Origin of the sequence: Conexibacter arvalis, assembly GCF_014199525.1 — a bacterium.
Taxonomy (GTDB): domain Bacteria; phylum Actinomycetota; class Thermoleophilia; order Solirubrobacterales; family Solirubrobacteraceae; genus Conexibacter; species Conexibacter arvalis.
This window is the reverse complement of record NZ_JACHNU010000011.1, coordinates 1-91,407: the sequence shown is the minus strand read 5'-3', so window position 1 is coordinate 91,407 and position 91,407 is coordinate 1. Positions and strand designations below refer to the sequence as shown.

General features: G+C 74.0%; 90 protein-coding genes. 50 read left to right on the top strand and 40 right to left on the bottom strand.

Annotated features, from left to right (window positions below; all coding sequences use genetic code 11):
* From BDZ31_RS23800 to BDZ31_RS23770, 7 genes are all read right to left on the bottom strand, one after another.
* A partial coding sequence (locus BDZ31_RS23800; RefSeq protein ID WP_183345867.1) for a leucine zipper domain-containing protein occupies positions 1–367 on the bottom strand: 367 nt, incomplete at its 3' end.
* 85 nt (positions 368–452) lie between these two features.
* Positions 453–1,379, bottom strand: coding sequence for a fibronectin type III domain-containing protein (locus tag BDZ31_RS23795; protein ID WP_183345865.1), 927 nt, complete (start codon positions 1,377–1,379; stop codon positions 453–455).
* Between the two features lie 249 nt (positions 1,380–1,628).
* Positions 1,629–2,024 (bottom strand): VOC family protein, encoded by a 396-nt coding sequence (locus BDZ31_RS23790; protein WP_183345863.1) that lies wholly within the window; start codon positions 2,022–2,024, stop codon positions 1,629–1,631.
* Between the two features lie 135 nt (positions 2,025–2,159).
* The gene (locus tag BDZ31_RS23785; protein WP_183345859.1) at positions 2,160–2,687 is read right to left on the bottom strand and encodes a GNAT family N-acetyltransferase; all 528 of its coding nucleotides are present in this window, start codon (positions 2,685–2,687) and stop codon (positions 2,160–2,162) included.
* Positions 2,688–2,716: 29 nt separating this feature from the next.
* Complete coding sequence (locus tag BDZ31_RS23780) at positions 2,717–3,772, bottom strand: acyl-CoA dehydrogenase family protein (RefSeq protein ID WP_183345857.1); 1,056 nt, start codon at positions 3,770–3,772, stop codon at positions 2,717–2,719.
* A gap of 15 nt (positions 3,773–3,787) precedes the next feature.
* The gene (locus tag BDZ31_RS23775) at positions 3,788–4,924 is read right to left on the bottom strand and encodes an acyl-CoA dehydrogenase family protein (protein WP_183345856.1); all 1,137 of its coding nucleotides are present in this window, start codon (positions 4,922–4,924) and stop codon (positions 3,788–3,790) included.
* A gap of 19 nt (positions 4,925–4,943) precedes the next feature.
* Positions 4,944–5,732, bottom strand: a complete 789-nt coding sequence (locus BDZ31_RS23770) for a crotonase/enoyl-CoA hydratase family protein (protein ID WP_183345854.1) — start codon at positions 5,730–5,732, stop codon at positions 4,944–4,946.
* 55 nt (positions 5,733–5,787) lie between these two features.
* On the opposite strand from BDZ31_RS23770, the gene BDZ31_RS23765 reads away from it, so the two are divergent.
* Genes BDZ31_RS23765 through ku (BDZ31_RS23755) form a run of 3 tightly spaced genes read left to right on the top strand, consistent with a single transcriptional unit; the run spans position 5,788 to position 8,488 of the window.
* The gene (locus tag BDZ31_RS23765) at positions 5,788–6,681 is read left to right on the top strand and encodes an acyl-CoA thioesterase domain-containing protein (RefSeq protein WP_183345852.1); all 894 of its coding nucleotides are present in this window, start codon (positions 5,788–5,790) and stop codon (positions 6,679–6,681) included.
* Positions 6,682–6,725: 44 nt separating this feature from the next.
* Positions 6,726–7,691: a non-homologous end joining protein Ku gene (gene ku / locus BDZ31_RS23760; RefSeq protein WP_183345850.1), complete on the top strand. Its 966-nt coding sequence runs from the start codon at positions 6,726–6,728 to the stop codon at positions 7,689–7,691.
* Positions 7,691–8,488 (top strand): non-homologous end joining protein Ku, encoded by a 798-nt coding sequence (ku, locus tag BDZ31_RS23755; protein ID WP_183345848.1) that lies wholly within the window; start codon positions 7,691–7,693, stop codon positions 8,486–8,488. Before ku (BDZ31_RS23760) ends, ku (BDZ31_RS23755) begins: the two co-directional genes overlap by 1 nt.
* Here ku (BDZ31_RS23755) and BDZ31_RS23750 read toward each other — a convergent pair.
* The 3 genes from BDZ31_RS23750 to BDZ31_RS23740 all read right to left on the bottom strand — a co-directional run bounded on the left by BDZ31_RS23750 (position 8,485) and on the right by BDZ31_RS23740 (position 11,089).
* Entirely contained in the window at positions 8,485–8,787 is a 303-nt protein-coding gene (locus tag BDZ31_RS23750; protein WP_183345847.1) for a hypothetical protein, read from the bottom strand. The two genes, ku (BDZ31_RS23755) and BDZ31_RS23750, sit on opposite strands and share 4 nt — an antisense overlap.
* A gap of 10 nt (positions 8,788–8,797) precedes the next feature.
* Positions 8,798–10,315 carry a sulfatase family protein gene (locus tag BDZ31_RS23745; protein ID WP_183345846.1) on the bottom strand — a complete coding sequence of 506 codons (1,518 nt, stop codon included), beginning with the start codon at positions 10,313–10,315 and terminating at the stop codon, positions 8,798–8,800.
* A gap of 114 nt (positions 10,316–10,429) precedes the next feature.
* The gene (locus tag BDZ31_RS23740; RefSeq protein ID WP_183345845.1) at positions 10,430–11,089 is read right to left on the bottom strand and encodes a sulfotransferase family protein; all 660 of its coding nucleotides are present in this window, start codon (positions 11,087–11,089) and stop codon (positions 10,430–10,432) included.
* Positions 11,090–11,238: 149 nt separating this feature from the next.
* Between BDZ31_RS23740 and pyrF the strand changes: the two genes are divergently transcribed.
* From pyrF to BDZ31_RS23720, 4 genes are all read left to right on the top strand, one after another.
* Positions 11,239–12,180: an orotidine-5'-phosphate decarboxylase gene (gene pyrF / locus BDZ31_RS23735; RefSeq protein ID WP_183345844.1), complete on the top strand. Its 942-nt coding sequence runs from the start codon at positions 11,239–11,241 to the stop codon at positions 12,178–12,180.
* A 156-nt stretch (positions 12,181–12,336) separates the two neighbouring features.
* Complete coding sequence (locus BDZ31_RS23730; RefSeq protein ID WP_183345843.1) at positions 12,337–13,215, top strand: nitrilase-related carbon-nitrogen hydrolase; 879 nt, start codon at positions 12,337–12,339, stop codon at positions 13,213–13,215.
* Between the two features lie 2 nt (positions 13,216–13,217).
* Positions 13,218–14,087: a polysaccharide deacetylase family protein gene (locus BDZ31_RS23725; protein WP_183345842.1), complete on the top strand. Its 870-nt coding sequence runs from the start codon at positions 13,218–13,220 to the stop codon at positions 14,085–14,087.
* Positions 14,088–14,188: 101 nt separating this feature from the next.
* Entirely contained in the window at positions 14,189–15,985 is a 1,797-nt protein-coding gene (locus BDZ31_RS23720) for an ABC transporter substrate-binding protein (RefSeq protein ID WP_183345841.1), read from the top strand.
* A gap of 16 nt (positions 15,986–16,001) precedes the next feature.
* Here BDZ31_RS23720 and BDZ31_RS23715 read toward each other — a convergent pair whose 3' ends face one another.
* Both BDZ31_RS23715 and BDZ31_RS23710 read right to left on the bottom strand, forming a co-directional pair.
* On the bottom strand, positions 16,002–16,460 hold the full coding sequence (locus BDZ31_RS23715; protein WP_183345840.1) for a hypothetical protein: 459 nt from the start codon (positions 16,458–16,460) through the stop codon (positions 16,002–16,004).
* Between the two features lie 13 nt (positions 16,461–16,473).
* The gene (locus BDZ31_RS23710; RefSeq protein WP_183345837.1) at positions 16,474–17,193 is read right to left on the bottom strand and encodes a GntR family transcriptional regulator; all 720 of its coding nucleotides are present in this window, start codon (positions 17,191–17,193) and stop codon (positions 16,474–16,476) included.
* Positions 17,194–17,294: 101 nt separating this feature from the next.
* Here BDZ31_RS23710 and BDZ31_RS23705 point away from each other — a divergent pair, with 101 nt between their 5' ends.
* The 3 genes from BDZ31_RS23705 (at position 17,295) to BDZ31_RS23695 (ending at position 18,851) form a co-directional block, all read left to right on the top strand.
* On the top strand, positions 17,295–17,816 hold the full coding sequence (locus tag BDZ31_RS23705; RefSeq protein ID WP_183345835.1) for a flavin reductase family protein: 522 nt from the start codon (positions 17,295–17,297) through the stop codon (positions 17,814–17,816).
* A 77-nt stretch (positions 17,817–17,893) separates the two neighbouring features.
* Positions 17,894–18,418: a GNAT family N-acetyltransferase gene (locus tag BDZ31_RS23700; RefSeq protein WP_183345833.1), complete on the top strand. Its 525-nt coding sequence runs from the start codon at positions 17,894–17,896 to the stop codon at positions 18,416–18,418.
* 223 nt (positions 18,419–18,641) lie between these two features.
* Entirely contained in the window at positions 18,642–18,851 is a 210-nt protein-coding gene (locus BDZ31_RS23695; protein WP_183345831.1) for a hypothetical protein, read from the top strand.
* A gap of 54 nt (positions 18,852–18,905) precedes the next feature.
* Here BDZ31_RS23695 and BDZ31_RS23690 read toward each other — a convergent pair whose 3' ends face one another.
* Positions 18,906–19,796 carry a universal stress protein gene (locus tag BDZ31_RS23690; protein ID WP_183345829.1) on the bottom strand — a complete coding sequence of 297 codons (891 nt, stop codon included), beginning with the start codon at positions 19,794–19,796 and terminating at the stop codon, positions 18,906–18,908.
* Between the two features lie 248 nt (positions 19,797–20,044).
* Between BDZ31_RS23690 and aqpZ the strand changes: the two genes are divergently transcribed.
* Positions 20,045–20,776: an aquaporin Z gene (gene aqpZ, locus BDZ31_RS23685; RefSeq protein WP_183345827.1), complete on the top strand. Its 732-nt coding sequence runs from the start codon at positions 20,045–20,047 to the stop codon at positions 20,774–20,776.
* A 372-nt stretch (positions 20,777–21,148) separates the two neighbouring features.
* On the opposite strand, the gene BDZ31_RS25685 is transcribed toward aqpZ, so the two are convergent.
* Complete coding sequence (locus tag BDZ31_RS25685; RefSeq protein ID WP_183345825.1) at positions 21,149–21,751, bottom strand: collagen-like protein; 603 nt, start codon at positions 21,749–21,751, stop codon at positions 21,149–21,151.
* A gap of 102 nt (positions 21,752–21,853) precedes the next feature.
* Between BDZ31_RS25685 and BDZ31_RS23675 the strand changes: the two genes are divergently transcribed.
* The 7 genes from BDZ31_RS23675 (at position 21,854) to BDZ31_RS23645 (ending at position 28,328) form a co-directional block, all read left to right on the top strand.
* Entirely contained in the window at positions 21,854–22,465 is a 612-nt protein-coding gene (locus BDZ31_RS23675; protein WP_183345823.1) for a sulfite oxidase-like oxidoreductase, read from the top strand.
* A complete protein-coding gene (locus BDZ31_RS23670; protein WP_246345867.1) occupies positions 22,453–23,223 on the top strand; it encodes a ferredoxin reductase in 771 nt (256 codons plus the stop codon). The genes BDZ31_RS23675 and BDZ31_RS23670 overlap by 13 nt, the downstream gene beginning before the upstream one ends.
* Before the next feature lie 108 nt (positions 23,224–23,331).
* Positions 23,332–24,498, top strand: coding sequence for an ABC transporter ATP-binding protein (locus tag BDZ31_RS23665; protein ID WP_183345821.1), 1,167 nt, complete (start codon positions 23,332–23,334; stop codon positions 24,496–24,498).
* Positions 24,491–25,711: an extracellular solute-binding protein gene (locus BDZ31_RS23660; RefSeq protein ID WP_183345819.1), complete on the top strand. Its 1,221-nt coding sequence runs from the start codon at positions 24,491–24,493 to the stop codon at positions 25,709–25,711. The genes BDZ31_RS23665 and BDZ31_RS23660 overlap by 8 nt, the downstream gene beginning before the upstream one ends.
* Positions 25,712–25,715: 4 nt before the next feature.
* Entirely contained in the window at positions 25,716–26,585 is an 870-nt protein-coding gene (locus BDZ31_RS23655) for an ABC transporter permease (RefSeq protein ID WP_183345818.1), read from the top strand.
* On the top strand, positions 26,585–27,460 hold the full coding sequence (locus BDZ31_RS23650; RefSeq protein WP_183345817.1) for an ABC transporter permease: 876 nt from the start codon (positions 26,585–26,587) through the stop codon (positions 27,458–27,460). The genes BDZ31_RS23655 and BDZ31_RS23650 overlap by 1 nt, the downstream gene beginning before the upstream one ends.
* A gap of 61 nt (positions 27,461–27,521) precedes the next feature.
* Positions 27,522–28,328: an MBL fold metallo-hydrolase gene (locus tag BDZ31_RS23645; protein WP_183345816.1), complete on the top strand. Its 807-nt coding sequence runs from the start codon at positions 27,522–27,524 to the stop codon at positions 28,326–28,328.
* 80 nt (positions 28,329–28,408) lie between these two features.
* On the opposite strand, the gene BDZ31_RS23640 is transcribed toward BDZ31_RS23645, so the two are convergent.
* Positions 28,409–28,981 carry a TetR/AcrR family transcriptional regulator gene (locus tag BDZ31_RS23640; RefSeq protein ID WP_183345815.1) on the bottom strand — a complete coding sequence of 191 codons (573 nt, stop codon included), beginning with the start codon at positions 28,979–28,981 and terminating at the stop codon, positions 28,409–28,411.
* Positions 28,981–29,922 (bottom strand): alpha/beta fold hydrolase, encoded by a 942-nt coding sequence (locus BDZ31_RS23635; protein ID WP_221243297.1) that lies wholly within the window; start codon positions 29,920–29,922, stop codon positions 28,981–28,983. The genes BDZ31_RS23640 and BDZ31_RS23635 overlap by 1 nt, the downstream gene beginning before the upstream one ends.
* A 204-nt stretch (positions 29,923–30,126) precedes the next feature.
* Between BDZ31_RS23635 and BDZ31_RS23630 the strand changes: the two genes are divergently transcribed.
* The 4 genes from BDZ31_RS23630 (at position 30,127) to BDZ31_RS23615 (ending at position 32,746) form a co-directional block, all read left to right on the top strand.
* Positions 30,127–30,384 carry a type II toxin-antitoxin system VapB family antitoxin gene (locus BDZ31_RS23630; RefSeq protein ID WP_183345813.1) on the top strand — a complete coding sequence of 86 codons (258 nt, stop codon included), beginning with the start codon at positions 30,127–30,129 and terminating at the stop codon, positions 30,382–30,384.
* The gene (locus tag BDZ31_RS23625; protein WP_183345811.1) at positions 30,381–30,785 is read left to right on the top strand and encodes a type II toxin-antitoxin system VapC family toxin; all 405 of its coding nucleotides are present in this window, start codon (positions 30,381–30,383) and stop codon (positions 30,783–30,785) included. The genes BDZ31_RS23630 and BDZ31_RS23625 overlap by 4 nt, the downstream gene beginning before the upstream one ends.
* Positions 30,786–30,871: 86 nt before the next feature.
* The gene (locus tag BDZ31_RS23620) at positions 30,872–32,086 is read left to right on the top strand and encodes an NADP-dependent isocitrate dehydrogenase (protein WP_183345808.1); all 1,215 of its coding nucleotides are present in this window, start codon (positions 30,872–30,874) and stop codon (positions 32,084–32,086) included.
* A gap of 45 nt (positions 32,087–32,131) precedes the next feature.
* Positions 32,132–32,746 carry a TetR/AcrR family transcriptional regulator gene (locus tag BDZ31_RS23615; protein ID WP_183345807.1) on the top strand — a complete coding sequence of 205 codons (615 nt, stop codon included), beginning with the start codon at positions 32,132–32,134 and terminating at the stop codon, positions 32,744–32,746.
* Between the two features lie 73 nt (positions 32,747–32,819).
* On the opposite strand, the gene BDZ31_RS23610 is transcribed toward BDZ31_RS23615, so the two are convergent.
* Positions 32,820–34,199, bottom strand: coding sequence for a cytochrome P450 (locus BDZ31_RS23610; protein ID WP_183345805.1), 1,380 nt, complete (start codon positions 34,197–34,199; stop codon positions 32,820–32,822).
* Between the two features lie 118 nt (positions 34,200–34,317).
* Here BDZ31_RS23610 and BDZ31_RS23605 point away from each other — a divergent pair, with 118 nt between their 5' ends.
* Positions 34,318–35,127: a hypothetical protein gene (locus BDZ31_RS23605; protein ID WP_183345803.1), complete on the top strand. Its 810-nt coding sequence runs from the start codon at positions 34,318–34,320 to the stop codon at positions 35,125–35,127.
* A gap of 7 nt (positions 35,128–35,134) precedes the next feature.
* On the opposite strand, the gene BDZ31_RS23600 is transcribed toward BDZ31_RS23605, so the two are convergent.
* Complete coding sequence (locus tag BDZ31_RS23600) at positions 35,135–35,497, bottom strand: MmcQ/YjbR family DNA-binding protein (protein WP_183345801.1); 363 nt, start codon at positions 35,495–35,497, stop codon at positions 35,135–35,137.
* An 84-nt stretch (positions 35,498–35,581) separates the two neighbouring features.
* Between BDZ31_RS23600 and BDZ31_RS23595 the strand changes: the two genes are divergently transcribed.
* Positions 35,582–36,661 carry a peptidoglycan-binding protein gene (locus BDZ31_RS23595; RefSeq protein ID WP_183345799.1) on the top strand — a complete coding sequence of 360 codons (1,080 nt, stop codon included), beginning with the start codon at positions 35,582–35,584 and terminating at the stop codon, positions 36,659–36,661.
* Positions 36,662–36,703: 42 nt separating this feature from the next.
* Here the strand turns inward: BDZ31_RS23595 and gndA are convergent, their stop codons facing one another.
* Complete coding sequence (gene gndA / locus BDZ31_RS23590) at positions 36,704–38,155, bottom strand: NADP-dependent phosphogluconate dehydrogenase (protein WP_183345796.1); 1,452 nt, start codon at positions 38,153–38,155, stop codon at positions 36,704–36,706.
* A 148-nt stretch (positions 38,156–38,303) separates the two neighbouring features.
* Here gndA and BDZ31_RS23585 point away from each other — a divergent pair, with 148 nt between their 5' ends.
* Together BDZ31_RS23585 and BDZ31_RS23580 are read left to right on the top strand one after the other, a co-directional pair.
* Positions 38,304–40,025: a CocE/NonD family hydrolase gene (locus tag BDZ31_RS23585; RefSeq protein ID WP_183345794.1), complete on the top strand. Its 1,722-nt coding sequence runs from the start codon at positions 38,304–38,306 to the stop codon at positions 40,023–40,025.
* Positions 40,022–41,401 (top strand): serine hydrolase domain-containing protein, encoded by a 1,380-nt coding sequence (locus BDZ31_RS23580; RefSeq protein WP_183345792.1) that lies wholly within the window; start codon positions 40,022–40,024, stop codon positions 41,399–41,401. The genes BDZ31_RS23585 and BDZ31_RS23580 overlap by 4 nt, the downstream gene beginning before the upstream one ends.
* A 38-nt stretch (positions 41,402–41,439) precedes the next feature.
* Here BDZ31_RS23580 and BDZ31_RS23575 read toward each other — a convergent pair whose 3' ends face one another.
* The 5 genes from BDZ31_RS23575 to BDZ31_RS23555 are packed head-to-tail and all read right to left on the bottom strand — an operon-like array spanning position 41,440 to position 48,431.
* Entirely contained in the window at positions 41,440–42,996 is a 1,557-nt protein-coding gene (locus tag BDZ31_RS23575) for a M81 family metallopeptidase (RefSeq protein WP_183345790.1), read from the bottom strand.
* Complete coding sequence (locus tag BDZ31_RS23570; RefSeq protein ID WP_183345788.1) at positions 42,957–44,609, bottom strand: ABC transporter substrate-binding protein; 1,653 nt, start codon at positions 44,607–44,609, stop codon at positions 42,957–42,959. Before BDZ31_RS23570 ends, BDZ31_RS23575 begins: the two co-directional genes overlap by 40 nt.
* Before the next feature lie 35 nt (positions 44,610–44,644).
* Positions 44,645–45,406 carry an ABC transporter ATP-binding protein gene (locus tag BDZ31_RS23565; RefSeq protein ID WP_183345786.1) on the bottom strand — a complete coding sequence of 254 codons (762 nt, stop codon included), beginning with the start codon at positions 45,404–45,406 and terminating at the stop codon, positions 44,645–44,647.
* On the bottom strand, positions 45,403–47,472 hold the full coding sequence (locus tag BDZ31_RS23560; RefSeq protein ID WP_183345784.1) for a dipeptide/oligopeptide/nickel ABC transporter permease/ATP-binding protein: 2,070 nt from the start codon (positions 47,470–47,472) through the stop codon (positions 45,403–45,405). Before BDZ31_RS23560 ends, BDZ31_RS23565 begins: the two co-directional genes overlap by 4 nt.
* 2 nt (positions 47,473–47,474) lie before the next feature.
* Positions 47,475–48,431, bottom strand: coding sequence for an ABC transporter permease subunit (locus BDZ31_RS23555; protein WP_221243296.1), 957 nt, complete (start codon positions 48,429–48,431; stop codon positions 47,475–47,477).
* A 325-nt stretch (positions 48,432–48,756) separates the two neighbouring features.
* On the opposite strand from BDZ31_RS23555, the gene BDZ31_RS23550 reads away from it, so the two are divergent.
* The gene (locus BDZ31_RS23550) at positions 48,757–50,424 is read left to right on the top strand and encodes a PucR family transcriptional regulator (RefSeq protein WP_183345779.1); all 1,668 of its coding nucleotides are present in this window, start codon (positions 48,757–48,759) and stop codon (positions 50,422–50,424) included.
* On the opposite strand, the gene BDZ31_RS23545 is transcribed toward BDZ31_RS23550, so the two are convergent.
* Entirely contained in the window at positions 50,397–51,656 is a 1,260-nt protein-coding gene (locus BDZ31_RS23545) for an NAD(P)/FAD-dependent oxidoreductase (protein WP_183345777.1), read from the bottom strand. The two genes, BDZ31_RS23550 and BDZ31_RS23545, sit on opposite strands and share 28 nt — an antisense overlap.
* Before the next feature lie 118 nt (positions 51,657–51,774).
* On the opposite strand from BDZ31_RS23545, the gene BDZ31_RS23540 reads away from it, so the two are divergent.
* A complete protein-coding gene (locus BDZ31_RS23540) occupies positions 51,775–54,006 on the top strand; it encodes a S9 family peptidase (protein WP_183345775.1) in 2,232 nt (743 codons plus the stop codon).
* Positions 54,003–55,325 carry a metal-dependent hydrolase family protein gene (locus BDZ31_RS23535; protein WP_183345773.1) on the top strand — a complete coding sequence of 441 codons (1,323 nt, stop codon included), beginning with the start codon at positions 54,003–54,005 and terminating at the stop codon, positions 55,323–55,325. The genes BDZ31_RS23540 and BDZ31_RS23535 overlap by 4 nt, the downstream gene beginning before the upstream one ends.
* A gap of 106 nt (positions 55,326–55,431) precedes the next feature.
* Here BDZ31_RS23535 and BDZ31_RS23530 read toward each other — a convergent pair whose 3' ends face one another.
* From BDZ31_RS23530 to BDZ31_RS23520, 3 genes are all read right to left on the bottom strand, one after another.
* Positions 55,432–56,505, bottom strand: a complete 1,074-nt coding sequence (locus BDZ31_RS23530) for a Glu/Leu/Phe/Val dehydrogenase (protein ID WP_183345771.1) — start codon at positions 56,503–56,505, stop codon at positions 55,432–55,434.
* On the bottom strand, positions 56,502–60,092 hold the full coding sequence (locus tag BDZ31_RS23525) for an indolepyruvate ferredoxin oxidoreductase family protein (protein WP_183345769.1): 3,591 nt from the start codon (positions 60,090–60,092) through the stop codon (positions 56,502–56,504). The genes BDZ31_RS23530 and BDZ31_RS23525 overlap by 4 nt, the downstream gene beginning before the upstream one ends.
* Positions 60,093–60,194: 102 nt before the next feature.
* Positions 60,195–61,139 carry a helix-turn-helix transcriptional regulator gene (locus BDZ31_RS23520; RefSeq protein ID WP_183345767.1) on the bottom strand — a complete coding sequence of 315 codons (945 nt, stop codon included), beginning with the start codon at positions 61,137–61,139 and terminating at the stop codon, positions 60,195–60,197.
* A 61-nt stretch (positions 61,140–61,200) separates the two neighbouring features.
* Here BDZ31_RS23520 and BDZ31_RS23515 point away from each other — a divergent pair, with 61 nt between their 5' ends.
* Positions 61,201–62,127 carry an SDR family oxidoreductase gene (locus BDZ31_RS23515; protein ID WP_183345765.1) on the top strand — a complete coding sequence of 309 codons (927 nt, stop codon included), beginning with the start codon at positions 61,201–61,203 and terminating at the stop codon, positions 62,125–62,127.
* Positions 62,128–62,143: 16 nt separating this feature from the next.
* Here the strand turns inward: BDZ31_RS23515 and BDZ31_RS23510 are convergent, their stop codons facing one another.
* The gene (locus tag BDZ31_RS23510; RefSeq protein WP_183345763.1) at positions 62,144–62,905 is read right to left on the bottom strand and encodes a hypothetical protein; all 762 of its coding nucleotides are present in this window, start codon (positions 62,903–62,905) and stop codon (positions 62,144–62,146) included.
* 107 nt (positions 62,906–63,012) lie between these two features.
* Here BDZ31_RS23510 and BDZ31_RS23505 point away from each other — a divergent pair, with 107 nt between their 5' ends.
* The 9 genes from BDZ31_RS23505 (at position 63,013) to BDZ31_RS23465 (ending at position 72,197) form a co-directional block, all read left to right on the top strand.
* Positions 63,013–63,498, top strand: a complete 486-nt coding sequence (locus BDZ31_RS23505; protein ID WP_183345761.1) for a hotdog fold domain-containing protein — start codon at positions 63,013–63,015, stop codon at positions 63,496–63,498.
* A gap of 345 nt (positions 63,499–63,843) precedes the next feature.
* Positions 63,844–64,401 (top strand): PadR family transcriptional regulator, encoded by a 558-nt coding sequence (locus BDZ31_RS23500; RefSeq protein WP_183345759.1) that lies wholly within the window; start codon positions 63,844–63,846, stop codon positions 64,399–64,401.
* Positions 64,402–64,414: 13 nt separating this feature from the next.
* Entirely contained in the window at positions 64,415–65,146 is a 732-nt protein-coding gene (locus tag BDZ31_RS23495) for an ATP-binding cassette domain-containing protein (RefSeq protein WP_183345756.1), read from the top strand.
* Positions 65,146–65,823: an ABC transporter ATP-binding protein gene (locus BDZ31_RS23490; RefSeq protein WP_183345754.1), complete on the top strand. Its 678-nt coding sequence runs from the start codon at positions 65,146–65,148 to the stop codon at positions 65,821–65,823. The genes BDZ31_RS23495 and BDZ31_RS23490 overlap by 1 nt, the downstream gene beginning before the upstream one ends.
* A gap of 24 nt (positions 65,824–65,847) precedes the next feature.
* Positions 65,848–68,382: an FtsX-like permease family protein gene (locus tag BDZ31_RS23485; protein ID WP_183345752.1), complete on the top strand. Its 2,535-nt coding sequence runs from the start codon at positions 65,848–65,850 to the stop codon at positions 68,380–68,382.
* 139 nt (positions 68,383–68,521) lie between these two features.
* Positions 68,522–69,481 carry an ABC transporter ATP-binding protein gene (locus tag BDZ31_RS23480; protein ID WP_183345750.1) on the top strand — a complete coding sequence of 320 codons (960 nt, stop codon included), beginning with the start codon at positions 68,522–68,524 and terminating at the stop codon, positions 69,479–69,481.
* A complete protein-coding gene (locus BDZ31_RS23475; protein WP_183345748.1) occupies positions 69,478–70,224 on the top strand; it encodes an ABC transporter permease in 747 nt (248 codons plus the stop codon). The genes BDZ31_RS23480 and BDZ31_RS23475 overlap by 4 nt, the downstream gene beginning before the upstream one ends.
* Positions 70,225–70,227: 3 nt before the next feature.
* Entirely contained in the window at positions 70,228–71,550 is a 1,323-nt protein-coding gene (locus BDZ31_RS26170) for a histidine kinase (RefSeq protein ID WP_221243295.1), read from the top strand.
* Positions 71,547–72,197, top strand: a complete 651-nt coding sequence (locus BDZ31_RS23465; protein ID WP_183345746.1) for a response regulator — start codon at positions 71,547–71,549, stop codon at positions 72,195–72,197. The genes BDZ31_RS26170 and BDZ31_RS23465 overlap by 4 nt, the downstream gene beginning before the upstream one ends.
* Before the next feature lie 9 nt (positions 72,198–72,206).
* Here the strand turns inward: BDZ31_RS23465 and BDZ31_RS23460 are convergent, their stop codons facing one another.
* The 6 genes from BDZ31_RS23460 to BDZ31_RS23435 all read right to left on the bottom strand — a co-directional run bounded on the left by BDZ31_RS23460 (position 72,207) and on the right by BDZ31_RS23435 (position 80,098).
* Positions 72,207–73,109, bottom strand: a complete 903-nt coding sequence (locus BDZ31_RS23460) for a L,D-transpeptidase (protein WP_183345743.1) — start codon at positions 73,107–73,109, stop codon at positions 72,207–72,209.
* Complete coding sequence (locus BDZ31_RS23455) at positions 73,106–74,428, bottom strand: DUF11 domain-containing protein (protein WP_183345741.1); 1,323 nt, start codon at positions 74,426–74,428, stop codon at positions 73,106–73,108. The genes BDZ31_RS23460 and BDZ31_RS23455 overlap by 4 nt, the downstream gene beginning before the upstream one ends.
* A 187-nt stretch (positions 74,429–74,615) precedes the next feature.
* Positions 74,616–75,416 (bottom strand): alpha/beta fold hydrolase, encoded by an 801-nt coding sequence (locus tag BDZ31_RS23450; RefSeq protein WP_183345871.1) that lies wholly within the window; start codon positions 75,414–75,416, stop codon positions 74,616–74,618.
* Positions 75,417–75,481: 65 nt separating this feature from the next.
* A complete protein-coding gene (locus BDZ31_RS23445) occupies positions 75,482–76,906 on the bottom strand; it encodes an FAD-binding oxidoreductase (RefSeq protein ID WP_183345739.1) in 1,425 nt (474 codons plus the stop codon).
* A 15-nt stretch (positions 76,907–76,921) separates the two neighbouring features.
* Positions 76,922–78,358, bottom strand: coding sequence for an FAD-binding oxidoreductase (locus tag BDZ31_RS23440; RefSeq protein ID WP_183345737.1), 1,437 nt, complete (start codon positions 78,356–78,358; stop codon positions 76,922–76,924).
* 87 nt (positions 78,359–78,445) lie between these two features.
* A complete protein-coding gene (locus BDZ31_RS23435; RefSeq protein WP_183345735.1) occupies positions 78,446–80,098 on the bottom strand; it encodes a helix-turn-helix domain-containing protein in 1,653 nt (550 codons plus the stop codon).
* A 201-nt stretch (positions 80,099–80,299) separates the two neighbouring features.
* Here BDZ31_RS23435 and BDZ31_RS23430 point away from each other — a divergent pair, with 201 nt between their 5' ends.
* Together BDZ31_RS23430 and BDZ31_RS23425 are read left to right on the top strand one after the other, a co-directional pair.
* Positions 80,300–81,007, top strand: a complete 708-nt coding sequence (locus BDZ31_RS23430) for an AraC family transcriptional regulator (RefSeq protein ID WP_343075683.1) — start codon at positions 80,300–80,302, stop codon at positions 81,005–81,007.
* A gap of 40 nt (positions 81,008–81,047) precedes the next feature.
* On the top strand, positions 81,048–81,455 hold the full coding sequence (locus tag BDZ31_RS23425; RefSeq protein ID WP_183345734.1) for a VOC family protein: 408 nt from the start codon (positions 81,048–81,050) through the stop codon (positions 81,453–81,455).
* 55 nt (positions 81,456–81,510) lie between these two features.
* Here the strand turns inward: BDZ31_RS23425 and BDZ31_RS23420 are convergent, their stop codons facing one another.
* The 4 genes from BDZ31_RS23420 to BDZ31_RS23405 form a co-directional block, all read right to left on the bottom strand.
* Complete coding sequence (locus BDZ31_RS23420) at positions 81,511–82,692, bottom strand: acyltransferase family protein (protein ID WP_183345733.1); 1,182 nt, start codon at positions 82,690–82,692, stop codon at positions 81,511–81,513.
* Between the two features lie 91 nt (positions 82,693–82,783).
* The gene (locus BDZ31_RS23415; protein WP_183345732.1) at positions 82,784–83,347 is read right to left on the bottom strand and encodes a dihydrofolate reductase family protein; all 564 of its coding nucleotides are present in this window, start codon (positions 83,345–83,347) and stop codon (positions 82,784–82,786) included.
* A 55-nt stretch (positions 83,348–83,402) separates the two neighbouring features.
* The gene (locus BDZ31_RS23410) at positions 83,403–83,975 is read right to left on the bottom strand and encodes a dihydrofolate reductase family protein (RefSeq protein ID WP_183345731.1); all 573 of its coding nucleotides are present in this window, start codon (positions 83,973–83,975) and stop codon (positions 83,403–83,405) included.
* A 30-nt stretch (positions 83,976–84,005) separates the two neighbouring features.
* Positions 84,006–84,458 carry a VOC family protein gene (locus BDZ31_RS23405; RefSeq protein ID WP_183345730.1) on the bottom strand — a complete coding sequence of 151 codons (453 nt, stop codon included), beginning with the start codon at positions 84,456–84,458 and terminating at the stop codon, positions 84,006–84,008.
* Between the two features lie 75 nt (positions 84,459–84,533).
* On the opposite strand from BDZ31_RS23405, the gene BDZ31_RS23400 reads away from it, so the two are divergent.
* The 8 genes from BDZ31_RS23400 to BDZ31_RS23370 all read left to right on the top strand — a co-directional run bounded on the left by BDZ31_RS23400 (position 84,534) and on the right by BDZ31_RS23370 (position 90,187).
* Positions 84,534–85,292 (top strand): class I SAM-dependent methyltransferase, encoded by a 759-nt coding sequence (locus BDZ31_RS23400; RefSeq protein ID WP_183345729.1) that lies wholly within the window; start codon positions 84,534–84,536, stop codon positions 85,290–85,292.
* Between the two features lie 103 nt (positions 85,293–85,395).
* A complete protein-coding gene (locus BDZ31_RS25680) occupies positions 85,396–85,521 on the top strand; it encodes a hypothetical protein (RefSeq protein ID WP_281381812.1) in 126 nt (41 codons plus the stop codon).
* 17 nt (positions 85,522–85,538) lie between these two features.
* The gene (locus tag BDZ31_RS23395) at positions 85,539–85,775 is read left to right on the top strand and encodes an LbetaH domain-containing protein (RefSeq protein WP_183345728.1); all 237 of its coding nucleotides are present in this window, start codon (positions 85,539–85,541) and stop codon (positions 85,773–85,775) included.
* Positions 85,776–85,848: 73 nt separating this feature from the next.
* Entirely contained in the window at positions 85,849–86,436 is a 588-nt protein-coding gene (locus tag BDZ31_RS23390) for a mismatch-specific DNA-glycosylase (protein ID WP_183345726.1), read from the top strand.
* 286 nt (positions 86,437–86,722) lie between these two features.
* Positions 86,723–86,941 (top strand): hypothetical protein, encoded by a 219-nt coding sequence (locus BDZ31_RS23385; RefSeq protein ID WP_183345724.1) that lies wholly within the window; start codon positions 86,723–86,725, stop codon positions 86,939–86,941.
* A gap of 3 nt (positions 86,942–86,944) precedes the next feature.
* Entirely contained in the window at positions 86,945–87,361 is a 417-nt protein-coding gene (locus BDZ31_RS23380; RefSeq protein WP_183345722.1) for a type II toxin-antitoxin system VapC family toxin, read from the top strand.
* A gap of 260 nt (positions 87,362–87,621) precedes the next feature.
* Positions 87,622–89,925, top strand: a complete 2,304-nt coding sequence (locus BDZ31_RS23375; protein WP_183345721.1) for a hypothetical protein — start codon at positions 87,622–87,624, stop codon at positions 89,923–89,925.
* Positions 89,909–90,187, top strand: coding sequence for a hypothetical protein (locus tag BDZ31_RS23370; protein WP_183345719.1), 279 nt, complete (start codon positions 89,909–89,911; stop codon positions 90,185–90,187). Before BDZ31_RS23375 ends, BDZ31_RS23370 begins: the two co-directional genes overlap by 17 nt.
* A 32-nt stretch (positions 90,188–90,219) precedes the next feature.
* Here BDZ31_RS23370 and BDZ31_RS23365 read toward each other — a convergent pair whose 3' ends face one another.
* Positions 90,220–91,173 carry a LysR substrate-binding domain-containing protein gene (locus tag BDZ31_RS23365; RefSeq protein WP_183345717.1) on the bottom strand — a complete coding sequence of 318 codons (954 nt, stop codon included), beginning with the start codon at positions 91,171–91,173 and terminating at the stop codon, positions 90,220–90,222.
* Between the two features lie 109 nt (positions 91,174–91,282).
* Between BDZ31_RS23365 and BDZ31_RS26285 the strand changes: the two genes are divergently transcribed.
* The coding region (locus tag BDZ31_RS26285; protein WP_425492751.1) for a PHP domain-containing protein at positions 91,283–91,407 on the top strand (125 nt) is incomplete at its 3' end.

The following is a 91,407-nucleotide window of genomic DNA, read 5'->3' as shown; positions in this document are numbered from 1 at the left end:
GCTCGACAGGATCCAGCCTCGAGCGCTTGCCAAGACCGATCCGCCGCAAGACGGCCGAGACCGTCGAAAGCGCCATCCCAAGGCAGAACGCAATCAACGCTGCTGTCATTCGCAATTTGCGCAACGCAGCGATCAACTCGACCCGGTCCTCCGGCGTGCGGGTCGGGCTGCGCTTCGGCGTCGAAGGGCGATCGACCAAGCCCAGCCGGCCCTCGGCGCGGTAGCGCGCAATCCACTTCGAGCAGGTGCGGCCGCTCACTCCGGCCGCCTCGGCGGCCTCCGTGACCGACCACCCCTGCTCGAGCACTCGCAACACCATCATCTCGCGCCCCTTCGGGCCGAGCGGCGCGTTAGCGTGCAACTTCATCCGGGTCCTTCCTTGGAACTGACTGGCTTGAGCACCTGTCAGCCTCCAAGGAGGCCCGGATGAACAACCTCCTCAGGAATTACAACTAGCCCTTGAGGCCGTTGGTCGAGTAGCGGATCAGCTTGGTCGTGCCGGTCACTCTCTGGCCGTTCTCGTTGAGGACGGTCGTTCTGACGTTCATGGCGCCGCGCTGACGGAGCAGACGCTTGCCGAGGTCGTTGAGGGTGATGTGCACGATGCCGCCGTTGTTGGCTCTGATCGTGTAGGCCTTGCGCTCGCCGAGCAGCTTGCCGCTGCGCTCGAGCGTCATGCCGCCTCTGCACTGGACCGCGCCGAAGCAACCCAGGAAGACGCCGCCGACGCCGTTCTGGTCGGTGAACGAGGTGTGGCCGAAGAACGACAGCATCGTGGAGGCGCTGCCGCCGGTCGTGAACGTTCTGTTCTCACCGGTCGCGATCGAGCCGTTGGGGCCGACCGCCACGAGGCGGTAGTTGTAGGTCGCGTCGGTTCTGAGCCCGGAGAGCGCGGCCTGGACCGAGACGTTCGTGGCGCCGGAGCCGGCGTTCTGCGGGGCCGTCTGCTGGCCGTAGTTGGCGGTCTCGCCGAACTCGAAGTAGTAGACGGTCTCGCGGCCCTGCGGGTTGACGGTGCCGGTGAGCGTCGCGGTCGAGAGCGACGCGACGGCGCTGCCGGTCGTGACGCTCGGTCTCGGCGTCGGCGCCGGGGCGGTGCCGGTCGTTCTGAACGTCGCGTTGGCGCTGACCTCGGTGCCGGACGCGTTGCTCGCGATCACGCGCACGTTGTAGTCGGTGCCCGGGACGAGCCCGTCGAGCTCGGTCGTGACGGCTCTCTCGCCGGCGTCGGCCGGCAGCGCGACCAGTCTGGTCTGCTGGCCGTAGTCGGTCGTCGTGCCGTACTGGAAGGCGTAGTTGGTCGCCTCGCCCTGCGCGTTGACTCTGCCGTTCAACGTCGCTCTGGTGTCGGTGACGTTGGTCGTCGTGTCGATGGCCACGGTGGGTCTCGCCGCCATCGCAGCCGGGGCGAGCGTTCCAGCGCTCGCAACGAGCGCGCACGTCACGACGCCAAGTGCAGCGAATCGCCGCATGAATGACCTCCGAATCGGTCGTTGGCGTACGCGACTACCAACCGACTGGAGCCGCCCGAGTTGCGGCCGTCCCGCGACCGGGTGACCTTGCAACCGGCGTTGCGAGACGGGCGGCGGCAGCGGACTGGCGCGTCGCCGCTGGCCGCCGCTTCGGCCCTATCCCGCCGCGCGCAGCTCGACGAGCAGGAGGTGGTTGCCGTAGAGGTCGGCGAAGTGGACGAAGGCGCTGCCGTCGCCCGCGCGCGGCTCCTCGAAGCTGTCGACGCCGGCCGCCCGCGCCGACGCGATCGCCGACGCGAGATCGTCGGTGTAGAGCACCAGCAGCGGCTCGCCCCCGGTCTGCCGGCCGATCCGCTCCTCGCCGTCGGCGCCGGCCGGTCGCAGCAGCCACAGCCCGACGCCCGGCTGCGACGGCAGGCCGACGTGGAGGAAGCGGCGGCCATCCGGCAGGCGCTCGTCGTGAAGCGGCTCGAAGCCGAGCTTGGCGTAGAACGCCTGCGCCTCGTCGTAGTCGCGCACGAGCACGACCGCGCGTCCGATGCGATCGATCATGCGGCGTAGTCTGGCGCATCGACGCCAGCGCTCCCACCGTCCCCGCGCCCCGAAGCCGGCGCCTCCACGTTCGGCGCATTGGCTCTTTGGATGTGCTCAGCACGTGCGGAGAGCCGATGCGCGCCCGACCGCCGCTCAGATCGGCAGCTCGAGCACGAGCTGCGGGCCGCCGCCGGGGCGCTGGTAGCGGGCGCCGGTGTCGCGGAAGCCGGCGCGGTCGTAGGTGCGCAGCGCGACCTCGTTCTCGACGTTGACGGTCAGCACGAGCCGCGTCACCGTCGGGTCGAGCCGCCGCACGAACGCGGGCAGCTGGGCGAGCGCGCGGCTGGCGATCCGCCGCCCCTGGCAGGAGGCGTCGACGAGGAAGGCGCGGATCAGCAGCTCGCCCTGCGGCCGGACGAAGCGGCCGGCGCCGACGCCGCCGTGGAGGACGAGGAAGCCGGCCGGCTCGCCGTCGAGCAGGATCGCGACCGGCCGCTGCGACGGGTCGCGCTCCGCCGGCGGCAGCGTGTCGACCGGCGCGCCCGACCACGGGCGCTGGAAGGGATGCGGCGCGAGCGCGATCACGCGCGCCCGCAGCCGCGCGTCGACGAGCGCCAGCGAGACCTCGTCGGGCGACGCGCGGTCGGCGCTGTCGGGCGGGCCTGCGGCGAGACCGACCATGGGCCGATCCTAGCCCGGCTCCGCAGCGTTCATGCGACCGCGGCGCCGGCGGCCGCCGGCGCCGCGGCGGCGGCCACGGCCAGGCGCGCGACCCGCGCGCGGTGGCGGGCCGCCGGCACGAGCAGCGCGGCGTCGACCTGCGCGCGCTTGTAGAGCCAGTGGACGTCGGCCTCCCACGTGAACCCGATCCCGCCGTGGAGCTGGATCGCCGCCGCCGTCACGTGCCGGCCGGCGTCGCTCGCGGCCGCCTTCGCGAGCGAGGCGCCGCGCGCCAGCGAGGCCGGCTCCGCGTCGGCGGCCCAGGCCGCGAACCAGGTCGCCGAGCGCGCGCCCTCGGTCTCCAGCAGCATCTCGGCGGCGCGGTGGGAGACGGCCTGGAAGGCGCCGACCGGCGTGCCGAACTGCCTGCGCTCCTTCACGTACGCGACCGTCAGCACCAGGGCGCGCTCGGCGAGGCCGCACAGCTCGGCGGCGAGCGCGACCTCCGCGCGGTCGAGGCCGGCCGCGACGTCGCGCTCCAGCTCCAGCGACAGCGCGCCGGGGCCGACGGCGACGCGCGCGTAGCGACGGGTCGGGTCGATCGTCGCGCGCGGCGCGATCTCCAGGCCGCCGGCGAGCGCGTCGCAGACGATCGCCCTGCCCTCCTCGACCAGCACGATCCAGCGGGCGCTGTCGCCGTCCGGGACCAGCTCGGCGACGCCGTCGCGGGCGAGCGCGACCGTCGCCGTCTGCTCGCCGGAGGCGATCCCCGGCAGCAGCGCCTCGCGCTGCGCGTCGGAGCCGGCGGCGTCGATCAGCAGCCCGGCGGCGGCGTTGGAGAAGATCGGCGACGGCGTCACCGCGTAGCCGAGCTCCTCCAGCAGGATCGCCAGCTCGAGCACGCCGAGCCCCTGGCCGCCGACCGCCTCGGGCAGCGCGATCCCGGCCCATCCCAGCTCGACCAGCTCGCGCCACAGCGCCTCGTCGTAGGCGCCGTCGTCGCGCTCGGCGACGGCGCGGACGCGCTCGAAGCCGGAGCGCGCGGCGAGCAGCTCTCTCGCGGTCCGGCGGATCTCGCGCTGGTCGTCGGTGAAGTCGAAGTGCATCGCGCCCCCTCCCCCTCAGCGCAGCCGCGGCAGGCCGAGCACCCGTTCGGCGACGATGTTCTTGAGGATCTCGGTCGTGCCGCCCTCGATCGAGTTGCCGCGTGCGCGCAGCAGCTCGAACGACCAGCGCGAGTCGGTCGCGAGCGCCCCGGGCCCGAGCAGCTCGACCGCCAGCTCGCTCACACGCTGGTTGGTGTCCGACCACATCCACTTCGTCAGCGAGCCCTCCGGCCCGGGCTGCCCGTACTTCATCGTCGCCGTCAGCCCGCGGTAGGCGGTCAGCCGCAGCAGCTCGCAGCGGACGTGCAGGTCGCCGAGCCGCTCCGCGACCGACTCGCTCGCCAGCAGCCCGCGCGCGGCGGCGACCTCGGTCAGCTCGTCGAGCAGCGCCCGCAACGCCACCTGGAGGCCGAAGGCGAGGCCGGCGCGCTCGTTCATCAACGTCGTCAGCGCCACCCTCCAGCCGTTGCCGACGCCGCCGACGACGTTCTCGTCGGGGATCCACGCCTCCTCCAGGAACAGCTCGTTGAACTCGGCCGAGCCGGTGATCTGGCGCAGCGGGCGGACGACGACCTCCGCCTGCTCCATGTCCATCAGGAAGTACGTGAGGCCCTTGTGCCGCGCCGAGTCGGGCTCGGAGCGGGCGACGAGCATGCACCACTTCGCGTGGTGGGCGTAGCTGGTCCAGACCTTCTGGCCGGTCACGCGCCAGCCGCCGTCGACCTTGACCGCGCGCGTCTTCAGGGCGGCCAGGTCGGAGCCGGCGTCGGGCTCGGAGAAGCCCTGGCACCAGATCTCCTCCGCGGTCACGATCGGCGACAGGAAGCGCTCCTTCTGCTCCTCGCTGCCGTGGACCATCAGCGTCGGCCCGCCGAGCAGCAGGCCGAGCACGTTGGCCGGTTGCGGCACGCGGGCGCGCGCCAGCTCCTCGTTGAAGATCGCCGACTCGACGAGCGTCGCGCCGCGGCCGCCGTGCTCGGGCGGCCAGTGGACGGCGGCCCAGCCGTCGGCGGCGAGCGCTCTCTGCCACGCCACGCGCCACGCGAACGACGCCTCCTCCCCCTCCGGCGCCGCGCCCGGGTGGTGCGTGTCGATCCAGGCGCGCAGCTCGTCGCGGAATGCCGTCGCCTGCGGGGAGAAGGTGAGGTCCATGGCGCGCGCCTACCCGCAGCTACCTCCCGGCGAACCTGGCTTCGCGCCGCTCCAGGAACGACGCGAGGCCCTCGGCGCCGTCCTCGCTCCGCATCAGCGGGATCGCGGCGCGTTGCAGGCCGGTCGCCGCCTCGCGCTCGGCGGCGGGGATCGCCGCCTGCGCCGAGAGCAGCGTCTCGCGCACACCGAGCGGAGCGGCGACCGTCGCGATCCGCTCGGCCAGCCAGATCGCCCGCTCCAGCTCCTGTCCCGGCTCGACGACCTCCTGCACGAGGCCGATCCGGTGGGCCTCGGCGGCGTCGAACTCGTCGCCGGTCAGCAGCCAGCGCATCGCGTTGCCCCAGCCGGCCTCGCGCGGCATCCGCAGCGTCGCGCCGCAGAACGGGTAGATGCCGCGCTGCACCTCCAGCTGCTTGAAGCGCGTGTTCGCGGCGGCGACGCGCACGTCGGAGGCGAGCATCAGCTCGATCCCGATCGTCAGGCACCAGCCCTGCACCGCGCAGACGAGCGGCGTCGTGTACGGCTCGCCGTCGAGCCGCCACGGCTGGCGGCCGCCGGCGGGCGTGCGGAGCGAGCCGTCGGCCTGCAGCCGCGGCGAGACGTCGCCGAGGTCGAGGCCCGCGGTGAAGTGGTCGCCGTGGGCGAAGAGGACGCCGGCCCGCAGCTCCGGGTCGGCCTCGAGCTCGCCGACCGCGAGCGCGAGCCGGTCGAGCATCTCGAGCGTGAAGGCGTTGCGCTTGCCGGCGCGGTTCAAGCCGATCAGCAGGACGTGGCCGCGGCGCTCGGTGGTGATCGAGGTCTCGCTCATCGCTCTCTTCCCCGGGTGGACTAGGACAGCGATCCTAGTGCTACCGTTCCACCGCGTGAGCAGCTTCCCCCCGACCGCCGCGCCGCGCTCCTTCGACGACGCGACGGCGATCCGCAAGACCGGCGACGGCCGCTACGTCGCCGACGTCGACCTCGGCTGGGCCGCGCCGACCGCCGCCAACGGCGGCTACCTCGCCGCGATCGTCGTGCGCGCCATCACCGACCACGCCGATCCCGCGAACGCGCTGCGGCTGCGCTCGCTGACGCTCCACTACCTGCGCCCGGTCGGCGCCGGCGCGCTGGAGCTGGAGGTCGAGACGATCCGCTCCGGCCGCCGCATCACGAGCGTGCGCGTCGCCGCCCGGCAGGAGGGCAAGGAGGCGATCGCGGCGCTCGCCGCGTTCGCCGTGCCCGACCTCGAGGCCGCCGGGACCTGGCTCCCCGCGCCGCCGCCGGCCGCGCCCGCGCCGCCGCGCGAGGCGCCGCGGCTGGACGCGCACAGATGGCGCCGCGACGACGCGGAGCACTGGCTCGCCGTCCACGAGCTGGCGCCGGCGATCTCCCACCGCGTCCAGCTCGCGCCGCGCTTCGGCGGCGTCCCCTTCAGCGGCCGCGCCCCGCGCGAGGGCGAGTCGCCGCAGGCCGGCGGCTGGATCACGCTGCCCGAGCCGCACCCGGTCGACGCCGCCTACGTCGCGCTCTGCTCCGACGTCTGGTGGCCGCCCGGCTTCGAGCCGCTCGACCGCCCGGCGGTCGCGCCGACGATCGACCTGACGATCCACTTCCGCGCCGACATCCCGCCCGCCGGCCTGCCCGACCAGGCGGTGCTCGGCTGGTACCGCAGCTCGACCGCGCGCGACGGCCTCGTCGAGGAGGACGGCCTGCTGTTCCTCGGCGACGGCACGCTGCTGGCCCACTCGCGCCAGCTCGCGATCTTCATGCCGGTCTGACCGGCGCGCTTGCCGCGCCGGCGGGCCGGGTAGCGCTCCGGCAGATGGCTCGCTCGATCTGGAACGGCTGCCTCGGGGTCGGCGACCTGCGCGTCCCCGTCAAGCTCTACGGCGCGGTGCAGGACCGGAGCGTCCGCTTCAGCGAGGTGCACGTGACGGACGGCGCGCAGATCGAGCACCGCCGCGTCGATCCCGGCAGCGGCGAGGTCGTCCCCTACGAGCACGTCGTCAGAGGGTTCGAGGTCGGCGACGGCTCCTACGTCGCGCTCGACGACGAGGAGGTCCGCAGCGCTGACGGGCCGGCCGCGAAGCTGGCCGAGATCGAGACGTTCGTCCCCGCCGAGCAGGTCGATCCCGTCTACTACGAGAAGCCGTACCACCTCGGCCCGCGCGACGGCTCCGACGACGGCTACCGGCTGCTCCACGACGCGCTGGCCCGAAGCGGCCGCGTGGGGATCGGGCGGATCGTGCTGCGCACGCGCGAGCGGCTCGTCGCGCTGCGGCCGCTCGGCGACGGCGTCCTTGGGCTGTCGACGATGCGCTTCGCCGACGAGGTCGTCGCGCCCGCGTCGCTCGACGTGCCGGAGCCCTCCAGAGCGCCGAGCAGACAGGAGCGCGAGATGGCGGCGGCGCTGGTCGAGCGGCTGTCGGAGCCGTTCGACGCGAGCGCCTACCGCGACGAGCACCGCGCCGCGCTGCTGGCGCTGATCGAGCGCAAGGCCGAGGGCGAGGCGATCGAGCCGCCGGTTGAGGAGCCCGCGGAGGCGCCCGACGACCTCGCCGCCGCGCTCGACGCGACGCTCGAGCAGATCGCGAGACGCAGAAGACGGCGGCGCGGCGAGCATGCCGGCGGCGGCGCGCGCAGACGGGCCCGCGGCGGGCATGCGCCGGCAAGGGCGAGAAGAGGCGGACGCGCGGCGAGCGCGAGAAGAGGCGCGAAGGCGAGAGCCGGCGCAAGACGCGGCGGCAGAAGAGCGGCGAGACGCAGAGCGAGAGCGAGAAGAGGCTGATGGCCCGCCCGCTCTGGTCCGGCTCGCTCTCGTTCGGACTCGTCAACGTCCCGGTCGAGCTGCACAGCGCCGTGCGCGATCGGCAGCTGCACTTCACCCAGCTGCACGACGGCGACGGCACGCCGATCGAGATCCGCCGCTGGTGCTCCAAGGAGGAGCGGGAGGTCGACTGGGAGGAGGTCGGCCACGGCTACGAGCTCGACGACGGCCGCGCGGTCGTGCTGACCGACGACGAGCTCGACGCCGCCGCCCCGCGGCGGACCCGCACGATCGACGTCGAGCAGTTCGCCGCGCTGGAGGAGGTCGACCCGATGCTGCTCGACCACCCGTACCTGCTGCTGCCGGCCGGCGAGAGCGACGGGACGCTGCGCGCCTACCGCCTCCTGCACGACGTGATGGCCGACAGCGGTCAGGTCGCGATCGCCCGCTTCGTGCTGCGCTCCAAGGAGCACCTCGCCGCGATCCGCGCCGACGGCCCGCTGCTGGCGCTCTCGACGATGCGCTTCCACGACGAGCTGCGCGACCCCGCGCAGGCCGGCGCGCCCAGCGGCAGAGCGGCGAAGCCGAGCGCGAGAGCGCTGAGAGCGGCGGTCGCGCTGATCGACTCGATGGCGGCCGACTTCGACCCGGCGCGCTGGAGAGACCGCCACCGCGCGCGGCTGAGACGGGTCATCGCGCGCAAGGCCGAGGGCAAGACGATCAGACCGCCGAGACCAGAGCCCGAGGAGCAGGCCTCGCCCGACCTGATGGCGGCGCTGGAGGCGTCGATCGCGAGAATGGAGCCGGCCGGCCGCTAGGCCTCCGGGTCCTCGTCCTGCTCGGGGTCGTGCTCGGCCGGGGCGTCGGAGAGCACTCTGCGGACCGGCACGCGCGCGGCGACGGCGTCGCGCCGTCTGCGGACGGCGGCGGCGGCGTTGCCGATCACGGTTCGCTCGGCCGGTGACATCGACGGCCAGCGCTCGCGCAGCGCGGCGAGCAGGTCGTCGGCGCGGTCGAGCGCGTCGCGCGCCGCCTGCGGCATCTCGTCCTCGAGCGCGGTCTCGGCAGCGGTCACCTCGACGCCCGCGTCCGCGCTGAGCTTGAGCAGCTCGTCCATCGGCGGCAGGCTATCGCGCTCTGCGCTGCTGCGCGCGCTCTCTGATCTGGCGCTTTCTCTTCAGGTAGTCGCCGTAGAACGGCAGCGGGCGGCCGCCGGTCGCCTGCACGACCCGCCGGTGCATCCGCGTCACGACCTCGGGATGGGCGGCGGCGACGTCGCGCGTCTCGCCCGGGTCGGCCCTCAGGTCGAACAGCCGTCTGCGCGAGCCGTCGTTGCGGCCGAGCAGGCACCAGCTCCGGTCGCGCACGTAGTAGCTGTTGGCGTAGCCGCCGAAGGCGACGAGGCGTCTGCCCGGCGATCTCCCGCGCAGCAGCGGCGACAGGTCGAAGCCGTCCATCCCGCGGGGCCGTCGCACGCCGGCGAGCGAGAGCAGCGTCGGCGCGATGTCGTGGGTGGAGCCGAAGAAGTCGCTCGCGCGGCCGCCGCCGCGGCCGTCGGGCGCGCGCACGAGCAGCGGCACGTGGGTCATCTCCGGATGCAGCTCGGTCGCGAGCTTGCCGGTCAGTCCGTGCTCGCCGAGCAGCAGCCCGTGGTCGCTGACGAGCACGACGGCCGTCTCGTCGGCCAGTCTCAACTCGACCAGCCGCTGCAGCACGTTGCCGATCCAGTGGTCGACGAGCGTCACCATCGCGCAGTAGACGGCGCGCATCGCCGCGAGGCCGGCGGCGTCGAGGTAGTCGGCGCGGCCGTAGCGCAGGTCGGCCGGGACCGGGCCGCGGTGGGCGCGGTCGAGGTACCGGTTCAGGTAGCGCGGCGGCGGCACCCACGGCTCGTGCGGGTCGAAGCAGTCGATCCCGAGCGCGAACGGCTTGCGCTGTCTCGCCGCCTGCTCGAGCACGTCGATGCCCTGCAGGCAGACGCGCGCGGCGGCCGTCTGGCGCTCGTCGCGCCCGCGGCCGTTGTCGGCGAGGTAGCGGCGGATGCTCGTGCGGTACTTCGGCTGCTGCATCCAGTCGGGCAGCCAGCGCTCGAGCTCCCGTCTGGAGACGCTCGAGACCGGGCGGAGGCTGCCGATCTGGCCGCCGACCCGCTGGAAGCGGTCGAAGCTGCCGCGGAAGCCGGCGAAGGTGGTGTTGAACGCGAGGAAGGGGTTGTCGGAGACGTAGCCGGTCCAGTAGCCGGCCCGTCTGAGCGCGGAGAAGAGCGTCTGCTCGCGAGCGCCGATCGGGAGCCAGCCCGGTCCCTGGTTGAGGCCCTTCGGAGGCGCCCAGCCGTGGAACGGGAAGATCCGCCGCCCGGTCAGGATCGAGCGGCGCGCCGGCCCCGTCGGCAGCGCCTCCGAGTGGGCGTGGCGCAGGCGCACGCTCTCGCGCGCGAGCGCGTCAATGTTCGGCGTCGCGACGTCGGCGCCGTGGCAGCCAAGGTGGTCGGCTCGCAGCGAGTCGATCACGAGCAGCAGGACGTTGGGCCGCGCCGCGCGCCCCGCGGCGAGCGCCTGCGGGACGGAGCGGGCGGTGAGGACGGCGGCGCCGGCGGCGCCGGCACCGGCGCGCAGCAGCGTGCGGCGGTCGATCGCGTGGGCCATGCCCCTCGCAACCCGTCGCCGGCGCCGAGGTTGCGGCGCGGCTGGCGCGACGGCGCTCGCTTTCGGGCGGCTGGCCGGCCGGAGCGGGCGCGCGCCGTATGCGGTCCTGCCGGCTCAGGCGAGCGCCGGCAGCCCGAACTCGGCGCGGAACTCGTTCGTGTCGTGCAGGCGCGGGAAGTCGTGCGCGGGCTCCGCGACGCCGAGCATCGCCGCCAGCGGTCCCCAGCCGTCGCCGAGGTTCCAGATCGTCAGGCGCTCGGCCGGGATCGTCGAGCGGATCTCCTCGATCCGCTCGTCGTACATCCTCCGCACCCACGCGCGATCCTCGAATCTCCCCTGGAAGTCGCCCTCCCAGATCAGCTTCTCGATCACTCCCCACAGCTCCGGGGCCGGCTGCTCGCGGTTGGCGTCCTGCGCCAGCTCGCCGGCCCGCGCCGCCAGCTTGACCGCCAGGATCGTGTTCTCGACCGAGCGGTACCAGCCATCGAAGTCGCGCACGTTGAGCAGCACCGGAGCGTCGGGGAAGGCGTCGGCGATCTCGCGCCAGAGCGACGCGGCCGGCCAGTCGACGGTCGACTCCCACCCGTCGAAGACCTCGTTCCAGTCGACCGGCTCGCCGTCGGCGATCCGCACCCAGTAGGCGAGGTCGCGTGCTCTGTTCTCGCCCGTGATCAGGTCGATCATGTGGAAGCACGGTCCCGCGCCGAGGTCGGCGAGCGCCTGCTTGAGCGACATCGTTCCGGTGCGGCCGAAGCCGACGCCGATCACCTTCATCTCGCAACCTCCCGGGGGCGGACGTGACGGAACGGCGCCCAGCCTATCGGCGGACCGGAAGCCGGAGCGGAGGTTGGCGCCGCGGCGCCGGCAGCGGGCGCGGCGCCGCGCGCGGTCGCGCCGCCGACGACCACTAGACTCGCGCGGCGATGCCCGCCACCCACTTCGCCGACCGGCTCGTCGAGCGGATCGACGCGACCCGCAGCCTGCTCGTCGTCGGCCTCGATCCCGAGCTCGGGCAGCTGCCGCCGGAGCTGCTCGACGGCGTCGACGACCTCGCCTCCGCGGCCGCCGCGGCCGCCCGCTTCTGCCGCGGCGTGATCGACGGCGTCGCCGACGTCGCGCCGGCCGTCAAGCCGCAGTCGGCCTTCTTCGAGGCGTTCGGCGCCGCAGGGCTGCACGCGCTCGAGGAGGTCACCGCGCACGCGCGCGCGGCCGGCCTGCTCGTGATCGAGGACGCCAAGCGCGGCGACATCGGCTCGACGATGGCCGCCTACGCCGCGGCCGCGCTCGGCCGCGTGCGGATCGGCGACCGCGAGCTGCCGGTCCACGACGCCGACGCCGTCACGCTCAGCCCCTACCTTGGCCCCGAGTCGCTGCAGCCGATGCTCGACGTCGCCGACGCCCACGGCAAGGGCCTCTTCGTGCTCGTGCGCACCAGCAACCCCGGCTCGGCGCGCGTGCAGGGGCTGCAGACGCCCGACGGCCGCGTCTTCGAGCAGGTCGCGAGGCTGCTCGACGAGCTCGGCGCCAAGCGGCGGGGCCGCGGCGGCTACGCGAACGTCGGCGCCGTCGCGGGCCTCACCTACCCCGACGACGCCCGCGCGCTGCGCGCGCTGATGCCGCGCACCTTCCTGCTCGTCCCCGGCCTCGGCCCGCAGGGCGGCGCGCCGGAGGACTTCCCGCTGTTCGTCAACGACGACGGCCTCGGCGCCGTCCCCGCCGCCTCGCGCGCGGTCGCCGGCGGCTGGCGGGAGCAGGCCGGCGGCGACGCCGAGCAACGCGTCCGCGACGGCGCCCGCGCCGCCGCGCTGTCGCTGACCGAGCAGCTGCGCGGCCCGCTCGCGCGCGCCGGCAAGTGGCGCTGGTAGGGCGCCGGCGCCCGCCCGCGGCTCGATCCCGCAGACGGTGGTTGCGCCACCGATCCGTCGATCGACGGATCGCGCGACCGGCAGCTCTGCCACTGGCGGCGGCGGGCTCGCCGCCGTAGCGTCCGGGGCGACCCTTTCGACCAGAGGAGGAAGCTGGTGAGACCGACCGTCGCCGCGTGCGACTTCGCGGTCCGTCGCCCGACGTCGTTCGACGACTTCGCCGCCGACGTGCGCGCCGCGCTCGACCGTGCCGGGGAGGCCGACCTGATCGTGCTGCCGGAGCTGCTGAGCTTCGGCCTCGCCGCGCTCGGCGACCCCGCCGACCCGCTCGCGCTCGCCGACCGGGCCGACGACCTTCGCGCACGGTTCGAGCAGGAGGCGCGCCGCCGCGCGACCCACCTCCTCGCCGGCTCGCAGCTCTGCCGCCGCGACGACGGCGCCGTCGAGAACGTCGCGCACGTCTACGGCCCCGACGGGCTGATCGCGACGCACGCGAAGACCCACCTCTTCTCCGAGGAGGCGCGGATGGGGATCGCCGAGGGCGACGACCTCTGCGTCCTGCGGCTGCCGTTCGCCGACGTCGGCGTCGCGATCTGCTACGAAGCGGAGATCCCGGAGGTCGTGACCGCGCTCGTCGATGCCGGCGCCGACGTGATCGCCTGCCCCTCCTTCACGATCACCGAGGCCGGCTTCTGGCGCGTCCGCCACTGCCTCGCCGCCCGCTGCGTCGAGAACCAGGTCTTCGCCGTCCACTGCGGCGTCAGCGGCGCGCCGTTCGACGGCTTCCCCGGCGGCTGGGCGCGCGCCTCGGTGCTCGGGCCGTGCGACGCGCCCTGGCCCGACGACGGCGTGATCGCGCAGGCCGAGCCGAACGCCGGCGGCGTCGCGCGCGCCACGCTGGAGATCGACGCGCTCGCCGTCAACCGCCGCGAGGGCGCCGTCCGCACGCACGCCGACCGCCGCCGGCGCGCGCCGCTCTACGACGCCTGGCGCGCCGCCTCCCCCGCTCCCGCCACCACGACCGCAGAGGCCTGACCATGACCCCCGCCCCGACCATCTGCCTCGGCTTCGACTTCGACGGCATCTCCGTGTGGCCGGCCTCCTTCGGCCTGACCGGTGCGACCGCGATCTCGCGCGGCGAGTTCTGCGCCCGCGTCGCCGCGCCGCGCATCCTCAGGCTGCTCGAGCGCGAGCAGGTGAAGGCGACCTTCTTCACCCCCGGCCACACGGTCGAGAGCTTCCCGGAGGTCTGCCGCGAGATCGTCGCCGCCGGCCACGAGATGGCCCACCACGGCTACTTCCACGAGAGTCCGGTCGGCCTCGACGAGGCAGCCGAGCGGGCCGTGATCGAGCGCGGCCTGGAGGCGCTCGACAGGGTCCTCGGCGTCCGCCCGTCCGGCTACCGCTCGCCGGCGTTCGACCTCTCGCCCAACTCGACGCGGCTGCTGGTCGAGTACGGCTTCTCCTACGACTCGAGCATGATGGCGCAGGACTTCGAGCCCTACTGGGCGCGCACCGGCGACGTCCTCCACCAGGACCGCGCCTTCGAGTTCGGCCCCGAGCTCGACCTCGTCGAGCTGCCGGTCTCGTGGTCGCTCGACGACTTCCCGCAGCTGGAGTTCGTGCTCTCGCCGCCGATCGCCGTCGCCGGCATGAACGAGCCGGGCAAGGTCGAGCGGATGTGGCTCGGCGACCTCGACTGGATGGTCGAGGAGGTGCCCGGCGGCGTCTTCGGGATGACGATGCATCCGCAGTCGATCGGCCGCGGCGCGCGGATGCGCGTGCTGGAGGCGCTGATCGCCCGCGGCAAGCACCACGGCGCGCGCTTCCGCACCTGCGCCGAGGCCGCTGAGCAGTGGCGCTCGACGGCGCCGGCGCGGCGCGGCGCCCACGCGCCGGCCGCCTGAGCGCCGCCGGCGGCCGCCGCGATGCGGCAGGGCGGGCGGCCCGGCGCGTGAGCGACGGGCCGTCCTTCCGGCCGCTTGCGGAGGTCTGCGATGATCGCCCGATGGTGGGTCGCGCCGAGCGCGCGCCCGGGCCGCGGCCGGCCTGGGCGCAGATCACCGCCGAGCCGTCGGAGCGCCGGGTCGATCCCGACGGCCTCCTCGACGCCGCGCCGCGGCTGCTCGCCTACCTGCGCGCGGCGCTCGCCTGCGAGCTCGGCTCGGTCACCTGCTGGTGGCTCGGCGAGGGCCCGCCGCTGCGGCTCGACCTCACGCGGCGCGCCGCGGGCGAGCACGGCGGCGCCGCCGTCGAGCTCGTCGCCACCCCCGAGCCGCCGCCGTTCGGCCTGACGCGCCGCGAGCTGCAGGTGCTGACGCTGCTCGCCGGCGGGCTCAGCAACGCCGAGGTCGGGACGCGCCTGGGCACCGGCGCCCGCACCGTCGCGTCGCAGGTCGAGCGGGTGCTGGCGAAGCTCGACCAGTCGACCCGGGCGGGCGCGGCCGCGGTCGCCGCCGAGCACGGAGCGCTCTGCCTGCCCGTCCCCGGCGGCGGACACAGCCTGGCCGGCCTGGCGGTGGGGCGGTTGCAGCTGGCGGTCGAGCACGGCGTCGGAGCGACGGCCGCGCGCCCCGCCTCGCCGACGGGACCGCCGCGGCCGCCGCGCCGCCGCCCGGTCGTGCTCGGCTCGCTCTTCCCCGTCGGCGAGGAGGGCGGCGACGGCGACGAGATGCGCAAGGGCGCGGCGCTCGCCGTCGCCGAGGTCAACCGCCGCGGCGGGATCGGCGGCCGCCCGCTCGAGCACGTCGTGATCGAGCTGGCCGACGCCTCCGCGAGCGAGGCGAAGCGCGGCCTCGACGAGCTGGTCGCGCTGCAGGTCGATGCGATCACGCTCGGCTACGTGACCGATCGCGACGGTCTCCTGCCGGTGATCGAGCGGGCGGCGTCCGCCGGCTGCCCCGTCCTCCACTCGTGCACCGCGCAGGCGGCCGCCGACGCGGTGCGCGAGGAGCCGGAGCGGCTCGGCTCGGTCTTCCAGGTCGGCCCGCCGGAGACGCTCTACACCGACGGCTTCCTGCGGTTCGTCGAGCAGCTGCGCGCCGCCGGGGCGTGGCGGCCGCCCAACCGGCGGCTGGCGCTGCTCGAGCCCTCCCTGCGGATGCCGCTCGTGCGCGCCGACACGCTCGAGCGCGCCGAGCGCGCCGGCTGGCAGGTCGAGCCGATCGCGCATGCGGACGACCCGGAGGCGGTCGTGCGCCGGCTCCGCGCGCTGGAGCCGGCGGCGGCGCTCGTGCCGTCGCTGGTCGACGACGGGCCGCTGCTGCTGGCGCTGCTCGACGCGCTGCACGTCGACCCGTTCGACTGCCTGCTCTACGCCGTCTACACGCCGTCGATCCCGGGCTTCCTGAGACGTGCGGGCGAGCGCGCCGAGGGGCTCGTCTGGTCGACGGTGATCGGCCGCGGCGGCGACCGCCTCTCGACCCGCTTCGGCGCCGAGTTCGCGGCCGCCTTCGGGCGCCCGCCGGGAATGTCGCAGGCCGGCCTGCAGTACGACTCGGTCCAGCTGCTCGCCGGCGCCTGGCGCGCGGTCGACTCGCCGCGCCGCTTCGCCGCGGTCGCGGCCGAGCTGCGCCGCCGGGTCCACCGCGGCGTCAGCGGCTCCTACTGGCTGGAGGAGCCGGGCCAGAGCGGGCTCGGCTATCCCGACATGACGCCCGACCCCTCGATCGCGCACCCCCACCGGGTGCTGCAGGTCGTCGGCGGCGGGCACCGCACGCTCGCGCCGGCGCCGTTCGCCGACGGCCGCTTCACGACCCAGCCGTGGATGCGCGCGGCGCGGCAGCCGTCGCGGGCGGCCGGCTGACGGCGGCGGCCGCCCGCTACGGCTCGACGGCGACCGAGGCGATCTGGACGCCGGCGTGCTCCAGCTCGACCTCGAAGATCCCCTCGATCTCGGCCGGCACGGCGAAGGTGACCTCTCTGCCGGGCGCGACGTCCTCGGCGACGTCGTAGCCGTGGAGGTGGATCTCCTCCGGCTGGTCGGAGACGACGGCGAAGCGGATCGTGTCGCCCTTGCGGAAGACCAGCTGCTTGACGCCCCCGACCGGCTCGAGCCCGCGGACGACGATCCGCGGGATCGCAGGCGCCGCTCTGCGCGCCGGGACGGTGCCGGTTCCTCGCGCGCCCGTCGCGCCGCCGGCCGGGGCGGGAGCCGGCGCGGAGAGCGACTCGGCGACCGTCGGCCGGGAGGAGTCCTCGGTCGCCTTCGCGATCACGAAGCCGACGGCGGCGACGACGACCACGCCGATGACGACGATCAGGCGTCTGGTGGCGTTCATCGCCGCAGGCTGCCTATGCGCCGACGCGACCGGCTGCGGTGATCGCCCGCAGCCCCTCGGTCTCGGCCAGCTCGAGATGCTCGGTCGTCCGCTGCGCGGCCAGCTCGGCGTCGCCGGACTCGATCGCCTCGACGATCCCGCGCAGCTCCTCCGCGGCGGCGGCCGGGCGGCCGGGCTGCGACAGCGAGCTGGCGCGCAGCACGCGCACGCGCGCCTGGACGCCGCCCAGCAGCGCGGCGAAGGTTCTGTTGCCGGCGCCTCTGAGCAGGACGTCGTAGAACTCGTCGTTGGCGCGCAGCACGGCGCGCACGTCCTCCTCGCCGGCGGCCGCGACGCGCTCCATCTCCTCGACGGCGGACCGCAGCGCCCGCACCTGGGCTCTGGTCGCGTTTCTAGCGAAGCGCACGACCGCTGCGGCCTCGAGCACGAGCCGCACGTCGTACAGCTCGGCGGCCTCCTCGGGCGAGGGGACGACGACGACCGCGCCCTTCTGCGGGATCGTCGTCACGAGGCCCTCGGCGGCGAGCTGCCGCAGCACCTCCCGGATCGTCGTGCGCGAGACGCCGATCTGCTCGATCAGCTCGCGCTCGATCAGGCGCTGGCCGGGCTTCAGGCGGAAGTCGAGGATCGCCTCCCGCAGGACGTCGACGACCTGCTCGCGAAGCGGTGCGGCAACGCGGCCGATCCGCAGCGTTTCCCCTCCAGGGGGCGAGAGATCGGCGAGTCTGGCCATCCCCGCCAGGGTATCGGATGACCGTCATACGACCAAAGCTGACGGTGGCGCGGCAGAATGCGCGGACCCGGTCCGGCCCAGCCCCCAGACGGAGCCCGACGATGACCACCGAAGACCAGCACGACGACCGCCTCCAACCGCTGACGCCGCAGGCGTTCCGCGACGTGATCGGCCACTTCGCGAGCGGCGTGACGGTCATCACCACGAGCGTCGGCGAGACGCTCCACGGCACGACCGCCAGCGCGGTCGCCTCGCTGTCGCTGGAGCCGCCGATGCTGCTGATCTGCATGAACAGATCGTCGGCGACCGGCCAGGCGGTCGCCGCCTCGGGCGCGTTCGCGGTCAACATCCTTGGCGAGGGCGACGACGAGCTGGCGCGCCGCTTCGCCGCCAGAGGCGGCGACAAGTTCGCCGGCGTCGACGTCAGCCTCGGCGACCACGGCCAGCCGCTGCTGGTCGACGCGCTGGCGCAGCTCGTCTGCAGAGTCACGCAGACGGTCGAGGCCGCCACGCACGTCGTCTTCTTCGCCGAGGTGCACGAGGCGACGGCCCGTCCCGGCCACCCGCTCGCGTACTACCGCGGCAAGTTCGGAAGGCTCGCCTTCGACGACCTGGCGCAGTAGCCTGGGTTCTCTCAGGTCCGCGCGGGTACGACGAGATCGTCGACCCGACCGGGCGAAGACCCAACGGTGGTGCAGAAATGAGCATACGAGACAGCCAGCACACGATTCGCACGCTGCCGATCGCGGAGCTGAACGAGCTGGAGCCGCTGTGGCGCGCGCTCCAAGACCACTACGCGACGATCACGCCGCTGCTCGGCAACGCGCTCGCGCGCGACCCCGAGGCGTCGTGGCGCAACCGCCGCGGCAACTACGAGCGCTGGCTGACCGACCCCAACGCCTTCGTGCTGATCGCCGAGGACGCGGGTGGCCCGATCGGCTACGCCTTCGTCACGATCGGCCCCGGCTACGCGTCGTGGTGCACCGGCGACAAGATGGCGACGCTGCAGTCGCTGTCGGTGCTGCCGGAGCTGCGCGGCAGCGGGATCGGCTCCGAGCTGCTCGACGCGGTCGAGGCCGAGCTGCGCCGGCGCGGCGTCGGCGACCTCGAGATCACCACCGCGACGACCAACGTCGATGCCCAGCGCCTGTACGAGCGGCGCGGCTACACGAGGGGCTTCGTCGTCTACGTCGGCTCGATCGACGAGGCCGTCGTCGGCGACTGAGCGACCGTTTCGGGGCGGCGCGGCGAGCCGCCCCGAACTGAACGCCGACGTTCCGAGAACGCCGTTCTGACCGCGAAAACGGTTTTCAAGGCGCGGCGGAACTTCTATCCACCGGATCACGGTTACAAATGCGTAGGAATGGTGACGCCACCCTTTACGCCCGCGCCATGACGACGGCAAGATCGCCGCCATGGCACGACTCACTCAACCGCTGAGCGGGGCGGTGCACTCCCTCGGAGACGAGCTGGAGCAGCAGCGCCTCGCCCATCGTGCGGCGCGCATCCGCCGCGCGCTGTCGGCGATGCGGCGTCTCGCCGACAACCGTCGCGACGAGGTCCCGATCCCCCTGCGGCTCGGGATCACCGACTTCGGCCGCGAGCTGACGCGCGTCGAGCAGCGGTTGAAAGAGCTTCAGGGCCGCCCGCTGCTGTGAGGCGCGCGCCGCTCTGGGCGTCGGCGGGGGCGCTCAGAGCGGCGGCAGCGCCGCTCAGGCCGCTTCGCCGGCCTCGATCGCCGAGCGCGGGAGCAGCAGCAGCGGCGACTCCGCCTCGCGCACCAGGCGGGCGCTGACGCTGCCGAGCAGGACCCGCTTGAGCGGCCCGTAGCCGCGCGAGCCGGCGACCAGCAGGTCGACGTCGGCGCTCGCGGCGGCGAGCTCGCGCGCCGGGTCGCCTTCGCGCTCGACGAGGTCGACGTCGGCTGCGCCGGCCACCTCGTCACCGGCCTCGCGCAGCTCGACGGCGACCAGCTCCCTGACCGCCTCGACGTACTTCTCATAGCCGTAGGCGACCGTCGTCGGCGTGCGCAGGTCGACGACCGAGATCGGCGCGACCCGCGCGCCGGTCGCCTGCGCCAGCTCGACGCCCGCGCGCAGCGCGTTCTTCGACTCCGGCGAGCCGTCGTAGGCGACGCCGATCCGGTTCAGCCGGCGCCGCTCCTCCGGCAGCTGCGCGTAGTCGATCGGCGCGACGGCGACCGCGCACGGCGCGCCGTGGAGGATCTGCTCGGTCGCGCTGCCGGCCCACACGCGGCCGAGCGGGCCGCGATGGCTCGTGCCGACGACGATCGCGTCGGCGCCGATCTCCTCGGCGACGCGGTGGAGCCCGCCGGCGGCCGAGCCGCGGACGGTGCGGAAGGCCTCGGCCGGCAGCTCCGGCGCCAGCTGCTTCGCGCGCTCGAGCTCCTGCTCGGCCTCGTGGCGGAGCCGCGCCTGGTAGTCGCTCTCCGTGCCGCTGGAGTCCTTCGGGATCACGGGCTTGTAGGCGATCGCGACGACCGCCTCGGCGTCGGCGCCGGCCGCCTCCGCCAGGACGCGCCCCAACGCGAGCGCGTCGTCGCCGTGCGAGGAGCCGTCGAAGCCGATCAGGATGCGCCGCATGGAAGTCCTTCCGTGGTCGTGGTGGCTGCTCGGGGCCTCGTCACAGCCTACGTGCCCATGCCGCGGCGGACATCGGCGGCGCGCCACAGCGCCGGTGCGGAGAACTACGCCCGCCGGCGTCCGCGGCGGCGCCCGAACAAGCGTCCAGCGGGGGTCGCCTCGGCGGCCGGAAGCAGAGGAGACGGGGGAACCGCGTCGAATCGCGCGACGGGACCGGTGAACACACACCGAATGGAAGGGACGGATCCGTGGCTCTCAAGCGTGCGATCGCAGAGGTGGTCGGCACCTTCGTGCTCGTCTTCGGCGGCGTCGGCGCCGCTGTCATCGCCGGTGACAGAATCGGCTTTCTCGGCGTCGCGTTCGCGTTCGGCCTGTCGCTGCTGGCGATGGCCTACGCGATCGGCCCGATCTCGGGCTGTCACATCAATCCAGCGGTCACGCTCGGCCTGCTCGCGCGCGGGAAGATCGGCAGCAGCGAGGCGGTCCGCTACTGGGCGGCGCAGATCGCCGGCGCCATCCTCGCCGCGCTCGTCCTGCTGCTGATCGTGAAGGGCAGAGCGGGCGGCTACGACGCCGGCGCCGAGGGCTTCGGCGCCAACGGCTACGGCGACCACTCGCCGGGCGGCTACTCGTGGGGGGCCGCCTTCGCGGTCGAGGTCGTGCTGACGGCCTTCCTCGTCTTCACGGTGCTCGCGGCGACCGACAAGATCGCCAGCGTCGCCTTCGCGGGCATCCCGATCGGACTCGTCCTGGTGCTGATCCACCTCGTCGGCATCCCGGTCGACAACACCTCGGTCAACCCGGCGCGCTCGATCGGGCCGGCGCTGTTCGTCGGCGGCTGGGCGCTGGAGCAGCTGTGGCTGTTCATCGTCGCGCCGTTGGCCGGCGCGCTGCTCGCGGCTGGGCTCCACAAGGTCCTGTTCGCCGACGAGATCAAGGTGCCGGCCGGCGAGTCGGCCGTCGCTGCCGAGCCGGCCTGAGCCGGCACGCTTCCGCGGGCGTCACGTCATCACGTGACGCCCGCCGAAGCCGACCGACACGCTTCCGCGGCTGTCATGACATGACACGACGACCGATGTCATGTCATGACGTCACGCGACGCCGGCTGTCATGACATGACACGACGACCGATGTCATGTCATGACGCCACGTGCCGCCGGCTGTCATGACATGACACGACGACCGCTGTCATGTCATGACACCGTCGGCGAGGTCGGCGCGCACGGGAGGCGCGCCGGACCGCCGCCAGTCACGGCCGGTCAAGACCGGTCGCGGCCGGTCGCGGCCGGTCGCGGCCGGTCCGCCGCAGCCGGCGGCGCGTTCCAAGGCGCCGCGCTCGCATCCGGCGCCGTCTACGACGCCACGTTCGCGCAGATCGCGTAGCCGGTGACGCTCCACGCCGCGCCGGCCGGCGCCGGCGCCCGCGCGATGACCGCCCACGTGCCGTTGCCGATCGGATGGCTCGCCGTCACGGCGGCGTCGTCGCGGCCGGCCGGGTTCCCGCCGCCGCCGAGCACGACCTTGCCGGCCGGGCAGCTGACCTGCAGCGTCTGGGTGAGGTCGGCGGCTGCGGCCGTCTGGGCCTGCACCACCTGGTAGCCGGCGAGCCCGCCGGGCGCCCCTCTGGGTCCCTGCGGACCGGTCGCGCCGCGCGGGCCGGTCGCGCCTCGCGGGCCGGTGAGGCCGCGCTGGCCGCGGTCGCCCTTCATGCCGCGCGGCCCCGCCGGGCCGCGCTCGCGGATCAGCCGCTGCGTCGGGCGCGACAGCCGGTCGAGCGTCAGCGAGCCCTTCCGCACGTCGGCGCGCGTGATCGTCCCGTTCTTGATGTCGGCGCTCGTGATGCTCCCGTCCTTGATGTCGGCGCCGGTGATCAGCCGGGCCGCCTGCGCCGGCAGCCCCGTCACGAGCAGGACGGCGATGCCGGTCAGCGCCGCCGCGATCGCTGCCTTCTTCATGTCGAGTCCTCCGCTTCCGGGTCGATTGCGGTCCCTGCCCCTGAACCCGGAAGCGGGCGCGTCGGAGCGGTCCGGGTTGCGGGCGCGACCTACGATGGGTGGATGAGCGACTTCATCTCGCGCGGCTTCGGCGGCCGCCGCCGGCAGCCCAAGGGCATGGAGGGGCGGATTCCTCCGGGGCAGTACTACGAGCCGGGCTTCCCGGTCCTCACCGCCGGTCCGACGCCGCACGTCGACACCGCCGAGTGGCGCTTCAGCATCGACGGCGTCGTCGGCGCGCCGAGAAGCTGGACGTGGGAGCAGTTCAACGCGCTGCCGTTCGAGGACGTGCCCTGCGACATCCACTGCGTCACGAAGTGGTCGAAGCTCGACACGACCTTCCGCGGCGTCTCGCTCGACACGCTGCTGGCCGAGGTCGAGCCGCTCGGCGGTTACACGATGGCCCACTGCTACGGCGGCTACACGACCAACGTGGCGTTGGAGGAACTGACCGGCGGCAGAGCGTGGGTCGTGACCGAGCACGAGGGCGAGCCGCTGCCGACCGAGCACGGCGGTCCGGCGCGCCTGCTGGTCCCGCACCTGTACTTCTGGAAGAGCGCGAAGTGGGTCGCCGGCCTGCGCGTGCTCGACAGCGACGAGCCCGGGTTCTGGGAGTCCAACGGCTACCACATGCACGGCGACCCGTGGCGCGAGGAGCGGTATTGGAACGACTGACGCCGGCCGAGACGACCGTCCCGCACGACCGCGACGGGCTGCCGCCCGTCGCCCCCGCCGCGCCCGGCCGCTGGCAGGTCGGCACGATCACGCGGATCGTGCAGGAGACCCCGCGCGTGAAGTCGTTCCGGATCGAGCTGCCGATCTGGGTCCCGCACCTGCCCGGCCAGCACTACGACGTCCGCCTGACCGCGCCCGACGGATACCAGGCGCAGCGCTCCTACTCGGTCGCCTCCTCGCCGCTGGACGAGGGCGCGATCGAGCTGACCGTCGACCGGCTCGAGGACGGCGAGGTCTCCGGCTACATGCACGACGTGCTCGTCGTCGGCGACCGGATCGAGGTGCGGGGGCCGTTCGCCGCCTACTTCGTCTGGCGCGGCGAGTCGCCGGCGCTGCTGCTCGGCGGCGGCTCGGGCGTCGTGCCGCTGATGTGCATGCTGCGCCACAAGCGCCGTGCGATGCCGCAGGCCGACCTGCGGCTCGTCTACTCGGTCCGCCGACCCGACGAGCTGATCTACCGCGACGAGCTCGGCGACGAGACGCTGGTGACCTACACGCGGATCGCGCCGCCCGGCTGGGGCGGCCACGCCGGGCGCGTCGACGCCGCGCTGATCGCGGCGGCCGGCGTCGACCCGGCGATCGGGTCTGTCTTCGTCTGCGGCTCCAACGGCTTCGTCGAGAGCGCCTCCCGGCTGGCGCTCGACGCCGGCTTCCCGGCCGAGCGGATCCGCACCGAGCGCTACGGGCCGACCGGCTGAGCAGCGGTCACGAGATCAACTACAAATCGGCAGAACCGGCTTTGTAAGAATCGCCACACAGGAGCAAGTTCGCGCGCTACTGTCGCACATGCACGCGGAGGTGCTGATTTGGTTGCGAACCAGAGCCTCACCGCCGATGCGGTGAGAGAGAGCGGTGTCGGAGGCGAGCCGGACATCCGGCTCGAGCGCGTCACGAAGCGGTTCGGCGACGTCCTCGTGATCGACGACCTCGACCTCGAGATCGAGCGCGGTGCGTTCTACGCCCTGCTCGGGCCGTCGGGTTGCGGCAAGACGACGACCCTGCGGATGATCGGCGGCTTCGAGCTGCCGACCGCCGGCCGCGTCCTGCTCGGCGGGACCGAGGTCACGAACGCGCCGCCCCACAAGCGCGACGTCAACACGGTCTTCCAGTCGTACGCGCTCTTCCCCCACCTGACGATCGAGAAGAACGTCGCCTTCGGGCTCGAGCGCAAGGGCGTCGGCAAGGCCGAGACGCGCAGACGGGTCGCCGAGGCGCTGGAGACGGTCCAGCTGCCCCACCTCGCCAAGCGCAAGCCGGCGCAGCTGTCGGGCGGCCAGCAGCAGCGCGTCGCGCTGGCGCGGGCGCTCGTCAACCGGCCGCGGGCGCTGCTGCTCGACGAGCCGCTCGGCGCGCTGGACCTGCGCCTGCGCCGCCAGCTCCAGCTCGAGCTGAAGCGGATCCAGCAGGAGGTCGGCATCACGTTCATCCACGTGACGCACGACCAGGAGGAGGCGATGTCGATGGCCGACACGATCGCCGTCATGAACCGAGGGCGGATCGAGCAGGCCGGCACCGCCACCGACCTCTACGAGCGCCCGCGGACGGAGTTCGTGGCGAAGTTCCTCGGCGTCTCCAACCTCGTGCGCGGCACGGTCGGCCAGGCGAACGGCGAGCTGTCCGCCGTCACGACCCACGACGGCGCCACGCTGCACGCGCCGACCAACCGCTGCGCCGAGCACGCGGGCGGCGCGGTCAGCGTCGGCGTGCGGCCCGAGAAGGTGAAGCTGACGCCGGCCGAGCAACCGACGCCCGACGGCGCGAACGTGCTGCGCGGCCAGGTCGTGCTCAGCTCGTTCCTCGGCGTGTCGCTGCAGTACGTCGTGCGGACCGCGGGCGGCGAGGAGCTGATCGTGCTCGCCCAGAACGCGGACGGCTCGCTGCCGGAGTCGCTCGGCGCAGGTCGGGAGGTGCAGCTGACCTGGGACCCGCGCCACACGTTCGTCGTCGCCGCCGAGGACGGCGCCCGTGCCTGACCTCGATCCCGAGCGGGCCGAGCGCGAGCTCGACCGCTTCTTCGCGGAGCAGCGCCTGACGCGCCGCCGCTTCCTCGGCCGCAGCGCCTCCGCGGCGCTGATGGCCGGCGGGCTCGGCGCCGTGCTGAGCGCCTGCGGCATCGACGGCACGGCCGCGAGAAACCTCGCCTCGCTGCAGAGAGAGGCCGCGTCGGTCAACCACGCGAGAGTCGAGCTGGGCGACTGGACCTTCTCCAACTGGCCGCTCTACATCGACAAGGCCGTCGTCAAGGAGTTCGACGCCAGATACGGCGGCCACTGCAAGTACGTCGAGGAGATCAACGACAACAACGACTTCTACGGCAAGGTCCGCCAGCAGCTCGCGGCCGGCGTCCCGATCGGCCGCGACATCGTCGTGCTGACCGACTACATGGCCGCGCGCTGGGTCCGCTTCGGCTACGTCACGCCGATCGACAAGGGCAACGTGCCGAACTTCGGCAACCTCGTGCCGAACCTGCGCTCGATCAATTACGACCCGAGACGGCAGTTCACGCTGCCGTACCAGTCGGGCGCGATCGGCCTCGGCTACGACATCGAGCAGACCGGCGGCGAGCTCACGTCGATCAGAGACTTCTTCGACCCCAGATGGAAGGGCCGCGTGACGATGCTCGCCGACCCCTACGACTGCGCCACGACGGTGCTGCTCGGCGAGGGGATCGACGCCTCCAGAGCGACGCTCGACCAGGTGCTCGGGGCGATCGACAGAATCGGCGCGGCCAACGACCAGGGCCAGTTCCGCCGCTTCACCGGCAACGACTACACGACCGACCTGACGAAGGGCAACGTCGCGCTCGCGATGGCCTACTCGGGCGACCTCGTCCAGCTGCGCAGCGACAACCCGAACCTCCGCTTCTCCTACCCGGAGGAGGGGGCGATGCTGTTCACCGACAACATGATGATGCCCGCGCACGTCGAGCACGCCTACGCGGCCGAGACGATGATGAACTACCTCTACGAGCCGGAGGTCGCGGCGGTCGTCTGCGCGTGGGTCAACTACATCTCGCCGGTCGAGGGGATCAAGCCGATCCTCGAGAGAAGCGATCCCGACATCGCCTCCAACGAGCTGATCTTCCCGCCCGACGACGTGCGCGAGCGGCTCCACTCCTACCCGTCGTTCTCGACCCGTCAGGAGCAGGAGATGTACGAGGCGATGGCCAAGGTCACGGGAGCGTAGGGAGATGGGGCTGTCGCTGTCGCAGCGCCGCAGGCTGATCCCGTGGATGTTCGCGATCCCGGGGCTGCTGTGGCTGATCGTCTTCTTCGCGATCCCGCTCGCCAACCAGGCGTCGGTGTCGCTGATGACCGGCGACCCCGAGGCCGGCTACTCGCTCACCTGGGCCTTCGACACGTACACCAGCGCGATCAGCGACTACAAGGAGCAGTTCCTGCGCTCCTTCCTGTACGCCGGCGCGGCGACGGTGATCGACCTGGTCATCGCCTTCCCGCTCGCCTACTTCATGGCGTACAAGGCGGGCCGGTGGCGCAACCTGATGCTGCTGCTGGTCGTGCTGCCGTTCTTCATGAGCTACGTGCTGCGGACGGTCTCCTGGCAGCTGATCCTCGCCGACAACGGCTGGGTCGTCGAGCGGCTGCGCGACGTCGGCTTGGTCGCCGACGACGGGCGGGTGCTGGCGACCGGGACGGCCGTGATCGCCGGCATCGCCTACAACTTCCTGCCGTTCATGGTGCTGCCGCTGTACGTGGCGCTGGAGCGGATCGACCGCCGCTTCGTCGAGGCGGCGACCGACCTCTACGCCAGCCGGCTGACCGCCTTCCGCAAGGTGACGCTGCCGCTGGCGATCCCGGGCATCTTCGCCGGCTCGCTGCTGGTCTTCATCCCGGCCTGCGGCGACTTCGTCAACGCGGCGCTGCTCGGCACGCCGCGCCAGTACATGATCGGCAACGTCGTGCAGTCGAAGTTCCTCAACGTGCTCGACTACCCCACGGCGGCCGCGCTGTCGTTCATCCTCATGACGATCATCCTCGTCGGCATCGTGCTCTACTCGCGCCTGCTGGGGACGAGAAACCTGACGGAGGCGGCGACCTGATGCGCGCGAGCGATCGCGCCCGCAACTGGGCGCTGGGGATCTGGTCGGCGGCGGCGCTGCTGTTCCTCTTCATCCCCGTCTTCCTGATCGTCCTGTTCTCGTTCAACGACAACAAGGGCCGCTTCAACTTCACCTGGCAGGGCTTCACGCTCGACCACTGGAAGGAGCCGTTCAGAGATCCCGACCTCGCCAAGGCAATGGAGAACTCGCTGCTGATCGCGGCGGTCACGACGGTCGCGGCGGTCCTGCTCGGGACGCTGCTGGCGGTCGCGCTGACGCGCTACCGCTTCCGCGGCCAGGGCGCGGCCGGCTTCTTCGTCTTCCTGCCGATGGCGACGCCCGAGGTCGTGCTCGGCGCCTCGCTGCTGGCGATGTTCCTCGTCGCCGGCATCGACACTGGCTTCTGGACAATCGTGATCGCCCACGTGATGTTCACCGTCTCCTACGTCGTCGTGACGGTGCGGGCGCGCCTGGAGGGGATGGACCCCTACATAGAGGAGGCGGCGCAGGACCTCGGCGCCGGCGTCTGGACGACCTTCTTCAAGGTGACGCTGCCGATGATCGCGCCGGGCGTCGTCGCGGCGGCGGTGCTGGCGGCGGCGATCTCGATCGACGACTACGTCGTGACCAGCTTCAACGCCGGCCAGACGCAGACCTTCCCGCTCTACATCTTCGGCGCCACCCGCCAGGGCGTCCCGCCGGAGGTGAACGTGCTCGGCACGATGCTGCTCGTCGGCGTGCTGCTGCTGATGGGGCTCAACCTGGCGGTCCAGAAGGCGTTGGCGCGACGCGACCGGGCGGTCGTCGAGGAGCCGCCGTCGCAGCCGCCGACGCCGGCCGTCCCGGCCGCCGGACCGTCGGCCGTGGCCGGCTGAGAAAGCTGGCGCGTTCGTTCCCTGTTGACCGCTCGTGCCGCGGCGACATAGCGTCCGCGCCATGGACAGCGGAGAGACGGTCCGCATCACGCACGTCGGCGGCCCGACCGCCCTGATCGAGGTCGGCGGATGGCGGCTGCTGACCGATCCGACGTTCGACCCCGCCGGCAGACGGTACTTCTTCGGATGGGGCACGTCGTCGCGGAAGCTGACCGGCCCGGCGATCGCGCCCGGCGAGCTCGGGCAGATCGACGCGGTGCTGCTCAGCCACGACCACCATGACGACAACCTCGACGCCGCCGGCCGGGCGCTGCTGCCGTCGGCCGGGACGGTGGTCACGACGGCGGCGGGGGCGCGGCGGCTCGACGGGCAGGTCGGCGCGACGCGCGGGCTGGAGCCGTGGGCGACGACGCGGCTGGAGGGCGACGGGCGCCTGCCGATCGAGATCACGGCCACGCCCTGCCGCCACGGTCCGCCGCTGTCGCGGCCGATCGTCGGGGACGTCGTCGGCTTCGCGCTCAGATGGGCCGGCCAGCGCGACGGCGCGCTCTGGATCACCGGCGACACCGTCCTCTGCGACGGCGTGCTCGAAGTGCCGAGACGGATCGACGTCGGCACCGCGCTCGTCCACCTCGGCGGCGTCCGCTTCCCGATCAGCGGACCGCTGCGCTACACGCTGTCGGCGGAGGAGGCGGTCGAGCTGTGCCAGCTCGCCGACCCGCGCACGATCGTCCCGATCCACTACGAGGGTTGGAAGCACTTCCGCGAGGGACGGGCCGAGGCCGAGGCCGCCTTCGCCCACGCGCCCCAGCTCGCCCCGCGCGTGAAGTGGCTGCCGATCGGCAGCCCGGTCGAGCTGGCGGTCTGACCGCCGGCGCCGCGCGGAGCCGCGCCTGGCCGCGCCGGGCCTGGCCGCGCGGAGCCGCGCCGGGACGGGAGTACGACGCGTCAGGCGGGCGCCGGCCAGGCGGCGAGGGCGACCTCGAGCGCGGCGACCAGCTGGTCGAAGGAGCGGTCGACCGACTGCGGCATGCCGAAGCCGCCGGCCCGCTCCAGCGTGACGAAGCCGTGGAGGGCGCTGCGCAGGGCGCGGGTGGCGTCGATCGCGTCATCGCCGTCGAGGCCCCAGCCGCGCAGGACGGCGGCGATCGCGCCGACCGCCCGCTCGCCGGCGGCGACGTGCGCGGGGTCGGCCGGGTCGGGGACGCGCTGGGTCGCGGCGTAGCGGCCGGGGTGGGCGGTCGCGTAGGCGCGGTACGCGGTCGCCGCCGCGCGGAGCGCGTCGCCGCGGGCCCGGCCGGCGGCGGCGTCGGCGAGCGCATCGGCCAGCTCGGCGGTCGCCAGCGCGGAGATCTGTTGCAGCAGCGCGTCGAGCCCTCTCACGTGCTTGTAGAGGCTTGGCTGCGCGACGCCGAACGCCTGCGCGACCATCGCGAGCGTCAGCCGCTCGAGCCCGACCTCGTCGGCCAGCTCCGCGCCGCGCGCGACGACCCGCTCCGGCGTCAGCCCTGCCCGCGCCATCAGGCGGCCTCCGCGAGGGTGTCGCCGCCGGCCGCTCCGCCGCCCGCCGCGCCACGCGGTCCGCCCGCCGCGCCGCCGCCGCGACGCTCGCCGGCGGCGCCATTCGCGCCGCCACGCTCGCCGCCCGGGCCATTCGCGCTGCCGTGCTCGCCGGCCGCGCCCGCGAACGCCTTCCGCGCGAAGGCGACGAGGGCCGGGTTGACCTGCTCGGGCTCCTCGGCCATCGGGTAGTGGCCGGCACTATCGACGAGCAGCAGCTCGGCGGAGAGGGCGTCGGCGACCCAGCGGGCCTCGGCGGTCGCGTCGGGCCAGTCGGGGTCGGCCGTCCCCATCACGACGAGCGCCGGCGCGCGCACCTCGCCGAGCGCCGCCTCGGCCGGCGCGTGGCTGGTGCGCGTCGTGCGCCGGAAGGCGCTCCAGCGGCCGGGTCGGGAGAGGCTCGCGCGCACCGCCGCCCAATGGGCGTCGAAGTCGGCCGGCTTGCGGCCGGGGAAGCAGGAGCCGTAGTAGGCCTTCCACGCGGCCGGGCCCCACGGCTCGAGCAGCGCCGCCCGCATCGCCAGCTCCTTCAACCGCCCGGACTCCGGGTCGCGCACGAAGGGGCCGAGCAGCGCCAGCCCGGAGATCCGCTCCGGCGCTCGCGCGGCGGCGATCACGGCCGCGGCGGCGCCCATCGAGTTGCCGAGCACGAGCGCCGGGCCGCCGCCGAGCAGGTCGATCAGCGCCAGCAGGTCGCCGGCGGCGGCCTCGTCGTCGTAGGCGGAGAAGGTCGCGTCGCTGTCGCCGTGGCCGCGCAGGTCGAAGGTCGCGACGCGGAAGCCGGCGGCGACGAGCGCCGGGACGGTGTGGCGGTATGCGGAGCGCAGGTCGCCCATGCCGTGCACGCCGACGACCAGCGGCCCCTCGCCGGCCACCTCGTACGCGATCCGACCGGCGTCCACATTCACGTAGCTAAGACTCATAGCTGAAAGGCTAATCTATATAGCCGAACATGTCAAACCTCACTCCACCGCGAAGAATCCAACACGTTCATTCCACGTCACCACAGGGATCTAGGACCGCTTGCACACCGCCGGACGACGCTCTAGGTGGCCATCGGCCGGGCGATGGTGGACAGGAGGAGAGCGAGGGTAGAATTGGTCGTCGTGGCGTTGAACATCAAGAACGACGAGACGCAGCGACTGGCGCGCGAGGTCGCGTCGCTGACGGGCGAGAGCATGACCGCCGCGGTCACCACCGCCCTGCGCGAGCGACGGGACCGCCTGCTCGCCGCGCAGCCGGGGCAGGGAGCCGCGGAGCGGATGCTCGCGATCGGCCGCGACGTCGCCAGCCGCGTGCCGGCAGAGGTGCGCGCGCTCGATCACGGCGCGCTGCTCTACGACGCCGACGGCCTGCCGCGATGATCGTCGACACGTCGGCGCTCATCGCGATCCTGTTCGCCGAAGAGGACGCCGACCGGTACGCACACGCGATCGAGGCGGCGCAGCAGCGAGCGATCTCGGCTGCGAGCTACGTCGAGGCCGGCGCCGTCGTCGACCGCGCCGGCGACCCGGTCGCGAGCCGACGGCTCGACGAGCTGCTCGCCGTCGCCGGCATCGAGGTCGCCCCCGTCACCGCCGAGCACGGGCGCACCGCGCGCGAGGCCTACCGCGACTTCGGGAAGGGCTCGGGCCATCCGGCGGGGCTCAACTTCGGCGACTGCTTCGCGTACGCGCTCGCGAAGGCGCGCGGCGAGCCACTGCTCTGGAAGGGCGACGATTTCGGCCACACCGACGTGACCGCCGCATTGCCTGCGGCGGCGTGAGCGGTCGGGCGGCGGACGCCGGCGCGGGAGGCGTCATACGGGAGGGAACGGCAATATCCTCCGCCGTTCCCGAACAAGGAATCTCCATGGCGAAGATCAAGGTGCAGAACCCCATCGTCGAGCTCGACGGCGATGAGATGACCCGGATCATCTGGCAGTTCATCAAGGACCAGCTGATCCTCCCCTACCTCGACGTCGACCTGAAGTACTACGACCTCGGGATCGAGAGCCGCGACGCGACCAACGACCAGATCACGGTCGACGCCGCGAACGCGATCAAGCAGTACGGCGTCGGCGTCAAGTGCGCGACGATCACACCCGACGAGGCGCGCGTCGAGGAGTTCGGCCTCAAGGAGATGTACCGCTCCCCGAACGGCACGATCCGCAACATCCTTGGCGGCGTCGTCTTCCGCGAGCCGATCGTCATCTCCAACATCCCGCGGCTCGTGCCCGGCTGGACGAAGCCGATCGTGATCGGCCGCCACGCCTTCGGCGACCAGTACCGCGCGACCGACACGCTGATCCCGGGCGAGGGCACGCTGACCCTCACCTACACGCCCAAGAACGGCGGCGACCCGGTCGAGCTGAACGTCTACGACTTCAGAGGCAGCGGCATCGCGATGGCGATGTACAACGTCGACGACTCGATCCGCGACTTCGCGCGCGCCTCGATGCGCTACGGCCTCGATCGCGGCTTCCCGGTCTACCTGTCGACCAAGAACACGATCATGAAGAAGTACGACGGGCGCTTCAAGGACCTCTTCCAGGAGGTCTTCGACAACGAGTTCAAGGCCGACTTCGAGAAGGCCGGAATCACCTACGAGCATCGCCTGATCGACGACATGGTCGCCGCCGCGATGAAGTGGGAGGGCGGCTACGTCTGGGCCTGCAAGAACTACGACGGCGACGTCCAGTCCGACACCGTCGCGCAGGGCTTCGGCTCGCTGGGCCTGATGACCTCCGTGCTGACGACGCCGGACGGCAAGACCGTCGAGGCCGAGGCCGCCCACGGCACCGTCACCCGCCACTACCGCCAGCACCAGCAGGGCAAGCCGACGTCGACCAACCCGATCGCGTCGATCTTCGCGTGGACGCGCGGCCTCGCCGCCCGCGGCCGCATGGACGGCACGCCCGAGGTGACCGAGTTCGCCCAGACGCTCGAGCGCGTCTGCGTCGAGACGGTCGAGAGCGGCAAGATGACGAAGGACCTCGCGCTGCTCGTCGGCGACGACCAGCCGTTCCTCACCACCCAGGAGTTCCTCGCCGCGATCGACGAGAACCTCCAGGCGGCGATGAAGTAGCAGGCCGGACGCCCGTCCCGGGCGGCGCTGCTAGCGTGCGGCCTGATGGTCGATTCGCCGCAGCTTCCGCTCGGGACGAGCCACCGCGACCGGTTGATCGCCGGCCTCGCGCAGTCGATCCGCGAGCGCGGCTACCGCGCGACGAAGATCACCGACATCGTCGCCCACGCGCGCACCTCGCGGCGCTCCTTCTACGAGCAGTTCGAGGATCGCGACGACTGCTTCCTCGCGCTGTTCGACACGCTCGGCGACGTGCTCGCCGCGGCCGTCGCGGAGGCGGTCGACCCGGCCGCGCCGTGGGAGGCGCAGGTCGACCAGGCGCTCGGCGCCTACCTCGACGCGATCGCCGCCGAGCCGGAGCTGACCGTCAGCTTCCACCGCGAGATGCCGGCGCTCGGCGAGCGCGGCGCGGCGCGGCAGCGGGCCGGGATCGAGAGCTTCGCCGAGCTGCTGATGCGGCTGGTCGCGACCGAGAGCATGCAGCGCGAGGGGATCGAGCCGGTCTCGCGCGCGAAGGCGGTGATGCTCGTCGGCGGGATGCGCGAGCTGGTTGCCCACACGGTCGAGTCGGGCGAGGGCCTCGACGAGGTGCGGGTCGCCGCCGCCGAGGTGATCAAGGGCGCGCTCGCGCCCGAGCACGTGCGGCCGGCGGGCCACTGAGCCCGCCGGTCAGCCGACCACGGCCGGCGCGCGCGCAGCCGACCGCGGCGAGCGCGTGCCGCCGGAGCGCAGCTCAGCCGACCGCGGCCGCCGCGCGCTTTGTCGGCGCCGCGCCGTCCGCCGCGCGATCGCGCCGCCGCCGCCGCACGCGCGCCTCGCCGCCGCGTGACGGCGCGTAGGCGACGCCGCGGAAGCGCAGCCGCTCGGGCGGCTCGCCCGGCCCCGCCGGCAGCAGCTCCCACGTCTGGAGGATCGTCCGCAGCACGACGTCCATCTCCATGTGCGCGAAGCTCGCGCCGATGCACCGCCGCACGCCGCCGCCGAACGGGATCCACGTGTACGTGTCGGGCTTGCGGTCGAGGAAGCGCTGCGGGTCGAAGCGCGCCGGCTCGGGGAAGAAGCGGGCGTCGTAGTGGGTCAGCGCCGCCGGCAGCACGATCCGCGTGCCCTGCGGCAGCAAATGCCCGCCGAGCTCGAACGGCTCCTTGACGAGCCGCGACGTGAACATGATCACGGGCCGCGTCCGCTGGACCTCGCGGATCGTCGCGTCGCGCCAGGCGCGGCCGCCCGCGTCGACCTCGGCGACCAGCCGCGTCAGCGCCTCCGGCTGGCGTCGCAGCCGCTCGACCGCCCATGCCAGCTGCGCGGCCGTCGTCTCGTGGCCGGCGGCGAGCATCGTCATCAGCTGGTCGCGGATCTCGGCGTTGGTCATCGGCGCGCCGTCCTCGTCGGTCGCCTGCGCCAGCAGCGCGAGCACGTCGGGCCGCTCGGCCAGCGCGGGGTCGCGGCGCGCTTCGTCGATCAGCCGGTCGCAGAGCGCGTCGACCTCGGCGCGCATCCGCTTGAAGCGGCCCCACGGGCTCCAGCGCCCGAGGTCGCGGTGAAGCTGCGGCACCGGCGTCAGCGCCGAGCCGAGCGTCGTGAACCGCGGCAGCAGCCGCTCGAGCTCGCGCAGCACTTCGCCGCGCGCGCCGAAGACGGCCTGCAGGATCGCCCGCAGCGTGATCCGCATCGTCGTCGGCGCGACCGGGAAGGCGTCGCCCTCCGGCCAGCGGGCGATCTCCTCGCGCGTGATCCGCTCGATCAGCGGCTCGTACGCCCTCATCCGCTCGCCGTGGAACGGCGGCAGCAGCAGCTTGCGCTGGCGCATGTGCACGTCGCGGTCGATCACCAGCAGCGAGTTGGCACCAAGGATCGGGCCGAGCGGGCTGCCCTCGCCCGAGTGCAGCGTCGTCGGCGAGGCGAGGAACGTGCGCTTGACGAGCGCCGGCTCGCCGACGGCGACGACGTCGCCGAAGCCGTGCAGGCGCAGCGTGAAGAGGTCGCCGTAGCGACGCTGACAGCGGCGCAGGAACGGCTGCAGCCGCGCCAGCGCCGCGGCGTCCTGGACCGCCTTCGGCAGGCGAGGGCCCGGCGGAAGGCTCGTCTCGCCCGCGGTGACCGCCCGCGCCATCGTCCCACCCTTTCGCTCGACTCCGGTACGCATGCGTACCACAACGGTACTCATGCGTACCCGAAGCTGTCCAGCGCGAACCGCGCCGCGGTCCGCGCGCGCGGGTTACGCTGCGCGGATGGGGCAGGTGGAAGAGCGGCGCGCTCCGTTCGAGCTGCTCGCCGCGCACACCGCCGAGCAGCCGAGCTGGCGCCTCCACCGCGCCCACCCGGCGATCGGGCTGGTCGCCGCCGAGAGCGCGGACGCGTCACCCCCAGCCGGCGACGAGCTGCGCGACTTCGGGCTCCGGTGGCTCAGCCTCCCGGATGCGGAGCAGCGGCTGCGCGAGCAGGACATGACGCGCGCGCTGCTGCGACGTGCGGCGCACGGAGACGATGCCCGCTTCGAGCTGGCGGAGCGATGGGCGCCGGGAGCGACCCGCTCCGCGCTGCGGACGCTGCCGGAGGTGTCTTGGGACGAGACCGGCGACTGCACGGGACCGCTCACCGACGACGTGATCGAGGTGCTCGCGCGACGTCCGTCCGGCGACCTCGTCGTCGTGAGCGACGACCGTCTGTTCCTGATCGAGGAAGGCTACGGTCCGGCCCGCAGCGACCTCTGCGTCTGGCTCGACCCCTGGAGAGCCGACGAGTTGCGAGCGGAGCTGGAGGATGCGTGGTGGCCGGCGGCGCAGGCGCGAGCCGACGAACGCCGGGCGAACGGACCGCCTGCGCCACGCGACGGCGGCCGCGTCAGCCGCGACGCGCGCGCGGCGATCGTCCACGCGTGGGAGCGGCGCGGGTCGCAGCTGGCGCTCGCGGGCTTCGTCGCGCTCGCCTCGTCGCTGCTCGCCGACACGTGGCTGAACATGCTGGTCGTCTTCGTCGTGGTGATGACGGTGCTGTTCTGGACCTCCGCCCGGCTGGAGCGCTGGTACCGCCGCAGCTGAGCAGGCGTCAGCCGCCGCGCCATCTCAACCCGATCCGCTTCGCTCGCGGCAGTCTCTCGACGACGAGGTCGTAGGAGTCCTCGATCAGCTCGCGGACCATCTCGGCCGGCAGCGAGCCGTCGAGCGTGACGGTGTTCCAGTGGCGCTTGTTGAGGTGCCAGCCGGGGGCGATCGCCGCGTGCGCGGCGCGCAGCTGCACCGCCAGCTCGGGCTCGCATCTGAGGCTGACCTGCAGCGGCTCGCCGCCCAGTCTGCTGAGCGCGAACACCCTTCCCTCGACCTTGAAGACCGAGATGCCCTCCCCGAACGGGAAGGTCTCGACGCTCCCGGGCAGCGCGAGGCAGGCCGCCTTCAGCTCCTCTGGGGTCATCTCCGGGAGCCTAACCGCGCGCCGCGCCCTGCAAGGCGCCGTGCACGCGTTACTGGCACCGGGCGGGCGGTCAATCCTCGTCAGATGAGTGCGCGTCGAGCACTCACGCTGTCGGTCCTCACGGGGATCCTCGCCGCCGCGGCGACCGCGCCGCAGCCGGCCCGCGCGGCCAGCGCGCAGGTCGCGGCGCTGCAGGTCGCGCTGCGCGCGGTCGGGCTCTCGCCCGGTCCGGTCGACGGCATCACCGGGCCGCGCACGCAGGCCGCGACGCGCCGCTTCCAGGCCCGCCACCACCTCGCCGCCGACGGCATCGCCGGGCCGCGGACGCGCCGGGCGCTCGGCCGCCGCGGCCGACCGTCGCTCGGGAGCCGCCCGCTGCGCAGCGGCCACCGCGGCTGGGACGTCGCGGCGCTGCAGTTCCTGCTCCACAGCCGCGGCTACGGGCCCGGCGGCTTCGACGGCGGCTTCGGCCCCAACACGTCTGCGGCGGTCGTGCGCTTCCAGCGCGCGGCGGGCCTCGCGACCGACGGCGTCGCCGGGCAGGCGACGCTGGCGGCGCTGCGGACGCGCAGGCTCGCCGCCTCGACGCCGTCAAGCGGCGCGCCGAGCGGGCCGGTCCGCTTCCTGCGGCCGGTGCCGGGCGGGATCGGCGACGGGTTCGGCTTCGTCGGCGGACGGCGCCACACCGGGATCGACCTGCCCGTCGGCTTCGGCACGCCGATCGGCGCCGGCGGCGTCGGGACGGTCGGGTACGCCGGCTGGAACAGCGGCGGCTACGGCAACCTCGTCGTGATCCGCCACCGACTCGGCTTCGAGAGCTGGTACGCCCACCTCTCGCGGATCGCCGTCTCGGTCGGTCAGCCGGTCGCCGGCGGGACGGTGATCGGCTGGGTCGGCTCGACCGGCCGCTCGACCGGCCCCCACCTGCACTTCGAGGTGCGCCGCTTCGGCACGCCGATCGACCCGGTCCCGTACCTGCTGTCGGCGGTCTCCGCGCGGGCCGCGGCCGCAGGGCCGGGCGGCGCGCCCGACCGCGGCGCGGAACGGGCCGACGACCGCCGCACCGGCGGCGCCCGCCCGCTCGTCTGCCCGCCGAACGCCGACGCCCGACCCACCCGCGACACCGACCCGCCGTTCGCGCGGATCGACCGCTGCCCGGGCTGACCGCCGAGGCGCGCCGCAGCCGGCGCCGCCCCGCCTGCCGGCTCAGTCGGCGACCCGCTCCTCGGAGCGGTCGCCCGACCAGAGCGTGTGGAAGGTGCCGGCTCGGTCGACGCGCCGGTAGGTGTGGGCGCCGAAGAAGTCGCGCTGCGCCTGCACGAGCGCGGCGGGGAGCCGCGGCGAGGCGAGCGAGTCGTAGTAGGCGAGCGCCGAGGAGAAGCCGGGCGCCGGGACGCCCGACTGCGCCGCGACCGCGACGATCCGCCGCCATGCCGCCTCGCCGTCGCGCACGGCGGCGGCGAAGTACGGGTCCTCCAGCAGCGTCGCCAGTCTCGGGTTGCGCTCGTACGCCTCGGCGATGCGGTTGAGGAAGCGCGCGCGGATGATGCAGCCGGCCCGCCAGATCTTCGCGATCGCGCCGAGGTCGATCTCCCAGCCGTACTCCCGCGCGCCGGCGACGATCGCGTCGAAGCCCTGCGCGTAGGCGACCACCTTCGAGGCGTAGAGGGCGGCGCGCACGTCGTCCTCGAAGCCGTCGCCGGGCGCGGCCGGCTGCGGCCGCTGCGAGATCGTCGCCTGCACCGCGGCGCGCTGCTCGGGCTTGCTGGAGACGGCGCGGGCGAAGACCGCCTCGGCGATCCCGCCGACCGGCACGCCGAGGCCGACCGCGTTCTGGACCGTCCAGACGCCGGTCCCCTTCGAGCCGGCCTCGTCGACGATCACGTCGACGAGCGGCCTGCCGGTCGCCGCGTCGCGCTGGCGCAGCACCTCGGCGGTGATCTCGATCAGGTACGACTCGAGGTCGCCCTCGTTCCACGCCGCGAAGACGTCGGCGATCGCCTCGACGTCGTGGCCGGCGACGCGCGACAGCAGGTCGTAGGACTCCGCGATCAGCTGCATGTCGGCGTACTCGATGCCGTTGTGGATCATCTTCACGAAGTGGCCGGCGCCGTCGGTGCCGACGTGCGTGACGCACGGCTCGCCCTCGGCGACCGCCGCGATCGAGGCGAGGATCGGGCCGAGCGTCGCGTACGCCTCGGCCGAGCCGCCGGGCATGATCGACGGCCCCTTGAGCGCGCCCTCCTCGCCGCCGGAGATGCCGGCGCCGACGAAGTTCAGCCCCCGCTCGCGCAGCTCGCGCTCGCGGCGGATCGTGTCGTGGAAGTTCGCGTTGCCGCCGTCGACGACGATGTCGCCCTCCTCGAACAGGTCGGCGAGCTGCGCGATCACGGCGTCGGTGCCGGCGCCGGCCTGGACCATCACGATCGCCGTCCGCGGCTTCGCCAGCGACGCGGCGAACGCCTCGATCGACTCGCTCGCGACGAAGCCGGCCTCCGGGTGGTCGGCGACGAGCGCCCGCGTCCGCCCCGGCGAGCGGTTGTAGACCGCGACCGTGTTGCCGTCGCGGCTGGCGAGGTTGCGGGCGAGGTTCGAGCCCATCACGGCGAGGCCGACGACCCCGATGTTGGCGACGGCGGACGGACTGCTCTGGCTCATCGGTTCCCTTTCATGGCGGTGCTCCCCGATGGTGCCCGAATCGCGGGAACGACGCGCGGCGAGCCATTGGCCCGGGGCGACAACGGCCGCGCGGTCGTTTGGCCGCGGACACCACCTCGGCCGGCCGACCGCCGGCTAGCGTGCGTCCATGTCAACGAGAACACCGCTCGGGCTCCCGGTCGCGACGGAGGAGCTGCGGGCGCGCTTCGACGCCGAGGTCGCCCCGCCCGATCCCGCCGCCCCGATCCAGCTGGAGGTCGGGATCCAGGTCCGCGACGGCGTCGAGCTCGCCGCCGACGTCTACCTGCCCGCCGCCGCCCAGCTGCCGGCGCCGGCCGTCGTCTTCGCGACGCCCTACGACAAGAGCACGCCGATCCTCAACGCGCTCGAGGCCCAGCTCTACCAGGAGAACGGCTACGTCGCCGTCGTCTACGACGTGCGCGGCCGCGGCAAGTCGGAGGGCGAGTGGCGCGCCTTCGTCAACGACGCGCACGACGGCCACGACGTCGTCGAGTGGGTCGCCGACCAGCCGTGGTGCGATGGCGCGGTCGGCGTCAGCGGGCTCAGCTACGGCGGCTGGGCGACCTGGGCGACCGCATCGCAGCGGCCGCCGCACCTGAGAGCGATCGTCTCGACCTCGCCGGCCGGCCGCTGGATGCAGGAGATCCCGGCGACCAACGGCTGCTTCCAGCTCTACTTCGCCTACTGGGTCGCGGCCGTCCGGCGGCGCCTGCTCGGCCTCGGCGCGCTCGACCTCGACCAGCTCGTCAACACGCTCCCGGTCGACGACATCAAGCGGCTGATCGACCCGACCGGCCGCACGTGGGACGACCTGATGGAGCACGACACGCTCGACGACCACTGGCAGGCGCTGCGGTGGGACGGGCGCTACGACCAGATCGACCTGCCGGTCCTGCACGTCACCGGCTGGCACGACCACGAGGACCTGCTCGGCGCCTTCCACCACTACGAGCAGATGGTCGACCAGTCGCCCGCGGCCGACCGCCAGTGGCTGCTCGTCGGCCCCTGGAGCCACGTGATGTGCCGCTGGCCCGGCTCCGAGTACGGCGGGGTCAGCTACGCGGCCGAGGCCGCGGTCGACATGCACGCCGTCCACCTGCGCTTCTTCGACCGCTTCCTGCGCGGCGAGCGCAACGGCCTCGACGACGAGCCGCGCGTCCGCCTCTTCGACGCCGGCGCCGATCGCTGGGCCGCCCCGGCCGCCTGGCGCGCCGCCACGACCGAGCGGCGGCTGTTCCTCGGCGGCGACGGGAGCCTCGCCGACGACGCCGCGGCCGCCGGCCCCGCGACCGCGCGCGACTACCGCTACGACCCGCTCGACCCGGTGACGACCGCGTTCGACCTCGGCGCGGCCGTCTGGGAGCCGCCGGTCGACATGGCGCCGACCGAGGGGCGCGACGACGTGCTCTGCTTCACCTCGGCGCCGCTGGAGCGGCCGCTGACCGTCCACGGGTGGCCGCGGCTGGCGCTGCGCGCGACGACCGACGGCGACGACACCGACTGGCACGTGAAGCTGACCGACTGCCCGCCCGACGGACGGTCGCTGCGGGTCGCCGGCGGGTGCCTGCGGGCGTCGCACGGCGCATCGCTCGAGCGCCCGCAGCCCGTCCCGCCCGGCGAGGCGGTCGACTACGACGTCGAGCTGACGCCGATCCACCACACGTTCGCGGCCGGCCATCGGATCCGCCTGACGATCACCTCGTCGGACTTCCCCTGGTTCGCGCGCAACCTCAACCGCTTCGGCCCGATCGCCCACCAGGACGACCCGCGCACGGCGCGCAACTCGATCCACTGCGGCGCCGGCGGCTCGGTGCTGTCGCTGCCGATCTCCGAGAGGATCGAACGATGACCGCTTCCAGCCAGTCGCTCGGACTCGACGCGACGCTCGCCGCCGCGATCGACCGCCACGACGTGCCGGGCGCGTCGCTCGCGCTGCTCGTCGACGGCGAGGTCCACGTCGCCGCCGCGGGCCTGCTCAGCCGCGCCACCGGCGTCGAGGCGACCCCCGACTCGCTCTTCCAGATCGGCTCGATCTCGAAGACCTTCACCGCCACGCTGGCGATGCAGCTCGTCGACCGCGGCGAGCTGAGCCTCGACACGCGCGTCGCCGACGTGATCCCCGGCTTCCGCGTCGGCGACCCGCGCGCGACCGCGCAGACGACGATCGCCCACCTGCTGACCCACACCAGCGGGATCGGCGGCGACGCCTTCATCGACACCGGCCGCGGCGACGACGCCGTTGCCCAGGCGGTGCGGGCATACGCCTACCTCGGCCAGGACGTCCCGTTCGACTCGCGCTTCTCCTACTCCAACGCCGGCTTCGTGATCCTCGGCCGCGTGATCGAGCTGGTCTGCGGCAGAAGCTGGGATGCGGTGCTGCGCGAGCGGCTGCTCGACCCGATGGGCCTCGAGCGCGCCTGCACGCTGCCCGAGGAGGCGCTGCTCCACCGCGCCGCCGTCGGCCACATCGGCGAGGACCCGCAGCCGGCGCCGGCGTGGGTGCTGCCGCGCGGGCTCGGCCCGTCCGGGCTGATCTGCGCGACGGCGGCCGAGCTGCTGGAGCACGGGCGGCTCCACCTGCACGACGGCCGCAGCGCCGCCGGCGAGCAGCTGCTGAGCGCCGAGAGCGCGCGCGCGATGCGCGAGCAGCGGGCCAGCCTCGACGGCCTGACCGGCGTCGGCGCGACCGGCTGGGGCCTCGGCTGGATGCTGCGCGAATGGGACGGCTGCCGCGTCTTCGGCCACGACGGCGGCACGATCGGCCAGTTCGCCTTCCTGCACGCGATCCCCGCGCGCGGGGCGGCGATCGCGCTGCTGACCAACGGCGGCCTCGCGACCGACTGCTTCCGCGACCTCGCGCGCGACCTGCTCGGCCGCACCTGCGGCCTGACGCTGCCGCCCGACCCGGAGCCGCTCCCCGGCGGGGAGGTCGACCCGGCGCTCGCCGGCGTCTACGAGGCGATCGGCAACCGGGTCGAGGTCGCCGCCGGCGACGGCGCGCTGCACGCGACGATCGTCCCGACCGAGGAGCACGGCGAGCTGTTCGGGGAGGAGCTGCCGCCGGCGGTCGAGCTGCGACCGCTCGAGCCCGAGCGGGGGATCTACGCCGGCCGCGCCCCGCACGTGCTCGAGGCGGGGACCAGCTGGGTCCCGGTCACCTTCCCGCGGATCGCCGGCGAGCAGTACGTCCACTTCGGCGGCCGCGCGCTGCGCCGCGTCGGGTAGCGGGCGCGCCGGGGCGCCGGCGCGCCGGGCGCGCCCGCTCAGGCGAGCGGGCGCGTCGGCGGCGCGTCGGGATCGAGCGGCCACACCGGCCGGCGCAGGCGGCGATGGCCGAGCCGCTCGACCGCGGCCGAGGTCGCCCCGCCGGTGTCGGCCTCGATCACCGCGCTGGCGCGCGGCGCGAACCAGGCGCGGTAGTGGGCCGAGGACTTCAGCGCGACCACCGCCCGTCTGGCGACGTCGACGCCGTGGAGCGCGAAGATCGCCTCGTCGAGCGTCTGGGTGCGACCGCTGGCGACGATCACCTCGACGGTGCCGATGCGCAGCAGCGCCGACGGCCCGAGGTCGACCTGCCGGCCGCGCTCCATCGGGTGCAGCGCACGGAAGCGGCCGTCGGTCAGGCGCACCACCTCGGCCTCGACGGCCAGCGGCTCGCCGGCCGCCGGGCCGGAGGCGCCGCCGAGCCGCAGCGCGATCCGGGCGCCCTCGCCGGCGGCGTGGGCCGCGGCGGCGGCCGCCTCGTCGCAGAGGAAGCCGAAGCAGGCGTCGGGCAGCTCGGCCGCGACCATCGCGCGCAGCAGGCGCGTGCCGTCGCCGGGCGCGCCGCCGCCGGGGTTGTCGGAGACCTCCGCCAGCACGACCGGTCTGCCGTTCTCGCCGGTCGCGACCGCCCTCAGCGCCGCCGCCACCGCCGCGGCCGCGTCGGGCCGCTCGACCGGCAGCCGCTCGCGCCGCCGCCACAGCTCGTCGGCGAGCGCGTCGGCGCCCTGCTCGGCGAGCGCCGCGTCGCCGTCGGCGACGACCAGCGCGGCGGCGCCGACCGCGGGCACGTCGGTGAACGGGAAGCCGTGGAGGTAGGCGGCGTGGAGCACGCCGGGGCGCTCCCGCCATGCCTCGGCGGCGGCACGCAGCTCGGCGCCGACGCCGCCGTCGGTCGCCGTCGGCGGCGTCAGCAGCGGGACCGAGCGGGCAGCCGTCACCGGCCGCAGCTCGCCGCGCGCGCAGCCGGCCGCCAGCTCGACCGCGCGCTCGCCGCATGCCTCGAAGTCGACGTGCGGGTACCGGAGGCAGGGCACGAGCGCGGTCGCGTGCGCGACCATCGCGGCGGTCAGGTTGGTGTGCAGGTCGAGCGTCGCGAGCACCGGCACGGACGGGCCGACCTGCTCGCGCACGCGCGCCAGCAGGTCGCCCTCGAGGTCGTCGACCCCGTCGGCGACCCCGGCGCCGTGGAGCGCCAGGCAGACGGCGTCGAGCGGGCCGGCCGCGGCGAGCGCGTCGAGCAGCGCGCCCGCCGCGGCGGCGTAGGCCTCGGCGCTCACGAGCCCGCCGGGCTCGGCCGCGACGTAGACGGCCGGCACCGCCTCCAGGCCGAGCCGCTCGGCGGCGGCCAGCATGCCGCCGAGCTCGGTGCCCGTCCCGCGGTAGGCCGCGACCAGCCGCTCGCCGGCGAGCCAGTCGGCGGCTCTCAGGGTCGCCAGCGTCGTCGGGCGGGGGATGAACGTGTTCGTCTCGTGGACGATCCCCCCGACCGCCACCCGCAGCCGTCGCGGCCCGTCGCTCATCCGGCCGCCTGCAGCGAGGTCGGGATCGGGCCCCACCAGCTCAGCTCGAAGCCGACGCCGTCGTTGGCGAAGTAGCGCGTCGGCATCTCGACGACCGGCACGATGTCGCCCGCGGCCAGCAGCGCCTCCTCGGCCTCTCTCCACGTGGCGCAGGACTCCTCGCCGGCCAGCGCTATCGCTCTTCTCGCGGCCTGCTCGAAGGCGGCGTTGGCGCCGTTGGTGAAGTTCTGGCCTCTGTCGGGCGCGGGGCCGCTGAAGAACGGCACCAGCTGGCTCGGCAGGTTCATGCCGATCTGGAAGCCGGGCAGCAGGTCCCAGTCGCCGCCGAAGGCCGCGGCGACCAGCGCGCCGGAGTCCATCGGCTGCGGTCTGACCTCGATGCCGACCTCCTTCAGCGCCGCGACGATCAGCTCCATGCCGGCGTCGAAGCCGGCGAAGTCGTTCGGCTGCGGCGCTCTGAGCGACAGCCGTCTGCCGTCCTTGACGCGGATCCCGTCGGAGCCCGCTCTCCAGCCGGCCTCGTCGAGGAGCCGCTGGGCCTCCTCGGCGCCGCCCGTGGGCAGCGCCGCGGCGACGCCGTCGTCGACGCAGGCGATGTCGGGCGTGGTGATCCCGTCGGCGAGCGTCCCGACGCCGTCGAGGTAGACCTCCGCCAGCTGCTCGCGCGGCAGCGCAAGCGCCAGCGCCTGCCGCACCGCGGGGTCGCCGGTCGGGCGGTCGGAGGACTGGTTGGGGATCGAGAAGATCACCGAGGTCGGCAGCGCCGCCATCGCCAGGCCTCTGTCGCTGACGCGCTCGGCGTCGGCGCCGTCGAGGACGGCCGTGTCGAGGTCGCCGGCGAGCAGCAGGTTGGCCATCGTCGTCGGGTTGGTGACGACTCTGATCGTGACCGTTCTCGGCAGCTCGGCGGTCGGCAGCGAGCCCTCCGGACCCCAGGCGTAGTCGTCGCGCCGTCTCAGCACGTAGCGCTCGCCCGGCACCGTGTCGGTCAGCTCGTAGGGGCCCGAGCCGCTCGTGCGCGTCTCGAGCATCGCGCGGTCTCTCAGGCCTCTGCCGCAGATGATCGGGACCAGCTGCAGCGAGGGGACGAGCGTGCCGTTGGGCTCGTCGAGCCTGATCGTCACCGTCCGCGCTCTGTCGTCGGCGGTGACGGCGTAGTCGGCGGTCGGCACGCCGAGCCCGAGCAGCGCCGAGCCGACCTTCGGGTCCTTGACGTCGTCGAGGTTGCGCTTGACGGTGCTCGCGGTCACCGGGCTGCCGTCGGAGCAGGTCGCGCCCTCGCGGATCGTGAAGGTCGCCTGACGCGGCGTCTCCTCCCAGCTCTCGGCGAGGCCCGGGACCAGTCTGCCGCCGGGGCCGGGCGCGAGCAGGTGGTCGTAGGTGTAGCTCAGCACCGCCAGCGAGGCGTCGAGCAGCGTCTTGTGCGGATCGAGCGAGTCCGGTCTCGTGATCATCCCGATCGTCAGCTCGGCGTCGCCCGACGGCGTGCCCTCGAGCGCGATCGCGGTCGCCGCGGCGGCCGGCTCGCCGCCGTCGCCGCCGGTCGTGGCGCCGGTCGAGCCGCCCTCGTCGCTCGAGCCGCCGCAGGCGGCCAGCGCGACGCCGCTCGCCCCGACCGCGAGCAGGGACATCAGTCGCTTCTTCCTCATCATGCGTCCTCCCGGTCCTCTCGACCAGACAGCGATCAGCCACCCGCGGCCGCATCGAGCAGCAGCCGCGTGTAGTCGTTGCGCGGCGACGCCATCAGCGCAGCCGCCTCTCCCTCCTCCACGATCCGCCCGCCGCGCATCACGGCGACGCGGTCGCTGACATAGCGGACGATCGCCATGTCGTGCGAGATCACGAGCAGCGACAGCCCGCTCTGCTCGCGCAGGTCGCGCAGCAGGTTCAGGACCGCCCCCTGGACCGACACGTCGAGCGCGGCCGTCGGCTCGTCGGCGACGATCAGGTCGGGCCGCACGGCGAGCGCGCGCGCCAGCGAGACCCGCTGGCGCTGGCCGCCGGAGAGGCTCGCCGGGCGCGACGCGGCATGCGCCGGGTCGAGCTGGACCTGCTCGAGCAGCCGCCGCACCTCCGCGGCGCGGGCGGCGCGGCCGAGCCGGCGGTGGGCCGTGGCGGCCTCGGCGAGCGTCTCTCCGACGGTCATGCGCGGGTCGAGCGACGCGCGCGGATCCTGGAAGACGAGCTGGACGCGACGGCGCAGGCGGCGCAGCCGGCGCCCGCGGGCCCCGGCGAAGTCCTCGCCGTCGTACTCGATGCGGCCGGCGACCGGGGCGACCAGGCCGACGGTCGCGCGCGCGAGCGTCGACTTGCCCGAGCCCGACTCGCCGACGAGGCCGACGACCGTGCCGGCCGGCACGTCGAGGTCGACGCCGTCGACCGCGACGTGCGCGTTCCGGCCGCTGCCCACCTGGACGCGGAGCCCGCGCACCGCCAAGCCGCTCATCGCCGCTCCTCCTCGCGCTCGTCTCCCGCCGCCGCGGCCGGCGCCGGCGCGGCCGCGTCGGGCGCAGGGTGCCAGCAGGCGACGCGCCGGCCGGGCGCGCCGTCGAGCGCGACCAGCGGCGGCTGCTGCGCGCGGCAGCGCTCGCTCGCGAAGGCGCAACGCGCCGCGAAGGCGCAGCTGGCCGGCAGCTCGGCGGCGGTCGGCGGGCGGCCGGGGATCGTCGGCAGCGGACGGTCGCGATCGGTCTCCATGTCGGGCACCGCCGCCAGCAGCGCGCGCGTGTACGGGTGGACGGCGCGCTCGCGCAGGTCGGCCGCCGGCAGCTCCTCGACGATCCGGCCGCCGTACATCACCAGCACGCGCTCGCAGAAGGAGGCGATCACGCCGATGTCGTGGGAGATCAGCAGGATCGCGGTGCCGTCCTCGTCGTTGGCGCGGCGCAGCGCGGCGAGCACCTCGCGCTCGACCGCGACGTCGAGCGCCGTCGTCGGCTCGTCGGCGACGATCAGGCCGGGCCGGACCGTCATCCCCATCGCGATCACCGCCCGCTGGCGCATCCCGCCGGAGAGCTCGTGAGGATGCTGGCCGAGCCGCTGCTCCGGTCTCGTCAATCTCAGCTCGCGCAGCCGCTCGATCGCCGCCTCGGTCGCCTCGCCGGCGTCGAGGTCGCGGTGCTCGATCGCCGCCTCGGTCAGCTGGCGGCGCAGCCGCAGCGCCGGGTTGAGCGCGCTCAGCGGATCCTGGAAGACGACGGCGAGCGAGCGGCCGAGCAGGCGGCGGCGGCCCGTGCCGGCGCGGGCGAAGAGCGGCTCGCCGGCGATCTCGTGGGCGGCCGTCTCGACCGCGAACGGCGGCTCGAGCAGCGCGGCGGCGGCGAGCGCCGTGAGGCTCTTGCCGGAGCCCGACTCGCCGACGATCCCGACCCGCTCGCCGTGGCCGACCGTCAGCGAGACCTCGCGCACCGGCGTGACCGCCCCCTCGGCGGCCGGCAGCGAGACCGACAGCCGCTCGACCCGCAGCGCCGCCGGCGGGCCGGCGGGGGCGGGCGGCGCGGGCGCGGGGTCGACGGCGGGCGCCGCCGGGACATCCCCGGGCGCGGCGTCGGCGGCGGGCGCGGCGGCGGCAGGCGCGGCGGCGGCGGACGCGGCGGCGGCGGGCGCCGCCTCGTCGGCCAGCGCCTCCGCGACGGGCGCCGCGAGCGTCGCGGACGGGGCGAGGCCGGCGGCGCGGCGGCGACGGCGGGCGCGCTGCGGCGCGTCGGTCGCGATCGCCGCGGCCAGCACGTCGCCGCCGGCGTTGATCGCGACCCCCGCCAGCACGATCGCCAGGCCGGGGCCGAGCGCCGCCATCGGCGTCACGTACATGCGGTCGAGGCCGACGCTCAGCAGCGCGCCCCAGTCGTAGTCGGGCGACTGGACGCCGAGGCCGAGGAAGCTGAGCGCCGACAGCGCCAGCAGCGCCTGGCTGGTCGCCATCGCGAACTGGAGCACGAGCGGCGCGGCGATGTTCGGCAGGATGTGGCGGCCGAGCAGGCGCGGCCAGCGGACGCCGACGACGCGGCTGGCGGCGACGTACTCGGCGCCGCCGACCGACGCGGCGAGCGTCTGCGTCAGCCGCGCCGCCTGCGGCGCGAGCGCGACGCCGAGCGCGATCACCGCCCCCTTCGCGCCGATCCCGACGATCGTCGCGACCAGCAGCGCGAGCAGCAGCCCGGGGATCGCGACGAAGAGGTTGATCGTCGTCGCCACGACGCTGCGCAGCCGCGGCCCCAGCAGCGCCGGCAGCAGGCCGACGGCGACGCCGAGGGCGAAGCCCAGCGCGGCGGTCGCCAGCGCCAGCAGCAGCGACAGGCGGGTCGCGACCAGCACGCGCGCCAGCAGGTCGCGGCCGAGCTGGTCGGTGCCGAACGGATGGGCGGCGGAGGCGCCGGCGCGCATCGCCGCGGTGTCGATCTCGTCAGCGGCGCCGCTCCACAGCGGCGGGCCGGCGACGACCAGCGCGAGCAGCGCCGCCAGCACGGCGAGCAGGGCGATCCGCCCCGGGGTGAGGTCGAGTCGTTCGCGCATCGTCAGCTCTCCCGGATCAGCGACCGCGGGTCGAGCAGGCCGAGCACGACGTCGATCAGCAGGTTGACGACCAGCACGATCGCGCCGAGCACCAGCACGACCGCCTGCACGAGCGGATAGTCCTTGGCGATGATCGCCTCGACGACCGTCGTCCCGATCCCCGGCCAGGCGAAGACGTTCTCGACGATCACCGTGCTGGCGATCATCGCGCCGAAGAGGAGGCCGCCGACCGTCAGCGTGGCGGTCAGCGCGTTCGGCAGCAGATGGCGCAGGTAGAGCGCGCGCGCCGGCAGCCGCTTGCTGCGCGCGACGCGGATGTACTCCTGGTCGAGCACGCGCAGCGTCTCGACGCGCGTCAGCCGCGCCAGGATCGCCGTCGGCACGGCGGCCAGCGCCAGCACCGGCAGCACGTACGACGACGCCTGCTCGGCGCCGGCGATCGGCAGCCAGCCGAGCGTCACGCCGAACAGCGCGACGAGGCCGGCGGCGCAGAGATACTCGGGGATCGACATCACGACGCCGGTCCCGAGCGTGAAGGCGCCGGCCAGCGGCGGGCGCGTGCCGCCGCGCGTGAAGACCGCGATCGCGACCCCGAGCGGCAGCGCGACCAGCGCGACGACGAGGAAGGCGAGCAGGCAGAGGCGCGCCGTCGCGGGCAGCCGCTCGCCAAGGATGTCGCCGACCGCGCGGCGCTGCGTCAGCGACTCGCCGAAGTCGCCGCGGACGACGCGGCCCGCGTAGTCGCGCAGCTGCACCAGCGCCGGGTCGTCGAGCCCGAGCGCGGCGCGGCGGGCCTCGACGACCTCCGCCGAGGCCGACGGGCCGAGCGCGGCGCGGACCGGGTCGCCCGGCACCAGCCGCATCGCGAGGAAGGTCAGCACGATCAGCAGCGCCAGCGAGGCGGCCAGCAGCAGCAGCCGGCGGGCCGCGAAGCGCAGCCACGGGTGCCCGCCGCTCACCGCGGTCCCCTTTCGAGGGGAAGCGCGGAGGCCGGCGCCGCGGCCGATCGGCCGGCGCGCAGGCGCGCGCTCGCGCAAGCCGTCATCATCCCGGCGATGACCGACGTGGAGCGGCCGATCGATCCCATCGCCGCCGCGGACGCGACTGCGCCGACACATCCCTTCATGGCGCCATCGTGGCGCATCCCCATGCGGGGGTGGTCTTCTCCGCGAACAACCGCGGTCGGCCGTCGTTGTGCTCCGGCCACAACGAGGGCACGTCGATTGGTCGCGACAGGGCAACGGGAGGCGGTCGGCGCCGCGTTACCGTTGCGACATGCCGCCGATGGCGACGCTTGAGCGTCTCTGCGCCGATCTCGGCGCCGACCTGATCGAGGTCGTCGAGGCCCCGCGCGGGCTCGACGTCGCGGTGCTCGACGCGAGCGTCCACGACCCCGCCGAGCCGCTCGCCGGCGCCGTCGCCGACGGCGACCTCGTGCTCGCCGTCGGGGCCGGGATCGCCGCCGAGACGACCGCCGCGCTGCTGCGCGACGCCGGCGCCGCCGGTGCCGCCGGCGTCGTCTGCAAGCGCCGCGGCACCGCGCCGCCGGCGCTGCGCGACGCCGCGCGCGCGGCGGGCGTCGCGCTGCTGACCGCCGATCCCGACCTCGCCTGGGGCCAGCTGTACGAGCTGGTGCGCACCGCGCTCGCCGCCGACGGCGCGATCGAGCCGCAGCTCGACGGCGCCGGCCGCAGCGACCTGTTCGCGCTCGCCGACGCGACCGCCGCGCTCGCCGGCGGCCCGATCTCGATCGAGGACGCGCGCTCGCGGGTGCTCGCCTTCTCCCACGGCGGCCAGGACATCGACCCGGCGCGCGCGGCGACGATCCTCGGCCGGCGGGTCCCCGACCAGTGGGCCGCGAAGCTGCGGCGCGAGGCGGTGCTGGAGCAGCTCGAGCATGCCGGCGAGCCGGTCACGATCGCCTTCGACGGGCTGCAGCCGCGCCGCGCGATCGCGATCCGCGCCGGCAGCACGACGCTCGGCTCGATCTGGCTGGCCGTCGGCCCCGACGGCCCCTCGCCGACCGCCGACGAGGTGCTGCGCTCGGCCGCGCAGATCGCGGCGCTGCACCTGCTGCGGCGGCGCGTCACGAAGGACCTCGAGCGGCGGCTGCGCGCGACGCGGCTGCGCGCGCTGCTGACCGGCGAGGGCGGCACGCGCGCGCTCGAGCAGCTCGAGCTGGCCGGCGACGGGATCGCCGTCGCCGCGGTCGCGATCGACGGTTCCGGCGGCGACGCGGCCGCGCTCGAGCGGCTCGGAGACCTGCTCGTCATGCACCTGCGCGCCTATCGGCGCCAAGCCGAGGCGACGGTCCTCGACGAGCGGCTCTACGTGCTCGCCGGCTGCCGCGAGGGCAGCGACCGCGACGCGCTCCGGCGCTGCCTCGGCGACGGCCTCTCGCGCGCCGCGCAGGCGCTGCGCGCCCGCGTCGACGCCGGCCTCAGCCGCTCGGCGGCCGGCGCCGAGGCGGTCGTCGCGGCGCGGCGGGCCGCCGACCAGGCGCTCGAGCTCGGCCCGCGCGACGGCGGCGTCGTCGGCTTCGAGGAGGTCCACGCGCAGGCGATCGTCGCCGACGTGCGCGCCTTCCTCGCCGACCGCGGGACCGTCCCCTCCCCCGAGCTGGAGGCGCTGGTCGCCCACGACCGCGAGCACGGCACCGACTTCGTCGCGACGCTGCGCGTCTCGCTGGAGGCGCGCAGCGACAACCGCGAGACGGCGCGGCGGCTCGGCGTCCACATCAACACCGTCCGCTACCGCCTGCGTCGGATCGCCGAGCTGACGCGCCTGCGGCTCGACGACGGCGACGTCCGCTTCGCGATCGAGCTGCAGCTGCGGCTGCTGCCGCTCGGAGCCGGCGACGGCGACGGCGCGCGTGAGGCGCCGGCCGCCGGCGGTCGCGGGTCAGGCGGCGACGACGGCTCGGATCACGCCGCCAGCGCGCGGTTGTCGTAGCGGGCGATCGAGAAGGGCGCCAGCTCGAGCGGCGGGCGGCCGTCGAGGATCGCCGGCGCCAGCAGCGCGCCGGTCGTCGCCGCCAGCGTGACGCCGAGCATCGAGTGGCCGGTGGCGACATGCAGCCCCGGCAGCCCCGGGACCGGCCCGATCACCGGCACGCCGTCGGGCGTCAGCGGCCGGAAGCCGGCCCACTCCCGCCGCGTGCCGCGCGCCCCCCAATCGGCGAGCGCCCGCCGCGCCGCGCGGTCGACGGCCTCGATCCGGCGGCGGTCGAGCCGCAGGTCGCGGGCGCCCAGCTCGAGCGTCCCGGCGGCCCGCAGCGCGCCGTCGAACGGCGTCAGCGCGAGCTTGTCCTCGAGCAGGTAGATCGGGCCGCCGAGCGGCGGGTCGGCCTCCTCGTACGTGACGCTGTAGCCCTTCGCGCCCTCCATCGGCAGCCGCACGCCGAGCGGCGCCAGCAGCCGGCCGCTGGCCGCTCCGGCGGCGACGACGACCCGGTCGGCGCGCACCGCGGCGCCGTCGGCGCAGACGACCGTCCAGCGGTCGCCCTCGCGCGCGATCCGCGCCACGGCGGTGCGCTCGCGCAGGTCGGCGCCGGCCTCGCGCAGCCACGCGACGACGCCGGCGGTGACGGTCTCGGGCCGCACGTGGCGCTCCCCGAGCGAGTGGATCGCGCCGACGAGCGCGTCGGAGAGCGCCGGCTCGAGCGCCCGCAGCGCGGCGGCGTCGAGCATCCGCAGCTCGCCGTCGTAGCCGAGCGCCTGCGCGTCGCGCAGCACGTGCAGCTCGTGGTCGAGCACGCGCTGGTCGCGCGCGACGAACAGCAGCCCGCGGTCGTGCCACTCGAAGGCGACGCCGCGCTCGGCGAGCGCCTCGTAGTCGGGGACGGCGCGGTCGCAGAGCGCGACCAGCGCGGCCATCCCGGCGCTGTAGCGGCGCGGCCGCGTCGCGCGCCAGAAGTCGTAGGACCAGCGCAGGAAGCTGAACCGCGGGACCGGCCGCACGAGCAGCGGGCTCGACGGGTCGGGCATCCAGCGCAGCGCCTGCAGCATCGTCCCCGGCGCCGGCAGCGGGTTGGGGATGCCCGGCGACACCCAGCCGGCGTTCCCGGCCGAGGCGCCCTCGCCCCATCCCCCCTGCTCCACCACCGTCACCTCGGCGCCCCGCCGCGCGAGCGCTTCCGCCGCGCACAGTCCGACGACGCCGCCGCCGATCACCACTGCGTCCATGTGGCGAAGATATGGCCCGCTCGGCGGGTCCACGTGGTGCGCCGCTCACAGCCGGCAGGCGGCCGCCTTGTGGAGCGCGACAGTGCGGCGGCGGCGACCGACGGCCGAGAATCGCGCCATGTCGATACCTGCTCGCCCGCTCGCGCCGGCCGACGCGCTGCGGATCCCGCGGCCCAAGGAGCCGGCCTGCTCGCCGGACGGCCGGCTCATCGCCTTCACCGTCCAGCTGCCCGACGCCGAGGCCGACACGGTCCGCGCGCGCGTATGGGCGGCGCCGGCCGACGGCGCGACGCCGGCGCGCCCGCTGACCGCCGGCCCGCACGACGGCGCCCCGCGCTTCTCGCCCGACGGCGCCCTGCTCGCCTGGCTGGCCTCGCCGACGCTGGAGGACGAGGGCGCCGGCGCCGGGGTGGAGCTGTGGGCGGTCGCGACCGACGCGGTCGCCGACGCGCTCGCGGCGGGGGGCGAGCGGGACGGTCGGGAGGCGCCGGCCGCCGAGGCGCCCGGTGCGGGCTCGGCCGATCGCGCCGCGCTCACCGCCGGGCCGGGTGCGGCCCTCGCCGACGAACCGCCGGCCGGCGCGCGCCGCGTCGGGCTGCTGCCGGCCGGCGCCGGCGAGCCGGCCTTCTCACCCGACGGGACGCGGATCGCCTTCACCGCCCCGGTCGACCGCGCCGGCGCGGCCCCGGACGAGCGCGCGGCCGCGCGGCGGCAGGTCGCGCCGGTCGTCGTGCGGCGGCTCGACGAGAAGGCCGACGGGCTCGGCCTGCGCGGGACCGTCCGCCGCCAGCTGCACGTCGTCGACCTCCCCTCCGGCGCGGTGCGGCAGCTGACCCACGACGAGCACGACGCGCGCGAGCCGGCGTGGAGCGCGGACGGGCGCCGGCTCGTCTACGCCCGCGCGCTCGACGGCGACGGCGGCGCGCACGAGCGCAGCGCGCTGTTCGAGGTCCCCGACGACGGCGGCGCGCCCCGCCGACTGACGCCGGCCGACGGCCTCGCGGCCGCCCCCTGCCCGCTGCCCGACGGCGGGACGATCGCGTACGTCGGCCGCGTGCCGGCCGGCCTCGGCACGCTGCGGCTGCTCGCGGTCGACCGCGACGGCGCGCCGCCTCGCGACCTCGATCCCAGCCTCGACCGCTCGCTCAACGTCGGCAACGTCGTCGAGGGCGGCTGCCGGCCGCAGGCGCTCGCCGACGGACGGGTGCTGTTCGCCGTCGCCGACCGCGGCTCGACCCACCTGCGCGCCGCGCCGCTCGACGGCGGCGGCTCGGAGCCGCTGCTCGCCGACCCGCTGCGCGTCGCCTTCCGCGCGGCCGCCGGCGGCCCGACCGTGGCGGTCGTGATCGCCGACGCCGGCTCGCCCGGCGAGCTGCACGCGCTCCCGCTGCCGGCCGCCGGCGCGCCGGCCGCCGACGCCGGCCGCCGGCTGACCTCGCTGTTCGCCGACGCGCTGCCGGAGGTCGCGGTCGCGCCGCTGCGCGAGCGGACCTTCACCGCGCCCGACGGCGCGGAGGTGCACGGCTGGCTGCTGCTCGACGAGGCCGCCGGCGACGGTCCGCGGCCGCTGCTGGTCGACGTCCACGGCGGCCCGCACAGCCAGTGGTCGCCGGCGCTCGAGCCGGCTCGCTCCTACTGGCACGAGCTGGTCGCCGACGGCTGGGCGGTGCTGCTGCTCAACCAGCGCGCCAGCGACGGCTACGGCGAGGCGTGGATGACCTCGACCGTCGGCCGGTGGGGGCTGGCCGACGAGGGCGACTTCCACGCCGCGATCGACGCGCTCGTCGCCGAGGGGATCGCCGACCCGCGGCGGCTGGCCGTCACCGGCTACAGCTACGGCGGCTACATGACCTGCTGGCTGACGGCCCGCTCGCGGCGCTTCCGCGCGGCGGTCGCGGGCGGCTGCGTCGCCGACCTGCGCTCCCACCTCGGCACCGCCGACATCGGCCCCTCGTGGGGGCGGATGGTCCACGGCCTGGCCCCGGACGGCCCGCTGGCGCCGCTGGAGGAGATCTCGCCGATCGCGCACGTCGGCGCGGTCGCGACGCCGACGCTCGTGCTCCACGGCGAGGGCGACGACCGCTGCCCGATCGGGCAGGCCGAGCAGTGGTTCACGACGCTGCGGGCGCAGGGGGTCGAGAGCGAGCTGGTGCGCTACCCCGACTCCGACCACGTCTTCGTCATCGCCGGCCGGCCCTCCCATCGCGTCGACTACTGCCGCCGGACGCTCGCCTGGCTGCGCGCCCACGTCGGCCACGGCGCGGAGGGCGGCGGGCGCGCTGGGGGCGGGGAGCGCGCGGAGGGCGGCGACCCCACGGCGCGCGGCGAGCGCGCGGAGGGCGCGGCATGAGCGCCGCGGCCGTGCCGACCGGCGGCGCTGGGGCGCCGCTCTCACTGGTGCTGCGCGAGGTCGAGGCGCTCGACCTCGGCGGCGGCTTCGCCCGCGCCGACGTCGCCGTCGTCGACGGGCGGATCGCGGCGGTCGGGCGGGACCTCCGCGCGCCGGGGCTGCCGTCGGTCGACGGCGCCGGCCTGTGGCTGCTGCCGGGCGTCGTCGACTGCCACGCCCACCTCGGCCTCTCGACGCTCGACCGGCTGGAGGGGCTGGCGACCCCGGCGTCGCGCTGGGCGCTGGAGACGGCCGACAACGCCCGCCGCACGCTGCTGGCCGGCGTCACGACGCTGCGCGACGCCGGCGGCGCCGACGCCGGCATCCGCGAGGCGATCGAGCTCGGCTTCGCGACCGGTCCGCGGCTGCAGGTCTCGACCGTGATGCTGTCGCAGACCGGCGGCCATGCCGACGGCTTCCTGCCCGGCCTCGCCGCCTCCGGCGTCGTCGGCGCCGACGCGCTGCCGCCCGATCCGGCCCGCCCGCCGGCCGTGGTCGACGGCCCGGAGCAGATGCGGCTGGTCGTGCGCCAGCTGCTGCGCGGCGGCTCGGACTGGATCAAGCTCTGCACGACCGGCGGCGTGCTGTCGGCCCACGACGACCCGCGCGCCGCCGAGCTGACCGACGAGGAGGTCGCCGTGGCGGTCTTCGAGGCGGCCCGCAGAGGGCGCGGCGTGATGGCGCACGCCAACGGCGGCGAGGGGCTCGACCTCGCGGTCCGCAACGGCGTGCGCTCGATCGAGCACGGCCTCTTCCTGACCGAGGAGCAGGCGCACGCGATGGCCGCCGCCGGCTGCTGGCTGGTGCCGACGCTGACGGTCGTCCACGACGTGCTGCGGCTCGCCGACGCCGGCGAGCTGCCGCCGCACGCGGCCGAGAAGGCCGGCGAGCTGCGGGCGATCGTCGGCGAGGCGGTCGCGATCGCGCGCGCCGCCGGCGTGCCGATCGCGCTCGGCAGCGACCTGCTGCTGCGCGAGCAGCACGGCCGCAACCTGGAGGAGATCGTCCACCTGCGCGCCGCCGGGATGAGCCCCGAGGAGGCGCTGCTGACGGCGACGATCCGCGGCGCCGAGCTGTGCGGCGTCGCCGCCGAGCGCGGCTCGCTGGAGCCGGGCAAGGCGTTCGACGCGATCGTGCTCGACGGCGACCCAGGCGACCTCTCGCCGTTCGCGCGCCCGGGGACGGTGACCGGCGTCTTCCGCGACGGCGTGCCGGTCCTCCCCCACCCGCGCCTCGGCGAGCTGCAGGCAGCCGGCGCGGCCGGCGCGGCGGCCGCCTGAGCGGAGCGTCCGCTTCGAGGACTCGTCCGCCGCCCGCTCGCCGGCGGACGGGCCCTCGGAGCGGACGCCCCGGACGCGCGGCGCCCGAGGCGGATCCGGCGAACCCCTACGCAGCAGCCGCCGGGGCGGCCGCGCCGGCGCGCGCCCGCTCGACCCGCTCCCAGGCGTGCGCCTCGGCGACCTCGAACGGCAGGCGACCCTGCTCGCGCGCCTCGACCAGCACCGCCCGCATCCGCTCGCCGGCCTGCGCGATGCCGCGTTCGAGATCGTCGGCGCCGGTGGCGCGCCGCTCGGCGTCGACGTGGATGAGGCCGCCGCAGTTGGCGAGGAAGTCAGGCACGTAGAGGATCTCGCGCGCGGCGAGCGTCCGCGCCGCGGCCGGCCCGGTCAGCGGATTGTTGGCGGCGCCGCAGACGGCGCGGACCCGCAGCGCCTCCGCCAGCCGCTCGTCGACGAGGCCGCCGAGCGCGCACGGCGCCAGCACGTCGAACTCCCGCGCCAGCAGCTCCTGCTCGGAGGCGGCTCGCTCGACGCCCTCGGGCGCCGGGCGCACGGGGTCGAAGCCGACGACCTCGGCCCCCTCCTGCGCCAGCGTGCGGGCGAGCACGCCACCGACCTTGCCGAGGCCGAGCACGCCGACGCGGCGGCCGGCGAGGGCGTCGTCGCCGTCGAGCGCCCACAGCGCCGAGCGGATCCCTTCGAAGACGGTCTGCGCCGTCGCGGGCGACGGGTCGCCGCCGGTGCCGTCGTGGGCCGTGCGGCCGACGACGTGGGTCGTGTGCTCGCCGATCAGGTCCATGTCGTCGGTCGTCGTGCCGACGTCCTCGGCGGTGATGTAGGCGCCGCCGAGCCGCTCGACCTCGCGGGCGAACGCGGTCAGGCGCGCGGTCCGGACGGCCCCGTCGCAGTCGCCGTCGTCGACGATCACCGCCTTGCCTCCGCCGAGGTCGAGGCCGGCGGCCGCCGCCTTCAGCGTCATCGCGCGCGACAGCCGCAGCGCGTCGTCGAGCCCCTCGGCGAGGCCGCCCGGGTAGCGGCAGATGCGCAGGCCGCCGAGCGCGGGGCCGAGCACGGTCGAGTGGATCGCGATCACCGCCCGCAGCCCGCTGTCGTGGTCGTGGACGACGTGGATCCGCTCGTGGCCCCAGTCCAGCGGGCGCTCGCTCTGCTCTGCACTCATGCTGCCGCCTCCTCCGCGGTCGTCTGCTCGATGCTCTCCGCCAGCTCTCTGGCGCGCGCGCGGAAGCGCTCGACGCCGGCCAGCTTGATCTCCTCGTAGCCGCGCACCAGCTCGGGCAGGCGCGCGATCTCGACGGCCGTCGCGCGGGTCGCCGGCGTCAGGCGCGCCAGCGCGGCGTCGACGTGGCCGAGGTACTCCTCCGGGAGCTGCCGCTCGACGCGGCGGACGTGCGCGTAGCCGAACGGGTCCAGCGGGGTCCCGCGCAGGCGCCGGCCGTGGCGCAGCAGCCGCAGCGCCGGCAGGAACCAGCCGCCGAGCCGCAGCTTGCGCCGCATCCCGAGCGCCCGCAGCAGCGGCGGGTGCAGGTGGAAGGCGACCCGCGTCCCGCGCGGCAGCTCGCGCACGCCCTCGACGTGCAGCCGCGCGACCTCGTACTCGTCCTTGTACGCGATCAGCTTGTGCAGCCCGCGCGCGACCTCGGCGGTCAGCTCGCCGCCGTCGGGCAGCCGCTCCTGCTCGGCGGCGCGGACCCGCGCGACCGCCTCCGTGTAGCGGATCGCCGCCTGCCGGCCGCCCCAGCGCTCGAGGTCGTCGGCGCGCAGCGCGACGAGGCGCTCCAGCTCCTCGTCGCCGCCGGCGGCACGCGCGGCCAGCTCACGCGCCCGCCGCGACGGCTGCGACGGCGGCGCGGTCGCGCCGGGGGCGCTCGGCAGCGCCGCGAGCGCGGCCGCGTCGGTGCCGCCGCCCGCCGTCGCCGCGCCGTCGCCGGCCGCCTCGCCGCGCACGATCCGCTCGACCGCCTCCGGCGCCGCGACGCAGGCGCGGCCCCACTCGAAGGCGGCGCGGTTGGCGTCGGCGCCGGCGCCGTTGAGCCGCAGCGCGTCGTGCAGTGCCTCGCGCGAGAGCGGCAGCGCCCCGCGCTGCCACGCCGCGCCGAGCACGAGCATGTTCGCCGGCAGGTGATCGCCGAACAGCCGCTGGGAGAGCGCCTGGGCGTCGAGGTAGACGTTCTCCTCGGCGCGCGTGACGGCGTCGATCGCGGCGCGCGCGGCGCCGACGTCGGGCGCCGCCGCGCGCGGGTCGGTCACCATCTCGCCGGTCGGCACGACGCTGGTCGAGACGACCGCGACCGTCCGCTCGGGGTCGGCGACGCGCAGGTTGCGCGCGGCGCCGGCGCCGAGCAGGTCGAGCGCGAGCAGCAGGTCGGCGCGGCCGGCCGAGGCCGTCGCGCCGCCGTCGGCGCCGCCGATGCGGACGTCGGAGACGACCGGCCCCGCCTTCTGGCTGAGGCCGGTCTGGTCGAGGCCGCCGGCCTCGCGGCCGTCGAGCAGCGCCGCCATCCCGAGCACCTGGCTGACGGTCACGACGCCGGTGCCGCCGATCCCGACCAGCCGCACGCGCGCCGCCTCGTCCGCGGGGCGCAGCTCCGGCTCGGGCATCCCCTCCGGCGGGGCGGGCGGCGCCGGCGGCGGCGCGGCCGCTCTCGGCGGGATGATCGTCAGGAAGGAGGGGCAGTCGCCCTCGAGGCAGGAGAGATCCTTGTTGCAAGAGGCCTGGTGGATGCGGGTCTTGCGGCCGAGCTCGGTCTCGACCGGCTCGACCGACAGGCAGCCGGACTTCTCGCCGCAGTCGCCGCAGCCCTCGCAGACGCGCTCGTTGATCTGCACCTGCTGCGGCGGCTCGGGCGCCTTGCCGCGCTTGCGCGCGCGGCGCAGCTCGGCCGCGCAGGCCTGGTCGTGGATCAGCACCGTCACGCCGGGGACGGCGGCCAGCTCGCGCTGGGTCTCCAGCAGCCGCGAGCGGTCGCGCACCTCGACCCCTTCGGGCAGCGCGACGTCGCGGTAGCGGCCGGTCTCTTCGGTCGTGACGACGATCCGCGCGACCCCCTCGGCCGTCAGGGAGCGCACCAGCCGCTCGACCGACAGCTGCCCCTCGACGTCCTGGCCGCCGGTCATCGCGACGGTGCCGTTGTAGAGCAGCTTGAAGGTCACGTCGAGCTTGGCAGCCACGGCTGCGCGGACGGCCAGCGAGCCGGAGTGGTGGAAGGTGCCGTCGCCGAGGTTCTGGACGAAGTGGCGGCGCTCGAGGAAGGGCGCCGCGCCGATCCACTGCGCGCCCTCGCCGCCCATCTGCGTGATGCCCGAGACGTTGCCGTGCTTTGCCGGGTTGAGCAGCACCATCGTGTGGCAGCCGATGCCGGCCCCGACGAGCGCGTCGTCGTCGGCGACGGTGCTCGCGTTGTGCGGGCAGCCGGAGCAGTAGAAGGGCGTGCGCCGGGCGCCGAGGCTGGCCTCGGCGCGGCCGGCGATCGCCTCCAGCTCCTCCAGCCGCGCCCGCGCGGCCGGCAGCTCGGCCCGTCTCAGCAGCGCGGGGCCGATCGCGCGGGCGATCGCGTCGGCGTCGAGCACGCCGGCGGCCGGCACGAGCGCGGCGCCGCGCTCGTCGCGCTGGCCGAGCACCCGCGGCGCCGCCGGCGCGCCGTAGAGCGCCTCCTTGACGAGCCGCTCGAGGAACGGCCCCTTCTCCTCGACGACCAGCACCTCGTCGAGGCCGTCGGCGAACGACCGCACCGCCTGCTCGTCGAGCGGGAAGACCATCCCCAGCTTGAGGATCCGCAGCGGCAGCGAGCCGGGGTCGGCGCCGAGGTCGTCGAGCGCCCGCAGGAGGTCGTGGCAGGTCGCGCCGGCGGCGACGATCCCGAGCCGCGCGTCGCGGTCGTCGCGGACGAGCGGGTTGAGGCCGTTGAGCTGCGCGTAGCGCTTGGCCAGCGGCAGCCGCACCTCGACCAGCGTCCGCTCCATCTCCAGCGACTGCGGCGCCAGCAGGTGGGCCGACGGGCGGTGGACGTACGGCGCGCCCTCCCACGCCAGCTGCGGCATCACCGGCTCGACGCGGTCGAGGCCGACGTCGACGGTCGCGGTCGCGTCGGCGACGTTGGTGACGACCTTCAGCGCCGCCCACAGGCCGGAGGCGCGCGAGCAGGCGATCGCGTGGCGGCCGAGGTCGAGCGCCTCCTGGACGCTGCCGGGGACGAGCACCGGCACCTGCAGCGCGGCGAGCAGCCCTTCGGAGGCGCCGGGGATCGTCGAGGACTTGCAGGCCGGGTCGTCGCCGACGAGGGCGAGCACGCCGCCGCGCGGGGCGGCGCCGACAAAGTTGCCGTGGCGGATCGCGTCGGCCGAGCGGTCGACGCCCGGCGCCTTGCCGTACCAGACGCCGAGCACGCCGTCGTAGCGCGGCCGCGGCAGCGTCGCGGCGAGCTGGGAGCCCCAGACGGCGGTCGCGCCCAGCTCCTCGTTGACGGCCGGACGCAGCACGAGGTCGTGCTCGTCGGCGAGCGCGCCGAGGCGCGCGACCTCCTTGTCGAAGCCGCCCAGCGGCGAGCCCTGGTAGCCGGAGACCATCGAGGCGGTGCGCAGGCCGGCGCGGCTGTCGGCGCGGTGCTGGTCGAGCAGCAGGCGCACGAGCGCCTGCACGCCGGAGATGAAGACGCGGCCCTCCGGCAGCAGATAGCGGTCGTCGAGTCTGACGGGCCGCGAGGCGTGCGCGGCGGCGGGCGACCGCCTGAGCAGTGTTTGACCTCCCATGGTTAATTTCTATACCAATCTTGGCTCGATCGGCAACCTGGGGTGGCCAGACAGTTACGCGCCGACTTGTGGGGCGCTGAAGGTCCGGCCGGCGCGGCCGCCTCAACCGCCGTCGTAGCGCGCCGCCATCGCCCGCGCGTGCGTGGCCATCCGCGCCCGCAGCGACGGCGGCGACAGCACCTCGACGGCGCCGCCGAGCCGCAGCAGCTCCGACTCGGCGTAGTCGAGCCGCTCGAACCAGACGTCGAGCTCGAGCGACGCCGCACCGTCCGGCGCGCGCTCCGGCAGCTCGTGTCGGCGGCGGCTGTCGGCGGCGGCGCGCAGCAGCCCGAGCGCGTCGGCGTCGACGCGGACGCGGACCGCCACGAACGGCAGCTGCTCCTCGAAGGCGCGCGACCACGTCGCCCAGTGCGCGGCGAGGTCGAAGGCGGGCGGCCGCGCCGCCGGCGCGTCGAGCTCGGCGGCGCCCTCGATCCGGTCGACGCGGAAGGTCCGCTCGCCGCGCGCGGTTGCCGCGATCAGGTACCAGGTCGGCCCCTTGAGCACGAGCCCGAGCGGGTCGACGTCGAGCTCGCGTCCGCGGTGGGCGATCCGCAGCCGGCGGTCGCGCCACAGCGCGCCCGCGATCGCCGCGAGCCACGGCGGCGGCTCGCTCGGCCGGAACCAGCTGCCGTGGTCGACGTGGAAGCGGTGGGCGGCATGGTCGGCCCGCTCGCGCAGCTGCGGCGGCAGCGCGGCGAGCAGCTTCAGCTGGGCGTCGGCGAGGAAGCCGCCGAGGCCGAGCGCGTCGGCCGGCGGCGCGACGAACAGCGCCTCGGCCTCGTCGGGCGTGAGTCCGGTGAGGCGCGTGCGGTGGCCGCCGGGCAGCCGGTAGCCGCCGGCCGGCCCGCGCTCGCCCTGGACCGGGACGCCGCTGCGGCGCAGCGCATCGACGTCGCGGTGGATCGTGCGGGCGGAGACGCCGAGCCGCTCGGCCAGCTCCTCCGCCGTCCAGGGGCCGCGCGCCTGCAGCAGCAGGGCGAGGGTGACGAGACGGCTCGCGCGCATCGGGCGATGGTAGGCGGAATAGGTGACAGAAGGTGTCGGGAATGGCCCGTACGGTGGTCGCATGACGACGACGAGAGACAGACCATTGGCCGGGCGCGTCGCGCTCGTCGCGGGCGCGACCCGCGGCGCCGGCCGCGGGATCGCGGTCCAGCTCGGCGCGGCCGGCGCGACCGTCTACGCGACCGGCCGCTCGACGCGGGCCAGACGAAGCGAGCTCGACCGGCCCGAGACGATCGAGGAGACGGCCGAGCTGGTGAGCGCGGCGGGCGGCGTCGGGATCGGCCTCGGCGTCGACCACCTCGACCCCGAGCAGGTGCGCGAGCTGGTCGCGCGGATCGACCGCGACCACGGCCGGCTCGACCTGCTCGTCAACGACATCTGGGGCGGCGAGCAGCTGTTCAGATGGGATTCGCCGCTGTGGGAGCACCCGCTCGACGACGGGCTGCGGATCCTTCGGCTGGCGATCGACACCCACGCGATCACGAGCCACCACGCGCTGCCGCTGCTGCTGCGCGAGCCGGGCGGCCTGGTCGTCGAGATGACCGACGGCACCGCCGCGTACAACGCCGACAACTACCGCGTCTCGTTCTTCTACGACCTCGCCAAGAGCGCCGTGCTGCGGATGGCGTTCGGGCTGTCGAGAGAGCTGGGTCCGCGCGGCGCGACCGCCGTCGCGCTGACGCCGGGTTGGATGCGCTCGGAGATGATGCTCGAGCATTACGGCGTGCGCGAGGAGAACTGGCGCGACGCGCTCGCGGACGTGCCCCATTTCTGCATCTCCGAGACGCCGTCGTTCGTCGGCCGCGCCGTCGCCGCGCTCGCCGCCGACCCCGAGCGCGCGAGATGGAACGGGGCGTCGCTGTCGAGCGGCCAGCTCGCGCAGGTCTACGGCTTCGACGACCTCGACGGCTCCCGCCCCGACGCCTGGCGCTACATCGTCGAGGTCCAGGACGCCGGCAAGCCGGCCGACGCCACCGGGTACCGGTAGTCCGCGGCGCGCCCGTCTACCCGAGCGGCTTGCGCGGCGAGGGCTTGTCGGGCGCGCCGCCGATGCGGTCCTGCCAGCGCTCCCGCCGCTCCGCGTGGCGCGCGGCGCGCGCCTGCGCTCGCGCGAGCTTGCGGCTGCCCTCGGCGTAGCGCCAGCGGGCCCACGGCGTCCGCGGCTTCGCGAGCCGGATCGCGCCGACGATGCTGAACAGCGGGACGATCAGCCCGGCGATCCCGAGCACGTACTTGCCCTTCAGCAGCGCGATCGCCGAGATCGCGATCACCAGCAGCCCGCTGACGACGATGCCGACGACGCCGCCGCCGTCGTCGGCGCCGAGCGGGATCGAGCCGGTCAGCAGCAGGCCGCCCAGCAGCGTCGCGAGCAGCACCGCGTCGATCGACTGCCGCCCCTCCTCCGACCAGTAGACGTCGTCGAGATGGAGCCACAGCGCGAACTCGTCGAGCGTCAGGCCGGCGCCGACGCCGAACAGCGCGGCGGCGATCTCCAGCCACGGGCTGTCGGGCTGGAATGCGATCGTCGCGAAGCCGGCGAGGAGCAGCAGCACGATCCCGAAGACGAGGTGGTGGACGTGGACGCCGCCGGTCTTGACGCTGCCCGGCCACCACGGGACGTTCGGGCTGCGCATCAGCCGCGTGCTCATGCGGATGAAGCCGAACGACAGCAGGAAGGCGGCGAACAGGATCACGCCCGCGCGGTTGGCGCTGGTGTCGAGCGTCTGCTCGCCGCCGATCTCCACGACGATGTCCGCGAACGGCATCGGCATCACACCCTTTCTCCGGCAATTGTGCGCACCATCCCGCCACGGCGCAACCGACGCGGCGCGTCACCGGCGCGGCGAGGCGCCGGACGGGCGAAGATCGGCCGATGCCCGATCCGCTTCCGGTCTCCCGCCTGCTGTCCGCCTACCGCCTGCTCGAGCGCGTGCCGCTCGGCCGCACGCTCTTCTCGCAGGGCTACCGCTTCGCGGCGCCGTACTTCCGCACGATCCCGGCGCGCGTCGAGTCGGTCGAGCCGGGCGTCGCGGTCGCCGAGATGCGCCACGCGCCATGGGTCCGCAACCACCTCGGCGGCGTCCACGCGATCGCGCTCTGCAACCTCGCCGAGCTGACGATGGGCGCCGCCGCCGAGGCGACCGTGCCCCGCACGCACCGCTGGATCCCGCAGGCGATGGAGGTCGAGTACCGCGCGCGTGCGCAGGGCCGCATGCGCTGCACCGCCCGGCTCGACCTGCCGCAGCCGCTCGGCGAGCGCCAGCAGGTCGCCGTCGCGATCACCGTCACCGACCGCCAGGGCGTCGAGGTGCTCACCGGCACGATCCGCATCTGGGTCACCGAGCGACCGCGGCGGTAGCGCGCGTGGCGGGGCGCAAGGACGCGCTCGGCGTGAATTGAAAGATTCAGCACTGAACGTTAGGGATGGTCGATGCCCCCGCCTCGCCCGTAGTGTGAGGCGGGTCGTGGCTCAAACGACCAGCCAGCACGTCGTTCGGCGCTGCGCTGCAGCGCGCTCGTCGAGCTCACCCCAGCTCACGACTCCGCCGAACGGCTGGGGCCGCCGCGGCTCCGGCGCAACCCGACTCCCCTTCAGGGTGACCGCCGGGGCCGCGGCAGCCATCGCCATCGCCGGACCGTATCGATCGGGGCGACCGGTCGTGTACGTTTGCGGCTCTCAGCGACCCGGGGGGCTCTCAGAGGGATGTCGGTCAAGCAGGCGGTGCTTGGGTTGGTGATCGAGCGGCCGGGCTACGGCTATGAGCTCGTGCAGCGCTTCGAGGAGCGTTTGGGCGGCTGGCGGGCGTCGAAGACGGCGGTCTACCCGGCACTGCTGAGACTTCACGCCTCAGGCGCGGTCCAGCGACGTGCCGATTCCTCAGCCCACCGGAACGTGACGTGGTACGAGGCGACCGATCAGGGTCGCAGCGAATTCAGAGCATGGCTGCGCACCGCTCCGGAGCTGATGCCGATGCGCGATGAGATGTACGTGAAGATCGCGTTCGCGACGGTCGACGACCTCGCCTTCTTGATCGAGCAGACGCGTCAGCAGGAGCAGCTGTGCCTCGACCGCATCGACCGCCTGCGCGGAGCGTCGCCCGAAAGCGACCAGTTGGCGAACCCGGATGTCGACTGGCGCGCGATCGGGCAGGCGTGGCTGCTGCGGACGGAGGTCGCCCACCTCGCTACGACGATCGAAGCGCTGCAGGACGCGCGCGACCTGATGAAGGCCGCGATCTGCCGAGAGCGCTCCGCGGGATGAGGCGGTGAGGCGGATGCCGGCGCTGCTGTCACTGGACGGCGTCTGCAAGACGCATCGGCGCGGCCGACATGCGAACGTCGTGCTCGACCGCGTCTCCTTCCACGTCGGCGTCGGCGAGTTCGCGGCGATATTCGGGCGCCGCGGAGCCGGAAAGACCACCTTGCTGCGCATCGCCGCCGGTCTCGACGCCCCCGATGCCGGCCGCGTGACGCTCGACGGAAGGGATCTCCTTGCCACAGGCCGGCGACGGCGTCTCGACGGACTGCCTGACGGCATCGGCTGGCTCGTGCGGTCTGGTCCGCTGACGCGGTCGATGCCGATGCTGGACTTCGTCGCGATGCCCTTGCTGGAGCGTGTGCCCCACCGCGAGGCGCGCCGGCGCGCCGGTGCCGCGCTCGAGCGTGCGACGGCCGGCGCGCTCGTGGATGCCCGGTGGCCGGAGCTGTCCGACGCCGAGCGCGTGCTCGTGGCACTGGCTCGCGCCACCGTGCGCCGGCCGGCGCTGCTGCTCGCCGACGATCCGACCGCCGGTCTCGGCACGCGCGAGCGGGAGATCGTGCTCGGCTTGCTGCGCGAAGCGACCGACGAGAACGAGATGTCCGCTTTGATCACGGTGCCGGCGCTTCCGGACGTCCTGCGCGCGCATCGCGTGATGTCGTTGAGCGGCGGCGAGCTGATGGAGCCGACGCGGCAGCGCACGGGCGATCACCTCGTCGTGGCCGCGGACCGTCGCGAGTCGGTCTGATGCTGGACGTCTGCGATCTCGTCAAGCGTTTCCACACCCCCGGCGGCGAGACCGTCCGCGCCGTCGACGGCGTTTCGTTGACAGTCAGGCCCGGTGAGCTGGTCGCGCTGTACGGGCCGAGCGGATCGGGCAAGACGACGTTGCTGAAGATCGTCGCAGCCGTAATCGCGCCCGATCGCGGACATGTGCTGCTCGACGGTCGGGCGATCACGGGCTTGAGCGAACGCGATGCCGCCAGCTATCGCCTGCACCGGCTCGGGCTCGTCCTGCAGAGCGCCCACATGATGGCTGGCCTCAGCGCGATCGAGAACGCCGCGATGAAGTTGATCGCCGCGGGCATCGCGCGGGACGAAGCGCGGCGGCGGATGATGCCCGTGCTCGAGCGCCTCGGCCTCGACGCGCGGGCCGACCATCGCGCCAGCAGCCTCTCGATGGGCGAGCTGCAACGTCTCTCACTCGCCAAGGCGCTGTCCAACGACCCTCCGCTGCTCCTCGCCGACGAGCCGACCGGCTCCCTCGACACGGTCCGCGGCCGACGGGTCCTGAGACTGCTGCGCGAGCGCACGCGAGAGCGCGCGACGGCGACCGTGATCGCGACGCACGATCCTCAGGCTGCGCGGTTCGCCGACACGGTCTACACGCTCAGAGATGGTCGCCTCGACACGGCAGGCGGCTGACGGCGGCTCGCGGACCGCACGCCCGTGAGCCTCCGCAACCTGCTGTGGTTCTGGTGGCGGCGGTTCCCGCACCGCGCCAAGCACGAGGAGCTGTTCGCGCTCGTCGGGATCGCGGTCGGGGTGGCGCTCCTGTTCGCCGCGCAGGTCTCCAATCGGAGCCTCGGCGCCTCGGTCGCGAAGCTCACAGACGGGCTCGTCGGCGACGCGCAGCTTCAGCTGAAAGCCCGTGATGCGCGCGGCTTCGCCGAGTCGATGATTCCAGCGATCGAGCGACTGGACGGCATCCGCGCCGTCGCTCCCGTGCTCGAAGCCCACGCGAACGTCGTTCGGGATGGCCGTGAGCGCTCGGTCACGCTGCTCGCCGCCGACGCTCGCCTCGCGCATCTCGGAGGCTCGCTCGTACGCGGTGCTGCCGCCGTGCGTCTCGACCGCCTCGACGCCGTCGTCCTCCCCGCCGACGTGGGGAGAACGTTGACCGCCGCCGTCGGCGAGACGGTCGCGATCCAAACGCGGGGGCGAAAGGTCGACGCACCTGTCGCGGCGATCCTCGGCGCGAACCACCTCGGCCCGCTGAGCGCCAGCCCGATCGTGATGACCTCCCTGCGGTTCGCGCAGCGGGCGACCGGTTTGAACGGACGAGTCACGCGCCTCTACGTGCTCGCCGAGGCAGGACAGAGTGAGCTGGCACGATCCCACTTGGAGCGGTTCGCTCGCGGCCGGCTCGACGTGCTCCCGGTCGCCCACGACGAGAGGGTGTTCGCGCAGCTGTCGATGCCGAGCGACAGCTCGACCTCGCTGTTCGCCGGGATCAGCGCGCTCGTCGGGTTTCTGTTCGCGTTCAACGCGATGCTCATGATGGCGCGAGAGCGCCGGGGCCTGATCGCTGAGATGCGAATGTCGGGCTTCCGCGCGAGCGCCGTGGTCCAGGTCATCCTCTTCGACGCGCTGGTGCTCGGCGCCGGAGCATCCGCACTCGGCATCGCGATCGGCAATCTGCTGTCGAAGGGCGTCTTCGAGCCCGACCCCGGCTATCTCGCCATCGCCTTTCCGATCGGCACCGCCCGCGTCATCGAGCCCGCGACCGTCGCACTCGCGCTGGGCGCTGGCATGCTCGCCGCCCTCGCCGCCGCGCTGGTGCCGTTGGCCGCCACGTACCGCTCACGCGGACCGATGGACGCCATCGATGACGACGGACTGGATCCCGGTCGGCGCATGCTCGCGCCGCGGCGACGGCTGCTCCTCACCGGGCTCGGCTGCCTCCTCGCCACGACCGCGATCCTCGCCTTCACGCCGGCGGCCGCCCTCGCCGGCATGGCGACGCTCGTCGCCGCCATGCTGCTCTGGCTGGGTCCGCTGCTCGGCTTCGTCGTGACCGCCCTCCACCGTTTTCAGCGACGGCTCGCCAGCGTCGTGCCGACGATCGCAAGCGGGGAGCTGATCGCGGCGAGCACACGTTCGATGGCGATCTCCGCGATCGCCGCGATCGCGGTCTTCGGCACGACCTCGATCGAGGGCGCTCGAGTCGACCTCCAACGTGGACTCGATCCCAACGCGCGCGAGCTGACCGAGGTCACAGACGTCTGGGTCTCGCCGCGCGGCGACGCCAACCTGCTCGCGACGTCGCCGTTCCCCGCCCGCCTGGCGACGGAGCGGATCCGGCGTTCGCCCGCGGTCATGTCGGTCAGCGTCTACCGTGGCGCCTTCCTCGACATCGGCGACCGGCGCACGTGGGTGATCGCGCCGCCGAGAGATGCGACGACGCCCGTACCGCAGAGTCAGATCGTGGAAGGCAATCCGGCTGACGCGACGGCGCGGCTGCGAGAGGGCGGATGGGCCGTCGCGTCGGAGGCGGTCGCGCAACAGCTCGGCCTCACGGTGGGTCAGCGGTTTCGGCTCGACTCGCCCAGACCGGCGACCCTGCGGCTCGCGGCGATCACGACCAATTTCGGCTGGTCACCGGGTGTGCTGGTGGTCAACGCCGACGACTACCGCACCGCTTGGGGCGACGGCGACGCGAGCGCGCTCCAGGTGAGGCTGAGCGAGGGCACGCTGCCTGCGGCCGGCGCACGCGCCGTCGAGCGGGCGCTCGGCCCCGGCTCACCGTACGCGGTGCAGACGGCGAGCGAGCGGGAGGCGGGGTTCCGGGCCACGACACGCGCCGGGCTCTCTCGGCTTCAGCAGGTCGCTGCGCTGCTCGTCGTCGCCGCGGCGCTCGCGATCGCCGCGGGGACGGCGGCGACGGTCTGGCCGCGCCGTGCCCGGCTTGCCGATCTCAAACTGGTGGGGATCGGCGCGGGAAGCCTGTGGAGGGCGCAGCTGCTGGAGAGCTCGATCCTCGTCATCACCGGCGCGGCAGTCGGAGCCGCGTTCGGCCTCTACGGCCAGCAGCTGCTCGATCGCGCGCTCAACAGCGTGACCGGATTTCCCGTAGTCCATACGCTCGGGGTCACGAGCGCCCTCGCCAGTCTGGGCATCGTGACAGCCGTCGCTCTGCTCGTCGTCGCGATCCCGGGATGGTGGGCGACGCGCGTGCCGGCCAGCGCGGCGTTCGACGATTGAGCTTTCCCGGTCCGGCAGACGCCCGACACAACCCCGCTCCCATCCACCGATCGGTGGATGGGAAGATCCATCGCCGCCGCGCGCGATCGGAGCCGGTCGGCCGATGTGCGCGGCGCGCCGCGTCGGTTGACTTCCCGGCATGACGGTGATCGACGTGCGGCGGCTGCGGAAGTCCTACGGCGACGTGCGGGCGGTGCGGGATGTGTCGTTCGCCGTCGAGCGCGGGGAGATCTTCGGGATCCTTGGGCGCAACGGCGCTGGCAAGACGACGACGGTCGAGTGCGTCGCCGGGCTCGCCCGCCGCGACGGCGGCGCGATCTCGGTGCTCGGCCGCGACCCGCAGGACGGCGATCCGGCGCTGCGCGAGCGCGTCGGCGTGCAACTGCAGAGCGGCGCGCTGCCGGACAAGCTGCGCGTCGGCGAGGCGATCGACCTCTTCGCCTCCTTCTACCGCGCGCCGGCCGACCGCGTCGAGCTGCTCGACCTGCTCGGGCTCGCCGACGTGCGCGACCGCCCCTTCGACGCGCTCTCCGGCGGCCAGCGGCAGCGGCTCTCGATCGCGCTCGCGCTCGTCGGCAGACCGGAGGTCGCGATCCTCGACGAGCTGACGACCGGCCTCGACCCCGCCGCGCGCCGCGCGACCTGGGAGCTGATCGGCGAGATCCGCGCGCGCGGGGTGACGATCGTGCTCGTGACGCACTTCATGGAGGAGGCCGAGCGGCTGTGCGACCGGGTCGCGCTGATCGACGGCGGACGTGTCGTCGCAGTCGACACGCCCGCCGGGCTGACGGCGCGCGCCGCACGCGAGCAGCGGATTCGCTTCCGGCCCGACCGTCCGGTCGACCCCGCGCTGCTGCGCGCGCTGGCGCCGGTGAGCTCCGTCGAGGCGCTCGGCGGCGGCGAGCTGGTCCTCGGCGGCGGCGACGGGCTCCTGTTCGCACTCGTCACGACGCTCGCCGAGATGGGCGTCGAGCCGCTGGAGCTGCGGCTCGAGCAGGCGTCGCTGGAGGACGCCTTCCTCGCGCTGACCGCCGACGGGCCGCCGGCTTCGGCGGCCGCCGAAGCCGGGGCGCCGAGCCGTGCGGAGGCCGTCGCATGACCGCGGTGCTGGCCCGCCTCACCGCGACCGAGTGGCGCCTGCTGCTGCGCGACCCGGTCTCGGTCGGCTTCGCGCTCGCGCTGCCGTTGGCGCTGCTCGTGATCTTCGGGCTGCCCGCCGAGAGCCGCGAGGCGAGCAGGGACCCTGGCGGCGAGCGCCCGATCGACACCGTGCTGCCGTCGATGGCGCTCGTGCTCTCGTTTGGCATGCTCGCCCTCTTCACGCTGCCGTACAACCTCGCCGCCTACCGCGAGCGCGGCATCCTGCGCCGCCTCGCGACGACGCCCGTGCGGCCGGTGCTGCTGCTCGCCGCGCAGCTGGCGGTGAACCTCGCGGTCGCGACCCTCGCGACGCTGCTGGTGCTGGCGATCGGCCCGCTCGCCCTCGACATGGCGCTGCCGGCAGACCCGCTGGGGCTGCTGCTGGCGCTGGCGCTCGGCGCCGCCGCGCTGTTCGGGATCGGCCTGCTGCTCGCCGCCCTCGTCCCGCGCACGCGGCGGATCCAGGCGATCGGGCCGCTGCTGTTCTTCCCGTCGCTGTTCCTCGCCGGGCTGTGGCTGCCGAAGGAGCAGATGCCGGCTATCCTCGCCCGCGTCGGTGACCTCACTCCGCTCAGCGCATTCCGCGAGACGCTCCAGGACGCCTGGGTCGGCGACGCGCTCGACCCGCTCCACCTGGCCGTCATGGTCGTCTGGGCGCTCGGCGCCGCGGCCGTCGCGGCGCGCGCCTTCCGCTGGGAGTGAGCGGTGAGCCCCGAGCGGGCGCCGGCGCCCGATCCGCCCGAGACCGCGCTCGACGTGTGGGAGCGGCGCGAGGAGCACCTGTTCGACGTGCTGCCGTTCGCCGGACTGGCGATCGGTGCCGCGCTGACCCTCGCCTTCCCCGAGACCGCGCGGGCCGGCGCGGCGACGATCGCGGCGCTCGTCGCGGTCGCGGCGGCATGGACGCTGCTGATGCGCCCGCTGCGACCGCGGTGGGCCGCGCGCCAGCCGGGGCCGGCGCTGCTCTACGCCGGCCTCGTCACGCTGATGGCCGCGCTCGTCGTCACCAGCCCGCTGTTCGGCTTCTTCGCATTCTGCGGCTACGGCTTCATCGACGCGCTGCCCGGTCGCGCGAAGGCGCTCGGCGTCGCGGCGACGGCGGCGGTCTCGGGCACCGCCCAGATCGGCGGCTTCCCGCTCGCCGACGGCGTGCCGGTCGCCGGATGGATCGGCTTGATGGCGGCGAACCTGCTGATCGCCGGGACGCTCATGTTCTTCGCCGGGGTCACCAACGAGCGCCGCGACGCGCGGCGCGACGCACTCCGCAAGCTGGCCGAGGCCAACCGGCGGCTGGAGGCGACGCTGGCCGAGAACGCCGCCCTGCACGCGCAGCTCCTCGAGCAGGCGCGCGAGGCCGGCGTCGCCGAGGAGCGCCAGCGGATGGCGCGCGAGATCCACGACACGCTCGCCCAGGGGCTGACCGGGATCGTCGCCCAGATCCAGGCCGCCGAGCAGGCCGCCGAGCGTCCCGAGCGCTGGCGGCGCCACCTGCGCACCGCCGCCCAGCTCGCGCGCGAGAGCCTCGCGGAGGCCCGCCGCTCGGTCCGCGCCGTGCGCCCGGAGGCGCTCGAGAACGCCCGCCTGCCGGAGGCGTTGGCCGACGTCGCGCGGCGCTGGTCGGCGATCCACGACGTCGGCGTCGAGGTGACGACGACCGGTCGCGCGCGGCCACTGCGGCCCGAGGTCGAGGTGACGCTACTGCGGACCGCGCAGGAGGCGCTCGCGAACGTCGCCAAGCATGCGCGCGCCGGGCGCGTCGGCGTGACGCTCTCCTACATGGACGACGAGGTCACGCTCGACGTCCGCGACGACGGGGTCGGCTTCGACCTCGGCGCGCGTCCGGCCGACGACGGCGTCGGGCTGGTGGCGATGCGCCAGCGCGTCGAGGGCCTCGGCGGGCGGCTGGAGATCGAGTCCGAGCCGGGCGGCGGGACGGCGGTCTCGGCCTCCGCGCCGGCCCGACCGCTCGACGGCGCGCCGCCCCGTGCGGCGCGGGAGCCGGCCCATCTGAGCGGGCGGGCGGCGTGAGCGAGCGCGTGACGCTGCTGATCGTCGACGACCATCCGGTCGTTCGCGACGGGCTGCGCGGCATCTTCAGCGGCGACGAGCGCTTCGAGGTGCTCGGCGAGGCGGCCGACGGCGCCGCGGCGGTCGAGCGGGCTTTGACGCTGGCGCCCGACGTCGTGCTGATGGACCTGCGGATGCCCGGCACCGACGGCGTCACCGCGATCCGCCGGCTGGCCGAGACGGCGCCGTCGGTGCGCGTGCTCGTGCTGACGACCTACGACACCGACGCCGAGGTGCTGCCGGCGATCGAGGCCGGAGCGACCGGCTATCTGCTCAAGGACGCGCCGCGCGACGAGCTGCTGCGCGCCGTGCTCTCCGCCGCGCGCGGGGAGGCGGTGCTGGCGCCGTCGGTCGCGACGCGCCTGCTCGACCGCGTCCGCGCGCCCGCGCGCGAGCCGCTCAGCCAGCGCGAGCTCGAGGTGCTCGCGCTGGTCGCTCAGGGCGCCTCCAACCGCGAGGCGGCCAGGCAGCTGTTCATCAGCGAGGCGACGATCAAGACCCACCTGCTGCACGTCTACGCCAAGCTCGACGTCAACGACCGCGCCGCCGCCGTCGCGGCCGCCTACGAGCGCGGGCTGCTGCGGCCGGGCGAGGGCATCGGCCGCTAGGCGCGCGGGCTACGGCCCGATGCGGATCGGGGTGCCGGGCCGGGCGCGGGAGCGCAGCCAGTCGATCACGGCGTTGTCGGCGCGCAGGCAGCCGTGGGAGCGTGCCGAGCCGAGCGGGTCGATCAGCGACGCCGGACCGCGGCCGTGCAGCGCGACGCGGCCGGGGCCGCCGCCGAAGTCCTCGAGCACGTTGGAGAGGGCCGTGAGGTGCAGCGCGTACGGCCCGACGAACGCGTTCGGGTCCGACTGGCGCGTGATCTCGTAGACCGCGAACAGCCCGCGGGGCGTCGGCGTGGCCGGGGCGCCGACGACCAGCCGCGCGCGACGGCGCAGCGCTCCGTCGCGGTAGACGCGCAGCTCGCGCCGGGCGAGGCTCACCGACAGGTACCAGCGCGTGCGGCCCAGTCGCACGTCGCGCGCAGCGACCCAGCCGGCGCGGGTGTTAGGCCGCAGGGGCGCGTCGACCAGCAGCCACGGCCGGCCGCGCCGGTCGTAGCGGGCAGCCAGCACCATCAGGCGCATCGCGCCGTGCGAGTGCGCCGTCGCGGTGTGGGCGATCCAGAAGCGGCGGCCGGCGCCGGGGCGCTCGCGCATCGCCGTCGCGCGCAGCACCTTCGCGACGTAGGCGCCATCCGCGCGCGACGGCGCCCGCAGTCTGATCCGCGCGCCGGGCCGCCCGGTGCGCGCGACGGCGCGCGCCGGATCGTCGGCGCGCAGCGCGCGGGCCAGCCGGGCGCCCGACGCGCTCGCCGCCGGCTCGGTCGCGGCCGACGCCCCGGTCGCGCCGCCCAGCGCGCTCGCCGCCGGCTCGATCGCGGGCGATCCGGTCGCGGCCCCCGGCGTCGTCGCGCCGAGCGCGAGGAGCGACAGCGCCGCGATCGTCAGGCCGCGCGCGCGTCGCCGCCCGCTCATCCGGTCACGCGCTCGCCGCCCACGCTCGGCGGCGGCCCGGGCTGCCGCACTCTGACTCTGACCTGCGCGTGCCGTCTCGGACCCGCGCCCGTGACCGTCACCCGGTTGACGATCGTCCCGGGCCGCGCGTCGCGGTCGACGCGCACGACGAGGACGCGGCGGGTCGTCGCCCCGGGCGCCAGCCGTCTGACCCGCCAGCAGATGCGGCCGCCGGCGACCATGCGCCCGCCGTCGGCGTCGACGACCGTCACGTCGCGCGGCAGCCGGTCGCAGATCCGGAAGCGGATCGCGGCGGCGTTGCCGGTGTTGCGCACGACGATCGTGAAGCGGACGGTGTCACCGGCCGTGACCGTTCTCGCGCTCGCGCGCTTCTCGACGCGCAGCCACGGTCTCGCCTGTCTCTGCACTCCCAGCACCCCGCCGCCGGGGGTGGGGCTGGGGGTCGGCGCCGGCGGAGTCGGCGGCGTCGGGGGTGGCGGAGGCGGCGGTGGTGGCGGGGGCGGCGTCGGGCAGGTGACCCGGTTGGTCACGGTGAAGCTGTTCGCGCCGCCGGCCAGTCTGGCGGTGAAGGGCAGCGCGGCGTCGACCGACGTGCCGTCGACCGCCGTCACACGCTGCGACTCCACGACACAGGCGGGATCGGCGAGCGCGAGCGTCTCGGCGAGCGTGACCGACTCGCCCTCGCGGTAGCCGCCGCGCGCGACGCCCACGGGCTGCGGCGTCGGCCCGGCGTCACCGGGTCCGGTCAGCGTCAGCACGGCGTCGAATCCCGCCGGCCGGCTGCCGTGCGGGAAGGTCTGGCCGTTGATCACCCACTGCTTCTCGACGGTGACCTCGGCCTTCACCGGACGGTTGAAGACGACGCACTTGATCTTCTGCTGCTTGTCGACGTGGAGGCTGAACGCCGGTCTGCCGGGCACCGAGTCGTCGTTGACCACCGGCACGGCGACGTCGCCGTACTTGCCGTCCTTGAAGCAGGTCGCGTTGGCGCCGCCCTGCGTCACCAGCTCGAAGCCGGGCTGCTGCGTCTCGGCGACGGTGAGATCGATCTGCCGCGCCTCCTCGGGGAAGGTCAGGTCGAACGTGACGGCGCCGTCGTCGCCGGTCACCAGCGTCGCCGGGAGACCGCCGACGCCGGCCGTCGCGCTCGTGCCCGTGAAGGTCCAGCCGGCGGCCGGCATGGCCCCGGTGACGTCCTCGCCGGTCGTGCCGAGCGGCGCGACCTTCTTGACGACGGTGACGTGCGCGGTCGGCTTCTCGTGCTTGCCCGGCTTCTCGCCCGCAAGCGCCGGTGACGCACCGAACGCCGCCAACAGCAAGGCCGCGAACCCGATGAGAATCGCGCGCAGCGCGATCGAGGTCTGTCGCGGCCGACCCTCTGCCCGGTCCAGCCAGCTCCTCATTGCTACCTGAAGCTGCCCATCCCGCGAGCCGCGGCAAACCATCTGACCGGGAACTGGGCGGACGCGCACTCCCCGCGCGCGGTCAAGGTCAGACGAGCCGACCTCAGCCACGCGCCTCGACCTCGCGCCAGAAGGCGTCGACGCGGGCGTTCCACTCGTGCGGGACCTCCTGGAACGGCTGGTGGGCCTCCTCCTCCATCACCTCGAAGCGGGCATCCGGGATCAGCTCGGCGACGGCGCGGCAGAGCTCCGGGCGGCTGGTGGAGTCGCGCCCGCCGGCGAGCACGAGCGCCGGCGCGGCGATCCGCGGCAGGCGCTCGCTCGTGTCGTGGTCGAGGAAGGCGTCGAGAAATGCCTGCAGGTCCGTGGGCGCCTGCTTGTGCGGGAAGGCGAGCGCCTCCTCGACGAACTGGTCGACCGTCCCGTCGTTGTGCGCCCGCGCGGTGTAGATGTCGAGGAAGAACCCCTCCAGGAACGCCCGCTCGCTCGGAGCGACGTCGACCAGCCAGCGAACGAACAGCCCCCACGAGCGGAGGTAGGGGTCCATCACCGGCCAGGTGCTCTGGAGGACGAGGCTGCGGACCATGTCGGGATGGCGCAGCGCCAGCTCCTGGGCGATGATGCTGCCGCCCGAGAAGCCGGCGACGTGCGCGGAGGGGATCCCGAGCGCGCGCAGCACGCCGGCCGCGTCGTCGGCCATCGTCTCGACCGTGACCGCGCCGCCGGGCATCGCCGTGCGGCCGGCGCCGCGGTTGTCGAACGCGGTCAGCCGGTAGCGGGCGGCGAGGCCGTCGAGCTGGAGCTGCCACGACTCGACGGTGTCGCCCGCGCCGCCGATGAGCAGCACGTCGGGGCCCTGCCCGACCTGGTCGACGTGGATCGAGATCCCGTTGGCCGCGACCATCCGCGGGAACGCGGGCGCATCCGCCATCCGCGTGGCGCGGGGCTGCGGGGTGTCGGTGACGCTGGTCATGGTCGTCCTCCTCGCTGCGCCGCGACGGCGCGGATGTTCTGGTTGAGCCGGAAGCGGTTGTCGGGGTCGTAGGCGGCCTTGATCTCCTCCAGCCGCGCGTGGTTGGCGCCGTAGCTGTCGCGCACGGCGGCGTCGCCCTCCTCGAAGAGGCCGGGGAAGTTGAAGTAGGTCTTGCCGTCCGACCACGGCAGCGCGGCGTTCCAGAACTCCCGCGTGTAGGCGATGTTGACGGCGTCGTCGATCGGGTCGTGCCAGGTCGAGTCGACGCTCAGCATCCATTCCGAGGAGCGGTCGCCGAACGCGGTCTCCGCGGCGCCGACGCGCGAGATCGCCCCGCCGCAGTGGCGGACGATCACGAGCGTGTCGTTCGACGGGCGGCGCGCGGAGCGCTCGACGGTGGCGTCGATCGCGGCGCCGGGAAAGCCGTCGAGGTACAGCGCCTTCCAATAGCGGCGCGGGCCGGCGCCGAAGAACGGGTCGAGCGAGCGCTGGAAATCGAGGTAGTCGATCGTCGCGCTCATGTCGATCAGCGGGGCGGTCAGCTCGCGCAGGCCGCGGGTCGCGCGCTCGCCCTCCGCCGGATCGCCGGCCCACATGCCGGAGAGCCCGACGTACGGCAGGCCGCGCAGCCCCGCCGGCAGCTCCTCGACGACCGGCAGCGACCAGATCAGCCCGGCGGTCGACAGCTCGTCCGGCGCGTCGGCGACCGCGTCGCGCCAGTCGCGCAGCACGCGCGCCGCCGCTTCGAGCGGATAGGCGACGTTCAACGTGAACACCTGCGGGCCGAGCTGATGGAGACGCAGCTCGAAGGAGGTGACGACGCCGAAGTTGCCGCCGCCGCCCCGCAGCGCCCAGTGGAGGTCGGGATGCTCCTCGGCGCTCGCGCGGACGCGGCGGCCGTCGGCGAGGACCACGTCCGCGGAGACGAGGTTGTCGACGGTCATCCCGTCGCGGCGGCGCTGATGGGAGACGCCGCCGCTCAGCGCCAGGCCCGCGACGCCGGTCTCGGAGACGACGCCGCCCGGCGTGGCGCGGCCGAGCGGCGCGGTGACGCGATCGACGTCGGCCCAGGTCGCGCCGCCCTCGACGTGCACCGTGCGGCCCGAGGCGTCGATGTGGACGCCCCGCATCGCCGACAGGTCGACCACGAGCCCGTCGTCGACCACGGCGGTGCCGGCGACGTTGTGGCCGCCGCCGCGCACCGCCAGCGGCAGTCCTCGTGCGGCGGCGTGGCGGACCGCGGCCGCGACGTCCTCGGCGTCGGCGCACCGCGCGATCGCGGCGGGCCGCTTGTCGATCATGCGGTTCCAGACGCGGCGCGCCTCGTCGTAGCCGGGATCGTCGGGCGCGATCAGGTCGCCGCGCAGGCGGGCGGCGAGCGGAGCCGCGTGCTCGACGGCGCTGTTGGAACGGACGTGCATGGTCGGTCGCTCCTTCTACGGTCGGTCGCCGGCGCTCGGCGCGAGCGCCTGCTGGGTGCGGAAGATGCCCTGCGGATCCCACTCCACCTTGAGCGCGGCGAGGCGGTCCGCGCTGGCGCCGAACGCCGCGCGCAGGCGGGCGTCGCTCTCCTCGCCGAGGAAGTTCGGGTAGGTCGCGCCGACCGACCACGGCCGCATCTCGTCGCGGATCGCGCGGCCGAGCGCGCGACAGCGCTCGTCCTCTTCCGCCTCCTCCCACAGCAGGAGCGGATGGACGATGAAGCGCGCCTCGCGCCCGCCGAGCGGCGAGTGCTCGGCGCCGAAGCGGCGGACCGCGCCGCCCCACGGCACGATGAACAGCTGCGAGGGCCCGGGCGGCAGCTGCGCGGCCCGTGCGACGAGCGCGTCGATCGCCTCGTCGGGCAGATCCGCGACGTTCTCGGCCGTCCAGTAGTTGCGGTAGCCGGGCGGATCATCGATCGAGCGCTGGAAGTCGGCGTAGGCGACCGGCGCGAAGAGATCGGCCGACGGCGGCCCGAAGGCGCGGATCTCCCGCAGCGCCCGCTCGCCGTCGGCAGGCGCGCCGGCGTGCATGCCGGCGACCATCACGGCTGGACGCCCGTGCAGCTCCGGCGGGACCTCCAGCTCCGGCGGAGCCGTGACGTACGCGAGCGCGAGGCCGAGCTCCTCGGGCGCGTCGCGCATCACGTCGCGGAAGAGGCGCAGCAGCTCGCGCCCGCGCTCGGCCGGGTGCAGGACGAGCCCGGCGAGCACCTTGGGGCCGACGGGGTGGAGCCGCAGCTCGAGCGCGGTGACGACGCCGAAGCTGCCGCCGCCTCCGCGCAGCGCCCACAGCAGCTCGCGGTTCTCGTCCTCGGAGGCGCGCACGAGCTCGCCCGCGGCGGTCACCAGCTCGGCCGCGACGAGGTTGTCGCAGGCGAGGCCGTGCCTGCGCTCGAGCCAGCCGGAGCCGCCCCCGAGCGTCAGCCCGGCGACGCCCGTCGTCGACACGCGCCCGCCGGTGGTCGCCAGCCCGTGGGCCTGCGCGGCACGGTCGACGTCGGCCCAGGTCGCTCCGCCGCCCACGCGCGCGACGCGGCGGACGACGTCGACGTCGACGTCGCGCATGCCGCGCAGGTCGAGCACGAGGCCGTCGTCGCAGAGCGAGCGCCCGCTGACCGAATGGCCGCCGGCGCGCACGGCGATCGCCAGCCCGTGCTCGCGTGCGAAGGCGAGCGACGCGATCACGTCGTCGGGCGCCGCGCAGCGGGCGACGAGCCGCGGTCGCCGGACGATCATCGCGTTGAACAGCGTGCACGCGTCGGCGTGCTCGGGCTCGCCGGGCTCGTAGAGGCAGCCGCTGAGCCGGAAGCGCAGCTCGTCCAGGCTCGCCTGCGGCAGGGGGTCGAGCGCCGCCGCGGTCGGGTGCGCCGCTCGGTCTTCTTCGAGCATGGTGCCGACGGTACGCCCGGCCCTACGGCGTCGCTTCAGCCGTTCCGGCCATCCGCAGCGGATGGCCGGAACCGGCAAGGCCGCCGCTCAGAGCAGCCCTTCGCGGGTGGCGTAGGCGACGGCGGCGGCGCGCGAGTGCAGCCGCAGCTTCGTGCGCACGTTCGCCACGTGGCGGTGGACGGTGTGCGGGCTGACGACCAGCCGCTCGGCGATCTCGGCGTCGTTCAACCCCTGGGCGACGAGTCCGAGCACCTCGCGCTCCCGCACCGTGAGCTCGCCGAGCCCGGGCGCGTCGGAGCCGTGCGCTCCGGCGCCGGAGCGCCTCGCGTCGCGGATCGCCCCGAGCCGCTCCAACGCCGCGCGCGCGGCGCGGGCCTCCGCGTCGGCCGCGTCCGCGCGCCCGAGCGAGACGAGCGCCCGCGCGAGCGCGAGCCGCGCGAGGGCCGCTTCGTACGGCGCCGCGGACTCGCCGAACAGGTCGAGCGCGTCCTCCAGGCCGCGCCGCGCCTGCTCGTGGTCGCCGCGCAGCTCGGCGACCTCCCCGGCGACGAGGCGGGCGCGGCCGCGCAGGTACGGCGTGCCGAGCCGCTCGACCAGCTGCGCCAGCTCGGCGGAGGCCGCGCCGGCCCGCTCGAAGTCGCCCAGCGCGGCGCGGGCGCGCGCGAGCAGCTCGAGCGCGGGAACGCGGTCGATCGGGGCGGCTTCGCCGATGCGCCGCAGCGTCCGCTCGGCGATGTCGGCGGCGCCGACGGCGTCGCCCTCCTCGAGCGCGAGCACGCCGAGTCCGATGAGCGCGGGCCGGTGTGGCAGGGCGCGCTCGAACAGCGCCCGCGCCTCCTCGACCCGTCCCTGGCGGGCGCGCAGCTCGCCGAGGCGCGCGAGGCCGTCGGGCGCCATCCCGGGGCGCGTCGCCTCCAGGTCGGCGAGCGCGGCGACGAGCTCGGCCTCGGCGGCCGGCCACTCGCCGCGGCATGCCAGCACCTGCCCGTAGGCGCTGCGGCAGACGCCGATCAGGTGGCGGCCGCTCAGCCGGTCGCCGATCGACCGCATCGCCTCGCACCACTGGGCGACGCGCGCGAAGTCGCCGAGCCGCTCGCAGACCGCGATCATGATGCACAGCGTCCATGCCGGGGAGATCGGCAGCTCGAACTCCTCGCCGGCGCAGACGGCGGCGGCCTCGTCGAGCCTCCGCAGGCCCGTCTCGACCCGACCCTGGACGACCCGCGCCGCCCCGTCGATCGCGATGCCGAGCGCCTCCAGGTCGGGGACGCGCAGCTGCGCGCCGAGCGCCGCTGCCTCGGCGCCCCGCGACGCGGCCGTCTCGGGATCGGCGTCGACCTCGAGCGCGTAATAGCCGTCGACGACGAGGAACCAGCCGTGGTCCGCGGAGGGCGGCCGCCCGGCGAGCAGCGACCGGCATCGCTCCAGCCAGCCGGCGGCGACTGCCTGGTCGCCGCGGAAATGCAGTGCGTCGTTGGCCAGCCATCCTGCCATCCGCACCGCGCCGCCGACGTCGGCAGCGGCGCGATAGGCGCGGAACGCCCGCTCGCGCGCGTCGAGCGAGGCGTCGGTGTCGCCCAGCCACGAGGTCGCCCAGCTCAGCCCCTCCCATGCCGCGACGGACTGCTCGCGGCCCAACGCCGACTCGAAGCAGCGGCGCGCCCTCCCCCAGTCGGCCCGCGCAAGCGCCGCGTTGCCCGCCGTGACCAGGTCCTCGACCGTGTCAAGCTCGGTGGCCATCTGGATTCCGGACCGAGTGTACGGCGCGACCACCGCGCCCGGGCGCCGCGAGCGGCGTCGACAGCCAGCGCCCTGCTGCTGGGTCGGCGCAGCCACGAATGGTTCGCGGCATCGTCCTCCTCGACAGACCCCACCCCGTCCGCCGGTGAGGCGACGCCGACGGCGTCGGTGAGCGAGACTTCCACTGTGGCCAGCTTGAACGTGATCGACCGGTCGTCGGACTCGATCCTCGTCGAACGGGTGTGGCGCTCCGAAGGAGCCGACGCGACGCAGATGCTCTCGGTGGCCAACTCGAACTGGGAGCTGGTCGTGGCGCGGGTCCGCGGGGAGGTCCTGGTCGTCATCCGAGGCCCCGAGACGCGCACGACCCTCGTCGAGCTTCCCGAGGTGGAGGCGACGCTCGGCATCGTGTTCGCCCACGGCACGGCGATGCCGCACCTGCCGGTCGGTCGCCTGGTCGACTCCGCGGTGGCGGTGGAGGCCTCGGCCCGGCGCGTCGCGATGGCCGGGGAGGTCTGGGAGCTGCCGAGGTTCGAGTCGGCCGAGGACTTCGTCGGCAAGCTCGCGCGGGCGGGGCTCCTGCGCCGCGATCGGATCGTGTCCGAGGTCGCCGCCGGCGCAGACGACCACGGCCTGACGGCGCGGTCGGTGCAGCGCCGCGTCGCCGCGGCGACCGGGCTCACGCAGGGAGCGATCCGGCAGATCGAACGCGCTCGGCAGGCCGCGACGTTGCTCCAGGCCGGGGTCGACGCGCTCGACGTCGTGCACCGGGTCGGGTACTACGACCAGCCGCACATGGCCCGCTCCCTGACCCGGTTCATCGGCCGGACGGCCACGCAGCTGCAGCGTCAGACGACCGATGTGCCGCTGTCGCTTCTGTACAAGACTCCTGCCTGGGGTTCCTCTTGACTCGGGGTGTCAGGTCAACGGCACCCGCCCAGGAGAACCCATGTCCGTCACGCACATCTTCGTGAACCTGCCCGTCACCGACATCGCGGCGAGCAAGGCGTTCTACCAAGCGCTCGGCTTCCCGCTCAACCCGCAGTTCACGGACGAGACCTCGGCATACGTCGTGGTCTCGGAGACGATCGCGCTCCAGCTCGCGCCCCACGACAAGTTCCGCTCCTTCACGAACCAGGACGTGCCCGACAGCGGCGGCGTCATCAGCGCGCTCGGGGTCGAGTCCCGCGACGAGGTCGACCGGATCACCGACACCGCGCTGCGGTCCGGCGGCTCGCCGACGAAGGATCCGACCGACTTCGGCTGGCTCTACAACCGCGGCTTCGCCGACCCCGACGGCCACCACTTCGAGGTCGTCTACGTCGACATGGACGCCATGCCGGAGCAGCCCGCCTGAGCAGGCGCACGCGCCGGCGGCACAGCCGTTCGTCGCGCGGCGCGGCAGGGCGCGGTCACCGCGGCGCGGCAGCGACGCTGCCGCGCCCGCCCGATCCGGTCACCCGCGCGATCGGCGCCGCGCGCGCGGCGAGCGCCGCGAGGCCGAACGAGCCCGCGACGCCGCCGACGAGCACGACGAGGAACGTGACGACCACCGGCGGCGACAGCGGTGCGATCGCCAGCGCGAGCAGCACGAGCACCGGCGGGTGGACGACGAACGCGCCGTAGGCCGCTGGGGCCATCCGGCGCGTCAGCGGCGTCAGCGCGTTCCAGCGTCGTCGGAACTGGTCGACCGCCAACAGCGACACGCACGTCGAGAGCACGCCCTCGCTCAGCGCGGCGGCCGCGGCCTGCCAGTGCCAGCCGCCCATGAAGCGGTCCTCCGCCGCGTCGCTCTCGAAGAACCCGCCGGCGACGAGCGCCAGCGGCACCGCCAGCGCGGCGATCGCCGCGGCGACGGCGCAGCGCCGTACGAGCGACGGCGCGAGCGTCTCCAACCAGCCGCGCCGGCCGGCCGCGACGCCGAGCGCGAACAGCGCGACGTACTGCGGGAAGGCGGCGAGCTGCACGTACGCCTGCTGCGTCCCGAGCGGGAACGCCAGCCGCACGAGGAACGAGCAGACCGAGATCGCGACGACGACGGCGATCACCGTCCGGCCGCGCAGCCGGCTCGGCGCGGGTGCGGTTGCCGGCGCGGGCGCGGGCATGCCGCGGTCGCGCCGCAGCCACCGCAGCAGCGCGTAGGCGAGCGAGAACGCCAGCAGCGCCTCCAGGAACCACGTCGGCCCGGGCGCGAGCTTCCACACCTGCTCCCCGAGGAACGGCAGCAGCGGACCGCTGCCTCCCTCGTTCTCGAGGTGGTCGACGTACTCCATGAACGGGCTGACGCAGAGCGTGTACGCGACGATCGGAAGGCCCAGCCGCAGCAGCCGCTCGCGCGCGAAGCCGGCCGGTCCGCGGCGGTCGAGCGACGGCCCGGTCAGCTTGCCGGCGATCAGGAAGAAGAGCCCGAGCCCGAACAGCGAGCCGATCACCAGCACGACCGTGAGCGGTGCGACCACAGCCTCCGGCAGCTCGTCGTGGGACTCGAGGTACCACGCACCCGGGAAGCCGTAGGTGATCGCCGCGTGCAGCGCGATCACGCCGCAGACGAGCAGCACCTTGATGTTGTCGAGGTACGCCTGCCGCTCCCCCATCGGGCAGCACGCTACCGCCGCGGCGACGGACGAGCTCCACCTGCACGGGCGCTGTCGCTTCGTGCCGCCGCCGCGGGCGTCGCCCGTGCCCCTACCGCGCGACGCGATAGCGGACGTAGACGGCCTGCGAGCCAAGGGTCCGCGACTCGATCAGCTCGAGATCGACGCGGCGCTCGCGCTGCGGGTGGAACGGGATGCCGCCGCCGACCAGCACGGGAAGGACGATGGCGCGGAACTCGTCGACCAGCCCCAGCTCGGCGGCCTCGCCGGCGAGCGTGGCGCCGCCGATCGCGATGTCGCCGTCTCCCGGCTCGGCACGCAACCGCTCGATCTCCTCGACGAGGCTGCCGGAGGCGAGCCGGGCATTGCCCTCGACCTCCGACAGGGTCTTCGAGAAGACGACCTTCGGAAGGGACTTCCAGAGCGAAGCCCATTCGACGGTGTCGAAGTCGAGCGACGGGTTCTGGTCGGTCGTCTCCCAATAGAGCATCGTCTCGTACAGCCGACGGCCCAGCACGTGCGCGGCCAGCCCGCGCACCTGGTCGGTGTGAAAGCGAAAGACCTCCTCCTTGGGCGTCGTCCAGGCGAAGCTGCCGTCCGGGCCGACGATGTATCCGTCGAGCGAGACGTTCATCGAGTAGATCACGCTGCGCATCAGAGGTCCTCCTTGGGCGGGTTCGACACTGCGGCGGACGGCACGCTCGGCGACGTCAGCGGCCGTCGACGCGGTAGCGCACGCTGACGACGCCCGACTCGAACGTGCGCGTGGCGACGTGCCGCAGCTTGACCCGGTCGGTCAGCTCGGGCAGCAGCGGCGTGCCGGCGCCGAGCACGACGGGGTAGACGATCGCCTCCAGCTCGTCGAGCAGGCCGGCGCGCAGCAGCGACGCGGCGAGGTGCGCGCCGCCCACGTTGATCGTGCCCTTGGTCTCCCGCTTGATCTTGGCGACCTCCTCGGCCGCATCGCCTCTGACGAGGCGGGCGTTGCCGGTGACGCGCTCCAGCGTGCTGGAGAAGACGACCTTCGGCGTCTCACGCCAGATGCGCGCGAACTCGACGACCTCGTCGGGGGCGCCGGGGGCCTCGTCGGCGCTCGGCCAGAACGACTCCATCAGCTCGTAGAGCCTGCGGCCGAAGAGGCTCAGCTGCGCCGATCTCTCCATCTCGTTCATGTAGGCGTGGAGCTCGGCGTCGGGCTCGGTCCAGCCGATGTCATGGCCCGGCGCCTCCATGTAGCCGTCGAGCGAAACCTGCGTGGCGTAGAACAGCGTCGCGTTCGTCATGTCTGAGAAGACCGCCGGGCGCGCGTCAACTCATCGGTCCTTGCCTGATCGGAGCTCTTGCGCGAGCCCGATGAGCAGGCCTTCGGGCCCGCGGACGTAGCAGAGCCGATACATGTCCTCGTACTGGACGACGTCGCTGCCGACGAGCTGCGCGCCGTGCCTGCGGAGCCGAGCGAGCGTCTCGTCGATGTCGTCCACCGCGAACATGACGCGGAGGTAACCCAGCGAATTCACTGGGGCGTTACGGTGATCGGCGACGATACGCGGTGCGAGAAAGCGCGACAGCTCGAGCCGTCCGTGACCGTCCGGCGTCCGCATCATGGCGATCTCGACGCGCTGGTCGCCGAGGCCGGTGACGCGCCCCGCCCACTCCCCTTCCACCATCGCCCGCCCTTCGAGCTCGAGGCCGAGCTCGCGGAAGAACTCGATCGCCGCTCCAAGGTCCTCGACGACGATGCCGACGTTGTCCATCCTGAGTGCCATCTGCCCAACCTACATCGTGGGAACAGCCCGACCGGCTTCTGGTGCAGAGGAGCGTGCTATGACTGCCGGCGCGCCATGGCACGGAGAACGTTCGAGCAGCTGATCGCCGAAGGCGAGGCGGCGCCGGTCGAGGGGTGGGACTTCGCCTGGCTCGACGGGCGCGCAACCGAGCAGCGTCCGTCGTGGGGTTACCAACGCCTGATCGCCCAGCGGCTCGCGGCGGTCGGCGCGGCGCTCGACATCCAGACCGGCGGCGGCGAAGTGCTCGCCGGCGTCGAGCGGCTGCCGGCGACGATGGCGGCGACCGAGTCGTGGCCGCCGAACGTCGCGAAGGCGACCGCGCTGCTGCATCCGCGCGGGGTCGTCGTGGTCGCTGACCCGGACGAGCCGCCGCTGCCGTTCGCCGACGCGGCCTTCGACCTGGTCGTCAGCCGCCATCCGGCGACGATCTGGTGGGCCGAGATCGCGCGGGTGCTGCGGCCGGGCGGCACCTACCTCGCCCAGCACGTCGGTCCCGCGAGCGGGTTCGAGCTGATCGAGCACTTCCTCGGTCCGCAGCCGGAGGCACGCCGCAGGCGCGACCCACGCGACGAGCGGAGGGCCGCGGAGGCCGCCGGCCTGACCGTCGTCGACCAGCGCGTCGAGCGGTTGCGGATCGAGATCCTCGACGTCGGCGCGGCCGTCTACCTGCTGCGAAAGCTCGTCTGGTGGGTTCCCGGCTTCAGCGTCGAGCGCTACCGCGACCGGCTGCGCGCGCTGCACGAGCGGATCGAAGCCGACGGCGCGTTCGTCGCGCACTCCTCGCGCGTGCTGATCGAGGCGAGGAAGGCGTAGGTTCACATCGCCTGCTGCGGGACCGCCCGGGGGTCTGCGACGCGGCTTTGCGAATCGCCGGTCCGGACAGCATGCGATTCCAGTCGGAAGAAGGAGCGTCTCCATGCTGATCGAGCATCAGGGCAAGGTTCCCTCCGTCGACCCGACGGCGCGTGTCGCGCCGACCGCGGTGCTGTGCGGCGACGTCGTCGTCGGCCCGGCTGCGACATCGCGTTCGGCGCGGTCCTGACCGCCGCGGACGGGCAGGTGACCCTCGGCGAACGGGTCATCGTCCGCGAGGACGCGACCATCCGCGCGACGAGCACGCATCCGCTGGCGGTCGGCGCCCACAGCCTGATCGGGCCCAATGCCATGCTGCGCGGCTGCGACATCGCGGACGGCGTCGGCCGCGTCGAGCGCGACGGTGTCGACATGGACATGACGGACGTCACCGCCCGTCTGGCCGACGGGCTGCAGCGCCACCGCGACGACCGCATCGTCTAGGCAGACCGAAACCGGCCACCCGCGCCGGACCGAGCGGACGACGGTCGGCGCGCCGCTCGGGCAGGATGGCGGCATGGGGTTCACTCGTATGGAGCTGGAGGCGTTCCGAGATCAGGAGGTCGACGACCTCATCGGTCCAGGACTGAGGCTGCTGTTCGTCGGCATCAATCCCGGACTGTGGACCGCGGCGGTCAGAACCCACTTCGCCCATCCCGGCAACCGCTTCTACCCCGCGCTCGCCGCGGCGGGCATCATCGACGGCGAGATCGACCGCGTAGCGGGAATGACCGACGCCGACCGCACGCAGCTGGTGGCGCGCGGGATCGGGATCACGAACCTCGTGCGCCGGGCGACGGCACGCGCAGACGAGTTGTCGCCGGCGGAGCTGCGCGAGGGCAGCGAACGGCTGCTGCGGTTCGTCGCCGAGCACCGCCCGGCCGTCGTCGCGATCGCCGGCATCACCGCCTATCGCCATGCGTTCGGCGTGCGCGGCGCCACGCCCGGCCGGCAGCCGGAGACGCCCGACAGCATCGCCCGCTGGTCCGGCGCGGCGCTGTGGGTCGTTCCGAACCCAAGCGGGCTCAACGCCCACGAGACGGTCGCGACACTCGCCGCCGCCTACGCGGCGCCGGCGATCGAGGCCGGCGTGCTCGCAAGGTGACCGGAGCCGCGGCCCGGCCGAGGCCGACGTCCCTGCGAGGGACCCACGCGCGATCCGAGACTCAGGACCACCACACCTCTCTCGCGGCGGATCGCTGGCGCACCAGCGGTACGGTCGGACGAAGACCGCAAGCCTCTCGGCACCCGATGGGATCATCCAGTGCGAGAGGCGGGAGCGACGCGGGGCAAACCCACGAATTACACCTCGCATTGAGACCCAGCCGTAGGCGCGGCGGATCGCCGCGAACCGCGTAGCCGGTGGCAGGAGCAGCGGTAGCATCCGTTGCATGACGGCCAAGGAGAAGCTGCTGGAGCGCGCACCGCATTGGAGCGAGGAGCAAGCAGAGCGCGCTCTGCTTGCGGTCGAGGGCGACTCGCCCGCCCGACCGAAGCAGCCGGTGTCGCTGTTGCAGCGCGCCGCGGCCCTCCGCGCCCGCCAAACCAAGGTCGTCGACGCTGCCGCGCTGGTTCGCGAGTCACGTGGCGAGCTCGAGCAGCGCGCTTAGTAGATGACGGACATCGTCATCGACGCGAGCATGGCGCTCGCGCTGGTCCTCCGTGAGCCGCACGCCGCGACGGTCAGCGACCTGTTCGAACGATGGGAACGCGACGGCTCGGCGCTTCATGCTCCGATCCTTGCCCAGTACGAGATCGCAAGCGCCCTCACCCGCGCTCGCGTCCGCGACTTCCTCTCCACCGAAGACGTGGCCGAAGCACTCGAGATCGTCGCCGACCTCGGCGTGACGTTCCATCCGCCCGCCGCCGGCACGAAGATCATCGACACGGCGGTCGAGCTGCGACGTCATTCTGCCTACGACGCCGCCTACCTGGCGCTCGCCGACCAGCTCTCGGCGGACCTGTGGACGCTCGACGGACCATTGGCCCGCAACGCTGCCGATCGTTATCGCGTTCGGCTCATCGACTGAGTACGCGAAGCAGCACGGCTGGTGCTGTCCTCCCGATCGCGCAGTTCTCCTGCAGTCGTTCCCGCCGGCGTGAGGCCTCCAGACACCTCTATTTTGGCGATTGAGACACCCGTCGCCCTGAGCGCCGGGCGGTCGGCGCGTGTCGCGATTGCGATCTGTCCACCCGATGTTTAGAATCGTGTTCTCGGTCGTCGCGGGGTCCGCGGCCGCCATGGACAGCTAGCTTCGGCCGGACGCTAGACGCGTCCGAGGAAATTTGGATGCGCACCGACGCGTTTGCGCGGGAAGTGCCTGTCGGCGGTTACGCGATCCCCTATCAGCGCGAGCGCGGCGGGGATGTCTTGCTGGAGGTCGCCGTGATCACCCCCGACGAGGCGAGAGAGCACGAATCGGCCCTTGCGGATCTGACCGAGGTGATCGGCTGGTCGGCTCCCCCTGGGAAGTCGTTTCCCGACGGACGCCTGACAGTCGCCGGGACGAGACCGTCACGAGCCCACGTTCCCGAGCTCGCTGCTCGTCTCGGAAGCCGAGTCGCAGTCTGCGCCGACCCCAATGCATCTGCGCTGGTCGCTGCTTGGGAGGACTTCCTCGCCAGATACCGCGAGGTCACTTCATCGCTTGCAGAGTCGTCACGCGGTCGCCGCGCTCAGGCGCTGGACGAAGCTGCGGCCGAACGCGATCGCTATCGCGCCGAGATGGAGGCATGGGCAAAGGTCTATGGCTCCGGCCGGCTTCACCATGCCTTGAAACAGGGAGAGCGACCGCAACGTATCTACCGCGCGGAGCGGCGCGAGCGCGAGCTGCCCGGATTCCATATCGATCCCGACGGGTCATGGCGGACGGAGCCGCTTCGTGACCCCTCGTTCGAGGCGATCAGAGCTTTGGGGGCCGTCGAAGCGCATCTCGCGGAATGGGATATCGAGCACAGCGGCTGTGAGCTGGTCTTCGTTCCGGACGACGGAGAGGACGAAGACGCCAACGGTCGTTCTGCCGTCTGTGTCACAGGCTGGCTCGGCCGCCATGCCCTGTTCGGCTTTGTGCCTACTAACGGTCGCACTGGACCGATTACCGGCGAGTATCCGGATGGGGTGCGCGTTTCGTCGGGCTCGGTGCTCCGCCCCACTGCATACGCATCTGCGTACGGGATCAAGCATCCAGCGGCGCAGGAGGCGCTGCGTCACGCTGCCATCGTTGTAGTGGACTTTTTCCACGATGGCGAACCCAAAGAGACACTCAAGGAATATCTCCCTCCTGACGCTCACGACCTGATCGAGGACGGGCTCGTCGACGACGTCAGCGACACGCTGTTCTTGGTCGGATGGAAGCTCGGCCAGCCAACCCGTCACGAACTCTCCAGCTACGCGGAGCAGATCGCCGCACATCTCATCTTGCTGGAAGCGCAGACGGCGCTGGAGATACGGGGAGACTCGCTGAACGAGGCGGCGTACAAGGAAGCGGAGACGGAGCTGCTGGACGCTTTCGAAGTCATCCTCGATCCGGAATGGGCGTACGAGGACCTGCCCGAGATGGAGCACCTGTCACTCGAGCATCTCGTGCCGACCGGGGTCCCGCGGCGCGCGTCCCTGTGGGCACCGTGGCATCCAGACGCAGGCGACCCTGCACCGCGCACCACTGGCGATGAGGAGCCGAGCTGGACCTTGACCGACGAGCCCGGCGAGTCGCCGCGCGCTCAGACCGGCGCCGAGATACGGTGGAAGGAGACAGCGAGACGCGAAGCCGATCTCCCCGACCTGTTCAGAGCGACACGCTGGCGAGCCGGCCAGCGTGCCCACCTCCAGGGGAACGGTCCTGGTCGAACGGTACTGGTACTCCGTATTCCGGAGCGAAGCAGTCGCCGCGAACGACGCTCCATGCCGTGGTTCCTCGAGTGCTTTCGGGACGACGAAGCTGCGAGAAATGGGCAGAGCGAGTGGTCCCATCCGCTCGCTTGGGAAAAGGTGTTCGAGCTGCTTCCGAGCAAGTTCCATCCCCTGGCGACCGATGCCGTCTTCGCGGAGATCGCGGACGCCAAGGCGTGGGCATTGGAACTGGCGCGTCGCGTGCTCCCGGGCGGGGCCCTGGACTCCTTGCAATTCTCAGTTCGACTCTTGGATGGGGTCGAGGCCCTGCGAGAGCAACTCGAGCGTTGCCGGCGTATGGGGGTTATCCGCGATAGGCGCCTTACGGCCGAGGGACTCCGGCACGCCGCCTTCGGCCGCGAGGACCGCATGCGCTTCGAGGCGACCATACGGTTCGTCCGAGAGGACGACCAGCCGTTCGAGCGGATTCGCGCGAACTTCGGTTTCGCCGTTGAGGCCTTGGCGTCACTGCCGATCAGCTTGGAGCTGGAGCCGCACCCCAGTGACGACAGAAGCGTTCACGTTCGCTGTGGCGTGGCGACCGAAACCGTAGGAGAGGCGTTCGAGGTTGCAAATGAGGTGATCTCCCAGCTGCGCTGGCGCCTTCGGCTGGAGCCGATCGACTTGGACAGCGGCGAGGAAGACGACGAGGTCGGCTACACGATCCACCAATTAGTGAAGGACAGCGATGACCCGGCCGCGTAGCGCATCGCCATCCGTTCGCGGTGCGGATGAACGGCTCGCCGAACTCGAGCTGGCACGCGTGAGGCAGGAGCTGCGAATGCGTGCTTTTGTACTGGCGGTCGTCGTCGCGATCGTGCTGGCCTGCACTGCCGCCGCCATCATCGGCGAACCGTCGGTGGGCAACGTCTCGTCCGGCGTTGCAGGCGCCGGGCTGCTCGCGTGGATCGTGCGACGACTCTTCCCAGGAAATCCCCGAAACACCGACCGGAGAACCGGGGCGTAAAAGGCGGGGACGACGGGACTCAATCCCCCGATTTACACCCCTGATCGAGCTCCGGTCCTGACGGTTTCGGCCCAGCTCGGCATCCAGAGATCGCCTTCGATGTCATGGCTCGGTGCGGCGAAAACGTGCTCCCGGAGGGCGGCGAGCCCTGGATGTTTGTTGTCGCTCCGCCAGATGAGCGAATGCGGGTACACCGGGGTCGGATCGCGCAGCGGAATACGGCGCAGGTCGTAGTGAGACGGCCAGGCGAGCCGCATCTGCTCGCCGACGAACGTGGCGAGCGCTGGTGCGTCCGCGATCATCTCGAGGAGGACGTCGGTGCCGAAATTCGGCCCGATCGGATCGATCGTGAGCCCGAACGCCGCCGCGAGCGCTTCGTAGTACGCGGCCCATTCGGTGCCCGAGACGATCGCCGGCATCCAGATCCGGTGGCCGGCCAGGTCGGCCATGGCGACCGATTCGGCGGCGGCCAACTCGTGGGCGGGACCGGTGAGAAGTTGCAGCGGATCATCAAGAACGCGGCTGGCGTCGATCCCGTGAGGAAGCGGAATGGAGACGGCTCGAAAGGTCGCGTCGATCGCACCAGAGTGCACGCCCGCGATCGCAGTCTCGGCGTCGAAGAGCATCACGATGTCGAGGTCGATCTCGGGATGGGTGCGATGGAAGTCCTGAACCAAGAGCCCGGGCCCAATCCGCGGGTTGATCACGTCGATGCGCAGAGCACGGCTGCTCGGTCGAACCGAAGCGGCCGCTCTCGCTTCGGCCTCCAGCAGATGACGGGCGTGCGGCATGAAAGCCTGCCCATCGATCGTGAGCTCCACCGCCCGTGCGGTGCGCGTGAAGAGGCGGACGCCGCCGAGATCTCGTTCCAGCGAGGCGATCCGCTTCGAAACGGCTTGCTGCGTGATCGACAGCTTGAGCGCGGCCTTCTGGAACTGGCCGGTCTCGGCTACGGCGACCGCAGTACGCACGGCGTCTAGATCCACTGGCCCATCATAGTTCACAACTGACAGTTGTTCATGGCGTGACGACGGTTGTTTGACCACCGATGAGGTGGCATGGCTTCATGCCTGCAGAACAACCAATGGTGATTCGTTGACCCAACCCAGATCAGGAGCGGGCGTGCATCTGCACGTCCATTCCGAGTACTCGCTGCTGGATGGCGCGTGCAAGATCGACGCGCTTGCCGCTCGTGCCGCGGCCTTCGACCAGCCGGCTCT

Bases quoted from the DNA above. Each gene is read 5' to 3' on its own strand.
- BDZ31_RS23530 (WP_183345771.1), bottom strand. From the start codon at position 56,505: ATGAGTGCAGAGCAGAGCGAGCGCCCGCTGGACTGGGGCCACGAGCGG.
- BDZ31_RS23725 (WP_183345842.1), top strand. From the start codon at position 13,218: ATGACCCCCGCCCCGACCATCTGCCTCGGCTTCGACTTCGACGGCATC.
- BDZ31_RS23495 (WP_183345756.1), top strand. From the start codon at position 64,415: ATGCCGGCGCTGCTGTCACTGGACGGCGTCTGCAAGACGCATCGGCGC.
- BDZ31_RS23400 (WP_183345729.1), top strand. From the start codon at position 84,534: ATGGCACGGAGAACGTTCGAGCAGCTGATCGCCGAAGGCGAGGCGGCG.
- BDZ31_RS23420 (WP_183345733.1), bottom strand. From the start codon at position 82,692: ATGGGGGAGCGGCAGGCGTACCTCGACAACATCAAGGTGCTGCTCGTC.
- BDZ31_RS23560 (WP_183345784.1), bottom strand. From the start codon at position 47,472: ATGCGCGAACGACTCGACCTCACCCCGGGGCGGATCGCCCTGCTCGCC.
- BDZ31_RS23405 (WP_183345730.1), bottom strand. From the start codon at position 84,458: ATGGCACTCAGGATGGACAACGTCGGCATCGTCGTCGAGGACCTTGGA.
- BDZ31_RS23415 (WP_183345732.1), bottom strand. From the start codon at position 83,347: ATGCGCAGCGTGATCTACTCGATGAACGTCTCGCTCGACGGATACATC.
- BDZ31_RS23700 (WP_183345833.1), top strand. From the start codon at position 17,894: ATGAGCATACGAGACAGCCAGCACACGATTCGCACGCTGCCGATCGCG.
- BDZ31_RS23440 (WP_183345737.1), bottom strand. From the start codon at position 78,358: ATGCTCGAAGAAGACCGAGCGGCGCACCCGACCGCGGCGGCGCTCGAC.
- BDZ31_RS23475 (WP_183345748.1), top strand. From the start codon at position 69,478: ATGACCGCGGTGCTGGCCCGCCTCACCGCGACCGAGTGGCGCCTGCTG.
- BDZ31_RS23780 (WP_183345857.1), bottom strand. From the start codon at position 3,772: ATGCACTTCGACTTCACCGACGACCAGCGCGAGATCCGCCGGACCGCG.
- BDZ31_RS23655 (WP_183345818.1), top strand. From the start codon at position 25,716: ATGGGGCTGTCGCTGTCGCAGCGCCGCAGGCTGATCCCGTGGATGTTC.
- BDZ31_RS23745 (WP_183345846.1), bottom strand. From the start codon at position 10,315: ATGGCCCACGCGATCGACCGCCGCACGCTGCTGCGCGCCGGTGCCGGC.
- BDZ31_RS23540 (WP_183345775.1), top strand. From the start codon at position 51,775: ATGTCGATACCTGCTCGCCCGCTCGCGCCGGCCGACGCGCTGCGGATC.
- BDZ31_RS23490 (WP_183345754.1), top strand. From the start codon at position 65,146: ATGCTGGACGTCTGCGATCTCGTCAAGCGTTTCCACACCCCCGGCGGC.
- BDZ31_RS23640 (WP_183345815.1), bottom strand. From the start codon at position 28,981: ATGGCGCGGGCAGGGCTGACGCCGGAGCGGGTCGTCGCGCGCGGCGCG.
- BDZ31_RS23525 (WP_183345769.1), bottom strand. From the start codon at position 60,092: ATGGGAGGTCAAACACTGCTCAGGCGGTCGCCCGCCGCCGCGCACGCC.
- ku (WP_183345850.1), top strand. From the start codon at position 6,726: ATGGCTCGCTCGATCTGGAACGGCTGCCTCGGGGTCGGCGACCTGCGC.
- gndA (WP_183345796.1), bottom strand. From the start codon at position 38,155: ATGAGCCAGAGCAGTCCGTCCGCCGTCGCCAACATCGGGGTCGTCGGC.
- BDZ31_RS23515 (WP_183345765.1), top strand. From the start codon at position 61,201: ATGACGACGACGAGAGACAGACCATTGGCCGGGCGCGTCGCGCTCGTC.
- BDZ31_RS23535 (WP_183345773.1), top strand. From the start codon at position 54,003: ATGAGCGCCGCGGCCGTGCCGACCGGCGGCGCTGGGGCGCCGCTCTCA.
- BDZ31_RS23625 (WP_183345811.1), top strand. From the start codon at position 30,381: ATGATCGTCGACACGTCGGCGCTCATCGCGATCCTGTTCGCCGAAGAG.
- ku (WP_183345848.1), top strand. From the start codon at position 7,691: ATGGCCCGCCCGCTCTGGTCCGGCTCGCTCTCGTTCGGACTCGTCAAC.
- BDZ31_RS23445 (WP_183345739.1), bottom strand. From the start codon at position 76,906: ATGCACGTCCGTTCCAACAGCGCCGTCGAGCACGCGGCTCCGCTCGCC.
- BDZ31_RS23375 (WP_183345721.1), top strand. From the start codon at position 87,622: ATGCGCACCGACGCGTTTGCGCGGGAAGTGCCTGTCGGCGGTTACGCG.
- BDZ31_RS23790 (WP_183345863.1), bottom strand. From the start codon at position 2,024: ATGATCGATCGCATCGGACGCGCGGTCGTGCTCGTGCGCGACTACGAC.
- BDZ31_RS23505 (WP_183345761.1), top strand. From the start codon at position 63,013: ATGCCCGATCCGCTTCCGGTCTCCCGCCTGCTGTCCGCCTACCGCCTG.
- BDZ31_RS23770 (WP_183345854.1), bottom strand. From the start codon at position 5,732: ATGAGCGAGACCTCGATCACCACCGAGCGCCGCGGCCACGTCCTGCTG.
- BDZ31_RS23675 (WP_183345823.1), top strand. From the start codon at position 21,854: ATGAGCGACTTCATCTCGCGCGGCTTCGGCGGCCGCCGCCGGCAGCCC.
- BDZ31_RS23435 (WP_183345735.1), bottom strand. From the start codon at position 80,098: ATGGCCACCGAGCTTGACACGGTCGAGGACCTGGTCACGGCGGGCAAC.
- BDZ31_RS23460 (WP_183345743.1), bottom strand. From the start codon at position 73,109: ATGAGCGGGCGGCGACGCGCGCGCGGCCTGACGATCGCGGCGCTGTCG.
- BDZ31_RS23720 (WP_183345841.1), top strand. From the start codon at position 14,189: ATGGTGGGTCGCGCCGAGCGCGCGCCCGGGCCGCGGCCGGCCTGGGCG.
- pyrF (WP_183345844.1), top strand. From the start codon at position 11,239: ATGCCCGCCACCCACTTCGCCGACCGGCTCGTCGAGCGGATCGACGCG.
- BDZ31_RS23570 (WP_183345788.1), bottom strand. From the start codon at position 44,609: ATGAGGAAGAAGCGACTGATGTCCCTGCTCGCGGTCGGGGCGAGCGGC.
- BDZ31_RS23380 (WP_183345722.1), top strand. From the start codon at position 86,945: ATGACGGACATCGTCATCGACGCGAGCATGGCGCTCGCGCTGGTCCTC.
- BDZ31_RS23775 (WP_183345856.1), bottom strand. From the start codon at position 4,924: ATGGACCTCACCTTCTCCCCGCAGGCGACGGCATTCCGCGACGAGCTG.
- BDZ31_RS23705 (WP_183345835.1), top strand. From the start codon at position 17,295: ATGACCACCGAAGACCAGCACGACGACCGCCTCCAACCGCTGACGCCG.
- BDZ31_RS23645 (WP_183345816.1), top strand. From the start codon at position 27,522: ATGGACAGCGGAGAGACGGTCCGCATCACGCACGTCGGCGGCCCGACC.
- BDZ31_RS23610 (WP_183345805.1), bottom strand. From the start codon at position 34,199: ATGGCGCGGGCGGTCACCGCGGGCGAGACGAGCCTTCCGCCGGGCCCT.
- BDZ31_RS23785 (WP_183345859.1), bottom strand. From the start codon at position 2,687: ATGGTCGGTCTCGCCGCAGGCCCGCCCGACAGCGCCGACCGCGCGTCG.
- BDZ31_RS23585 (WP_183345794.1), top strand. From the start codon at position 38,304: ATGTCAACGAGAACACCGCTCGGGCTCCCGGTCGCGACGGAGGAGCTG.
- BDZ31_RS23520 (WP_183345767.1), bottom strand. From the start codon at position 61,139: ATGCGCGCGAGCCGTCTCGTCACCCTCGCCCTGCTGCTGCAGGCGCGC.
- BDZ31_RS23390 (WP_183345726.1), top strand. From the start codon at position 85,849: ATGGGGTTCACTCGTATGGAGCTGGAGGCGTTCCGAGATCAGGAGGTC.
- BDZ31_RS23450 (WP_183345871.1), bottom strand. From the start codon at position 75,416: ATGGTCGCGGCCAACGGGATCTCGATCCACGTCGACCAGGTCGGGCAG.
- BDZ31_RS23595 (WP_183345799.1), top strand. From the start codon at position 35,582: ATGAGTGCGCGTCGAGCACTCACGCTGTCGGTCCTCACGGGGATCCTC.
- BDZ31_RS23370 (WP_183345719.1), top strand. From the start codon at position 89,909: ATGACCCGGCCGCGTAGCGCATCGCCATCCGTTCGCGGTGCGGATGAA.
- BDZ31_RS23750 (WP_183345847.1), bottom strand. From the start codon at position 8,787: ATGGACGAGCTGCTCAAGCTCAGCGCGGACGCGGGCGTCGAGGTGACC.
- BDZ31_RS23740 (WP_183345845.1), bottom strand. From the start codon at position 11,089: ATGAAGGTGATCGGCGTCGGCTTCGGCCGCACCGGAACGATGTCGCTC.
- BDZ31_RS23620 (WP_183345808.1), top strand. From the start codon at position 30,872: ATGGCGAAGATCAAGGTGCAGAACCCCATCGTCGAGCTCGACGGCGAT.
- BDZ31_RS23715 (WP_183345840.1), bottom strand. From the start codon at position 16,460: ATGAACGCCACCAGACGCCTGATCGTCGTCATCGGCGTGGTCGTCGTC.
- BDZ31_RS23550 (WP_183345779.1), top strand. From the start codon at position 48,757: ATGGCGACGCTTGAGCGTCTCTGCGCCGATCTCGGCGCCGACCTGATC.
- BDZ31_RS23545 (WP_183345777.1), bottom strand. From the start codon at position 51,656: ATGGACGCAGTGGTGATCGGCGGCGGCGTCGTCGGACTGTGCGCGGCG.
- BDZ31_RS23605 (WP_183345803.1), top strand. From the start codon at position 34,318: ATGGGGCAGGTGGAAGAGCGGCGCGCTCCGTTCGAGCTGCTCGCCGCG.
- BDZ31_RS23385 (WP_183345724.1), top strand. From the start codon at position 86,723: ATGACGGCCAAGGAGAAGCTGCTGGAGCGCGCACCGCATTGGAGCGAG.
- BDZ31_RS23480 (WP_183345750.1), top strand. From the start codon at position 68,522: ATGACGGTGATCGACGTGCGGCGGCTGCGGAAGTCCTACGGCGACGTG.
- BDZ31_RS23425 (WP_183345734.1), top strand. From the start codon at position 81,048: ATGTCCGTCACGCACATCTTCGTGAACCTGCCCGTCACCGACATCGCG.
- BDZ31_RS25685 (WP_183345825.1), bottom strand. From the start codon at position 21,751: ATGAAGAAGGCAGCGATCGCGGCGGCGCTGACCGGCATCGCCGTCCTG.
- BDZ31_RS23510 (WP_183345763.1), bottom strand. From the start codon at position 62,905: ATGCCGTTCGCGGACATCGTCGTGGAGATCGGCGGCGAGCAGACGCTC.
- BDZ31_RS23690 (WP_183345829.1), bottom strand. From the start codon at position 19,796: ATGCGGCGCATCCTGATCGGCTTCGACGGCTCCTCGCACGGCGACGAC.
- BDZ31_RS23615 (WP_183345807.1), top strand. From the start codon at position 32,132: ATGGTCGATTCGCCGCAGCTTCCGCTCGGGACGAGCCACCGCGACCGG.
- BDZ31_RS23650 (WP_183345817.1), top strand. From the start codon at position 26,585: ATGCGCGCGAGCGATCGCGCCCGCAACTGGGCGCTGGGGATCTGGTCG.
- BDZ31_RS25680 (WP_281381812.1), top strand. From the start codon at position 85,396: ATGCTGATCGAGCATCAGGGCAAGGTTCCCTCCGTCGACCCGACGGCG.
- BDZ31_RS23600 (WP_183345801.1), bottom strand. From the start codon at position 35,497: ATGACCCCAGAGGAGCTGAAGGCGGCCTGCCTCGCGCTGCCCGGGAGC.
- BDZ31_RS23500 (WP_183345759.1), top strand. From the start codon at position 63,844: ATGTCGGTCAAGCAGGCGGTGCTTGGGTTGGTGATCGAGCGGCCGGGC.
- BDZ31_RS23410 (WP_183345731.1), bottom strand. From the start codon at position 83,975: ATGACGAACGCGACGCTGTTCTACGCCACGCAGGTTTCGCTCGACGGC.
- BDZ31_RS23710 (WP_183345837.1), bottom strand. From the start codon at position 17,193: ATGGCCAGACTCGCCGATCTCTCGCCCCCTGGAGGGGAAACGCTGCGG.
- BDZ31_RS23565 (WP_183345786.1), bottom strand. From the start codon at position 45,406: ATGAGCGGCTTGGCGGTGCGCGGGCTCCGCGTCCAGGTGGGCAGCGGC.
- BDZ31_RS23580 (WP_183345792.1), top strand. From the start codon at position 40,022: ATGACCGCTTCCAGCCAGTCGCTCGGACTCGACGCGACGCTCGCCGCC.